Here is a 105,047-nt window from a genome sequence, read left to right on the forward strand (position 1 = left end):
TGACCCATCGGATAGTTTCTATGAGCGGAACTGATCTACCGCTTCGGTGTAGCGAATTGGTAAAACATACTCAAGGTTTTCGTGGGGACGCGCAATGATGTGTGTTGATAGCACTTCACCACCGTTGACTCGCTTGACGTTCTCAATGCCAGCAGCCACAGAAGCCTGAACTTCAGAAACATCACCCCGCACAATGACGGTAACGCGACCACTTCCAATTTTTTCGTAACCGACTAGGGTAACCCTAGCTGCCTTGACCATGGCATCCGCTGCTTCTACAACAGCAGGGAACCCTCTTGTTTCAATCATTCCAACCGCAATTGGCATCGCTTATTTCCTACGAGAGACGTATCATTGAACAGAAGTAAATAGTGACTGAAAATTTCAACGGAAGACCCGACTTTGGATTTTCAGAAAAGCATTTCAGAATTCCCAAATTAACCATACAAGGCTGCTTTGATCTTTGGCAATATAATTCAGAATGATTGTTTTTATAACATTGATAATTCTGAGTTATTGGAAAAGCTCACACATTCAACCCTGTTCTCCTTGCTTTCGTTCAGCCATTGAGGGCTAAAAACAACAATAGAAGCTGTTTTGGGTTGCCTGTGGACAGTGGAAACCTTGAGACATGACAAAAGGCAGTTGGCTTAAGAAGAACTGCGATCGCAGCATTTCTCAACTAACTACGTTGGAAAAATATTTTGAAAACCTATCAAAAACGGCTCATCTAAAAATGATGAAGCTTTTGATGAGATATCCTCGGTACTGCTTCCAAATTACGACTGTCAACGATTTTAATTTAGTCCGCCATGAGAACTAATCATATCATCGATAAGTCAATGATTATTTGTTTGATCTTGTCCAAAACATTCGGTAATTAAGCTCAACATTTTGTTAGACAAAATTAGAAAACGAGACAATATAAAGAGTTTATTAAAAACTGGTAACATATTATCTAGCAGAAATTTCAAAGTCTACACCTGTTTCCCTGAACGTCCTATGCGGGCACATCAGAGGGTGATCGTCCTACTCTCTCCTATTGGGGCGCTCTGTCAGGTGTAGGAATGACTTTCTCAGGCTATGGCTACATTTAACAACTATTTTTTGTTTAAGGAAAGCGCTTGATGAATCAGCTCCTCGCTCAGACTAGCTGGTGGGTTCCTCTCTACGGTCTTATTGGTGCAATTTTGACCCTACCCTGGTCAGTGGGGCTAGTTCGACGAACGGGGCCTCGACCTGCGGCTTATTTTAATGTACTAATGACCTTCCTGGCTTTGGTGCATAGCGCCCTTGTGCTTCAGGCAGTTTGGGATCAGCCGCCGCAGCGCCAGGTTATTCCTTGGCTCCATGTGGTTGATCTTGATCTATCTATTGCGCTAGAAATCTCGGCAGTAAGTATAGGAGCGGCGTTGCTGATCACGGCACTGAGCCTAGTCGCACAAGTTTTTGCGCTGGGCTATTTAGAAAAAGACTGGGGCATTGCTCGGTTCTATGCGCTCATGGGCTTTTTTGAGGCGGCAATGAGCGGTATTGCCCTTAGCGATTCGCTGTTTTTAAGCTATGCTCTGCTAGAAATGCTTACCTTATCAACTTATCTGTTGGTGGGATTTTGGTATGCTCAGCCTTTAGTGGTTACTGCGGCGCGAGATGCGTTTTTGACCAAACGGGTGGGCGATTTGCTGCTGCTGATGGGAGTCGTGGGGCTCTCGACCCAGGCAGGCAGTTTGAACTTTACTGATCTAGAAGCCTGGGCACAAACGGCTGAGTTGGCTCCGCTTACCACAACGCTTCTGGGACTAGCTCTAATTGCTGGGCCCACTGGGAAATGCGCTCAGTTTCCGCTAAACCTCTGGTTAGATGAAGCCATGGAGGGCCCTAACCCGGCTTCTATTTTACGGAACTCAGTAGTAGTCGCTTCTGGGGCATATGTATTGATTCAATTACAGCCAATCTTGGCATTATCGCCTGTAGCACTGAATGCACTGATTGTGCTGGGGACGCTAACTGCGATCGGGGCTTCTTTTGTGTCGATCGCCCAAGTCGATGTGAAGCGATCGCTCTCCCACTCCACGAGCGCTTACCTCGGTTTGGTCTTTGTCGCGGTGGGAATGCAGCAAAGTGATGTAGCGCTGCTATTTCTCTTTGCCCATGGCATTAGTAAAGCCTTAATGTTTATGAGCGTTGGCTCGGTGATTCTCACTACTAGCACTCAAGACTTACGCGAACTGGGCGGGTTAGCCTCACGAATGCCTGCGACGGCGGCAGCCTTTGTCGTTGGTGCGGCGGCATCCATTGCGCTTATTCCCCTGGGCAGCTTTTGGGCGATGCTGGAATGGGCAGATGATCTGGGGGCAACAAGTTTTTGGTCGGTGGGTGTGCTGCTGTTAGTCAATGGGATGACAGCATTTAACTTAGTGCGGGTGTACGGGCTAATGTTTGGGGGCAAGCCCCAACCTAAAACCCGCCGAGCTCCCGAGGTTCCTTGGTTAATGGCGGTGCCAATGGTGGCAATGACGGTGTTTACGCTGCTGGCTCCCCTAATGTTGCAACAGTGCCAGCTACTACCCACTTGGGAAACCCTAAACTGGACGGCGATGGGATTGTTGGTGCTGTCTAGTGCGATCGGCTGTGGCTTGGGCGGGTTGATTTATCTGAATCCGGGCTGGGAAAAACCAGTAGATCTAGTCAGCAAGCCAATTCGAGATATTTTGGCATATGACTTTCGGATGGAGCGGTTGTATCAGATCAGTGTCGTGTTGGGGGTCGTGCAGAGTTCGCGGCTAACGGCTTGGTTTGACCGATACATTGTTGATGGTCTGGTCAATTTCATGGGGGTTGCTTCAATTTTTAGCGGCGAGAGTTTGAAGTATACGATTTCAGGTCAGTCTCGTTATTATCTACTGACGTTGTTTACCGGTGTGCTAGTTGCATTGACAGCGTTAAGCTGGTCGTTTTTAGGGTCGCCCCTGACGGCGATCGCCCAGGCTTTTAGCTTTCGCGCTATTTAGCCTGTGATTTTAATGATTACGTTTGCCCCGTTCGCTTTTCTAAGCCACAGGATTTATCATGCTAAGCCCTTTGATTTGGGCACCTTTTTTAGGTGTTGTGTTGATTGGTCTGTATCCTCAGCCATTGCTGCCCAGCCGTGCCCGTCAGTTGGCACTGGCGATCGCCACACTGACTTTATTCTGGTCGATTTACGTTGCCACTCAGTTCAACATTGGGCAAGCTGGCTTCCAGATGCAAGAATCACTCCCCTGGATTGAACGTCTGGGTTTGACCTATCAGCTAGGGGTGGATGGACTGTCGATGCCGTTGATGCTGATGAATAGCCTGCTGACCTGGATTGCAATTTACAGCAGCGATGCTCAGATTAGTCGCCCTCGGCTTTATTACATTTTGGTGCTGGTTTTGGGTGGAGCGGTGGCAGGTGCTTTCTTAGCGCAAAACCTGCTGTTATTCTTCTTGTTCTATGAGGTGGAGTTAATTCCTCTCTATTTGATCATTGCGATTTGGGGTGGTGCGCGTCGGGGGTATGCCGCTACCAAGTTTTTAATTTATACCGCTTTTTCGGGTGTGGTTATTTTGGCAGCGTTCTTTGGGTTGTCGTTTCTCAGTGGCTCGTCGAGCTTTGACTATGAGGTGCTGCGATCGCAAGTTTTACCGCTCAGCAGTCAACTGATTCTGTTGATCACTCTATTTATTGGCTTCGGCATTAAAATTCCCATTGTTCCTCTCCACACTTGGCTCCCCGATGCTCACGTTGAAGCGCCAACGCCTGCATCAGTGCTACTCGCTGGCGTGCTGTTGAAGCTGGGAACCTACGGGTTACTGCGGTTTGGGTTAGGGTTGTTTCCTGATGCTTGGCAGGTTTTATCGCCGTGGCTGGCGTGGCTGGCTGTAGTCAGCGTGCTATACGGATCTTTGGCAGCGATCGCCCAAACTGACATGAAGAAAACTGTAGCGTATAGCTCGGTTGGGCACATGGGTTACATTCTTTTAGCAAGTGCAGCCGCAACTCCGCTTAGCTTATTGGGTGCAGTTGCCCAGATGATCAGCCACGGCTTAATTTCTGCCCTGCTATTTTTGTTGGTCGGCGTAGTCTACTCTAAAACCGGAACCCGTGATATTAATGCTTTGCAAGGCTTGCTGAATCCAGAGCGCGGGATGCCGTTGATTGGTAGTCTTATGGTCGCGGGTGCGATGGCAAGCGCTGGAATTCCAGGAATGGTAGGGTTCATTGCTGAGTTCATCGTTTACCGCAGTAGTTTTCCAGTGTTTCCAGTGCCGACTCTGCTGTGTATGGTGGGGACGGGTTTAACTGCTGTGTATTTCTTAATCTTGATTAACCGAACATTTTTTGGGCGGTTGCCAGAAACGCTGGCAAATTTGCCGCGTGTGCGGTGGCAAGATCGATTACCTTCAGCGATCGTGACGGTTTTAATTATTGCTTTAGGGCTACAACCCAACTGGATGTTGCGGTGGAGTGAGGCAACCACAACGGCGTTAGCTCCGATCGCTGGGCATGTGGCGTTAGAGGTTTCGGTAAAATGAAATTGGCTATCCTATCGTCTTGACTTTTTGAATTCAATTTTTAACCCTAAATTTTATCCCTCCGATGCTGCCAACTCTTAACCTACCTGCTTCAACCCATCCCCTCGCTCATATTATCGATCGCCTAGAAAACGGCGGGGCTTTGCTGCCAGAATCGCCAGAGAATTTAATGGAAGTGGTTGGCGTGCTCAAAAGCTACGGAGTAGTGATAGGAGCTTATCATCGCAATTTGACTTATATTGCCGACCACCAGTTTTTAGTGCTGTTTCCATTCTTCAAATATTTCAATGGAGAAGTCACGTTTAACAAGCTATTGAGGCATTGGTGGCACGATCGAATCAATTACGAGTTTGCTGAATACTGCATGAAGGCGATGTTTTGGCATGGCGGCACGACGTTAGATGCTTATTTAGATAGCCCTGAATTTGATGAAAAAGTGGGACGGGCGATCGCGGCTAAAGTAAGTAGTAGTCCGATGGGCGCTATCAATTCTCTGCTTCCTGATTTTTTGCCCGAACAAGTCCGTCTTTTGGCTTATTACAGCGCTTTAGGGCAGTTCTGGAACGTAATGAGTGAGATGTTCTTAAATCTTTCCGATCGCTATGACCAAGGTGAGATCAAAACCATTACCGATGTCGTGGATCACGTTTTGCAAGGTTTGGTTGCGGCAGCGAATCAGCCCATTACCTACGCCGTAGAAATTAAAGGCAAAACTTACGATATTATTCCCGAATCCGCAGGGCTAAAGTTTTTAATGGATACGGCTGTGCCCTACGTTGAGGCAGTCTTTTTCCGCTCATTTCCCTTCTTTGGTACAGTCTCTTACAATGCTCAAGCAGGACAAATTCCCGATGAGCAGGCAGGCTTTAATTACGGGGTACTGTACGCTGATCCGCTCCCTGTGGGTGGGGCAGGCATTCCGCCAACGCTGCTCATGCAAGATATGACGCACTATTTACCAGATTATCTACGTCAGTTTTATCGCAAGGGGCTACGGGGTGAAGATGATCTGCGAGTGAAAATTTGTATAAGTTTTCAAAAGTCAATGTTTTGTGTCACGACGGCTGTCATTTTGGGTTTGATGCCTCATCCGGATGCCACTGATTTGCAGCAACAACGGGTGAATCGGCAGTATTTAGAAGGATGGATGGATCGACTGGTAGATTCACGGTTATCTAGCATTCAGTAAAATTGCTGGATTCAGTTTGAATAAGAACTTCGATTCATATGGGTAAATACCTTGGCTTGGCAAATCAATTAGTGATGCTAGCCGCTTGTTCGATTGTGATTTTGCTGTGCGTTTGGGCTGGTGCTTTGGTGTCAGCGTCGTTCTGAAGGGTGGTTGGGTGCGCCTGCCATGCTGTTAATAAATGGGCAACCGTCAAAAATTCCGTTGGCGATCGTGGCGGTTTTAGGCGTTGCGTTTCCGCTAGTAAGATTGTCATTGTCTACAGATCTCTTCCTACGTAAGTCCTACAAAGTAAACATTCCAGTTTTGCGCAGTAAATCTAAAAATGTAAAGACTGCGGGTGGATGCAGAGTACTGGCTAAAACGGCCGCACCCACGACTCGCTCTAGGGGTTCTGGAAGCGATCGCACCACGATGCCATCGGGAATTGGCATGGCGGTTAGTTTGGGCAAAATCGCTGCCCCCAACCCTTGTGCCACCATGCTGACAATGGTGGAATCTTCTTTAATTTCATACGCTACTTTTAGCGATTGCCCCCACTTTGCCCAATGCTTACGCACTGCTGAGGTGCATTCAGCATAGTTATACAAAATGAAGGAATAGGTCGATAGTTCTTCCCAGGTCAGGGTTGGAGAAACTGTTTCTGCCGACTTTGGGAGTAGCACCACAAACTCATCTCTAGCAATTTCCCACGTATCAAATTCTTCCGAGCGAGGTAAGGGTACCAAGCCGATGTCAACCTGTCCTTCGCGCAGTGCCCGCTCTACCCCTAAAGGATCTGCCTCCGTTAGGGTCACTTCAATGCGGGGAAAACGCTGACGAAACTGCACCATGAGCGGTGGCAATAGATGAGTGGCGGCGCTGCGAAAAGATGCTACTCGGACGCTGCCGCCTTGTAGTCCTTTAGCCAGGTTGACCTCGTAGTCGATGCTTTCGCAGCATTGAAGAATTTGGCGGGCGTGGGCAATTACCCGATCGCCGACTGGGGTAGGACGGGCACCGAACCGTCCTCGCGTTAGGAGCGATACGCCGAGGTGGTCTTCGAGGGCGGCGATCGCCCGGCTTACAGCAGATTGTGAAATATCGCACTTTAAGGCTGCTGTCGAGAAACTGCTCTCCTCTACTACGGTCAATAAAATCTGTAGGTGGAAAATGTTTATAGAATGCATCTATCCAGTTTCTGCATAGATAGGAGTCGGGATCGGTTTTGTTTCTTAAAAGATGCCGAGGTTAACGTGATGTCATGACTGTTAACGTATCGTAATCTTTTATCCGGTGTCATGTTTACCCTCATCCCCTACCAAAAGTTTCGAGATACTCCTAGCGTCCGTTTTTTTGATATCACGATCGCCAATTCTAATGCGCGAGATCTAGTGTTTCATGAAGGCGCAGCAGTAAGTCCTAATAACTCCGCTGCGGGTCACTGGCAGTTTTATTTACACCCTAATCAGCAGGATAATCTGTTGGCGTTGACGGGTGGTCGAACTTTTTACCTGGTCAATTTTTCGTGGAAAATCCCGTTTCACATTGTGCGGCTGAAGGCAAATGGAGATATTCTCCAAATTCCTCCGGGCACCTTTCACCGATCTGTTTCTGATCAAGAAGGTTCTTTGGTATTAAATCAAGCGGTGCGGACTGCTCGGGCGACGGTGGCGAGTGAGTTTCGGGTTTATAATAGCGGCGAAATTCCTCGGCTTTGGCGAGTGACGGCTAGGGGTGCTCCGGCTCCAAAGACTCATGGATTTGAGGAGTTTGGGCGGTTGCGGGTTGCTTGAGGTTTTTGAGTGCTGCTTGAGTGGGATGCTTTGGATGGTGGGCGGCTGTGCCGCAATTCGGGGGACTTCCCCCCGTACCCCCGCGATGTGGGGTCCTAACTCCCCCACGCCCCCCGAAAGGGATGGCTGAGTTTGTACGTTCGTTATTTAGAGTTAATTCAGGTTCTTAAATTTGGGTTCTGGAGTGCTTTTTGCTGGGTGGTGGGGGAGACATAGCCGTCTGATGCGGGAAGTTGAAGGGGAATAATAAATCAAGACTGGGCTTCTCAAGGCTTAATGACGGGTTGAAATGAGAATGATCAGGTAATTGCGCCTCGTACTAAAATCACTGTGCAGTTAGTGTCACGGGCGATCGCTTCTGGCACATTTCCTCGCAAAACCTGCTGCAATAATCCTTCTCGGCTGGCTCCTAACATCATCACATCACAGTGCTCTTGTCGAGCTAGTTGCGTGATTGCGTCTGCTACCGAACTATTCCAGAGCGATCGCGCCATCACCACTGTTTCTAGGTCATTGGACAACTTCTTGACTGTTTGATGAAGTCCTACTGCGTCTTCTATAGAAGGTTGGGTTGGAAATACTTGACAAATGCGAACGCTGGTAAGGGTTCCTAAAGTCAAAAGGGCAGGCAGGTGTTTTAACGCTTGTTGTGCATTCGGACCGCCTGCCATAGGAACGAGCCAACGGTTAAAGGTTGGGGCTTCATTTAACCTCACTAAAACAACGGCACAAGCTGCCTGCCGAATGATGGTATCGACCACGTTTCCAAATACTCGACCTGGAGTGCTGGTATTGCCCTTCCAACCCATCAGCAGTAAATCAATATGTCGGTCTTTAATGGTCTCTAGCATCGCTCCTGCGGCATCGTGGGCAATGCGGAGTTGGGTGTGAACCTGAATTTGATGGTCGCGTCCCATCTGTTCGGCTTGGCGGAGTAGCCTGCGTCCACTGGTGGTGCGAACTATCGCTTCTGATGGGGAACTTCCTCTTGGAATGGTGATCACTTGCAGACATTCCACCTCGTAGTTCCGATCGCTGGCGATCGCCATTGCCATTTTCATGAGCATTGGCGCGGTTTGAGGGTTACTTAACGGCACCAGCATACGCCCAGAACCCGTAGCAGGCGATCGGGTTTGATAAACCACGTAAGAGGGCTCAGACGGAGAACCAAACTGGTTTTCGGCATTAAGCTGGTCTGCTTCAGCGCGAATAATGTCAGCCCGCGTGATAATTCCCACAAGCTTTTGTCCCTCTGTTACAGGTAAACGACTGAGTTTAAAACGGTTCAGCAAATATAAAACTTGCGTTAACTGGTCTTGAGAATTCACTGTTACAGGCTGAGGAGTCATAATGTCTGCCAGCGTGATTTCTCCATCCTTAATTGCGGGACGACGTGATAAATCTGACAAATCAGTCTGCGTAATAATGCCAATCAATTTACCGTCATCGACGATGGGAAAGCCGCGATGATGAGAACTCGAAAAAGCTTGCACTGCCTCGGTTAAGGTCATGTGGCTTGAGAGCGTTTCGACTCGACGCTGCATTAAATCTGCCGCCGTTAACTCTGCCCAAGAATCACTGATCGCTGAGTCTTGCGTAATATGAATGCCGTTCCATGCCAGCAGCCGACCGTAGATTGAGCCGGGGGCAATGCGATCGCTAATTAAGTAAGCAACCACTGAGCCAATCATCAGCGGTAACACTAAATTAAAGTCGGCAGTAATTTCAAAGACAATGACGATCGCGGTAATCGGACCGCGCGTCACGGCACTAAAAAATGCTCCCATTCCTGCCAATGCATAGGTCGTCGTTGGGCTAACTCCAGCCGGAAATCCTAACGGGATGCCAACCCACTGTTCTAACGCCAATGCCATAAATCCGACTGACTGTCCTAATGCTGCTCCCAAAATTAAGGAGGGAGCAAACAACCCGCCGGGCGCACCTGACCCAGCGGCAATCATCGTCAAAAAAAACTTAACCCCAAACGCCAGCAGTGTCACGTACCACAGCGTATTTCCCATGCTCAGCGACTCTTGCAACGCTGTGTTATCTCGAAACTCTGGAGGAAGCGCTGCCACCACCATGCCCGAAAGTAACCCCGCTAGACCAATCTTCCAGGGCAGGCTAACTTTTAGCACGTGGCGGTTAAATGTCATGCTGGCAAAAATTCCTTGACAGAACAGTGCCCCTAGCAATCCTGCCAATAGCCCCAGAATTAAGAAAAACGGCACGTCTTGCAGCGAAAAGCTGGTGAAGCGATCGCCTATGTCCTGACTGAGGCTCAACCCTTGTCCGCCTAATAGTCGAGATACCACTGCCCCAATAAATGAAGCTAAAATTGCTGTCCCTAAAGTCAAACCCGAAAAATCTTGCAGAAACTCTTCCACCACAAATAGCACTCCGGCAATCGGCGCATTAAACCCTGCCGCCAACCCTGCCGCCGCTCCTGCTGCAATCAACTGCCGCCGATATTCGGGTGAGGTGGGAATCCAACGGCTGAGTTGGGCTGCCAGCGCCGCGCCAATTTGTACCGTTGGACCTTGTCGTCCTAGATTTAATCCTGAACCGACTGCAAGAATGACGCTAACCATTTTGACGATCGCCACCCGCAGATTAAGGGCGATCGCCACATTTCCCAGCATTGCCTTGACCTGAGGAATGCCGCTTCCCGCTGCCTCTGGTGCAAACCGCGCAATGAGCCAGCCCGAGCATAATCCGCCCATCAGCCCTATTCCTGGCAGCACTAACCAGGCTGGAGCCAAGTACGATGTCTGCACTCGCCAAGCTCCGACCGCACCAATGCCATGCTTAAGCAACACTGCGGCAAGTCCAGAGACTAGCCCAATTACACAGGCTTCAAAGATGGCAAGCTTTTTTTGCCCAATCAACAAATAGCGGATTTGGTGAGGCAGGGAAATGATCCACATTAGAAAAAGATGGAAAGGACTTTTTACGTTTCATCTTGCACGATCGAGAGACAAATCTAAGGATTTCCCAGAATTCGATCGCATTAAAATAGCAAGGATTCGGGGTCGGCACGCAAGCGCTACGCCTAAAAGTTTTCGATGGAATGGTTTTCTATGATTTCTTTTTTACTGGCTGATGAGAGAGCTACTCGTAACTTAGGAATTGCTTTAGGGCGATCGCTCCTTCCTGGTTCCATCTTGTTACTAGAAGGCGATTTAGGCAGCGGTAAAACAACCTTGGTGCAGGGCATTGGCGCAGGGCTAGGAATTACCGAACCAATTAGTAGCCCCACCTTTATTTTGCTAAACGAGTATCCTGAAGGTCGCATTCCGCTCTATCACCTTGACTTGTACCGATTGCAGCCGTCAGAAGTAGAGGCATTGTATTTGGAAAGTTACTGGGATGGCACAGAGTTTCCCCTAGGAATTGTGGCGATCGAGTGGGCAGAACGGTTGAGACATTTGCCGTTAAATTACTGGAACATTCACTTGACCTGGGTTGAGGCTGGCGGCAGGCAGGTCATCATCAAGGCGATGGGAGACATTGCTCAAGCGCAGTTAATGCAGTTCAGGAGTTCGCTGAAGCTGGCTACAGAATTAGAAATAGACGCGCTAGATAGCTGATGAGCGATCGCCCCTGCGGCTGCTAACCCCGATTGTAAAGCGCTTTCTATCTGCTTGCCGCCACACCAATCACCCGTACACACCAAGGGCAATGGCGCTGCACTAAGGCAGGTTTCAGCCAAAGGATTCTGGGCAAACGCATAGCGCCAACGATGGACTTGCAGCAGGTTGGGAGTCGGCAGATCGGGGATGAGTTCCTTGATGCGACCCAGCAAATGATGCCCGATCGCCTGTAAGTCATCCGTTTCTAGATGCTGTTTGGCAAAGGCGGCGTTACTTTGCACCACCAAAACTGGATGGGTGGCATCAGGAAACTTACTATTGTCAAAGCTGACCCAAGCAATTTCGGCATCTTGCGAGGATGTCAGGGCTTTCCAGGTAGGCAAGTCAAGTGTCGGAGGATAGGTGGCGATCGCCGTTAAACAAGCGTCGAAGGTAGGCGATCGAAGCTTTGCCCAAAAGTCATCTCTCACCCATTTTTCTAAAGTCTCTGCCAAAGGCTCCAACAGCAGCAGCGCTTGCGGTGCCGGAATCGCCACAACTACCGCCTTCGCCCCCAAATTTGGCATCATCTCCACATTTGCAGGTTCCAGCGTTAGCTCCCAAGTTTGGTTAAACGTCACAGACTGTACCCGCTGTCCTCGATAAATCTCCAGCCCACTGGATAGAAATTTAGCCGCTGCTGTCATGCCGTTAGGAGATGCATAGTGCTGAATTTCTAAACCTGCTGATATTCCAGAGGGACTCCACTCACTAATTTCCATTGTCCAAGGCTCGATCACGGCTTGGGCACATAGCGTTTGAATCAACTGCTGCGACAGATTCCCCTGTACTTGCAAACACCGTACCCCGTGATCTGCAAACGCTTGGGGCAACCGACGCGTTGCCAACCGCCCGCCCAGCCCGCGTGATTTCTCAATCACAACGACGCGATATCCTTGCTGCTGAAGCGCTTGGGCACAGACTAAACCCGCTAAACCTGCTCCTATCACTGCTACGTCAAACTGGCTCTGCACTGCTCCTTCCATCTCTGCTGACATTTTGTAGAATATGGGACAATCGAAGCTGTAATAGTTTTGCTAATTTTCTTAAGACACATTGATTATCAAATTAGTTTATCGCAGGGGAGGAACGGACTTTGGACGAGATGCGAGCCGCGTTGGATTTGGCAACAGATGAGGAGCTAGAGTCACTGACCGAGATTTTATTTCGGCGTAAGTTTAATCCGCTGGACTATGTTTGTACGCCTGAACCCATTGAAGTTCTGTGCCAAGAGCGGCAAAGCTGGATTGATTCTATCGAAGCGCGGTTTCGGTTTGTTGCCGCCGATGGGATGACTGTGCTGAAAGGTCGAACTCGCCATATGACCTATCGGCAAATTCTGCTACAAGTTTGCCGTTACCTCAAAATTGATTGCTCCCTCAGCCTTTCTACCGAAGATCTCGAGTCAGAAGTTTTCCTTCATCTCTTAAGTCGCGCTTGGAAACAGCTTCCCTTCTCCGAAAAGTCTGCTTTAACAGGGAAATTGCAGCAAGCGGTTTCAGAATCTCATTTGGCAAAACAACTGCCGCTCTCATCTCAATCTGACCCGATGAAATTGATTTTGAAAGGTGGCAGCGCGATCGCTGTTAGTTCAGTCGTTCGTCCATTGCTGTTACAGGTTGTTGCCCGTCAGTTTGCTATTCACGCTGCTACTTATCAAATGGCTCAGCAAACTGTTTTGAGCGGTGCCGCGCAGCTGAGCAGCCGCGTATCGTTACAAACCGCGTCACGAGGAATGGCAGTTAGCGCAGCCCGGTATGGCGCAGTTCGGGGCGTGTTTGCTGTTTTGGGCCCAGCAATGTGGGCGTACTTCTTTGCAGATTTGGGCTGGCGAGCGATCGCCACTAACTATGGTCGCGTTATCCCTGTTGTATTCACATTGGCACAAATTCGCCTCACCCGCGCTGAGTGCTTCGAGCTAGCTTAAATCCCTCAAACTTGCCTCCTCTCTGTTCTCCTTCCATGTCACAGGCAAAGCAACCCCTCACCTATTACGACCTTTTGGGCTTACATCCCTCTGCATCAGTGCAGCAAATTCGTCGGGCATATCGAGAACGGAGCAAGCTTTATCATCCCGATACAACAGTGCTACAAGCCGCGATCGCGACTGCCAAGTTCCACGAACTGAACGAAGCCTACGGAACCCTCAGCAGCCCCGATCGCCGCAGTCAGTACGATCGCAAAATTGGCTATTCGCGCGTTCCCTTCGTTCAACCGTTGCCTAATCTTTACGACCCTCCCACTCCTCGGACTAGCAAGCCCTATCGCTCTTCGGCATATCTTGATCCAAGCGATCGCCCTCTCTCTCCTGGAGAAATATTTGCCCTATTTATCATGGGCGCAACGTTGATCGGATGCCTTCTCCTAGTGTTAATCGTGGGCGTGGCGCGTGGAGAAATAGCCTTGTGATACATTAATCCAAGTAATCATGATCTCTAATGACAACCCGCCCGATCGCATGAATCTTCCTTCTGCCAATACCCCCCTCTATAATCATCCTCTGCCCGATATTGAAGAGTGGCTGCGCTCTAAAGGCTGTCAGCAAGACTCTAATAACCTTCACTGCTGGACGCTACGAAATCCGGGTTGGGAAGCCGAACTTTGGCTGGAAGTTGATGCCCTCACCGTTCGCTATTTTGGCGCAGCAGAAGATGGGGGAGACATAATGCGCACCTTCAAATATTCCTTGAGTCGCCACGACTTGGAAGCCGCGATTTTCTCAGGCCCTTAACCCATGAATTCCTACGAATCCCAACCCAACCGCGAATGGTGGGCACAACGCTGGATTGATGTCTTAGAATCGTTCGGTTGGATTCGGCGGCTAGAACGCGCCCGCATTTATGCCCGCGAGGGGAACGTTCTCAACATTGACTTTCATGACAATGCTCAGGTTTCTGCGCTCGTTCAAGGCACTGCCCCAGAGCCTTACCAGGTCTCTCTATCCCTTGACTCGTTCGATGATGAGCAATGGCAGTACGTGATTGAGTCGATGGCAGAGCGGGCGATTTTTTCGGCAAAGCTGCTGGCTGGAGAAATGCCGCAAAATATCGAGGAAGTCTTCACGGCTAATGGCTTAAGCCTGTTCCCGTTGACCAAGTTTGATATTCATAGCCAATGTTCTTGCCCTGATCAGGCAAATCCTTGTAAGCACATTGGCGCAGTTTATTACCTCTTGGGCGATCGCTTCAGCGAAGATCCTTTCGTGTTATTTCAACTGCGAGGACGTGCCAAAGAACAAATTATTACTGCCTTGCGTCAGTTGCGTAGTACTCCGATCGAGGAAATTGCTGAAACGCCTCAGTCTGCGCCCCTCGATCTACAAAAATTTTGGCAATACAACCAGCCGCTAGACTCCTCTCTCGTCGTTATTACGCCTCCTCCTAGCAGTGAGACAGTTTTGGATTTATTAGGCGCTATTCCACTGAAATCAGAAGCGTCGGCGGTTTCGGCAAATCAGGCAGCCGTTGCAGCGCAGCTAGCATTGGACTATTTGCAGACTATTTATGCCCAAGTGAGTCAGCAAGCGGTTCTAGCCGCAATGACGACAGGCAGTCGGCAAGAATGAACGTTCCTGATGATTTGAACCATTGCATTATTTTGGGCATTGACCCAGCGATCGCCAGTATCGGTTTTGGGGCAATTCGAGGCAATCAAGCCTTGGAATATGGCGTGATTACCACCCCCTCGAAAGTGCCCACCTACGAACGTCTTAGTCAAATTCGCAGCGATATTGCCGAACTCTGCAACCTGGTTAAGCCCGAAATTGTTGCCCTAGAAATGCCATTTTTTGGACGCGAGAACACCAATGCCAGCAAGGTTTTACGAGCGCTCGGTGTAATTGAACTGGCATTGGGCGATTGGGGCATTACCGATTTGATCTTTCTCCATCAATCGCAAGTTAAATCGGCTGTGGCGCAGTATGGCTCTAGTAAAGGTGAAGTGAAATTGGCAGTCATGCATATCTTTGGGTTGGCGAAACCGCCTAGCCCCGATGATAGTGCCGATGGATTGGCGATCGCCTACGCTGCCCAATGTGGGGCAAGAGCAAACGTCACTTAATTGATCTGGTCATCCTCTTTATCCTGTCACAACCTGTTACGAGACACCCACAGGCACGCCCAAATCCTGCAAGATACCCCGAGCCGCTGTCTCTGCCGTTTCACAAGCGCCATTCATATATCCTTGAGAACCGGGCGAACAGTGTTCTCCAGCAAACCAAATATTGCCTACGCGCTCCCCTTCTGCCCCGCCGATCGTTGTCCATTGTCCGGGCAAATAACAGGCATAAGAACCTAGCGAATACGGCTCGGCTGCCCAGAACGATCGCACCACTTTTCCTTGCTGTGCCGCGCTAATTCCTGGAAAAATCCCTTCAAAATCACTTAATAATTTCTGTGCCTGCGCCTCAACATTGCCTTCTCCCAGCGTTATTCCATTCGTCCCTCCTCTCAAATTGGTCAGCCATCCTGACGAGCCGATCGCATAGCGGGCACTTTCCCAAGTATTTTGAAAATCTAAATCGCTGTAAACGCTAATAGTAGAGTGATAGCGCGATCGCCAAAGGCGCTCCTGAAAGGGCATAGACAGCTTTGTACTAGTGCCATAGCCTAACTCAGCGATCGCCCGCCGCTTTACGGGTGGCAAATCGATCGCCAATTCAATATGTCGCAGCACTCCAAACGGCACCGTTACCAAAATGTGTTCATAAGTGCGTTCCACACTCGTTGAGCCTTGCCGTAAACTAACCTGATAACCACCCGCTGATTTTGCTCGAATAGACTCCAGTACCGTCCCCGTCTCCACGGCTCTGTGTAGTCGCTCTGCCAGTCTCTGCGGAATCTGATCATTGCCGCCCACCACGTGATAGCGCTCATCGCTAACTCCGTAGGTACTCCACTGACCCACCTCCGCTCCAATCAAAAACAACATATTCAAGCAAGACTGTGACTCTGCATCTCGCCCAAACTCAGTAATGTAAGCCACTTTCAGCAGTTGATCCATCGCCCACGACATGGGTGTCGTTGCTAAATATTCTGCAATCGAAAGGCGATCGAGCCGCACTGCTGCCTGACTCGGATCGTGGTAGCTAATATTGCGATCGGCTCTGCCGTTACCGCAAGGGTCGCCCAACCTTTGCAAATCATTAGCAATTCGCTTTGCCAAGGGCGAAAACTCCTCAATCACCTGCTGCTGGCTGATCCTGTGTCCCTGAAAAAATAAAACCTCTGGCTCTAACCCCATATCTGCCAAGCGCAGATCAGCCAGTTCTAGCCCTAACTCTGTTGCCAGCGATTGCACCGCAGTATGACGAGTATCAATAAATTCTCCCCCCATTTCCACCACGCCCGGAGTGCCTGCCACATTCCGCAAACTCCGCAGTCGCCCTCCCACCCGCCGACTTGCCTCCACTACATCTGCCTGTACTCCCGCCTGCTGCAACCGATAAGCTGCCGTTAGCCCTGCTATCCCAGCCCCCACAATCAGCACGCTCGATCTATCCGAAAATGTGCGACTAGATGCCCTTTCATTCGTCATGGTTGGAAGCAGCCCTGCTCCCCTAACCCCGATCGCTGCCATTCCCCCTAATACTTGCCGCCGCGAGAGCCTCAGATCCCTGACTTCATCCTTCGGCATCCCCGTCTTTGCCGAAGTCACATAAATCTGATAAGCCTGTCGCAACAGATCAACCAACGCCGTTCTAGCCATAAAATCAAGATTTAGTTACTACAAAAATAATTTTCTTCGTCCCCTCCTGCCATTAGAAGGAACTCGTCTATGCCCTGGTTTGTCAAAATTGAAAAAGGCATTGTCAGCAAACCGACTTTTGACCAGTTTGTCCCTGCCCACAAAGACTATGTTAAAAACTTAATTGCGAACGGGCACCAAGCAAAAACCGGATACTGGAAAGAATTCGGCGGCGGAATGCTGTTGTTTCAAGCCACGGACTTAGCAGAAGCCAGGGCGATCGCTGCTCAAGATCCGCTCATTAAAAATGGCTGTGTTGAGTACGAACTACACGAATGGTGCATTGTCATCGAATGACCTCCCTAAAAGATGACTAACGACTGGTTAAGATTGAGAATGTGGAAAGGACTGGAGACAAACGTATGAGCGATGACGACGGATTCAAAATAGTGGCGGACAACCGTCAAGCCCGATTTCTTTACGAAATCCTCGAAACCTACGAAGCCGGAGTCGAACTCCGAGGCACTGAGGTCAAATCAATTCGTCATGGCAAAGCAAACCTGCGCGATGGCTACGCCCTCATTCGCAAGGGCGAGGCATGGCTTCATAATGTCCATATCTCTCCTCACCAAACTGCCAGCCAAGTTTTTAACCACGAGCCCCTCCGTACCCGCAAACTTCTCTTACATAGCAAAGAAATCAGCAAGCTAGTCAGCCAGGTAGATCAGCAAGGACTCACCGTCGTGCCGCTCAAAATGTACCTTAAACGCGGCTGGGTTAAACTCACGATCGCCCTAGTTCGAGGCAAAAAACTTCATGACAAACGAGAAGACCTGAAGCGCAAACAAGAAACCCGAGAAATTCAGCGTGTTATGAAAAATAACTAGTCACTTAACTAGTCAATGAGTGGGTGATGGGGGGGCGATCGACAAGGCTTAAATGGTTAACTGACGCTCAGAGAATGCAACAAAATATTGCGAATTCGATTGGCTAATGTTACATTTCTTTACAAGGTCTACAGTATGTCCCTATCCGGCTTGGCGTGATGCAAATTCATTAACACCGTCAGTTAGGGCATTCAATAGTCCTGATTATCTCCTTCCAACACAGCGAATCGAGCCAGCCTACGTGAAGGCTGGCTTTTCACTAAGTATCTTGTAACCCCAAGTTAAATTGCACTAACTGTCACCGTTTTTCTCTCAAACTCCTAAAGGTGTGTCATGGTTTGAAAAGAAGGTAAGAGTTTTAATTAAATCTTGGGTAAATCCGGTTTGAGATCACAATGCCGTGATAGCTTAATGAATGGCGAAGACACCTTAATGATGTTTACAATGTCGATCGCACTAAACCTACTTATTTAAGCGACATTGGGCAATCATCATTCCACAGTATTTATCTTGCAAGTTTGTAGGTAGGATTATCAAAGTTGGTTAAGCAGCGACACAGCCTACCGATAAAGAGGGTCAGATCCGGTTCCTCTACTGATGTAGGGAACATAATTTTCCAAATCGTTTATCTCTTTTAAGCCTCTGGAGGTTTTTTATAATGTCTATTCGCATATACGTGGGTAACTTGCCCAAAGAGTTTGAGCGTGAGGAATTAGAGGCTGTGTTCGCCGAATTTGACGAATCTGCATCTACTAAGGTGATTACCGATCGCAAAACTGGTAAATGCCGTGGTTTTGGTTTTGTCACCGTCAAAACTGACGAACAAGCTGATGTTCTCATCGAAAAGTTCAATGGCTTTATGTTCAAAGACACCGAACTAAAACTTGAGAAAGCACTCCCTCGAGCTAAAGGTAGCGAAGAAGGTGCCCCCGCAGCAGCTCCTGCGGGCGGCGGTTCAGCCAAGCGCAGCAAATCATCTAATAGCGGCAACAAATCCCGCCGCCCCGCGACTGCCGAGCCTACCGAGTCTGAATCTGTTCAGCCCGATCCTCGCTGGGCACAGGATCTAGAAAAGCTCAAGCAACTGCTAGCCGCTCAAACGACCAATTCTTGATCTATAAATCTAGAATTGCTTCTCATTAAAACTCAGTACATCCCATAAGATTTACTCTTTTAGAAACATTGATCTTCTAGACCAGAAACCCCTCATTCTGATTAGAGCTTCTTCAACAGCAGCCCTTCTTTAACAGCAGCCGATGACCTCAGAAAAAATTCTGGAGTCGGCTGCTGTTTATTGGGTTAGGGAGTTGCGTGAAAATAAAACCCCAATGGGATACATTGACTTATCAGCCCCCTAAATCCCCCATTCTGGAGGACTTTGACAGGTTCGGAAGTCCTGCCCCAGAATGGGGGATTTAGGGGACGGTTCGGGGCGTTATTTAATCGCAACTCCCTTAGGCGCTTTTACTTAAACAAGAAGAAGTATTTTTTGTAGCAGAATGTCGGGACGAACTGGTTGAAAGAGCCAATCATCTGCCCCGATCGCCAGCCAGTCTATTCTCGCTCCTATCTCAGCTTCATCAACCATAACCACCACTTTGACCCGGCTCATTGCTAGATTTTGGCGCAAGCCCTGAACTAGACTAGCGCCATCAATATCTGAAAGCCGAGCATTGGTAATAACCATAAAAGGACGAAGCGCTTCAATTGAGTCAATTGCCGTCAAGCCTTCTAGCAACCACACCACTTGATAGCCCGCCGCTGTTAAAACGTCACAAACCACGGTTGCATTGTCTTCATCATGCTCAATCAAAACGATGCGCCCTTGAGGCTGCTCCACCATTGGCGGAATCCGCACCTTAATTTTGCCTAGATGAGAAGTCGGCAGCCGTACTGTAAAAATAGAGCCGACCTCTGGTATGGACTCTACACCTACCCACCCGCCATGTAGTTCTACTAACTGCTTTACTAGCGCTAGTCCTAAGCCTGTACCTCTGTACTGGCGATGATAGCCTGCGTCAAGCTGCCGAAATTTTTGGAAAAGCAGCGGTATTTGGGCTGCAAAAATACCGATTCCTGTATCTTTAACTTGAAAGGTGACTTGATTTTCTTCTCGAGACACCCGTAAGGTAATTTTTCCGCCTTCAGAAGTAAATTTAACGGCATTGTCCATCAAGTTAAATAAAATTTGCTGCACCCGCCGAGGATCTGCCGTGAAAGGCTCAACTTTTTCTTTGGATGGCAAGTCTAACTTCAAGTCGATCGATCGCAGTGTTGCTTCTGCCTCAAATGCTTTAAGGGTCTGGCGTGCCAATAGGATCGGAGAAACCTTCCCTAACTCCAGCGTCATCTGGTGGGAGTCTGCTTGTGACACGTCGAGAATGTCATTAATTAAGCTTAAGAGTTGTTCGCCGCTGTCATGAATGATTTGCAAAAAACCTTGCTGCCGTTCATTGAGCGTATCTTTTGACCATCGTTGTAGCGTCGTAGACATACCAATGATGCAGGTCAAAGGCGTGCGGAGTTCGTGAGTAACGCTGGCAAGAAATTCGCTTTTAGCTCGGTTTGCAGATTGAGCAGTTTGCGTTACGGCTTGAAGTTCCTGAGTGCGTTCAATGACTCGCTGCTCTAAGGTTTGCTTTTGTTGCTGGACTTCAGCATAAAGCTGGGCTTGGCTAATGGCGATCGCCAAATGTTCAGCAATCTGCTGTAAAAATTGTCGTTCACTCTCTTGCCATTGGCGCGTGTGATGGCATTCATGAGCGACCAAAAAGCCCCAAAGCGCTTGATTCTGAAAAATAGGCGCAATTAGCTTCGATCGCACCTGCGCAGTTTGTAGAAAATGCAGTAAACAAGGGGTGGTTGCATAGGATATGTTGACATCTTCTACCGCCAAAGCTGAACCTTGACAATAAAGGACAGAATGTCGAGAGCTTTGTAGGACATCGCAGGCATCGATTAAATGCAAAACCGATGAGATTTCATCAGAAGCTTTAGCCTCGTATGCGACAAAGCCGCTTTCTGGGGAAGCGTCATTAGCATGTCCCAGTTGGTAAATGATCAGACGATCGGCATTTAAAAACTGTCGCCCTTGCTCCACAGCCGTTTGAAGAATCACAGGTAACTCTAAACTCTGGCGGATTTGGGTAGTGACTCGCTGAATTTGCTGCTGCATGGCGATCGTTCCAGCATGTTCAGAAGCTAAAGAATTTGTCGTAAGAAGATTAATGAGCTTGAGAGTAAATTCAGATTGGGCATGAGGATTATTAGGCTGCACTGCTATAGGAAACTGCTGAGATTGAGAGAGAAAAAGGGCGATCGCTTCCGGCTCAAACGTTAGACCAATGCGGTAACCCTGCACCACCTGTTCTCCTACCAAAAGCGCGCTGAAATCTGCCGACACGACTCCCATAAACTGGTCAACTCTCAGCCCCAACCACTCAAAGGTCGGCTCTTGATAGAGTAATCGTGCTACTTCTGGCGATCGCTGCGTCAGTACCTTTGCATCAGCACTCGCTGTTTCTGCCAAAAGCTCTTGTAATTGGATAAACTGTGAACTCGATAAAACCTGGCTTACCCCTAAGGGTTTAAAAGATTGCATAGCTTCGTCTGCACCAAATACTGCGGCTATCAGCCGAGTTGAGGAAAAGGACACAAAAATTTTAATTAAGACCTGGCTTCATCTTGCCTTCCCGGGTTGAGTCAATGCCCAGTTCACCATAAAATCTTTAGGGTTGACAGCCCTACCTGTTCAAAATCTCCTATACTTCCCCTCTATGACTGCCACCCTCAAAACTACGCCTCGTCTCGCCTCTCAATTGGTGAACGGCATCCTTGCCATCAAACCATTAGCTGCCCTCGCTAAACATCAAGCCCGCTCCATGATGATTAAACGTGCAGAATCGATTGGCGTTTACTGGCGGCAAGAAGTTCAAATCTTGCGATCGCGGGGCAGCCAAGCCGAATTTGCTCCTGAGTGGGAAACCGAACTCGCTCAAGTCAAAAACCCTAACCTCACCTATCCTGACTATTACCTTCGCCCTTTCCATGCCTACGAACAAGGCAACATGAGTTGGGAAGCTGCCATGGAAGTAGAAGTGGCAGCCCATGCTGTTCATGCCAAAATTTGGCAAGATGCGGGAGCCAAAGGAGACGGGATGCTGCGGCAAAGCTATCACGACGTTTTGCAGAAGCAGATTGCGATCGCTCCCCAAGCCATTCTAGACATAGGCTGTAGCGTTGGGATGAGCACCTTTGCGTTGCAGAACATTTATCCTCAAGCGCAAATTACTGGGCTAGATTTGTCGCCCTACTTTTTAGCGATCGCTCAATACCAGTCCTTTCAGCGCTCTACCCAGCCTGCTCCGACCTGGCTCCACGCTGCCGCCGAAGCCACTGGGCTGCCTGATGCTTCCTACGATCTCGTTTCGGCACACTTAGTTTTCCATGAGTTGCCCCAACCTGCGGCGATCGCCATTCTTCAAGAAGCTCGTCGCCTTCTTCGCCCCGGCGGGCACCTCGCCATCATGGACATGAATCCCCAATCCGAGGTCTATGCCCAGATGCCTCCCTACATCCTCACCCTGCTCAAAAGCACCGAACCCTACCTCGACCAATACTTCGCCCTTGATCTTGCTCAAGTCATTTATGACGCAGGCTTCGATCGCCCCACCATTACCTCCAATAGCTCCCGCCACCGAACCCTCGTTGCCCAGGTGCGTTAAAATACAGCCACAAAAATATTCCTAAGTTCACCCTTTAAGGGTCGTGGGGCACATTCATCAAGCAGAATTCGCATAAGCTGTCAGCAGTTCCTTTGCCAAGTAAAGGTCTGCGATCGCTTGCTCACGCCCAACACTGGGAAAATGATCTAGGAATTCATTGAGTGGATTGCCCGCTTCGAGATAATCGAGCAACGTTTTCATTGGCACACGAGTTCCAACAAAAATAGGAGTTCCTCCTAATATTTCAGGGTCGCTATGAATCACACGCGCTGCAATTGTCATATCAGTTATCCGATAGCAGGAATCTACTCGATCTTAGCCTACGACTAACTGCTCAGAACGCTTATTAAAAGCGATCGCCCCAACACTAAACTTAGAGTAGCTTTCAACCTTAGATGTGAACAGATGTGCCTCCGATACTGTCACCACCTAGACTAATTGGCATAATAGTTGCGCTCAGCGGCTGTAAATAACCTCAAACTTAGTACCAGCGAATTCCTTCAGTCTGCTGCAACATGATTGTTTGGGCTGATGGCTACACCTCGCTTTTTATTGGGTAGCTATGCAGAAACTTACTAACATCTTCGATTAGCTCCCAAACCTCTTCTTTTGAAGGAGGGTTAGATACTGCATGACTACAACGATTTCGAACATCACCCATGACTTGAATGCGTCGATGTTGTGTTTGATCATAAATCCTTGCAGATTTCAGTGTTTCACTTAGTGGGTCAATTGTATTACCACGTAGTACGAGAGGGGGGATTTGACTAACGCACAATGCTCTCAAATGCTCTTCAAGAACGACTCCAGCCATTGCTCCAGCCGCAGGAAAATAACCAGTCTTGAAAAGGACTTTTGCCTCAAACAAAGGGTCACTTGCCTCTTCCCTAGATGAAGGACTGCTTAGAATTTCTTGAACGACTGTTTTGAAACCAAACCATCTTGTCTTTGTAGCCTCAGTACCCGCTGGACGACGCGAAATCGCGGCACGAATTTGAGGGTTGGTCACAATGTAAAACTTATAAGCCTCGAAAATAGATTTTGCTACAGGTTAAACTTTTGAGGGTGGATGTCCTATAAGAGCAGATGCCTGAATATCAAGGGCAGAGATGGAGAATTTCTTTTCCCATCGCCCCTCATCTTGCGATGCTCCTTCATCCACAGAATAAAGTCGTCCTGAATGCTCACCAAACACTATGTAAACGTTCTGCATAGATTGCTGAAACATTGTTCTAAGCTCAGCAACCTGCACTTTCTCTTTAGGTGCGTATCTACCCATGTAGTCGTTAAGAAATCGCTTTAAATTACCTGCATAGTGGTCGATTCTATTCGTAAATGAGAAGAATCGAAGAATCATTTCACGTTCAATGAATCGTGATTCTGGAGAGTTATGACCTTTGATTTTCCGCCAATTACCATCCTGCTCCAGCTCTGTCAGCAAATCGCAGAACAAACCTCGATAAACACAATTTCTAATTTCCTGTTCATTTAGTGCCATCGCTCCACGATTTAATCTCTCAAAGATTTCATAACGCAAATCTTGATTTGTTCCCGCGTCAATGACAATGCTGCGGATAGGAGCATCCATAATCTTTTCTTGATCTTGCTCAGACAGTTCCTGAAAAAGCTTACCGTTTAGACTACTTAATTTTTGAAGCTTCTGTAATTTGAAGTTATTGGTAACAAATTTAATTAACGTTGTCAAACGTTGCTGTCCGTCAACAACTTCAAGCTTCCCTGTTTCAAGACGCACAAAGTAGAGGGGCGGAATCGGTATTTGCAATAACAATGACTCTATAAGGCGTGATGGCAACTCAGGTTTCAGTTCCCAGACATACTCACGCTGGTAATGGGGTTGTGGATTAATCTGTCCCCGCTCAAACTTGTCACGCAGTGTCGAAATAGTCCAGTCGTGAGGTTGGCTAGCAACAGGTCGAGCATCAGGTTTATCTGCCACCTCTTCTACTTCGGGTTCAAGCTCTGCGTAAACTTCATCCGTTTCATAAGTATCTATCATTTTGCTACAAGTTATTACGTGTACGCTTTGACCCGATGCATTCTAAGCCAAAATCTTCTATCCAAGCACTTTTAGAGGCACTACTTTACCCCGCATCTCATCCGCACAATACCTTAAGCAAGATGGCAGCAGAATTTTAAGACGCGATCGCCCCACTAACTCTACACAGTCGCAAATGCAGGCACTTGCCGCTGGGCGATCGCCGCCTCCTGCTTCAATCCATAGACCTCACAGGAATTATTCGGGCTTTCAATCAGCTTCACCTTGTGTAGCTTTGCCCCGATCGCTCGAATCGGTTGCTCCAGCAAATCCCGAATGTGAATTGCAATATTTTCAGCCGTAGGAACCACCTCAGCAAAGTAAGGAATATCCTTATTCAAAAACGTATGGTCAAACGGCTCCACCACAAACTCATCCACTGCTTTTTGAAACGCCACCAAATCCGCAATCATCCCTGTGCGGGGTTCAATTTCGCCCTGAATTGTCACTTCTAAGTGGTAGTTGTGCCCATGCCCATTTACCCTGGCGCACTTGCCATAAATTTCCGAATTTTGCTCTAGGGTTAGGGTCGGCAACGCCAGACGGTGAGCCGCGCTGAAGTGTGTACTAATGGTGAGATAAGCTTCCATATTGTGACCCTTGTATTCTGCCCAAAGTTCAGGATGTTCAAAAAGTTGAATGCGCACCAGCGGTAAATGTGCCGCCAGCCTTTGCCAAATCACTCGCGCTATGTTTTCTGTAGTGGGTAAGCCTTGCTGAAACTCCTCCCAAGCCTCATTGAGGTAAGAAAAATCAAGTTGGCTCGTTACTTCCCGCTTAATCACCTGCTTCACATCAGATAGGTTCAGCACCATGCCATACTCGTCCAAATCCCCTTCCATGGATACGTAAAGGACGTAGTTGTGCCCATGCCCAGGGAAACGGGTACAAAGCCCAAATTTTTCAATGTTCTCAGCCTCGCTTAGCTCTGGCAACCAGTAACGATGGCTCGCAGAGAACTGGGCTCGGCGATCGATGATGCATTTCATAGGCGTAAGGAGTGTTAAGTTCCGTAACTTACCTAGAATAACAAGGTTGAGTCAGAAATGACTTTGAAAAGCCGTTAGACTAATTAACAAAATCGCCTCCGTCCACTCCACCACAGCCCCATAAGTATCCCCCGTATGCCCCCCCAGCTTACGGTTGAACCAGGCAGGAACAAGCAAGGCGATCGCCACCCCACTCAGTAACCCCACCCCCAGCCATCGTGCATTCAAAAACACAAAAATGGGCAGCAAGTTCAGCAGTAGCAACATTAGCAGCGACGGCACCACATCTCGCCAAGACCGAAGGGCTGCCTTATGGAAGGCTCCTTTACCCGTTGGTTTTAAGTACGGATAACGCGCGATCGCCACCTGCTGCGCCCAGCGTCCCCAGCCTGCTACCAATGGCAATAAAAACCATCGCCAGTCTGGTAATTCTGCCAACGCCGCAGTCTTGAGTAAGAGGAGCGCGATCGCCGCGATCGCCCCAAAAGCGCCCGTATGGCTATCCACCATCACCTCCAGTCGCCGCTGCGGATCGGTCACTGCCAGCCCATCCGCAGTATCCATTGCCCCATCTAGGTGCAGTCCGCCTGTAATCGTAACCCAAGCCACCACCACTACCGTGCTCCGGGTCAAAATAGGCATCCCGACAAGTTGTAAGCTTTGATCAAGTAGCCCTAGCAAAGCTCCAATTCCTAGCCCAATGAGCGGCGCTAAACGCGCAACCTGTCGAAAGTCCAGCGTCCAGGCAGGAACCGGAATGCAGGTATAGAAGGCGATCGCCGCCATGACACTTGCCACCCCATCTGCCAAGAATTTCATAGTTTCTCCTGAACGTCGTAGGGTTTAATCGTATTAAAGAATTACGCTGACAAAAAGAGGTAAGGGAAAGTGCGAACACTCGCTTCCCCTTGCCTCTTCATCGTTCACTGTACTTAGGGAGTTGCGTGAAAATAAAACCCCAGTGAGATGCATTGACTTATCAGCCCCCTAAATCCCCCATTCTGGGGCAGGGCTGATCTATTGAAAGAAGGAAAATACCTCTGCTCCTTATCCTTCTGTTGAGTATCGGTAGACACCCATATAAGCTCAAACCCAAGAATGCCGGTCATGAGGTTTTCCTCTAATCAATAGATCAGCCCTGCCATTCTGGGGGACTTCGAAAGGTTCGGAAGTCCCCCAGAATGGGGGATTTAGGGGGCGATTCGGGACGTTATTTAATTGCAACTCCCTTAGCACGCAGCGAATGCAATAGGTTCAGCCCTATCGCTGAACTTCTCAACCCTACTTCTCATTCATAATGAAAACGTCAAATGGGCAAAAACTACAAACTTTAGAGGTTGCACAAAGCGGATTTTACGTAACTTCCGTAAATCCAGTTAAGAGATTGTTCAGAGACTTGAGATATTATTGGTTCAAGTACAATTTTTATAGCCGCTAGGGTTAAATCTTTAACCCGTTCTAGCCTCATTCCCCGGAGGTCAAAGCGATCGCCTTAAACTTGCACTTGTGAGTATTACGGTTACTCACTTTCTATTCTCGCGAGTTTTCAGCTTTTTAGAAGTGTACCCATTTCAAATTGACGAGTAGCAGTTTATCCAATCCCTTGTGTTAAGCAATCGTCCACAGATGCAGGCAAGGTTTTTTCCGCCCATTTACCAGTCGTTCAACCAAAGGTCATTCGCTCGACCTAAGGCTTCCTCACCTATGAGCTACGATAAACTCCCTGGAAATACTCATTTGCCTGCGCCTTGTATTGTTGACACAGGCATCGTGGTTAACAAACAAGACATGCGCCGTCTACTCTGCGATTTGAGCCGAGTTCGCTACTGTTACACCCAAGACAACGATGTTCTGACAGAAGATGAAGGTTACCTACTAGAGGTATTTTCCGACCCTCAGCGCTCGACCCTGGTAGCCAACCACACTCTTTATATCAACGTTCATAGCTTTGATTGTTTGAAGCTAGAGCGAGTGCCCAAAGGACAGTCTTCGGCACCTGAACAGCAGGCTTGTTTTGACTTGATTCAAGACAATCGTCAGCTTCGCCTCATTCCCCTTACCAATCCGCTTCAAGAGCAAACCAGTCGCCACCTTAACGCGGCAGCGCTAGAAGCAGTGGTTGCAGAAGTTTTATCTGCCAGCTGGGACGTCCGGATTGATGATGAAGAAAACTTTCCTTCCTAAAAGTCTCTTCCCTTAGAGAGATTCTCAGCAGCTAGATATCCGTTTTGGCTATCTAGCTGGTTTTAGGTTAATTCGTTTAACCTGATCTTGTGACCTAATCTTGAAAAAATGCGGTCAAGTTACGATCGCCTGTCAAATTCTTCGGTATGGTGGTGAACGGTTCATCACGCGATCGCCCCATGCATTCCGACTCTGTATTTTCCTTCCAGTGCCAAGCTCATTGTAGCCACACCCATGCTCGGGCAGGCGTTTTTCAGACTCCTCATGGCATTGTCGAAACGCCCCGCTTCATGCCTGTAGGCACATTAGCCAACGTCAAAACCGTTACCTCTGCCCAACTTAAGGAAACTGGGGCGCAAATGGTGTTGTCTAATACCTACCATCTCCATCTCCAACCCGGAGAAGACATTGTGAAGCGGGCGGGCGGCGTACATCAATTTATGGGCTGGGAAGGTCCTATGCTGACTGATTCGGGTGGGTTTCAAGTCTTTAGCCTCAGCAAAATGCGATCGATCTCTGAAGATGGAGTGACGTTTCGATCGCCCCGAGACGGTCAAATGATCCACCTTACCCCAGAGCGCTCAATCCAAATTCAGAATGCTTTAGGGGCAGATGTGATTATGGCATTCGATGAATGCCCGCCTTACCCTGCTACCCGTCAACAGGTTGAAGAGGCTACCGATCGCACCTATCGGTGGCTAAAGCGCTGCATTGCTGAGCACCAACGTCCTGACCAAGCGCTCTTCCCCATTGTTCAAGGTGGGGTTTACCTGGATCTGCGTCAAGAGGCAGCACGAAATTTGGCGGCGTTGGATATGCCCGGATATGCGATCGGTGGGGTAAGTGTGGGGGAACCCCCAGAACTAATCGAAGAAATTGTTAAAGCGACTACGCCACTGCTACCAGAGAACAAACCGCGTTATTTGATGGGAATTGGAACTTACCGGGAAATGGCACAGGCGATCGCCGCTGGCGTTGATCTATTCGACTGCGTGATTCCAACCCGCCTTGCCCGTCACGGCAGTGCCCTAGTGCAAGGCGATCGCTGGAACGTTAAAAACGCCCGCTTCCGAGAAGACTTTACGCCACTAGACGCGAGTTGCCCTTGCTATACCTGCCAAACTTTTACCCGTGCCTACCTCAGCCATTTGCTGCGATCGCAAGAGCTACTGGGCTACACGCTCCTCTCAATCCACAATATTACCGAGCTCATTCGGTTTACTCAGCAGATTCGGGAGGCAATTTTGGGCGATCGATTTACCACTGAGTTTTCCCACTGGCTCAAACCTGAAGCGGCTCAAGCTTGAAATAGAAAAGTGACCTTATCCCCCTTGCCTAGCGCAATGCGATCGCCAATGCGGAGACGATGACGGTTTCCGGGGGGAAGCGGCACATTGTTAATGTAAGTCCCGTTAGAACTCCCTAAATCCTCAATGTAATAAGCATCTGCTTCAACCCGAATATCAGCATGAATGCGGGACACAATCTCTGAATTGGGGAAGCCAGAAACATCAATATCGGGGGGAATGCGATCGTTGGGTTTGCCAATGTGAATGACAGAAAGGTTTGTAGGAAGTTCGATGGTGAGATTGGTTTGGACTTGCAGCAACCGAGCGGTTTGAGTCTGAAGCTGTGTAGATTGTGCCCCTGGTATTGGACTAAAAGACGCCTCAGGAGGAGGCGCAGGTTCCGAAGCTATAGGCTCAGAAACAGCCACAGGCTCAGAAACAGCCACAGGCTCAGAAACAGCTACAGGCTCAGAAACTACGGGCTCAATAATCTGTGCCATAGGTGATGCGGGTTGTTCTATGGATGCCGAGGGAAAGGGAAAGGATGGTGGAGGTGAAACTGCTTCAGGAACCTCAGCCCCAGAAGCCTCAGCCCCAGAAGCCTCAGCCTCTACTGGAAACGTCAGCGGGTCTGGCAAAACTAACGGTTCTGGTGGAGAGAGGTCGGGTACGCCTGAATCGGGAGATGCACTGGCAGTGGATGGAGCGGCACTTTGCAGATTAAAGCCACACTGACCACAAAAGCTAGCATCCGCTTGGACAGATGCTTTACAGTTAGGGCAGGTCGAGAGAACAGGTAAAGGCGTGTAACATGCCTCACACTGCACGGCTCCATCGGGGTTTGGGTGGTTGCAATTTGGACAGACGATCATGCCATTCTCCAATCAGGCTCCGAAATCAATATATTAGTGGGGCAATACGTTAGCGGGGCTAGTCGCTATTCTGTCATATTATTCTGTAAAAAAAGCTTCATATTTACCCTGCCAAAATTTCGCCCGCCGACTGATCGAGTAACCAATAGAGTTCGCCTGCAGGTTGAATCAACCGAGAAGGATAGGCTAGATCATCCCCTGTTTCAGCAAAGATTTGGGTCAGAGCGGGCTGTTTAGAGGCTCCTGCAACAACGAAAAAGACGCAGCGAGCATGGTTAATGAGGGGAACTGTGAAGGTGAGACGAGGCTGACCATCTTTGTTGCCCACGGCAATGAGGCGATCGCTTACTTTCAACGCTGGCGTGTGGGGAAACAGTGATGCGGTATGCCCATCATCCCCCATGCCCAGCAGCACAATATCGAAAACTGGGAAGATTTCTGAAGAGGTATTAAAGAATTCGTAAAGCTGGATTTCATGCTTCTGAGCCGCCATCGCGGGTTCTGGTTCATCGGTGGGCATCGGATGAATGTTGCCCTCTGGAATAGGGACTTTGCTAAGCCATGCCGATCGCGCCATGCCTTCATTACTATCAGGATGAGCCGGGGGCACATAGCGTTCGTCGCCCCAAAAAACATGGATTTTGTCCCAGGGTAAATCTTGAGTAGCGATCGCCTCGTACAAGGGCTTGGGCGTGCTGCCTCCCGATAAAGCAATAGTGCAGATACCTCGCTCTTTGACCGCTGCCATCATTTTCTTAAGGACAAGTTGCAGCGATCGCTCAATCAACGCATCGGTACTGGGCAAAATTTCCAGAGATTTGTTAGTCATTTTGAGTTAGGTATGAATCATTGGGCTAGGAATATTATGCTGCGATTTCAACATAGGCAGATGAAGGAGGGGGCTAGGGAACAGCTAATCCTTCTAGTTTTAAGCCCTCTAGATAGAAGACGATTGCTTCCCGCATGTTTCTGCTCAACGTCGGACTGCGTGACTCTAGTAGGGCAACCTGGTAAGTCTGGGGAGTCGGCAGAAAATATCCAGTTTCAGTAGGCTCGATCACTACAAGATATTTCATCACTTCAAACCCGTTTGTTTCAGAATACTGTTCAATGTTCCTGATGCTAGATCGTCTCCTAGTTTTCCAGGGATAGTTACTAACCTAGACTTGCTAGGATGGCTTCTACTAACGACAGCTACCTCTAGTGCGAGCCAAGTACCATCCGTCTTCTTCTGTTAGCTTAATAATTTCCCTAACTTTCATTAGTCTCAAGAGTAGAGAGAGGACAGAGATTTGTCAATTTGAGACTCACAAGATTGCTCTAGCCCGATCGATACAATTTGTTGCATTGTTAAAGTTCTGGGGCATTCTACGGTTGAGTTTTTTTGAGTTACTATCAAGAGTCTTTATTAATTAACAGCTAATTGAAGTCATCAACGGCTGATCAGCCTCCTGCATTCAACACCTTTTAGTAGAGCTTTAGACATTTGTCCCGCTCATTTAGCTTGTCCAAAATCCAATCTAGCAGTCACTAAACCTAACTTTTTGCCATGCGTTCAACAAAACCTAGCCTATCTTCCTCTACTCTGATCTCACGCACTCTTAAAACAGTGGGTGTCGTCATCATTTTGGCGATTCTGCTCGATATTGGCATTGCGGCTATTCCTTACAACTTTGCCGATCGCCTCTGGCAAATTGGGTTTACGACTTCACTGGTCGATCGCGGGATTGTGCCGATGGTTGGCATTGTGCTGTTTTTGACCGGGTTTTGGATTGATAGCAATTTAGAGAGTGAGCCAGGGCGCAAGAGTTGGTTTGCAGAACCCAGGTTTTGGGCACTCGCTTTGGCTAGCCTTTTGGGTGCCCTTTACTTGATTCTTTTTCCTCTGCACTTAAGCAATGTGGGCTGGAGCAACCAGCAAGCTTTAGAGCAAATTAGCCAAAAAGCAAAACAAGCCGAGACTGAGTTAGGCAATCAACTTACCACCGAAGTTAACTCCCAGCGATCGCAAATTAGCCAGCTTATTGCCACCAATGATGAGCAGTTAGGGCAACTAGTGACCAATAACCAACTCTCTAAGGAACAAGCCGACTTAATTCGCAGATTTAAGGCAGATCCCAAAGCCGTCGAGCCGTTTCTTAACCAACGCATTGAAGAAACCAAAACCCAGCTTCAAACCCGAGTTGGCACTGAAAAGCTAGAAGCTGAGAAAAAAGCAAAGACAGAATCTCTTAAATCTGGACTCAGAATCGGCATTAGCAGTCTGCTCTTGGCAGCGGGCTTTATTACGATTGGCTGGACAGGGCTTCGTAATATTCGGCAACTTTAGGGCAACTTAAGGCGGACAAAAGGCTATGTTTTCGGTCTACATTCTCACCCATAATGAAGAACTAGAGATCGCGGCTTGCATTGAGTCTGCTCTGCTTTCCGATGATGTGATCGTGGTGGATTCTTACAGTAGCGATCGCACTCTAGCGATCGCCAATCAATATCCGGTTCGGATTGAGCAACACGCCTTTGAGAGCCACGGTAAACAAAGGACTTGGATGCTAGAAGCTATCACCCCAAAGCACGAATGGGTCTACATTCTAGAAGCTGACGAACGCCTTACTCCAGCATTGTTTCAGGAATGCTTAGAAACCCTTCAAGATCCTCAGCATGTGGGCTACTACGTCGCAGAGCGGGTTATGTTTATGGGTCGTTGGATTAAGCGCAGCACCCAATATCCTCGCTATCAACTCCGGTTGCTCCAGCGCGGTAAGGTGTGGTTCGATGACTACGGACACACCGAACGAGAAGTGTATGAAGGGACAACCGGGTTCCTGAAGGAAACCTATCCTCATTTCACCTGTGGTAAAGGTCTGAGCCGTTGGATTGATAAACACAACCGCTACTCGTCTGATGAGGCGATCGAGACGCTACGTCAGTTGGAAAGCGGCACAATTGATTGGCGCAGTCTGTTCTGGGGAACAACAGAGGTAGAACGTCGCAGAGCCTTAAAGAACTTGTCTCTGAGAGTTCCAATGCGACCCATAGTACGATTCTTTTACATGTATCTGATTTTGGGAGGCTGCTGGGATGGTAAAGCTGGCTTTACCTGGTGTGCCCTCCAAGCCTTCTACGAGTATCTCATTCTTCTGAAGGCATGGGAACTGAAGTTGAACCCAGTGCCTTCAGCAATGTCACTCACCACCCATGACGTAAATACCATGAGTAGGAGCATTTTAGAACCTCAATCATCCAGTGCGTCTTCTAGCGCAATTCCAGAAAGGGGGCGGTAAGTGTAGCCCTGACGGGGTGTTTTCTGAATGTCTTCTTTAATGGAATCTAAGTCGATGTAGCGATCGGAGACATTGATCAAGCTGTCGCTGGTCATCGAGCGAAGGCTGACGACCTCGACCCGCACACCCCGGTAGCTAACTGCATCAACGGCATAAGCCAGGTCGCCATCGCCACTCACTAACACAGCCGTGTCGTAAGAACCAACTAGCGCCATCATGTCTACTGCAATTTCTACATCTAGGTTGGCTTTTTTAGAGCCATCAGGAAGTTGCACTAAATCTTTGGAAATGACTCGGTAGCCGTTGCGCCGCATCCATAGCAAGAAACCTTGCTGCTTTTCATTAGTGCGATCGACCCCTGTGTAGAAGAACGATCGCAGCAATCGCGAACCACCTGTTAATCGACAAAGAAGTTTGGTGTAGTCAATCTCAATGCCCAACTGCAAAGCTGCATAGAACAAATTAGAGCCGTCAATAAAAATTGCAACGCGCCCCCGGTTCTCAAGAACTTGCTCGGGAGTAAACATTGAATCGCCTTCGGGGTGGTGGTTGAACATGTTTTCTCATACCTCGGGTTTTTTAAAATTAAATAAACAAGTAACGACGATGATATTTGATGAAATTGTGTCTCTATAAGGTCATCTACTTTGTGGGCTTGCAAGCAACCCGTTATTTTGAGAAGGCTCAAAATACTCTCTCCTCATCTTACAGAGCCTCAGGGGGAAGGTCGAGACGAGGAAAAATTGACTGAGGCTCTCCTAAAGGCTGCCCTCCTGACAGAACACCCCATTCTGTATGCTCTGCAAAGGGCAGAACCTGGTTTACTTTTGGGTCATTAAAGTCAGCAGTATAGCCAAGCTGCCGATAAATAGCATTGCTCAGGTTGGGGATCACGGGAGAGAGTAGATAGGCTGCTAATCGGACGGTTTCCAAGACCGTATACAAAACTTGCTCTAGCTCGACCTGCTGACCTTGCTTGTAGAGTGTCCAGGGAGCTTGCTCATCGACAAACTTGTTGCTGGCACGGATCAACGCTAGAACAGACTCGCAGGCTTGACTAAACGCCAAGGCTTCGTAAGCTTGGGTGACTACACTGCTCAGCACTTCTCCTTTCGATCGCAGAATGCTGTCCTTAGGAACAACATCAGGAGAGATATTAGGAACTTGTGCCTTCCCATACTTCAACACCATCTTCAGCGTCCGATTCAGTAGATTGCCCAAATCATTCGCCAAGTCAGCATTGAGAATATTGACAAACCGAGTCTCGTTAAAGTCTCCATCGCGTCCAAACTCGATCTCTTTAAGAAAGTAGTAGCGAACCGCATCCGAGCCGTAGCGCTGCGTTAGGTCAAAGGGATCAACCACATTACCTAAGCTTTTACCCATCTTCTGTCCATCTTTAGTTAAGAAGCCATGACCAAAAATCTTGCCGGGTAAAGGTAGTTCCGCCGACATCAGCATGGCAGGCCAGTAGATGGCATGAAATCGCAAGATATCTTTCCCAACCATGTGTAGGTTGAAGGGAAACCATTGGTCTATGGCGTTTTCCAAGGAAGGCTCAACATTAGGGGGGAGTAGGGCTGTGACATAGCCGAGAAGCGCGTCAAACCAAACATAAATAGTGTGCTTGGGATCGGCGGGGATCGGAAAGCCCCAATCCATGTTGACCCGTGAAATTGAGAAGTCTTGTAGCCCTTGGCTGACAAAGCTTAAGACCTCATTGCGGCGACTTTCAGGTTGAATAAAGTCGGGCTGGGCTTGATAGAGATTTTCAAGGGGTTCTTGGTATTTGGAGAGACGGAAAAAATAGTTTTGCTCATCACGCCATTCTGCTTCTTTGTTGATGTGGATCGCGCACCGATGCCCATCTAAGAGGTCTCGTTCTTCCTTAAATTCTTCGCAGGAGACGCAGTACCAACCTTTCTGCTGCCCTAAATAAATATCTCCATTGTTCCAAACTCGTTGAAAGAATTCGCGCACAATCACTTCATGGCGGGGATCGGTAGTACGGATGAAGCGATCGCACTGAATGTTTAACAATTCCCAAAGTGCCTGAAAGCCTGCTGCTACTGTATCGCAGTGCTCTTGAGGCGATCGTCCGAGTGCCTCAGCAGTGCGTTGAATTTTTTGCCCATGCTCATCGGTTCCTGTCACCATGAGAACAGACTTGCCTCGTAACCTCTGAAATCGAGAAATGACATCTACTGCGATCGTGGTGTATGCGCTGCCAATGTGCGGCAAATCATTCACATAGTAGAGAGGAGTTGTGATGGCAAATGTGTTTTGTTTATCGTTAGAACTCATAGAATAATAAAAAACTTTTGGATTAATCGTTTTACTATACTTAAAGGGCTAAAGAGCTAACAGTAATGGCTTCAGCATAACTTGTTTGGCAGAGACAACTACCTCAAAGGTAGAATAGTACGTTGCCTAAGGATGCAGAAGAATCAGAACTTGTAGGAGTTAGCTTTTTTGAGTCAACTCTTTTTGAACGTTAGACATCTTTAAAATCTTGAGTGAGCTTACCTAAATTGAGTTGCGGTGACTACCTCAAACTATTAGCTGAGCCGCTATCAATACAGCAGGCTGGGGATGTTGAGTCATTTACCTCTCGAAAAACCAGTGCTGCTCCACAAAGACATGGGCTCTTTCACAGTTGGTGTTAGCTCTAATAATATCTCAATGACTTCAAACCCATCTCAATAGAACTGTCATCAATACCTATGCCTCTAATAGTTGGAGATTATGAATCAGCTTAGAGGTTGTCTGAGAAGTCTAGGTTGCTATCCAATCCGCCCCCTAAATCCCCCATTTTGGGGGACTTTGAAGAAGGAGTGGCTCGGAAGTCCCCCAAAATGGGGGGGTGGGGGGCGAGTGTAAGAATCTTTGATACCTCTTAGACATCCTCTTAAGGATTGCTGAGAACTTGCAGCTATTGAAAATATGAACTCAGTAAGTGACTGCAATATAAACCAAAGGTTGGTGGTTTTTTTGACCTAAATTTGACATAAAAGAGCATTTTGGTGTCATGAATAAACCTCTATTTCTAGGAGTTTTATTAACTTTTTCTTAACTAAAATGCAGTCGTTTGTGCCCGAAACGCTGATTCTGCTGTAGTACTAACTCTACGTATCTGTCTAAGGACAGTTAAAGACAGAGACGTTTAGATTAAGCCTGACATAGAAAATTCTTGTAGATTGGTATTAACGATACAGATGGTTCAGAAAGTCTCTAGGAGGCGCATTGCGTAATAGTCCGCTGCTGATTTCCCAACAACTGCTTGCTGCTTTGGGAACACAGACATTTTTTTATCATCAAGACCGAGTGCCGCAAGAGACGGCTGTTCTGGTGGTTAGTAACCATCGTAGCTTTATGGATGCGCCATTGTTAATGGCAGCGATCGATCGCCCCATCCGCTTTGCCTGCCATCATTACATGGGTCAGGTTCCGGTCATGCGCGAGTTTGTGACGCGGTTAGGGTGCTTCCCGCTGGATGTGCCTGAACAACGACAGCAGAGTTTCTTTCATCAAGCAGGGCGACTCCTCCAATCGGGGCAGTGTGTTGGCATTTTTCCAGAGGGCGCGCAGCCTATGGTGCAGTTGACTCAGCCTGGGAAAATAGGAATTTTTCATCGGGGTTTTGCGCACCTTGCATTGCGAGCTCCGGTAGAGGATTTGGCTGTTTTGCCAGTGGCGATCGTGCCTCAAACTGAAACGAGCCGTTCTGCTTTTCCGCTCAAGTTACTCAGTTGGTTTGATCCTTCAGAGCCTTTGTTTAACCAGTCGGGAGCACACCCAATGGTGATTTATCAGCGGGTTGATATCTTGGTGGGTCGCCCAATTTGGATCAGTGCGTCGCAGCGGCAGGCATTTCAAGGTAAACAGGCAAAATCAATGGTGACAGAGCTAACGAGTTATTGTCAGTTAGAAATTAAAGAGTTGATGCAACGGTAACGATCATTCGTCAGAACCTCTTGATGGGAATGGTAAGGTGAAAAATAGTAATCTAAAGACGCTTATGAAAGAAGTTGTTCATTCATTGCGGCTGATTGCACCGCAGCAGCGAAATCCAAAGGCTCCTTTGCTCGTCTATTTGCCAGGAATGGATGGGACGGGGGAGTTATTTGCCCATCAGCTTGGTAGTTTGGGCAAGGTGGTGAATGTCCACTGTCTTACAATTCCTGGAGATGACTTGAACGACTGGGAGGCTCTGACCGAGCAGGTTGTAGCATTGGTGGAAGCAGAGGTGCAGGCGGGTGACCAGCGACAGGTTTATTTGCTGGGAGAGTCTTTTGGGGGATGTTTAGCGATTAAGACTATTCTACGAGCGCCTCATTTGTTCGATCGCCTGATTCTTTCTAATCCAGCTTCTGCGTTTAAGCGTCAGCCTCTACTGTTTTGGGGATCATACTTAGTGCAACCCCAAATAGATCCTATTCATCAATGGTCTTGTGCTAACTTTGTGCCGTTTTTAGCAGCAGTGGAGTACATTGCGCCCCGCGATCGCCAGCTTTTATTGCAAGCGATGCAGTCAGTCACGCAAAAGTCTTCTATCTGGCGTTTGTCAATGCTACGGGGGTTCAATGTTACGGATGCTCAGTTCAGAAGCATTTTGCAACCCACTTTGTTAATTGCCAGCGGACGCGATCGCCTGCTGCCTTCATTTTCTGAAGCAGAGCGGCTGGCAAGGCTGCTGCCCAATGCTAGAGTTCAAGTCCTACCCCACAGTGGACATGCATGTTTGCTAGAAAACCAGGTTGATTTGCTTGAAATTATGAAAGCAAATGCATTCCTAGATTTTCCTGAAATTGCCTTGAGCGCTTAAGGTTGAGATGATCTGATGGATTAACCTTTACCCACGAACTGCTTAAGTTGCTGAGTCAAACTGTCAATTAAGCTTCCATCTGTTCTAGAAGTAACTTCACTTTCAATTTGCTTCATGGTTTCTGGGGGCAACCCTAGTAAGCTCACTAGCTTTTGGTAGGCAGCAGCCTCATGGTCATTAATGAGATCCTCTTGGTGGGTTCGAGCGCTAGCTCCAATCACTTCGTAGCCCAAACGTAGCACTAGTTCTTTTTCTTCAGTGCTTTGAAGTTGGGGTGTTAACTCCTCTAGCTGGATGTTCTGCATCATGTAGTCTTGCAATTCTTGCTGAAGGCTTTGCTGCTGGGCTGGGTCGGTGGCAAAAATACTGCTGAAGCGATCGAGCATAACATCGACCTCTTCTTCGGCTAAACCACCATCTGACCACGCCATAGCAGTAACAATCCGTAGCAAATTCATCTGACGAGGAGTAATGGAAGGAGGGGGAGGGATTTGAACCATCGTGCGATCTCCTCAATTAACTTTAAAAGGATAGATTTACCCTACCATTGACCCATTTGGGTTGAGTTAGGGCAGTTACAGATCGTTATGTCTATCCTTCTATGTTTGCTAAAAGCCAGGGCATTAGAGACGGAAGTTGGCGTTGCCAGGCCGTTTCGTGGTGAACTTCTCCTTCAGCCAAGCGAAATTGTAGCTCGTGATTTCCATAACCTAAGTCTTTAAGGTGATGATAGAAGTCACGGGTAATGGGTACATAGTCAAGCCAAACGCCAGAGAACGAGTATTGTTCGGCTCCGCCTACATAGAGCAAAATTTTTGACCAGTGGCGCGTGGGGCTGTCCCAAAGGCTAAACATGTACCGATCGCCCCACATCAACGCAGGCGATAAGCAGCCAATTCTTCCAAAGACTTGTGGATAGGTTTTACCCAAGTACAACGTCATTAATCCGCCCATGCTAGCTCCCATTACACCCGTCCATTGGGCTTCGGGGCGGGTTCGATAGGTGCGATCGATGTAGGGTTTGAGATGATTGACTAAAAAATCGGCGCAGAGGTTTGCCCGTCCACCAATCCATGAAGAATATTCGGAGAGGCGATCGCCTAAATGATCAATTCCTACAATAATCCAGGGCTGGATTGCTCCTTCTGTCACCAGTTTTTCTAGCGTCCAGTTAATGCACCAAGTGTCATACGTCGCAGACTCAGGATGGGCAAAAATGTTCTGCCCGTCGAAGACATAGAGAACAGGCAGGGGGCGATCGGCTTCGCCGTTACCGCCAGGGTCGCTCTGGTCATAGCCATCTGGCGTGTAGATGCGAACCGTGCGCTTAATTTGCTCGGGTGGAGAAAAGAAATCGTGAAGAATTTGGATATTACCCATAGAAACCCTTGAAGTCCGATGTTCTCTAATCCTGGTTTAGGGGGGCATGGTCTGACGATTACCCCTGAGAGTAATCTTATGAAACCAAAACCCGGTATTTTACAAAACCGGGTTCTTAGTTCAAGTTAGTATTCTGGCACCGATGGATCGATTTCGCGGCTCCAAGCCAGGATGCCGCCTTGAACATTGGTGCCTTCAATGCCTGCTTCTTTGAGGAGGGCGATCGCCTTAGCCGATCGCATCCCCGACTTGCAATGCACCACTAATCTATGCCCATTTAGGAGTTCCCTAACTTGGGCAACACCGCCGCCGCTTTCAATGTCGGGCAGGGGAACCAACACCGACCCAGGAATTTGGGCAATTTGGTATTCGTTAGGATTACGCACATCTAGCAGCACAAAGTCATCGGTGCCGCTGTCAAGTAGCTGTTTCAGATCTTGAACAGTGATTTCTTTCATATTTGCCTGCTGTTGCTCCTCTGCTGCTTTAGCTTGGGGAATGCCACAAAACACTTCATAATCAATCAGCTTTTCAATCACTGGACGAACAGGATTAGGCTGCAACTTGAGCTCGCGGAAGGTCATATCTAAGGCGTTGTAGACGACCAAACGACCGCTGAGCGTCCGCCCTTTTCCCAAAATAATCTTGACGGTTTCGGTTGCTTGAATCAAGCCGATGATGCCTGGAAGAATGCCCAGCACGCCTCCTTCAGCACAAGAAGGAACCTCTCCAGGCGGCGGTGGATCGGGGAATAAATCTCGATAGTTCGGACTTAGAGCCGTTTCATCGTAGAACCAATCTTTGCCCATTTGCCGAAGATCAGTTTTTTGGTTTGCCGAAAGTGCATCCCAGCCTTCAGGACGTTTCCAGCCGCCCTTATAGTTAAACACGGTTGCCTGTCCGTCAAACCGCAAGATGGAACCGTAAACATTAGGCTTGTCCAACAAGACGCAAGCATCGTTGACTAGGTAACGAGTTGGAAAGTTATCGGTGCCATCGACCACAATGTCATAGGGCGCAATGATGGCGATCGCGTTCTCAGAGCTAATTCGGGTTTCGTACAGATCAATCTGGCAATGGGGATTAATTTCGAGAATGCGGCTTTTTGCCGATTCAATCTTGGGCTTGCCGACCCAGGATGTGCCATGAATGACTTGGCGATGGAGATTGGATTGATCAACTACATCAAAGTCAACAATGCCAATACGACCGATACCAGCAGCAGCAAGGTAAAGCAACAGCGGTGAACCCAGCCCACCTGTGCCGATGCACAGAACACTGGCTGCTTTCAGGCGTTTCTGACCCTCTAAGCCCACTTCTGGCAAGATGATATGGCGAGAGTACCGTTCGTAGTCATCACGACTAAGCTGGACATCATCCAGATTGGGATTTAGCATAACAAACTCAACAAAACGCTAAAGGGTAAAGTTTGAGGAGGCAAAACTCATTGAGGGGATGAAATTCCGTCTGCTTCAGTTTCTACTCTATTAGAGCAGTTGCAGAGGAATATGGACGATTGAGTTTGATAAGTTGGGTTACTTTTAAGTAGACACATTAGGGCGATCGCGCCGCTCAGTCACCCTAGTTCAAAGAGATCGCAAGCGAAAAAATCATAAAAAAAGAGCGAGGTTCTACAGGGTAGCTTTCTCGCTCTTAAAGCCATCAAGGTAGAAAACTTTTTACTCTTCCAAATCCTCTACAGCTTCATCGTTGACTGCATCTGCCGCCTCATTACTGATAGCACTCGTGCTGATATTCTCTACAACTTCGTCTGTTGCTTCATTGCCATCCTGGCTAGAGTCCGCCATAGTCTCCTCTGCGGCTTCCGTAAGTTCGACTGTTTCCTCCTCTGCCCCTTCCCCCGAAGACGGCACCAGAGCCACAGCCACGATCGCATCATCCTCATCTAGGCGTTGCACCCGCACCCCAGTCGCCGCGCGAGACTGACGAGAAATCGCTTTGACAGCCTGACGAATAATAATCCCCCGGCTAGTCACCAGAATAATTTCATCCTCCTCACCAACCACCTGCATGGCTGCAAGCTGGTCACCTTTCTTACGGAACTTGATGGCTCGAAGCCCCAACCCTGCTCGGTTTTGCAGCCGGAACTGCGCAACTGGAACCCGCTTGCCCATGCCGCCCGTTGTAATGATCAATGCCCAAGGCCCTTGATCAGCATCGGTCACTTCCGCCGTCTCGGCTTCCCCTGCTTCAGCGATCTCGGATGTTTCTACCGTCTCTAGAGCTTCTACCGCCTCCCCTTCAACTTCCTCCACCTCAGCCTCGTCGCTCTCCAACATACTGGCAATGACTTGGCTCGGCAGTATATCCATACTAATGAGCTCGTCGCCCTTACGAAGCGACATTGAGCGAACGCCCCGCGTTGGTCTCCCCAAGGGACGGAGTTGCTCTTGACTGGCACGGAAGTGGATTGCCATGCCCTGGCGCGTGCTGATCATGATGCTATCTTCAACACGGGCTAGGCGTACCCAGCGAAGTTGGTCACTTTCTTCGAGAGAGATGGCAATTAAACCATTAGAACGAATATTGCTAAAGGCAGAAAGCCGGGTCTTCTTGATAAAGCCCTTCTGAGTCAGCATGACCAAGTACTCCTCGTCGGTGAAGGCACTGACTGGGACAATTGATGTGATTTTTTCCTCGCGGGAGATCGGCAAAAGTTGCACAACGGGCATTCCGCGCGAGGTGCGAGAGCCGATCGGAATTTGGTATGCCTTAACGCAGTAGGAAATGCCGCGATCGCTAAAGAACAAGACGCTGTCATGGTCGCAACAGGTGAGGAAGTGATCGACCCCATCGTCTTCCTTCATGCGCGTTCCGGCTTTGCCGCGCGTCGCCCGACTCTGTGCCTCAAACGTGCTGACGGGCATCCGCTTGATGTAACCCTGCTCAGTGATCATGATGATCGCCTGCTCATTGGCAATCAAATCGGTATCCGACAGTTCGCCGTCTGCCCGTTCAATGATGGTGCGTCGAGGGTTTGCATAGGCAGTTCGCAGTTCGGTTAGCTCAGTTTGAATAATTTCCAAAATCCGTTCCCGCCGTGCCAAAATGTCACGCAGGTCAATGATTTTGACCATCAAATCATTGTGCTCGTGGTCAATTTTCTCAGATTCTAGGGCAGTCAAGCGGCGAAGCTGCATTTGTAAAATTGCGTCGGCTTGAGCCTCGGAAAGGCTTTGAGAAGCGATCAGTTCTTGCTTGGCCGTAGCGGTGTCTGCCGCCCGACGAATCAAGGCAATGATGGCATCAAGATTTTGCAATGCTATTAGCAAGCCTTGGAGGATGTGATCGCGCTCTTCTGCCTTGCGTAACTCGTAGCGGGTGCGCCGGGTAATGGTTTCGATGCGGAAGTCGAGGAAGACTTCCAGGAAGCGCTTAATGCTCAAAAGCTGGGGTTCGCTGTTAACCAGCGCCAGCATATTGACCCCAAAGTTGGCTTGCAGCGGAGTTTGCTTGTACAGGTTATTGAGGACAACACGAGCATAGGCATCTCGGCGCAGTTCAATCACAACTCTCATGCCATCGCGATCGCTCTCGTCTCGAATATCAGAGATGCCTTCTAAGCGATGCTCGTTGACCATTTCCGCAATCCGCTCAATCATTGCCGCCTTGTTAGTTTGGTAAGGCAACTCAGTGATGATGATGGCTTCTCGGTCAGGACGACCCCGCTGTTCCAGGGTTTCAATACTGGCCACGCCGCGCATGGTCACAGAGCCGCGCCCCGTGGTGTAAGCCTCTTTAATACCGCTGGTTCCCAAGATCTGCCCACCTGTCGGAAAGTCTGGACCGGGGATGTACTGCATTAACTCCAAGTCAGTGATCTCGGGGTTGTTAATCAGTGCCACTACGCCATCTAGCAGTTCGCCCAAGTTGTGGGGCGGAATATTGGTTGCCATTCCGACCGCAATTCCTGAGGAGCCATTCAGCAGTAGCTGAGGGATACGGGAGGGCATCACTAACGGCTCTTGTTGAGAGCCATCAAAGTTATCAGTAAAGTCAACGGTTTCTGATTCAATGTCACGCAGTAGGGAGTTAACCGTCAGTCCCTGTAAACGACACTCGGTATATCGCATTGCTGCGGGTGGGTCGTTATCAATAGAGCCGAAGTTGCCGTGCCCGTTAATTAAGGGGTACCGCATGGAAAAATCTTGCGCCATCCGCACCAGGGCATCATAAACGGCAGTATCGCCGTGAGGATGGTACTTACCCAGCACTTCCCCGACCACACGGGCGCATTTTCTGAAGGGGCGATCGTGGGTTAAGCCTAGCTCGTGCATGGCATACAAAATGCGACGGTGAACTGGCTTAAGACCATCCCTCGCATCGGGCAATGCTCTGCCTACAATGACGCTCATGGCGTATTCTAGGTAAGACCGAGACATTTCGATGCGCAGATCTGTAGGGACAATCCGCTCTTGGGGAATGCTCATAAGTTAAAAACTCCAAAGACTTTCGCGTTTAGCAGCAATGTGAAAAGCAATAATTTAGCGGGTTTTTACCAGGACAATAGCAGGATATCTGCTGCTAATTTGCTTTGAAATAATAGCATATTTTTGGGGTTGCTGAGGTAAAGCGTGTAGCTTTAAGCACCTGGGTTAGACGAGTTTAATCAACGGTAAAATAGAGTCGCTCGATCGCTTTACTCGCCTATGATTTCCATCATTTACTCTGACCAGTTTCTAGCGCATCAAACAGGTGCTTACCACCCTGAAAGTCCGGGGCGATTGACGGCAATTACCCAAGCCCTTCGCGCTGCACCTTGGGCAGATCAACTGGACTGGCGATCGCCCGCGCCCATCGACCAACAGGGCGATCGTTTGATGGATGCAATTCATGCAGTTCATCCTAGTCGCTATGTCGAAGCCGTTCGGGAGGTTGCCAAGGCTGGTGGGGGGCATATCGATCCAGATACGCCTGTTTCTGCTGCTAGCTATGATGTGGCGTTGCTAGCAGTGAGCGCCTGGCTGGATGGAGTCGATCGCGTTTTAGAAACGGGTGAGCCTGCCTTTGCACTAACCCGACCGCCAGGGCATCATGCGTTACCCACAAAAGGCATGGGCTTCTGTATTTTTTCCAATGCAGCGATCGCGGCTTATTACGCCTTGAAGCAACCCGGAGTTACACGAGTCGCAATTTTAGATTGGGATGTACACCATGGGAATGGCACCCAGGCGATCGTGGAGAAAAATCCCCAGATTATTTTTTGCTCCTTACACGAGTTTCCCCAATATCCGGGCACAGGCACTACTGAAGAGCGCGGCAAATTTGATAACGTCTTAAATTTTCCCATGCAGGCAGGCAGCACGTTAGCGGACTATCAACCGCTGTTTGCAGAAAAAATCCTGCCGTTTCTCCAACAATTTCAGCCCGACCTGCTGATCGTAAGCGCTGGATACGATGCCAATCAGGCTGATCCCCTTGCCTCAATTTCATTACGCTCCGAGGATTATGGCGTGTTAACTCACGACTGCTTACAGGTCACTCAGCGAGTGCTTTTTGGGCTAGAAGGAGGCTACGATTTCACAGCTTTGGCTCAGTCGGTAGTGGCTACAGTCAAGGCAACCTTAAAGCAACACTAAAGCGTAACTGAGCCTGATTTAAAAAAATTCTCCTCAACGCCGTAAACTGATTAAAGTTCGTTTCGTAGCTCAGAGTCAGGTAATCCCGTGCGCAAGGTTATTATTGCTGGCAATTGGAAAATGTATAAAACTCAAGCAGAAGCACTAGAGTTTTTGCAAGGTTTTTTAGATCAAGTTTCAGAAACGCCCGAAGATCGGGAAGTGGTATTATGCGTGCCGTTTACAATTTTGAGCACGCTATCTCGAAATCTGCATGGCTCTCGCATTCAGGTGGGGGCACAGAATGTTCATTGGGAACCCGCAGGGGCATATACGGGCGAAATTTCTGCACCCATGCTGACTGAACTCAACGTGCGTTATGTCGTGGTTGGGCATAGTGAACGACGGCAATATTTTGGTGAAACCGATGCGACGGTAAATCTACGATTGAAGGCAGCCCAACAGTACGGTTTAACCCCCATTCTTTGCGTCGGCGAAACTAAGCAACAGAGGGATGCAGGGCAGGCAGAAGTAGTCATTGCGAATCAGTTAGAAAAAGATTTAGTAGAGGTGGATCAGCAGAAGTTAGTGATTGCCTATGAGCCGATCTGGGCGATCGGGACGGGTGACACTTGTGAAGCCGGTGAAGCAAATCGGATTATCAGCCTGATTCGCAGCAAGCTCAGCAATCCGCAGGTCACGATTCAGTATGGTGGGTCGGTGAAGCCAAACAATGTAGATGAGATTATGGCACAACCCGAAATTGATGGGGCGTTAGTCGGTGGAGCCAGTTTAGAGCCTCAAGATTTTTCTCGAATTGTGAACTATCAACAACGCTTCTAGAAAAATCAACAGGAAGGTTTCAAAAAAGATCAGGAATGTGTTTTCTCTTTTGTCATCGTGGGTATGATTGGAGCGATCATTCGATCGACTGCGCCGTTACCGCCAGAGTCGCAGCCTCAGCCTAAATCGGGTCTTTAAAGTCGTGCAAACCTCCTTTCTTTCCGAATCAAGTCACCCGCTCATTAGCGTCTTGAACCATTGTAGCGATCAAGATTTGCTGACTTTGTTTCAACGCCACCCCGATCAGGGTCAGTATTTTGTGATGATCTTCTGTCGTTATAGTCCGATCGTCCACACGTTGATTAGACACTCGGTGCGATCGCCCGTTCAAGCCGATTATTTGGTTGCCACAACCTGGCGGCATATTTTCAATGAACTGGGCGGTTTAGACCTACGCGATGGCTTGCCTGCTGGCGCTCCTCCGACAACGTTGCAAAATTGGCTCATCAATATGACGGCTGCTTGCATTAATCGGGTAGAATTGCCGCCCGTAGAGTCCATTCAGTATTCGCTTCAGGCTACCTCGCCGCCGCTATGGTGCTATGTGGAGCGATCGCTCGACCAGTTAGAGCCATTGCAACGCTTGATCATTCTGATGGCGCAAACCTTCCACTGGAGCGAAACCCGTATTTCTGCATACCTTCAGGCAGAGGGTGAGTTTTTATCTCCGGTTGAGGTAAAACAGGCATTAGCTGAGGCGTACTACCAGCTTGAAAGAGTTCTGCCGGAAGACATCAGCGAGATTTATCTGGATCAATTGCCTCGTCGCTCTGACTCTACTGAAGGAAGCGATCGAGATGAACACGACGAAGACTTGTTTGATCTAGCGGCATTGGGATTAGAGCAGCAATCGAGATAGGGGCGTAAAAGCTCTAGTGAATTTTTTGCTTACGAACCGGGCTTATCGCCTTGCTCTAAGCGAAGTTTGGTATCTTTTTCAAACCAATTAATGACTTGAGCCGTGGTGAGATTGGCGATCGCTCCACTTTCCTCGTCTGCTGCAATGCGCTGTAAGGGCTTCAGCGACGACATCACCAGTTGCGTAAAAAACATCTGAAATGATTCTTTATCTTCCACTTCTATGGAAATGCTTTCATCTTGCTCGACCCAGGCTAAAACCTGCTGGGGAGAAGTTTCCTCGATCGATTGATCGCTTTCTTGAGCAATTTTTTTAAGCGATCGGAGGGAATAGAGAGCAATACGTGTGAGGAAGCGATCGCGGGAAGTCATCAAGGCTTTATCAACCTCAGCCGCTTCATCCACGGTAAGAAACCCTGTCATAATCTCTTGAAAATCAGTCATCTTTTTATATAATTACTCAAGATATAAAATTCAAAATTTACTTCGGCTGCACCAAATATCCACACCGATGTTCGCCTCCCGCCAGCCAGTGAGTCCGCTCAACTTTACAGTCTTGGAGCGCCAACTCAAACATTTCTAGCTCGTTGCCACAAACACTAGGAAAAGATTCAACAATTTGGGAAATTGCACAGTTGTATTCCGTAATCACAAAGGAATCGATCGCATCGGCAGTAGAGTGCCATTCTGCCATATAGCCTTCGGTTTTGCGGATTTCGACCAAGTTTGCCACTCGTTCTTGCAAAGAGCCGCTGCCCAACCGCTGCCGATATTCTAGGGCTTTGCGCACCCACTGTTTACGCAGGAGATTGCTAACTTGATCCTTGCCAACGGTTTCTGCCAAGGTGTCGAGCAAATCGAGGGCGAAGTCGTCGTAGCGATCGGGCAGGCGATCGCGCCCTTCTCGGCTTAACTTGTAAGCATAGTTAGGACGACCCATGCCCACCGCCACCGATTGATGCTCAATCAGCCCTTCCTCTTCAAGATTCTTTAAGTGCCGACGAATTGCTTGCGGACTAATGCCCAAACTGTCCGATAGCGCCTGAGCCGTCGTCTCGCCCTGCCTTAATAGATGATTCAGAATATCTTGCTTAGTCGGCTGCTGTGTGGCTGTCATCTTTTCTCCCGAAACCCCTTAACCCAATCTGTGTCTGTCGATTTTCCCGAAAGTGTCAGAGATACTGCCAAAAAACTTTATGCTGAAAAGCTGGAAGTCAAAACTTGACTTTAACAACTCTTTTGTTGCTAAACTACATCTATGGGTTAAGCAACACTAAAGTTGTTTTAATTATAAAAGCTATTCTACTCCCCGACTCATCGCCATGAACCCAAACCCCAGTCAAGGTAGCGACAAAAGCCTGGAAGCCATGCGGCATTTTTCTGAAACCTATGCTCAGCGCACAGGCACCTACTTTTGTGTTGATCCTAGTGTGACGGCTGTCGTGATTGAAGGTCTTGCTAAACATAAAGATGACCTTGGCGCGCCTCTTTGTCCTTGTCGCCACTATGAAGATAAACAGGCGGAAGCCTCTGCTGCCTACTGGAACTGTCCCTGCGTCCCCATGCGTGAGCGCAAAGAGTGTCACTGTATGCTGTTCCTCACTCCTGACAACGATTTTGCAGGCGAACAACAGCACATTACCTTCGATGATATTCGCGCGGTCACCAATCAAACCTAGCCCTTTATTAGCCTAATCCTTCTTTGTCTTGAGAGAGCACCCATGACCACGACCACGGTTAAGTCCCTTGTCAATCAGCCTTATAAGTATGGTTTTGTCACCGATATTGAATCTGAATCGATTCCTGCTGGGTTAAGCGAGGATGTCGTTCGGCTGATTTCGGCTAAGAAAGAAGAGCCGGAATTCATGTTGGAGTTTCGCCTGAAGGCTTATCGGCAGTGGTTGAAGATGACTGAGCCGAATTGGGCTGAAGTAGGGTATCCGGCGATCGACTATCAAAAAATTGTTTATTACTCCGCTCCCAAAAAGAAAGAGAAGCTTGGCAGCCTGGATGAAGTTGACCCAACCTTGCTAGAAACGTTTGAGAAGTTAGGAATTTCTCTTTCTGAGCAGAAGCGTCTTTCTAACGTCGCAGTCGATGCCATCTTTGACAGCGTTTCTGTGGCAACTACGTTCAAAGACAAGTTAGCAGAACAGGGCGTGATTTTCTGCTCCATCTCCGAAGCGCTCCAAAAGCATCCTGACCTAGTGCAGAAGTATCTGGGTAGCGTTGTGCCAGCGGGTGACAACTTCTTTGCGGCGCTGAATGCGGCGGTGTTCAGCGATGGCTCTTTCGTTTACATTCCCAAGAACACGAAGTGTCCAATGGAGCTATCTACCTATTTCCGCATCAACAACGGCGATTCGGGGCAGTTCGAGCGGACATTGATTGTGGCTGAAGAAGGAAGTTCGGTCAGCTACCTCGAAGGTTGCACTGCGCCCATGTTTGACACCAATCAGCTTCATGCGGCGGTGGTTGAACTGGTGGCGTTGGACAATGCTGATATCAAATACTCCACAGTGCAAAACTGGTACGCGGGCGACGAAAACGGCAAAGGTGGTATTTATAACTTTGTGACCAAGCGGGGTTTGTGCCAAGGCGTAAATTCCAAGATTTCTTGGACGCAGGTGGAAACAGGTTCGGCGATTACCTGGAAGTATCCTAGCTGTGTGTTGGTGGGCGATCGCTCAGTCGGTGAATTTTATTCAGTAGCGCTGACCAATCACCGTCAGCAGGCAGACACCGGCACCAAAATGATTCACGTTGGCAAGAATACGCGCAGCACGATTATTTCTAAGGGAATTTCGGCGGGACGTTCTGAAAATAGCTATCGGGGTTTGGTGAAAATGGGCCCCAAAGCGGCAGGTGCCCGCAACTATTCTCAGTGTGACTCCATGCTGATTGGCGATAACGCTGGAGCCAATACCTTCCCATATATCCAGGTGCAGAATAATACTGCCAAGGTAGAACACGAAGCCTCGACCTCCAAAATTGGAGAAGACCAACTGTTTTACTTTAGCCAGCGGGGAATTTCTTCTGAAGACGCAATTTCGATGATGATTAGCGGCTTTTGTAAGGATGTGTTTAACCAGTTGCCAATGGAATTTGCAGTGGAAGCCGATCGCCTTTTAAGCCTGAAGCTAGAAGGTAGTGTGGGCTAAGTTAGACTGCCCCTCAATCTCAAAAAGCTTTTTATCGCCCAAATGTTGCTGAAGTAAGTGGTGTTTCCATGATTGTTGAGAACAGCGAAGTTATTTTATTGGTCAAAAATTTGACTGCGAGCGTTGATGGCACGCCCATTTTGAAAGGGTTAAACCTGGAGATTAAGGCGGGCGAAATTCATGCCATTATGGGCCCTAATGGTTCTGGGAAAAGCACTTTTTCTAAAGTATTGGCAGGACATCCGGCATACGAAGTGACGGGCGGTGAGGTGCTGTACCAAGGGCAAAACTTGTTTGATATGGAGCCGGAAGTGCGATCGCGCTCTGGTCTCTTTCTGGCGTTTCAGTACCCGCTAGAAATTCCAGGCGTGAGTAATGTAGATTTCTTGCGAGTCGCATACAACTCTAAGCGCAAGCATGATGGATTAGAAGAGCTAGATGCCTTCGACTTTGATGACTTGGTGCAGCAGAAGTTAGAAGTCGTGAAAATGAAGCCGGAATTCCTCAGCCGCAGCGTTAACGAGGGCTTTTCGGGCGGCGAAAAGAAGCGCAACGAAATCCTGCAAATGGCAATGCTGGAGCCAAAGCTTGCAATTTTAGATGAAACCGATTCAGGCTTAGATATCGATGCCCTCAGAATTGTAGCTGGCGGGGTCAATCAACTTTCTCAACCCGATAATGCAACGCTATTAATTACTCACTATCAACGCTTGCTAGATTATATCGTGCCAGATTTTGTGCATGTCATGGAAGGAGGGCGGATTCTAACTACGGGCGGCAAAGAGTTGGCGTTTGAGTTAGAAGAACGGGGCTATGAATGGGTGCGGGAAGACGAAGTCGCGGAGGTATCGGCGCGATGAGTATTCAAGCTTCGGTGATTCCTGATTTAGAAATAGCTAGCACGGCATCTGAAAAGCGATCGGCTTGCCTATCAAATTTGTTGAAGCTGCGATCGCCGTTCTTGACAGTCGCTTCACCCTGGCTACAATCCATTCGTGAGTCAGCAGCAACTCAAGTTCAAGCACTCGCTATTCCTTCTACTCGTGATGAAGAGTGGCGCTTTACTGATCTCTCTGCGCTAATGTCATCTCAATTTTTGAGCAGTACCTCTAATCCGCTTTCAGTGGATTTGAATGAAATTAAATCTCTCCTCATTCCAGAAGCAACGCATCGTTTAGTGTTCGTTAATGGTGTTTATAATTCTGGGCTTTCCCAGGTCAATGATTTACCTTCAGGATTGTTTGTTGGAAGTTTAAGCGAAGCTTTAAAGGTGGAAGCGGTCTACACTGCTCTTCAAGCTCATTTTGGGCAGCAGCCAGGAAGCGAGGATGTTTTTACCCTTCTCAATACCGCTAGTTTTAGCGATACTGCTGTGCTTTGGGTTGAGAAAAACCAAGAAATAGCGGCTCCTGTACAATTATTATTTCTCTCTTTAGATGGCGCTGAACTGACTATTTCTCATCCTCGTTGTTTGATTGTTGCAGAGAAAAGTAGTAGCCTGACTGTTGTTGAAGATTACGCTTCACTGGGTCTTAAAAGTAATTTGTGTAATGCGGTCACTGAGGTTTGGGTGGACGAAAATGCTCAAGTTGAGCATACTCGGATTCAGCGCGAATGTCATGCCGCATACCACATTGGTAAGACAGTAGTTTCCCAGGCAAGATCCTCTCGATACACTTGTAATGCGGTCAGCACTGGCGCAAAATTATCGCGGCATAACCTAGAGATTTACCAAACGGGTGAACAGACTGAGACAACGCTCAATGGATTAACAATGATTGCGGGCGAACAAGTGGGAGATATGCATAGCGCGATCGCCCTTACTGCTCCCCATGGTACTACTCATCAACTGCACAAATGCATTGTGAACGATCGGGCACACGCTATTTTTAACGGCAAAGTGTTCGTTCCTAAAGCTGCCCAAATGACCAATGCCGGACAGCTTAACCGTAACTTGCTGTTATCGCCCAAAGCCAGGGTTGATACCAAGCCCCAGCTTGAAATTGTCGCCGATAATGTGAAGTGTACGCACGGCGCAACGGTCAGTCAACTTGAAGATGACGAGGTGTTTTATCTGCAAAGTCGCGGGATTGATGCAGAAAGTGCGCAGAAGCTCTTGGTTTATGCGTTTGCGTTTGAAATTATTAGCAAGATTCCGATCGCCTCTCTCCAAGAAGACCTGGCGCAATGGGCAAGGCGACCCTTGCGGTATCTGCGAAGCAGCACGCCCCTCGAACAGACTTAGCTTTTGACTTCAGGCAATTGCTCATTTTTACCTTTATTCCTTACCCTTTTTTGCTATGACGCTTACCCAAGAGAAAACACTTGCAGCCTGCGTTCGTGCAGATTTTCCTATTTTGAACCAGGAAATTCACGGCAAGCCTTTAGTTTATTTAGATAATGCTGCTTCGTCTCAAAAGCCCTTAGCAGTATTGAATGCGTTGCAGCATTACTATCAAAACGACAACGCCAACGTGCATCGGGGCGTACATACCTTAAGCTCACGCGCAACAGATGGGTACGAAGGAGCGCGCGATAAGGTGGCAGCGTTTGTGAATGCGGCGCACCGTGAAGAAATTATTTACACGCGCAATGCCACGGAAGCAATTAACTTGGTGGCTTATGCCTGGGGAATAAGTACGTTGCAGCGGGGTGATGAAATCATTTTGTCGGTGATGGAACACCATGCTAATTTAATTCCTTGGCAGTTTGTGGCGCAGAAAACAGGAGCGGTGCTGCGGTTTGTAGAACTGACCAAGACACAGGATTTTGACCTGGATCACTATAAATCTTTGGTTTCAGATAAAACGAAGCTAGTGTCAGTGGTTCATGCTTCTAACACGCTAGGCTGCATTAACCCCGTCGCAGAGATCGTGGCGATCGCCCATCAATACGGCGCAAAGGTGTTGATCGATGCTTGCCAAAGTGTTCCTCATAGCGGGGTAGATGTTCAGGCGCTAGATTGCGATTGGCTCGTGGCATCGGGTCATAAAATGTGTGCCCCAACTGGAATTGGGTTTCTTTATGGAAAGAAAGAGCTACTGCGCTCTATGCCGCCTTTTATGGGGGGAGGTGAGATGATCGCCGACGTGTTTTTCGACCATGCAACCTATGCTGATATTCCCCACCGATTTGAGGCAGGCACTCCCGCCATTGGAGAAGCGATCGCTCTGGGTGCCGCCGTCGATTATTTGATGGCGATCGGCATGGACAAAATTCATGCCTACGAGCAAGAGCTAACCGCTTACCTATTCCAACAGCTAAATCCTATTTCTGAAGTTAAAATCTATGGTCCTCAGCCCGATGCTGGAGTTACTAACCGAGTCGGGCTTGCATCCTTTACAACGGGTGCGGTTCATCCCCACGATTTATCAACAATTCTTGATCAAGCTGGGATCGCTATTCGCGCTGGGCATCACTGCACCCAACCCTTACACCGTCATCTAGGGGCACAGTCTACTGCCAGAGCTAGCGTTTACTTCTACAACACCCGCGAGGAAATTGATACTTTTATTACGGCATTGAAAGAAGCGATCGAGTTTTTCGGCGGTATCTTTGGTTAATTCAATCCGATCGCGGGATCAATTGTTTCATTGAGTCTAAGAGGTTGTTTGAGAAGTCTAGATTGCTATCCGACCCGCCCCCTAAATCCCCCATTTTGAGGGACTTTGAAGGAAGACGGTGCGGAAGTCCCCCAGAATGGGGGGTTGGGGGGCGAGTGTAAGAATCTTTGATACTTCTCAGACATCCTCTGAGGGACAATTGCCAGACGAGTAGAACTAACTGCACGAGGACAACCTCTTCCGTTTGTATGAATCCAGACGAGAGCGTTGTCTGATATTGTGACAGCATCTTCCGCAGGTCAAAAAACATGATCAAATCTTGGATGGTCATTGGCGGCGTTACTTTGGTTGCCGGACTACTGGTTCAACTCTTCATGACTCCCCGTGGGATCAAGTGGTTCAAACGCCTTCGTCGTCCCAGTTGGCTAACGTTTGAAGCAGCAATCCCGATTATTTGGACAACCGTTTTTATTTGCGGAGCTTGGTCCGCCACCCTAGTTTGGGAAACTCTAGCGAAAACTCAAGCGGGGCGCTCGCAAGCCTGGCTATTCATGGGCGGCTACCTGCTGGTAGAACTCGTTACCCTTGCCTATAGCCCTGTGATGATGAACCTCCAAAGCCTCAAGGTTGGCACCCTCATCGGTGGAACTGGAGCCTTGTTGGCAGCATTATTGGCGATCGCAGTTTGGCAGGTTTCACAAACTGCGGCTTGGCTCTTGCTCCCCTATTTGCTCTGGAGTCCTATTGGCACCTACACGACCTGGGCAATGGCACAGCTTAATCCTCAAGATGCCTAAAATTATTGAATAGATTCGGAATTGCTGACGTGGAATCCCTCAATCTCCAGTAACCTTAGAACTGATCTCATCTCAGATCACCTTACTTTAGTTTGTCAGCGAGTTCAGGAGAATCGTGCATGTCTTTTTTAAGTCAATCTTCCTCCCCATTCCCTCATCAATTTATGGTTAAAGCCTCAATTGTGGCGGCGTTAAGCTTCTGGCTGGTCGGTTGCTCTGAGAATCGCTCCTCGCAATGTGTCAAGCTGATCGGTGTGGCAAATCAAGCCGTTAATTCGATCGAGGCGGTGACCGCCCCTAGCAGTGCCGATAGCATTGAGGCGCTGAGAAAGATTGCGGTTGTTGCTGAGGATACTAACAAGGCAATGAGAGATCTCAGTTTGACAGATGGAAAACTGATCGAGTTTCGCGATCGCTTCACCGCCATGTACGAAGCGACCAGTGCTGCCACACAATCGCTGATTCAATCCTCAAGCATCAAAGATACGGCGGCTTCCCAGAAGGCATATGAAGACCTGAAGGCTTCTACCAGTCAAGAGTCGCCTTTAGTGGATGAAGTGAATCAGTACTGCAATGCGGGTCAGTAAAGTCGGTCAGTCAAGATAATTCTTATAATTTTTAACGTCAATTCAAAAAAAATCTTCAGCCCTGCCATATTGAGCGATCAGTGGGGATTCTGATGCTTGATTGCCTAACCATGCCCAGAGTTGGTCGCCGTGGGAATAATGCCACCATTCTTTAGGATGCTGCCGAAACTCGGCCTTGATCATGGCTTGTTTGAGAATCTGGCGATTATGGTGAAAGGTGCGGTTTGATAAAGAGTCTCTAAAGTAATCGGGGTAAGACCGGGGTGACATTTCATCAATGGGTGAACCCATGGCGATCGCGCCCTCTCCATCAACCAAAGTGACATCGATTGCTGCGCCTGTGCTATGAGGCGGCGGCATTGCCGGATTTAGGTTTGGAACTGCCCAAAATTCGTAGACTTCTTCTAAAAACTCCTGGCGCTGTGTTTCAGTAAGATCCCACAGATGTAACCCTCTAGCCTGAACCGTTTGCGCTAGAGTGTAATCCACCATAAACTGCTGAACGGCGATCGGGCGGTAGGCATCGAAAATTTGGATGCGCCAGTTTGGGTACTCTATTTGCAGAAAATGTTGCGCTTGTAGCAGGCGTTCTAGGACACCTTGCCGAAGATAATAAGGAGAGCGCTCTCCATAGGGCGCACCTAACCTGACATAAGGATGCGGCTGCTCGGCTGCAAACTGATAAATAGGAATCGGCAGGAGTGATTCTCCGCATTCTTGAATTGGAACTTGCTGGTAGAGTTTCATCTAGGGCACATCAATGTCAGGATAGTTTCTCAGAATAGTTTGCGACTCAAACCATCGGTTTGTGTCGTTTCTCCCTCGTCACTCACATACCCTAATTGAACTATGAAGTCTTACGTTGTTGCTGCCGTGCAAATGAACAGTCTGCCAGATTTAGAAAAAAATCTGGCGCAGGCAGAAGATCTCATTGACCTTGCTGTCCGCCAAGGGGCTGAGTTGATTTGTCTGCCAGAGAACTTTTCGTTTTTAGGGGATGAAACTGCCAAATTTGCTCAAGCAGGGGCGATCGCCCAAGGCAGCGAAAAATTCCTCAAAACGATGGCACAACGCTATCAAATCACGCTATTGGGCGGCGGATTTCCGGTTCCTGCCCCCACAGGCAAAGTTTATAATACTGCCCTTTTGATTGGTCCTAGCGGCGAAGAGCTATCTCGCTACGAGAAAGTTCACCTATTCGATGTGAATTTACCGGATGGTAATACCTATCAGGAATCTGAGGCAGTGTCGCCAGGAGAACAAATGCCTTCAGTGTATCCCTCTAAAGAATTAGGACATTTGGGGCTTTCGGTTTGTTATGACGTGCGATTTCCTGAACTATATCGCCATTTGTCGCAGATGGGCGCAGAGGTGTTGTTTATTCCAGCAGCTTTTACGGCTTATACCGGTAAAGATCACTGGCAAGTTTTGTTACAGGCACGGGCGATCGAAAATACCTGCTATGTTGTTGCCCCTGCCCAGACGGGTAAGCATAATTCGCGCCGTCAGTCCCATGGTCATGCAGTGATTATTGACCCGTGGGGGATTATTTTGGCAGATGCAGGCGAGCAGCCTGGCGTGGCGATCGCCTCGATCGAACCTTCTCGCTTAGAGCAAGTCCGTCGTCAAATGCCATCTTTGCAACATCGCGTTTTTATTTAAATGTGTTTAATCTTTAAGGGCGATCGTCATGAGGGCGATCGCTCTTTAAAACGTGCCCACCCTCGACAAGTTTGCCTAACCCATGGTTGATCTCACTTTATGGACTTTTTTTTCTCCCCTACTGGCTACCGAAGCCCAAGCTGAAACAGGCTCCCTCGTTTTAGCAGGCGTTTTACTGAGCTTAGTCGTGATTTATCTCGCTGCCAAACTGGTTGGAGAACTTTGCGCCCGTATTAATCTTCCTTCTGTGTTAGGAGAACTCGTGGGCGGCGTTTTGGTGGGCGTATCTGCCTTCAATCTCCTGATTTTTCCTGATAGCAGCGGAGCCTTTCACTCGCTCATTCTCGACTTTCTGCAAGTTACCGCAGGGCTAACCCCCGAAGCCATTCCTGGCGTAGGCAGTTCTATCAGCGAAGTCATTTCCTTGCTGTCGGAACTAGGCGTGATTATCCTTCTGTTTGAAATCGGTCTAGAGTCTAACCTAAAGGAACTCATTCGCGTGGGACCGCAAGCTGCTGTAGTGGCGATCGTAGGGGTGGCAGTGCCGTTCGCAGCAGGCACGAGTGGATTGATTCTTTTGTTTGGAGTCCCTGCAATTCCAGCAATCTTTGCGGGGGCGGCATTGACGGCAACTAGCATCGGTATTACTGCCAAAGTGCTGGCAGAACTTCAGAAGCTAAGTTCTAGAGAAGGGCAAATTATTATTGGGGCAGCGGTGTTGGATGATGTACTCGGTATCATCGTTCTGGCAGTTGTGGCTAGCCTTGCTAAAACTGGAGAAATCCAGGTCAGTAATATTGTTTATCTAGTTGTTGGCGCAAGCGTTTTTCTGATTGGCTCCATTTTTCTGGGTCGTCTACTCAGCCCGTATTTTGTGGCATTGGTCGATCGCCTCCAAACCCGTGGCAATCTTTTGCTTTCCTCCCTAATCTTTGCTTTTGTGTTGTCTTACATTGGCGCAGTGATTCACCTTGAAGCAATTTTAGGCGCTTTTGCCGCCGGGTTAATTCTTGCCGAAACTGACAAACAAAGAGAGCTAGAAGAACAGATCTTGCCGATCGCCGATATGCTTGTTCCAATTTTCTTTGTGGTGGTAGGCGCGAGAACCGATGTCAGCGTCCTTAACCCATTTGTGCCCAGCAATCAAGAGGGCTTGATTATTGCTTCCTTTCTGGTAATCGTGGCAATTATTGGCAAGGTTGTAACGGGCTTAGGCGTGTTTGGACAACCGGGCATTAATCGGCTAGCGATCGGGGTGGGTATGATTCCTCGGGGTGAAGTAGGGCTAGTTTTCGCAGGTGTAGGCTCAACCACAGGCATTCTCGACAAGTCTCTCAACGCCGCCATCATTGTTATGGTAATTATCACTACCTTCATAGCTCCTCCGTTATTGCGCATCGTTTTCGACAAAGCAGATAAAGCGATCGAAGAAGCAAAGTCCGAAAGCTAATTGTATTAAGTTGAAAATGTAGACAGGGTTCAATGCAAATGCTCTGTCCTTGCCTAGTACGGAATTTCCTCTATTTGTACTGTAGTGTTCTGCAACTAAAATCCTGTGATAAACTCATCGCTCAATAAACCCATTTAAAAGATCTCCTGTGTCTCAATCTTCATTTTTTGACTCTTCATCCCCTAGCGCCCGATCGCTCTCTGCAATAAATCCCTCAGAATCCCAATTTTGTCCTAGTGCTTCCTCTTCTGAGACTCAGCGCGATCGAATTGGGGTTTTTGATAGCGGCGTGGGTGGGCTGACGGTTCTGAGGGAACTGTATCGTCAACTGCCGAACGAATCGATTCTTTACTTTGGCGATACTGCCCGTCTGCCCTATGGCACCCGCTCTCAAGCCGAAATTGTGCAGTTCTCCCGCGAAATCCTGATATGGATGCAGCAGCAGGGCGTAAAGATGGTGATGATGGCGTGCAATACTAGCTCGGCGCTGGCATTGGAAATAGTGCGATCGGAGTTTAATATTCCGATTTTGGGCATCATTTTACCCGGTGCCCGCGCAGCAGTCCAGGCAGGCAAACGCATCGGCGTTATTGCCACGCCCGCCACAGCAGCCAGCAATGCCTATCGTCAGGCTATTCAGGAGATCGACTCAAGTGTTCAGGTTTGGCAAATGGCTTGTCCCGAATTCGTGCCCTTAATTGAGCACGATCGCATTCGTGAGCCTTATGCCCAGGAAGTTGCCCAAGAGTACTTAGCGCCATTGTTAGATCAAGAGATCGACACACTGGTACATGGCTGCACTCACTATCCTCACCTCAACCCAGTTTTAAAGTCTATTCTGCCGCCGTCGGTCAAAATTGTTGACCCAGCGGTACATTTAGTCAAAGCTGCTTCCCAAGAATTAGATTTATTAGGCTTAAAAAATACGCGGGTGGCGTTGCCCACGCGGTTCTGTGTCAGCAGCGCTCCGGCTCGGTTTGCCCAACTATCAGTGCAGTGGCTAGGCTGTACGCCGTTGGTAGAACAGGTCGATATCCGAGAAATGACTCGTCAATCTATGCTCAAGGCAGTAGATTAATGCTGTTTCTTGTGTTGTTGCTGCTTTTGGCGTTGCTTGCGAGCGTCCTCTATGCTCTCAAACTCCGCGATGCTGCTCAAGAGGCTCCCAGGCTCCATCTCAAAGTTCAGAAGGGCGAACTGACTGCCGTCTCAGTCATTATTCCTGCCTACAACGAGGCTGAAAATATTGAGGACTGCGTTTGCTCGGTTCTGCTGAGTACCAACTTGCCGCCTGAAAAATTAGAAGTTTGGGTTGTGGACGATCAGTCTGTGGATGAGACGTGGGAAATTTTGCAGCGGTTGCAAACTCGTCTAAATGATCCTCGCCTGAAGCTAATGGCGGGTAAGCCTCGTCCCAGTGAGCAGGTTTGGCTAGGGAAAAACTGGGCTTGTGCACAGGCGGCGGCATCTGCACAGGGCGATTATTTATTATTTTTAGATGCAGATCTGAGGCTCAATGAAGGAGCGATCGCCACTGCTTTGCAGTTCGCTCAACAGCAGCAAACCGATCTTTTTACAATTTGTCCTACCGTTGTTTGTGACTGCCTGGCAGAATGGCTAGCCCAGCCGCTGATCATTCACACCATGCTGATTGGCTTCGACTTCAAAGCCGTCAACGATCCCTCTACCGACGCTGCCTTTGCCGCTGGGATGTTTATGCTGTTCCGCCGAGCCGCCTACGAGCAAATTGGGGGACATACAGCGGTGGCTGACCAGGTTGTAGAAGATGTGGAACTGGGGCGGCTGGTGAAATATAGCGGGCTGAAGTTGAATTGTTTCCTGGGCAACGAACTGGCATCGGTGCGAATGTATCGAACCTGGGCGGCTTTGTGGGAAGGGTGGACAAAGAACCTCTATGCGGGTGGGCAACGGAACCCCGTGAGCATGTCTAAGTTTGTCCTAGTGATTTTGTTGATGTGCGTTGTTCCTTGGATTGGGTTGTTCGTCTCGATCGCCCACCTCATTCCGGGCTGGAATCTTTGGAGCCTCCTTACTCTGATCCTTAGCCTATCTATCATTGCCATGCATTACGTGATCCGGCGCATCGGTTCATCGGCTTCTGGCATTTCCCCGCGCTACTGGTGGCTAACTGGGTTGGGTGGAATTTTTGTAGTGGCGATCGGTCTAACCTCTGTGCTGAAAACTGAGACAGGCTGGGGCTGGACTTGGCGGGGACGTTCGCTGAAACAGTCTGGTTAAGTGACTTATCCGGGAGGCTGATACTAAACGCCAAAAAGAGAGAAACAAACAGAAAATTGAGCCCCCTTCTGTCTGCCCTCTCTTTTGGTGGAAACTGTTGCCAGTCCCAGATAAAGCCTATTCTCTTACAGATTTAAGTAGGCAAAGTTGTGATAAAGACATGACAAGGAAATGGTGAAAATACTGAGAAACCGGTTGAAATGAATTGGGCGATCGCTTTTCTCTTGCTTCTCCCTCATTGATTCTTATCCAATTTTTCTCGAAGCTCTCCCTTAATTCGGCTTAAAATTGAAGCTTCGTCTAGGGTGGCAAGAATTTTGTCTACAACAGCTTTTGGACTGTCTTCGCCCCACGATGCGCCATTAGCGAGGTAACTTTTTACAACTTGTCCAATGGCGTAAGTCGAGACTCCAGCAACTCCTGCCTGAGTCAGAGCAACAGAAAAGTAGGGTGCCAGGGAAATACCTCCGGTCGCTGGAGCGGCTGCACCCAAGAAGCTTTTAAGAGAACCTAACCCTAAAGTCGCAATCAGTTCACTCGCGGTAATGCCGCCCATACTGAGGGCAATTTTTTGTAATAACCCGATCGCCCCTTCCTGGGTCATGGGAATGCCGTAGAGACGGGAAAGAGTCAGAATTAGGGCAATGTCAATGACAATGCCGCTGAGTAAATCGATCACCATGAGGGGATTCAAAGCGATCGCCACACCCTTTGTCATCACTCCTTGCCAAATGACATCATTGGCGCTGCGATCGCGGATCTCCATCTTGCGCTGTACCAACTGTTCGTTAACAACTCCCGTGTACAGCATCGTATTCAGCGCTACCAGAGATTTTCCTTCCCGGTGCAAAATTTCTAAAATCTTCAGCTTCAAGTCATCGACCTGCGGCATACTGCGGTTCAACCGAGCTACCACGGTGCCATCGGGTTGCCGCACTGCCTGCGCGACTAAAGGAGAAGCCGCTGCCATAACAATCTCTTCCGGCGACAGCAGTTCGCGCACTCGATCATCTCGGATTTTGGCGTAAATGGCTTGGCGATCGGCTTCAGGATATTGATCCACTTTATTCAGCACTAATAAAATGGGCTTACTCGCTTGCCTCAACTCCGAAAGCGCCTGGTATTCTACCTGAGTCATATCGCCCGCAATCACAAACAAAATCAAATCTGCCTGTTGCGCTAACTGCCGCGCCAAAGCCTCACGGGTTTCGCCATCAATTTCATCAATACCTGGCGTGTCAATGAGCTCAATCCGAGAAGTTCCCAGTCCTGGCACTGTGACCCGCCACAGATCAGAACTTCCCCCTGCGATCGGCTCGACGCTCCACTGAGCAGTTTGCACCGTTTGGGTAATCCCATGGATAGGGCCCGTCTCAAATATTTCTTGCCCTAGCAGCGCATTAAGGAGTGAAGATTTACCCCGCCCGACCATGCCAAAAACTGCAATATGCACAACTTGGCGATCGAGCTTATTTAACATTGACTCTAGTTCCAGAATCTCAGTCTCTAGCCCTGTCCGCTCCCTAGGTGTGAGGTCAATGCGGGTTACTAAATCGCGCAGCACATCTTGCGCCTGACGATAATTTAACTCTGCCTGGATATCATCAAAGCCGTGGATGGTTTCTTCTAACTCAGCATCGGGATTCAAGGCTATCTCCGAAAATGTCTACCCTACTGCTTTCGATTTTGCCTGAATTCTCAGTCAAAGGCGATCGGTTTTCCGCCTGAGGTGCAGAAGATGAGAATAAGGTTGCAAGTTTGTAACAATTCTGTTACATTGATTTACATAAGGAAACACATAAAAAATATCTGGAGAAATTTATGAGAAGCGGCAGCATCCTGGACGAACAAGGCAAAATGAACAACTTTGCGATCGAGCCTGAAATGTATGTTGATGCAGTTGCGCGGACTGGATTTACTGAATACGCTGAAAAATTAAATGGTCGTTTGGCAATGCTTGGCTTCGTGACCATGGTGGCTTTAGAAGCAGTATCGGGTCATGGATTGGTGACTCTACTACAAAGCCTGTAGCTGCCGTATCCGGCTCAGATTTACGACTCAGATTCTATATTTCAAACAGTTCAAACAGATCAAACGCCCAATTTTGATGACCTCCCGAATCCTTAGAAGATTTGGGAGGTATTGTTTTAAAGAGAACTTTAAGGACGCTGCGTCGCGATCGCCATCCGCACGCCCGCAATTTTCCGTAACCGATCCATGACCGCTACTACCCGTCCGTGGGCTACGCCTTGATCAGCATTAATCACGACAAAAGGCGGCTGCCCCTTCGCTGCCAATCCCCTTACCTGGGCTTCTAGTACTTCCAAGTCCATCGGCTGACGATTAAGCGCTAAATTGCCTGATCGATCGATCGTCACCACCGTTTGGCTTTGGGGCTGGCTTTGAGCAGTGGTTGCTCCTGGCAAATTAACAGGCAAGCCCTCAGAACGAGAAAGATAGAGCGTGGACATGATGAAAAACGTCAAGATGGCGAAGATCACATCGATCATCGGCACAATGTTGATCTGAGAGGGAGATTCAGGCTCTTGAGGGAGACGCATAATAAAATCAGGATTGAAACTAGGGCGATCGGGTCAATAAATTATTGGGCTGCGGGATAGGAGACGCTGCGTCCTTGGCGACGGCGATGGATCAGTTCTAGCTGTCCTCCATATTCCTGAATCAGCGCTGTTTGGCGGAGGTATAGCCCTCGAAACAAGTTAGCAAATAGCAGCGTGGAAATTGCCACGATCAGCCCCGATGCAGTCGAAACTAATGCCTCACTGATCCCCGCTGTAACGTTAGTGCTAGAAGTTCCGCCAATATTGCCAATTTGCAAAGACCCAAAGGAAGCCATGAGTCCTAAAATTGTTCCTAGCAACCCCAGCAGCGGTGAAACGCTAATCACAGTGTCAAATACTGTATTGAAACGCTTCAGTAAAGGTAATTCGGCTTGGGCAGCGCTTTCTAGTGCTAATCGAAATTCTTCTGGAGTGGCTTGCTCTAACTCTAGAGCCGCAAGAAAAATTCGGGCGATCGGTAAATTTAAATTCTGTTCCAGCTTTTGTAATGCTGCCTTGCTGCTACGACGATACAAGCTCAAAACATCCCTCACCACTTTGTCTTGGCGCTGAACAATCTGACTCCAAAATAAAACTCGTTCTAAAACTAGCGCCAGTGCCAAAATAGACAGCCCTAGCAAAGGGTACATGACTACCCCACCTTGCGCAAACAGGTTACCGATTGGCATAGGGTATCCTCACCTCGTTAGAACATTTTTAGGCTACGTGCGCTGCCTTCAGCAGTATGCTAACAGCAACCCGCTATTAGCATACTGCTGTTTTTTGTCCTTGATTTTTTTTGTCCTTAAGCAAACTCTTTTAATGCGGCTCAACCTGTACCCGGGAAGTGTTCAATCTGGGCGTATCCGCTAAAAACTAGCTGTTGACCTTGAGTTTCTAGCCGATTAATTCGCAGCATTACGCCATCTAAATCAAAACGATCTAGATCTACCATGTTGTCCAAAATTTCAGCAAATGCCTCGGTTAACACTTCCGACAAACCTCTGATATCTTCTGGAACAGCTTCAGGATTAAATTGGGGGTCTTTAAAGGCAACTCGGCGGCGCTTTTCAACAGCTAGAGTCGCCATCAGTTCAATCGGGACATCGCTACGGTTAGGTAAGTCGGTTTTGGCAGAAATACTGATTTGGTTTCCAGGAAGAAGCTTTAACTCAATATCACGAAAGGAAATAGGTTCACCCCCAGACAAATTAGTCAATGATTCCGTGTCTAGATTTTGAAGACGTTTTTGGACTAAATCTGCCTCAAAGGCTCGATTAATGGAATCTTCAGAAAGGATGATTTGCGCGATCGCCTGAGTTGGCTGCTTTAAGCGCAACTGCCCACCCAGTACGGAACCAAAGTCAATGGCGACCGCATCAGTTTCAAACGACATTTCCTCCACCTCAAACTGTCGCTTAATCACCAAGCCTCGTCCGCTCATCTTAAAGCTGTCAATGCTACCTTGCAAAATCTTGCTAGCAGGATTACACCGCACAGAAACCTCCACCGATTCGCACTGGCTAAACAAGTGTCGAATCGATTGAGTAGCAGCAGCATTGAGCATTCGCTCCCCAAAATCGGCATTAGGACTACTCTTTGAACCTGTAAAACCACCAAACATGCGGTTGCTCGTTTTTAAGGGCACTGTGTCTTGTTGTAACAGAATGTTAACATTTCGGCAAACGTTGCGTTGCTTACAAACCTTATAAATTGATAAAGGCACTGATTGGCAATGATTATTAATGACTCATTTAACCTCGACGCATAGCAAGGTTCCACCTCCACACAAATATCAATAACCTCAATAACTATCTCCATAGCATCAATAGTCAACTCTTTAGCCGCTATGGAAATCGGCACAAGGGTAAGTACAGTTTGAAATCGTCTCTCGCAAAATACTAATAGCGTTTAATTGTCCTTGCCCTACAGCCTTGTGGGGCAATTTTTATTTGTGAACTAAGCTTGCCGATCAACAGAATTTTTAGCAGAATGGAGATAGCGTTTAACTGTCCTTGCCCTACAGCCCTGTGGGGCAATTTTTTTAACATTTCTGAAAGAAATAGCTATGTTAAATGCCCATACTAAAACTAGATCAACAGATTGAATAATGGGGAAAGGCAAAATTTACCCTAGCCAGACTGCTTCACTCAAACTGAAAACTGTTGGCATAGAACCTAAAATTATGGAAAATTCAAGTATGTATCTTAGCAGAGGTTAAGAGGTAGCTCCTGTGAAGATCGTTTGGGAACAAAGCGTATACGTTGGTAATGCTCCTGTGTTCTGCGCTATTTGTGGACATAGAGCCTATCCAACCCGAGGCAGTAGGAATCAGCTATTGCTTGCCGTGATCTATGACTATCAGGGGGTTGCCTGTGGCGAAGCCTGCCGAGGTTGTGTAGCATCAGGCGCATCGGGCATTCGGCAAAAGCTGCAAGACCAGATTCAGTCTTTTCAAAAGAAGATTGCTGAGCTAGAACATTTAGGAGTAGGAGAGGTTCAGCCACCTTCTCTGGAAGAAGAGTTTCAATTGCATCGGCAAGATGTTTCATAGCTGAATGTGAGCTTATTGATGATTTTTGCGCTGGTTAAACCAAATGGTAAAGAACATCATGAGGAAACTACTGATTAAAAGCCCAAATGCTAGCATTCCTCCTATCCAATCGAGCCAATCGGTGTTTTCCATGGCGCTGTTCTCCATCGAATTCTGCCCAAAATCTACTCTTGAAGCTTAGAAGATTTGAATGTTTCTCTGCAAAAGTTCTTGTAGGACAAATTAATCCAATCGCTCTTTCGGTTCGTACTGATCCTGAACATGAAGAGCAATGAGGATTTCATCATGGCAAATAGCAATTTGGGGCGCTTGAATGATACGAAGGTGGTAACGGCTTCAGTACGTCGGGACGATCGCTTTGATACTTACCAATTTCGGCTGAAGGATCGCAGCAGCTTAACAGGAAAGTTAGGGAACCTGAGGGGCGGAAACGCTGATTTGGAGCTTTTTAGTCGCGATCGCCAGCGCATTGCCAAATCCACCACATCTGGCGCTGACTCCATTACTCAAACCCTCGATGCCGGAGTTTATTTCTTTCGAGTTAAACAACGCAGTGGTAATGATGTCAGTTATCGCCTTCGCTTGTCCAATGCTCCCTTTGTTCTACCTGACACCGTAGGGAATAGCCAGAGTGAAGCTAAGCAAATTTCCTTGGGAGCAACCTCCAGCAGCTTTGTCGATTCGGTTAGTCGGTCAGACAACAACGACTACTATCGGTTTGATGTCACGACCCCTGGTAATCTTAGCTTGAACCTGAACGGGCTAAGTGGCAACGCCGATGTGCAGGTGCTTAATGGTAATGGCAATGTAATTGGTTCTTCTACCAACGCTGGGAATGCAGATGAGTCATTAAATCTCAACCTTGCTGCAGGCACCTTTTTTGTACGAGTGTTTCCCAATGCGCCCAACCAGAGTACTCCCTATAGTCTGAATGCAACACTCACACCGCTAAAGCTTTTTGGCTTAACAGAGCAAAATAACCTAATTGCCTTCAATGCCGACAACCTTAACGCCGTCACTGTAGGGGCTGTCACGGGGCTTGCTACCGGAGAAACGTTGGTGGGTATCGATTTTCGGGCTACGACTGCCACTGCTGCCAATGGACAAAGCCTCAATGGTGGCTTATATGGCTTAGGTAGCACCAATCGGCTTTACAGCATCAACATTGCCACTGGTCAAGCAACTTCAATCGGTACTGCGCCTTTTAGTCCAGGAATAGACGGAGCATCTTTTGGTTTTGACTTTAACCCTGCGCCCGATCGCATCCGGTTGGTGAGCAACACCGACCAAAACCTACGCTTAGTCCCCGATGGCACTATGGCTCCAGCCGGAACTGTGGCGGATGGTAACGCTGGTGTTGCTGGCATCCAATCCGATACCTCGTTAAGCTACATCACAGGCGACGTTAATGCTGGGGTTAACCCTAATATTGTGGCAGCTGCCTATGCCAATAACCGGGTGGGGGGTAGAACAACGCAGTTTGTCATTGATGCTGACTTAGATGTTTTGGTCAGGCAGGGTAGCCCAGGGGGCAACGCGTCCTCTCCTTTTGGTGCATCGCCGAATGGAGGATTGCTAACTACTATTGGGGCGCTAGGATTCGATTTTGGCAACAACACCGCCTTCGATATTTCGACGGATAGCAATCTGACCGATACAGCGATCGCCACTTCAGGTTCAACCTTGTACGGCATCAATCTTGCTACAGGTGCTGCTAGAAACTTGGGCACAGTGACTGCGAATGGCGCAGCCGTCAATGTTGTCGGGCTCTCGACACGAGTAGTCTAAGTCAAAAAACTGCATCGAAAATCTGTAGGCACACGAAATAAGGGGACACAGTTCAACTGTGCCCCCTCGCTCTTATATATCATTGGAACTACATTTTTAGAGACCACCTTCTTACTACAAAACCTGCCCACTGAAAGGTAGAGCAGAGGTTGGTAGCTGGAGGGTATCACTTACGTTTTAACGGAACCGACGCTTACGTCTTGCCATAATTGCTTTGCGCTTGCGCTTTTCTAGCGGGGTTTCAAAATGACGATGACTTTTCACGTCGGCTAAGATACCTGCTTTTGAAACTTGGCGCTTGAATCGACGTAATGCAGATTCAATCCCTTCATTTTCACCTAAGACCACCTGGGTCATGCGTACCACTCCTTCGTTTTATTTCCAAAAAACTAACAATTACCAAGCATATCTTAACCCGTTTAGTACGAATCGGGTTTTACCAGGGAGTATGATTACATCTGTTCCTTTTCTTCACTTAAAATTTGCATGTCTTTTCAGGTTTCTCTAGGTCAGTTGGTCGAGCTTTTGGCAGCTACTCCTCTTCATCTCTCTGAGAATGATCTACGATCGCCCATCACAAGAATCACCACTGACAGCCGCAGTTTGCAAGCAGGCGACTTGTTTATTGCCTTACGGGGAGAAAAATTTGATGGGCATGGGTTTACAGAGCAGGCCATACAGCAAGGGGCGATCGCAGCAATTACTGATTACCCTGTGGCAGGAGTTCTTGCTCTGCCGCTGCTAATCGTGAAAGACACGTTAGAGGCATATCAAGCGATCGCCCATTGGTGGCGGAATCAGTTTAAGCATCCGGTAATTGCGGTGACTGGCTCGGTGGGCAAGACCACGACTAAGGAGCTTATTGCCTCGGTTTTAGCGACTCAGGGCAAAGTGCTGAAGACGCAGGCGAACTACAACAATGAAATAGGAGTGCCTAAAACGCTGCTAGACCTTGACGATCAGGACTATGCAGTAGTGGAAATGGGAATGCGAGCAGCAGGTGAAATCGCTTTACTAACCCGCATCGCGCGCCCAGACATCGCTGTCATTACCAACGTGGGAACCGCTCACATTGGACGACTAGGCTCTGAACAGGCGATCGCCAATGCCAAGTGCGAGTTGCTCGAAAAACTCCCAGAGACAGGCATTGCTATCCTTAACCATGACAACTTGCGCTTAATTGCAACCGCAGCGAAGGTTTGGCAGGGCAAGGTGTTGACCTATGGGTTGGAAGGTGGCGATTTACAAGGCGAGCTTTTAAGTGCCACAACGCTAAAGGTTGAGGGTAACGTTTTACCCCTGCCTTTGCCAGGTCGGCACAATGCTTTGAACTACTTGGCAGCGATCGCTGTTGCCAAAGTTTTAGACATCGACTGGACTATCCTGACGGCTGGCATAGAGGTGACCTTACCCCAAGGGCGATCGCGTCGGTATGAACTGCCTAATGATGTGCTGCTGTTAGATGAAACGTATAATGCGGGCTTAGAGTCTATGATTGCGGCTTTACACTTGTTGGCAGAAACGCCCGGAACTCGGCATATTGCAGTGCTCGGCACGATGAAGGAGCTAGGAGAGCGATCGCCAGAATTTCATGAACAAGTGGGTACGGTTGCTCGTCAGCTAAATCTAGATCGTCTGTTGATTTTGGCAGATGAAGCTGAGAGTGAGGCTTTAGCGTCGGGTGCTGCGCCGTCAGTGGTGTCTGAGCGGTTTACGAGCCATGCTGCTGTGGTGGAAAGATTAGTACAGTTAGTGCAACCAGGCGATCGCCTGTTGTTCAAAGCATCCCGCGCTGTAGGGTTAGATCAAGTCGTGGAGCAGTTTCGGACTACAGTACAGTTGTAAAAAGCTCCGGGTGAAACAAAAAATCCCTGACAGAAAGTCAGGGATAAAATAGGGTGCATCTACCTCTTCGTTATCCATACCGACTCCTACCTCATCAGGAAGAATTTGCTGAGAGTTTTTTCTGACTATGGTTTTAGGTCACGCGCTTTTCAGTCACTAGCGTTAAACTACTCCAACCGCCTTGAGCGTCGTAGCTCCGAATCATGCGCTGGCGTAGGTTGGGGTTGATTAACCAGCCTGCCTCTAAAAAGAAAGGTTGACCTTTAGGAAGAGTAAGCGGTGTGTTGCAAGAGGCACCATCAGGAAGCAGCAAGACTTGAATGGGAAATTTGCCTTGGTCAAATAACAGCGTTGAGCCATTAATTTCGGCACTGGAGGAGAAGTCTAACTGGGGCAAGATGAGATGCTGCTGAAGACGATCGCCCTCTTGTTTGACTGAAAGCGTCGTCGCAAATTGGGTCGATCGCCAGTTAAGGTCAAGGGTCACAGATTCTCCTTGCCACTCACCGATTAATTGCTCGACTGTCAGAGGCGGGCGATCGCTAGATTGTTTCCCTTGAAGATGCTCTCGAATCAGCGTGAGTTCTGAAAACTGATGGTTTTCATTAAACAGTTGCACTAAACGAAGCCGATGATCGTTCCAAATAAACCCCAGTTCGGCTCCAAACTCCGTTGTAGGCGCAAGCTGAATCGATCCTTGAGAAAATGCGCCTCCCTCAAATAGCAAAATGCCGCGACCCAGCGATCGATACTCTAAAACTCGATGCTGCGTCACTTCGGCTCTATCCGCTGAAAACTGGTCGATCGTTTGGCGCACTATTTTATTGTCATCAAGTCCTTCTAAGGTCACTAAAGTTGAAATGTCTGCCTGAAGGTTGCCATGGGTAGAAAGGCTTGTAAAAGATCCTTCCCAAGCCCCTAAGTTGCAGAGCAGGTTATCCCATTGTGAGGTTGAGCCAAATTGTGTCATCTGCAAAACTAGACTTCTATTGCAATCTTTTTAGTATCAGGCAAATCTATGAGTGTGAAAGCTCTCTCATAATTCTTTTATAATAAATCGCTTTTATACCGTAATATTACTGGTTCTAGAGCAAAACTTATGTAATTTTTAATACTTCGTTTGCACAGGCATGGGCGATCGCCAAAAACTAGGTTGTCGAATGGCTGGCTAACAGTGGCTCTTAAACCATTTATTTTAGGTGCGGCTGATCAAACTCTCTACTGAAATAGCCTGTACAAATTTACACTCTTTCATTAATATTATTTTTTGGGTTCAATATTAACTAGATATTAAGAATTATTAAAAACATGACATTTCTTCAGTCAAACCTTAACCCATGAATTTTTCAGGCTTTTTAGGGGTGCTTGCATCCGTCAGTCATGTTCTTTCTTTGGCAGGTTCTTCTATCATCGAAGCCTTGCCTCAGTCGTCTCTTAGAAAAGAACCTATTCTTCAAAATTCTCCAGCAATCACTTCCCCGTCTCTCCATTCAGCAAGGTTTGCCACTCTCACAAAGCTTCCAGGTTTTGCAGACAAACGATACGCTCTGGCGAACGGTTCCCAATTAGGATTTACCCCGCGAGACGGTTGGCAAACTCTTCTAGAAGAGTTCACGCGCCCCCAACTGGCGGTTCAAGTCGTGGGTCAAAAGTTTCAGGTAAAGATTAAGGGGCATGTTGTGGCTGAGGTCACGTCTCAAGACCAAGCTGCTCTTATGGTTTGGCAATTACAACGGATGGCTTTGAACCCAGACTTTGATGCCCAAAATCTACATCTAGGGCTAAGTCTACGTCCTGGAATGCCTGAGGCAACCCCTGTAGGGAAAATCGAGAATGAAGTTTTGTTCTGGAGCGATCGCCGCCTCACCCCTCAAGTGCAAGAAAACGCTGAGTTAACAGCGATCGCTTGGGTCAATAATCTTCGTGCTGCCCTAGATGTCCCTAGGTTATCGTTGGCAGAAGCTCAAAGCCAGATGCACAATTTAGTCCCGACTGATCAGCGCTTAAGGGGGACAGCTTCTTGGTATGGGTCTTACTTCCACGGTCGTCAAACTGCTACAGGCGAAATCTTTGACCAAAATGATCTGACGGCTGCTCATCCCTCATTGCCCTTTGGCACTTTTTTAAAGGTGACAAACTTGCTATCAGGTGAGCAGGTCATTGTGCGGATTAATGACCGGGGCCCCTACTGGGACGATCGCTCTCTCGATCTTTCCAGACAGGCGGCGCTTTGTCTAAACAGCGAATCGAAAGGTGTTGTGCCCTACGAAGCGATCGTTATGCAACCGGTGCAACCCATGCAGACTTTGAAAAACACTGCTTCTATTTCTCAAGAGCAGCATCCAGATCAGATAAGAAGTCACAGGATAGGTCAAAAAGTAGCAAGGCTGATCCGATCGCCCTTTACACAGTCTGGGCAACCTAAACAGTCTGGGCAATATACGCAGTCTGAATCTATACAGTCTGGGCAATAAGGATGATATGACGATTGCTGTCCATTTTCATCCAGCCTGCTTCCTGAAGTTGACTGAGGAGCCGAGTCACCGTCACACGAGTCGTACCGATGGTGCTGGCAATTTGCTGATGGGTGAGGCGGACGTTCAGCCGAGTACCGTCAGCAACAGGCTGTCCCAACTCTTGGCCCAACAACAGCAACAGATGGCGCAATCGATCTTCCACCCGGCGGTAGCCCGTCACAGTCAAAATTGCCTCCGCTTGCTGCAATCGACGCACCAAGTGCCGGAAAATTCCCTGCGCCAACATGGGAGACTGGACAACTTCTGATAGGCGTAGCCGCATCAAATCGACATCAGTCAATGCACTAGCCTGGTAAGGATATACGAGCGTTAAGGGTAACCCAAACGGCATTGAGGGACACATTAACCCCAGTAGCGCTTCATCACCATTGTCGTAGAGCGTACCTAGCTGCACAACACCTCGACAAACAACCCAAATTTCATCGGGTAAGAGGCGAATAGTTTGACCGCTGCGAAAATGTTGTAATGTCCGACCTTGATAAAGTCTTTCTAAAAGCTGACGCAGATCAGGGGTAGGGGCAGATTCGAGGGCGTAAGCGTAGGTCATGGTGTTTTCGGATGCTCTGGGCTGTTGTCGAACAGCTTAAACGCCTGACCTCAAGAGAAGGTAATTAAACGGTTACGGAAGAGTAATGAATCGATTTAGAAGAGATTAAGGTATGAGCGCATTCCTTGTTATGGCGCTAGGGCTTGATTTATTCTGGAGAACAGTCAAGACAATGTATAGCTTCTAGCATTCCTCTTGCTTTACTCAGGGTTTCTTCGTACTCACGCTCTGGTTCAGAATCGGCAACGAGTCCGGCTCCAGCCTGGACGATGACGGTATGTTTGCCGTTAGACTGGCTGCGAACGACCATAGTACGGATGGCGATCGCTGTGTTCAACTGTCCTTCAAAATCATAATAGCCGTAGGCTCCGGAATAGACCCCTCGCCGACAGGGTTCTAAATCATGAATAATCTCCATTGCCCGAATTTTGGGTGCCCCACTCACGGTTCCAGCCGGAAAGCAGGCTTTCAAAAGTTCCCAAGCCGTCTTGTCAGGATCGAGTTGACCCACTACATTGCTGACAATGTGCATAACGTGAGAATAACGCTCAATCGACATTAGTTCATCTACTATGACGCTGCCGTTGATACAGACTCGCCCTAGATCATTGCGCCCCAAATCAACCAGCATGACATGCTCGGCAATTTCCTTAGGATCTTGCAGTAGTTCTTCGGCATAGGCAGCATCTTCGCTGGGGGTTTTGCCGCGAGGACGCGTTCCGGCGATCGGTCGGACAGTCGCAACGGTTGGCAGCTTTGGTTCTAGAGGGCGATCGGCTTTAACCATCACCTCCGGGCTAGAGCCAATGATCTGCCAATCTTGAAAGTTGAAATATGCCATGTAGGGTGAAGGATTGATCAATCGCAAGGATCGATACAATGCAAACGGATCACCGCTATAGTCTGCTGATAGCCGTTGAGAAGCAACCACCTGAAAAATATCTCCTGCCCGAATATGATCCTTTGCCCGCTCTACATTGGCGCAGAATTCTTCTTTCGTAAAGTTGCTGGTATACAAAGTTCTGTTTCGAGAGGGTTTTCCTCCCGGCGGTGTCCACTCCAGCACCGTATCCTGCCCTGAAAGAGGCAATTGCAACTTATCTAGCATTTGAGTGACTTGTTGACACGCTTGCTGATAAGCCTGCTCTAAATTAGTTTGGGGATCACGGAGATCAGCATAGGCGATCGCCCAGATCTTGCGCTGCACTTGGTCAAAAATTAGCAAATGGTCAATCTGCATCCACACACCATCAGGCAAATCTTGCTCATCTGTTGAATACACAGGCACCCGAGGTTCGATCCACTGAATGAGCTCATAGCCCCAGAAGCCAAACAGTCCGCCAATTCCAGGCGGCAACTGGGGCAACGTCACGGGGTGGTAAGACTGGAGGCAGGTTGTTAATGCCACAAACGGATCGCCTTCAAAAACTTGCGCTGAGCCATCTCGATGAGTTTGCGTGGTTTTACTGCCCCGTGCCTCTAACACCCAGACCGGGTCGCAACCCAGAAAGCTATAGCGTCCTAGCTTTTCGCCCCCTTCAATGGACTCTAGCAAAAAACTATAGGGCTGCCCCGCACAAACCTTGTACCAAGCAGAAACAGGGGTATCCAAATCAGCAACCCACTCTTGGTAAACCGGAACAAAGTTTCCTTGCTGCCCCAACGCTGAAAATTGTGCAAAATCTGGAGAAGCCATGCCATGCCCCTATCTGGAATGCACCATAGTCTACCATTCACTGCCCAAATCCTCACCTTTTTAAGTCACCCGATGGCAGGATGATTCGCCTCTGTCAAATCAGCGATTATTTATGAGTTATAAAGTGTTGTATTTCACTTAAACTGACTTGAGGACAACAAACCGTCAGCGCACTGATTGCCCACATTGGGTGAAAACACAGTGGAGTGATGGAGTCAATCAATTTAGGCTTTATTTAGCCTCGTGTTATTTAGCCTCATGATTGAAGAGAGTTGAAAACTACCCGGAATCCTAGGACGGGTCTTTGTATCAACAGTTGGAACCTGGTTCGCCCCGATCGCCTCAGAACACCCCCAAAACAATTGCGTTCATCCCTCTATGCGGGATAAGGAAATTAGAGGAACTCAAATGAGAGACTTCGTTCTAGATGCCCCTGGCTCTAATCGTTATACCTACTTTGTGGCTTATTACGGCAAAGAGTTTCATCAACAGACTGCTGTTTTGCATGTCATGCATCACTTCGATGTTTCGGTTCAAGATCTGCATGTTCAGATTCGATCGAGAATCAACGAAGTGTTAGGAGAAGAAACTCCCTCTTGCTATCACATCTTAGCTTTAGCAACTCCAGAAGCCATTCCAGCTTAGTTAGCGATCGCTGACTGATGATCAACGCCTGTTCACACCAACAAGCTCATGAAGAGGGAGGGGCGATCGCCTCTCCCCTGGATTTGTGCAGAGTTGCAGCGACCACCGTATACTGTCTGAATAGGTGGTCATAGAATTTTATGAAAAACTTGAGCCTTTTAGGGCTGGCTGGAGTTGTGGCTGGCACAGTCAGCATTACTTCGATCGCATTGGCAGAACAACCATTATTCGTTGCATATCCGGCAGATGGGTATGAAACAAATGCCACCCAGATTTTCCTGATTGGTACAGCGCCAGCAGCAGGTGAAGTCACGATTAATGGGCAGAGAGTTGAGCGCAGCGATGCAGGACATTTTGCCCCTACTCTGCCGTTACAATTGGGCGAGAATGTTTTTGACTTGCGCTATGGTAGTCAGCGGTTGAAACTGCGGGTGATACGTGCCTCCTCTGCTCCCCCCACTCCAACGGGTGCAACCTTTGCTGCGGGCTCACTCATTCCAGCAGTGGATGTTGCTCGTCTACCAGGAGAGCCTATATGTTTTGGGGCGATCGCTCCTCCCAATGCCAAAGTAACAGTGACTTTAGGCAGCCAAACGATTCCTCTGCTGCCTCAAATAAACTCCGTCGAACTGCCTCCTAATTCGGCAGTGTTAACCCAGCAAGAGCAGCCAATGCCTTCTGCCGAAAGCTATCAAGGCTGCACTAGTAATGGGCTAAGTGCAGACAGGCTCAGCAGCAATACCAACCCCACGGGCACGATGCCCATAACCTCGCTAACCCACGATCTAGGCTATCCTCAGTTTCAACTAATACTCAATGGACAAACCCAAACTCAGACGGGAACAGGTAAAGTTAAAATTCTTTCTCCTGTGAATGCTCAGGTCATTGAAGTAACCGCTGATCCGGGAACGGCACGAACTGGGGCAAGTACTGATTACTCTCGCCTAACGCCGCTGCCAAAGGGCACAACTGCGGCGGTAACAGGTCGAGAGGGTGAGTGGCTGCGGTTAGACTATGGGGGGTGGATTAAGGCATCTGAGACTAGAGTTTTGCCAAGTGCAGTGCCGCCGCGATCGCTCATTCGCAGTATTCGGGCGCGTCAGGTAGAAGATTGGACAGAGGTCTTGTTTCCTTTGCAGGTAGCGGTACCCGTGACCGTACAGCAAGGCGATCGCTCCTTTGCATTAACATTGCATAACACGACTGCCCAAACTGACACCATTCGCCTAGATGACGATCCTTTAATTGAACGGTTGGATTGGCAGCAGACAGCGCCTCAACAAATTCAGTACACTTTTAGTCTCAAGTCTTCTCAACAGTGGGGCTACAAGTTGCGGTATGAGGGAACCACTTTAGTACTGTCGCTTAAACATCCTCCGCAAGTAGAGCAGTCATTGAAGGGGATTAGTATCTTGCTTGACCCAGGGCATGGGGGAGCAGAAGATTTAGGTGCGCGGGGGCCCACAGGTTATCCGGAAAAGGATGTGGTGTTAATTGTGTCCAAGCTACTGCGCGATCGCCTCCTTGCTAAAGGTGCCACTGTCTATATGACGCGTGAAGCAGATATTGATCTAGGTCCTAATGAGCGGGCAGCGATGATCAATCAGATGCAGCCAGACTTAGCCGTGAGCTTGCACTACAATGCTCTCCCCGATGAGGGAGACGCAGCCCATACATCTGGCATAGGGGCATTTTGGTATAACGCTCAGTCTCATGGGTTAGCGGTATTTTTACACAATTACTTAGTTGAAAAGCTCGATCGCCCTTCCTATGGGGTGTTTTGGAATAACTTAGCGTTGACGCGTCCAACTGTCGCTCCAGCAATATTACTAGAGCTAGGATTTATGATTAATCCTCAAGAGTTTGAATGGATTACAGACGAAGAAGCACAAGAAGAGCTAGCAGATTCATTAAGCAATGGCATTGAGCAATGGATTCGAGAGCAATAGGAATATTTGGGCTGAAAGAAACGCAAAAGCACTCTTAGTTTCCAAAAAGTTCAAGTTAGGTTAAACCGCTGAAGTTGCCCTTCTAAAGATTGGGGTAGAGATTTATGGAGTTCAGCTTTGTTGCGGAAGAGAAGGCGATCGTGGCTTTGCACGTCAAACGGAAATTGTCCCACAATATCAGAGCGATCCATCTGCGCTAGTAGGATCTGCTCTGAACGCTTACATTGCAGGGCATAGCCAATTTCAACACATACTTGTGGGCTAGGAATCGGTTGGGGTGGTGAACTATCCATCTGCAAGACGGGCGTACCGTCAGCAATGAAAACTAAGCTTTTGCGGATCTTGCGCATCAAGGTGCTCTTAAGGCGAATTGGAGCATCGTTTAGACGGTGGGATTCTTCTAGAGTAAGAGGAAGACGCGATCGCTTATTAAACTTCTCTAAAAAGGCTTGAATTTCGTCTCGTAGAATGTCGCTAGACTCAGGATATTCAGTCTGGTAACAAAGAAATACAGTCGGCTCTAAATGAGCCATGACATCTTGCTTAGTGAAATAAATTTCATGACTAATCAAGTCAATGTTTGAAATAGCATATCCCCCACTACCCTCAATATAAAACTCAACTGTTTCCCCTTCCATATATCGCTGAAACCAGGCTGCTGTTTTTACCTCAGCACTATCTTCTAAAAAATCAGCCCTTAGAGCTGATTTCAAGAGACTATTCTTGCTGAGGCGTAAGTCATAGGGGCGTTTTTCCAAATCTCGGAAGGGTTCGTACTCCGCAAGATACCAAGCTTTCAGCGCAATGATTGCCATACTTTCACTGTTTCTTTGCTTTAAAATTAACAGTAGCACCCAAGATTTGAAATATATTGAGTGATTTGAGTGATTTTCTCCGCTTCAAACATCTTATCCACAGCCGCAAGATTCAACAATAATTAAATTTTTCATTGCTGAATAATCAAAATGCTGCCCTATCAGTCCAATTAAGGCACCTTGAATTATCGCCTTCTAAGCTTCTGTCGCTTTAATTAGCCCAAATCAGTTGCAGTTAACTAGCAACTGAATCGGCAAAATTCTTAATTTCTTGAAGAAGCTGGAACTCTGTGTTCAAAGATGAATTTGGCTCAGGATGATGCGAAGGCGATCGTAATCATCTTTAAGTAAAATGCTAAGCGATCGCCCGGCCTCAACCAGCCAAGCTCGATCTGCCTTGCGAAGCTGATAAATCTCTCGAATGGCAGCAGCGACTAACCCATCCACCGGAGCCCCCGCAACCTGAAGCAAGGTTCGTAGAAAATCAAGCTGATCGCTGAACCGAATGATTTCTTCTGACTCACAATAGTAGACTGCCTGATGGATCTGGGGAGGGCGCGGCGGCAAGTGTTGGTAAATAGTAGCGTTTTCCACCGTTCGACCAGCACCATTCTTACCATTGCAACCGGGCGGCAAGAAGCCCACGATCGCGGCTCGAAACTCGGTTTTCAACATTGCAAAAATTTGGGGCTGCTGCTCCCGCAAGTCTTGCAGCGACAGCCCTAAGGCTCGGGCTCGATGCACCGAGTCGATCGGGCTTGTCGTAACGTGATACACCACTGCATAGATCTGGTTGCCTGACTCCTCATCACTAGCCTTAACCCAGCTTCCAAAAGGCGGCATTACCGCAAAGCTCAAGTCTTCAGGTTCCAAACATTGCGCCAAAAATTCTGTTGTGGCAGTTTCAATCACCTCAGCAATGTAGCTAGGCGATCGATTTTGAGTACTGAACTGAGGCAGGGGTAACCGCATTACACTCTACTTTTTACCCCGTCCGGCAGTCGCATCTACTAATTCAAGCTCAGACGGACGAAAGGTAATTAGTTTATCCCAGTTGCCGCCTTCAAATAAAACTGCAACTAGCCCACTACTTACCCGCTGTACCAACCCTTGATATCCGTAGTAAATATCGTTAACGTTTTTTACCCGAACGGCTGAACCCGGAAGAATCATAATGTCTTTGGAGGATTGAGAAGTTACTTGTATTTAGGTTAAAACATTTCTGTCAAATGTTGTAGATTCTATGTCTCAACCACTTTTGTGGAAAGGCTGACCCAGGCTCCTGAGGCTATTTGCCCAATGATATATACGTCAATTGTGATGGTGCCAACTCGATACACCTCGACAGAACTTAAGTGCTGCTCCAGCCATTGAAGCAAGGTCTGGAACCGCTGTATCCTCTGCTTATCTGCGTCTTCATGCCAATCTTGGGGTTGAATCGCTGAAGCGAAAAAGTTTTCCATGCTGATTGTTTCTACAAAGGCATTTTTATCATGCTCTGTAAGTTGCAGAAGCTCGCTTGTAGATGGAGAATTAGCGCGATCGGGCAACTGTAAAACCTTAAAGGGGTAATCAGACTCGCTCATCCAAGTCAACCCTTCAACAATCGCCTTTAAAGACGCTACGGCAGACTCTTCATCAGGATTAGAAGTAGAGAATTTAAGATCGGGGACAACTTCAGCTTGAGACATATCTAGTAGAGGGAAGATAAGGCTAGTCGTTTTCTAAAGTGGAACGTAGATTGATTAATACGATCTCTCGGTGGCGTACTGTACTAATTGCCACCTCCCAAGGAAAAGTAAAAGACTGAAATGATTCAGGTGAAATTCGATCCTGGTCTAAATCCACCACGACCTTACGCAGAATTTCAAACAGTTTATGTCTGACTGACTGCAACTGCTCTAGATCATTAACAGAATGCACCTGTTCAACCAGTTCTAAAATCTCCAAGTTGTACATATCTGCGCGATCCTTTTGGTTATTGAGCAACCACGATCGCAATTGCCACAAAGCCGAGACGCAAATTGCACTCACAGAGGTCACCAGTCCTAAGAACTCTGAGTTCGCCATCAAAAAGTTGGGGCGCTCCTGTTCATAGTAAGCCTTTGCTCCAGAGTGTAGAGGAATCCCTAAGTTCTGCCCTGCCTCAGGCAAACGCATTAAGGCAGAGCGAGGGTAAATCGTTACCATTTCATTACGAAACTCAAATAAGGTTTGAGTGATTGCTTGTACCACACTGCTATCAACCTGTTTATGGGTCACTAAGACGGCTCGAACTGCGGCGGCTGTCAAATCTTGAGAAGGGATTGGGGTGGCTCCGTCGTAGGTACCTATGGGAATCTGGGTTGCTTCTAGAATGGGTAAAGAAAGCCGCAGAGAATCAACCTGATCAATTGGCAGTAACTTAGTCTGGCTATTGGCCAACAGACGGCTTATAGAAGGGTTGCCGATCGCAATCACCCGAAAAACGGCATCTACCTTTCCTTGAAGCAGAGCCTCATAAGCGCGATCGGGCGGCAGCAAGATGGCAGTCAGATTGCGTTCGGACAAGCCAAAATGAGGACTAATCGACCAAAAAAGATTGTAAGAGCCGCTGCCTTTGGGCATGAGTGCTACTCGCCGACCTTTTAAGTCACTGATTTTTTCAATGCCAGACTTTTTGCTCACAATCAGGTGAAATACCTCTGGGAAGAGATATGCCACTGCTCGAACTGAAGGCTGAGGAGGCGTATCACTTTGAACGATCGCCAATTCCACCCGCTTCTGTTCTAATAAATCTTGGTTTTGCTGAGCTCCCTTTGTCGCAACCACAGTAATCCGAATTTTTGGCTGATGTCGAGCCACCACAGTTGCCAATGCCTGAGCAAAAGCATAGTACTCGCCATCTGAGCTACCTGTGGCAATGGTGACATGCTGAACTTGCCGCTGTTGTAGCCACTGAACAGAGAAGGCGATCGTTGCCACAATGCTAATGACCAAAACAGGGAGGGCAAACTTAACTTTCATAGGAACGAGTCAATGGAAAACGATAGGCAGCCATGCCAACCCTCGAATAAGCCCACTTGAAACTTATGTCACCTTGGCTGAACCGCATAGCGTTGTGAAGGAATTAATCGCTCTACACCTGCCTTTCCTTGAGCAGTCTTATTAATTCGTTCACGTTTAAGCACCAATCCAGCAATGCCACCCGCAGCTAAGATGTAAATTGGGTTAACCATGGCATTAATGAGACAATCTACCATGTACAAAGCGGTCATCAGAGCAACCACTGTGGCTGAAGCAACTTTTTTGTTTGCCCACAATCTTGCAGGATACCGCATCCAAAATAAGCTCAATGTCGGTAGCAGCATCGTTACAAAAAGGCTGACTAAACCCACAGTTCCATTTTGTCCAAAGATATTAATCCAAAGGCTATCAGGAATAGTTAGCTGACTACCATCGGGTCCAAAAATTAGGGCACGTCCGTATCCGCCCCACCCGAAGATTATTCTCTCTCTGGCTTTAGCTGAAAGAAGTTCCTCATTGTTAAACCGGAACTCCAAAGATCCTACGCGATCTTCTGGCAAGACCCTAGAGAGTGACTCAACAATTTGATCAGCAACGTAGGTTCCCGATACGGCATTGATGTAAAGATAAACGACTATTCCAGCAATCAAGAGGAAAGCTGGAGCCGCAGTCCGCAGGTTTTTGCCAACAAATAGAATTGCAATACCGCCTGCCAAAAGAGCATAAGCGCCGGTAGAGCGAGTCAGAATAAACGTGACAAACAATGCGCCTACCAGCCACTTAATAGGAATATTCCATAAGTGTTTGACTGTTCCAGTCTGCCAAAGCCAAATTCCAACCAACGTCGCCGCCATCATGAAGGCTCCGACTGCCAGACCGTGGCTTAGAAAAACGGTTGGTCGGTAGCCACCTAGCCGAATCGTTTGGCTAAAGTCAGAGCCTGGAGTTCCTCCATAGATAATTCGATGAAGTTGAGGACTCAGCCGCATTTCAAATAGACAAAGGGGAATGTAGGAAAGACCTCCCACAAAAATTCCGATCGCCAATTCGCGCATTCCATTCAAACTATTAAGGTAAATACGCCCTAAAAAATAGGGAATGCCCCAAGTTACAGTTTGACCCAAAACTGCAGCCATGCCATCGTAAGGCCCCAAATCATTCGCTAGAGAAGAGGCGAAAGGAGAGACACACCAAATTACAATAGGAACGTCTATCCAACTGAATCGGAAGCTATTGAAGCGCCCCACGTCAAAGATAAAAGTTGCAAGCAAAATACCATAGCAAGTTGCTGCTATTTTGTCATAGTCAGGTATCCCAGGAATCGGCAATACGGCTTGGGGCAAATATAACCAAGCCACAATGAAGCTGATGACGATCGCTCGACGCGCAGGGTACCGGGAAAATAAGTAAATAACGACAGGAATCCAGCCAAACATTACTAGCGGAACTAGGAGGTTTGGACTAGCAAATGGATTACCACCAAAAATAAATCCCATAGGTTATTTAAGTCTTCGACTTTTTGAAACTAAGCTTCTTTCTCAAACGATTTTCCCTAGCTCAAACGATTTGCCCTAACTGCCCGGCAAGACCCTTCCAGCTTGTGCTTCATCGTAATCCTAAAGCACAGATATCGGCAAGCCTAAGGTCGGCTTAGGGTCTTGACGATCTGAGTCTTCTTTATGACTGTGTTCAATCGCCTTGCATAAGGCAGCTTCAAACAAATCAGTCGCATCATCCCAAGAATACTGAACGACAGTTTGGTAAGCGGCATCAGACATCTCCCGCCACTGCAAATCTGAGAGAGCCAACACCTTCTCAAGTCCTTCAGCCAGCTTTTGAGCATCGCCAATCGGCGCAAGATATCCATTCACGCCAGATTTAATTAAATCAATCGATCCGCCAACCTCACTGGATACAACTGGACAGCGACAAGCCATGGCTTCAACAACAGTCAACCCAAACCCTTCACTTAAGCTGCCACAGAGCCACACATCACAACTAGCATAAATATCTTTGATGTCATGCTGGTCGGGGAGCTGGGTAAAGGTTGTGTTAGCAGGTAAAGGCAGTTCTGAGACTGGCTCGTTGGAGCCAAAGGCAATAATTCGCAAATTTGGAATTTTTTGAGCTACTTGGGCGATCGCCTCAAAGCTAACTTTACAGCCTTTCCAAGCAGCCTGAGCGTACATAATACCCACAGTTGGCACAGATTGTTTGCCTCGTAGAGGTGCGTAAAACTGCTGGGTATCTACACTGTTAAAAACCAAAGACGTGTCGGCATCCCCATACTCAGTCCGCATCAAATCAACTAACCACTTAGAAATGACAATTTTATGAAAAGGCAATAAGTAAGTTGCTTTGACCCGTTCAACAGGCAAATAGTCAAAAACTTCATGGTGTTGAACAAAATAAGCTTTTGCTCCTTTTGCCGGAGACCAATGAGCCATCCATTCAGCAGTTTCCCACCAGGTTGCAATAACCACGTCAGCATCAGGGACATCAGCTTCAGTGACCTTGCAACCTTCTTTAACAACTTTGTAGGGCACGTCGATCGTATCAAAATAAGAAAGTCCCCGTTTGACGGGCTTGAGCCAGCCTTCCCCTTGAAGAATTCGAGCAAGTCGCCTGCGGCGAGAGGGTTTATTAATAGTAGACACAACAGAGATCTGATGACCTCGTTGTTTGAGGCGCTCTGCATAGATTGCAGCAACTCGCATACCGCCACTTAATCCACCGTCGGGCAGAACAAAAGTAATTCTCATACAGCAATTCTCATACAGAAAGACTCGAAGTGAAGGAAGGATGCAGCAGTGAACCTCACATCTAAATTGGGACTAAGCTGCCGGAGGCGTTTAGATAGACCCATTCAGAGCAAACCCAGTATAAGAGGAGAGTTTGTCCCTCTCTCGTATTTTTCATTACTCATACAGTGACCTTATACGCTGATCTTGCTCCATCGTCCGGTCATAAACCATGAGTTTAAGGTAAATTTTTGACTTTTCTACGTAAAAACTCCAAGTAGAAATTCTAAGTAATCAAAAATCAAGACTTTTTTCACTCCGGCTCTCAGCTTCATTGATAGCTTTGGTTTTAAAAAAAATCTACTCTTCCGCGAAACAATGAAAGCTGCACCATTGATGCGACCTTCTGTAATAGACACATACATAGGTTCAAACATAGGTTCAAAAGGAGGCGCTTCAACTTGAGAATCTGCATCTAAAAGAATTCATCAAAAGCTTTTTTCGCGCCCAAGTTCTTATCTGCCAAATCGCTAGAATGCTAATTATCAAAGTACATGACGACTTTATCCTGTATGAAAGGGCACAGAACCGCAAAACTATCGACTGTCGAAGAGTACAAATCACAATCCACCATAATGACGCTGGCTTTCTTGATTTGTTACTGTTGTACTAACTCAGGGATTAGGGTGTTACAAAACCAACTCTTGGTCAGAAAAGTCCGTAATCGACTTCTTTTAGGGTCAAGATGCCCTTTGTAAACTCAACCCCAGCTTGAGTTCTCCAGGTTTCCACACTCTTCCATCTTTAGTAGCTGCGATCGCAGGCATTCCTTCAAAAGAATCAAACCCACATCACCGGACATGATCAAGTCTTATGTTCATTGCTAGAAGTCCTAGGATTTCTTGAAAAAACAGTGCTATGGATAGCACTGTATACTCCTCACAACCTATTCATTGCCCCAGAAGAAACCACCAAAAAAGATTAAAGAAATGGTGAATTTATCGATTTAGTGTGACAAGCTTTAGCATCGAAAACCTCAACTTGTTTTTCTTATCTTAACGTTGTGCTATTCAATAGATTGAGTGGATGTGAAAATGCGCGTTTGTTCGTGCCAGAAACGCTAAGCTGAAACTAGAAAAAACTAGGATACATTCACAAGAATAAATGTAACCAGATAGAGTTCTTTTCTGTAGGAAAATCCTACCCTGCTGCCATTAACCTGGACTTTTCTAAGCCAGGCTGCCTCTAGATCTCTATTGCTCATTCAGTGTTGCAAAACCATGCCATCTATTAAACAACTTGCGCTGCGGGGCACATTTTGGACGGTCGCCAGCTATGGCATCTCTCAGATTCTTCGGTTTGGCTCCAACTTAATTTTGACCCGTCTTTTGTTCCCTGAGATCTTCGGTCTGATGTCTTTGGCTTATGTATTTATTACAGGGTTGCAGCTTTTTTCGGACTTGGGGATTCACACAAGCTTAATTCAGAATAAGCGGGGAGATGAGCCAGATTTTTTGGATACCGCGTGGACACTGCAAATTATCCGCAGTGTTGGGCTTTGGCTGTGTTGTGTAATTATTGCCATTCCTGCTGCCAATTTTTATAAGGAGCCTGAATTAGCCTGGGTTCTGCCGATTGTAGGATTAGGGACATTAATTGGGGGCTTCCATTCTACTGGACTCGCCTCCTTAACTCGCAGGTTAGCAGTTAAGCAAGTCTTAATATTTGAGCTAGGCGGGCAGATTATTGGACTTAGCGTAATGGTAATCTGGGCTTGGTTTGACAGAAGCATTCGGGCTTTGCTAGTAGGAACAGTGGTCGCAGCGTTGGTTCAATTAGTGTGGAGCCATATTCTTAGTCCGAATCCACCTAATCGCCTTGTTTTAGAAAAAAAAGCTGTCGGCGAAATATTTTCTTTTGGGAAATGGATCTTTCTATCGACAGTGCTAACGTTTTTTGCCATGCAGTCCGATCGCTTAATCCTGGGCAAGTTGTTAGGGGTACAACTGCTGGGTGTTTACGGAATCGCCTTGACTTTAGCGGAGATTCCTAAACAAGTTACGTTGGCAGTGGGCGGAAAAATAGTTTTTCCGATGTTTTCAAAGTTTGTTAGTTTGCCGCGTTCCGAGTTCCGTGACAAGATTCGGCGAGGGAGACTACCTATTTTGCTAGTTACAGCACCCGTATTAGCAATGCTGTTCAGCTTTGGGGACATTCTAATCACGACTTTGTACGACAACCGCTATGCTGACGCTGCCTGGATGATTTCGCTGTTGGCACTCGGTATTTGGCCTCTCATCTTAACTACGACGCTTGAAGGAGCGCTGTTTGCAATGGGTAACCCAACGCCATCTACTTGGGGTAATTTCTGTAGCTTTTTAGCTCTGGCAAGTGGTATGTGGGTTGGCTTTCAACTATTTGGCGTTGTTGGAGCAGTTGCTGCGGTGCCGCTCAGCAATGTCCCTTTTTATGCAGCAGTTTCGTATGGTCTGTATCGGGAAAAACTTGATTGTTTTGACCAGGATGCCTACGCGACTGCATTACTACTGATTCTTTGTTTCATCTTTGTTGCAGCTCGACATGTTTACGGTTTACCAATGCCGTTGTGGTCGGTCTAAATCGATCTCTAAAGTCAATAGCTCTTAAAGCTTCACTGAAGGTAATAGGGAGGCGGTACAGGCAGACTCTGATTGAAGGTGCTCAATGCTCATTCTAAAAATGATGGCAAGTTTACTTGCTTCTAGCTCAATATTATGATTTAGGGCAACTCGGTCTAATCCGGCTTGTCCCATAGCTTTTAGCTGGTCTTGAGAGGTTAATAATGCCGATCGCATCGCGCTAACTAATGCTTCGATAGAACCTGGAGTAATGAGCCAGCCGCAGGTATTATTCTCAACAAGTTCAGGAATGCCAGCGATATAGGTGCTAATGACGGGACGACAGAGGGCGAGTGCTTCCATCAACACTACGGGCAACCCTTCGGCAAAGCTGGGCAGCACCATTACCTTGGCGTTGAGAAGATGCTCACGCACTTCACTCGTGGTTGCCCAACCCGTGATTTTAATGTGGTCTTGAAGCTGGTAACCGGTGATTAAGGTTTCTATGGACGATCGCAGTTCACCATCTCCAACCAATACCAATTCAAAGGACAGTCCTTCTTCAGCAAGACGTTTCGCTGCCTCAATTAATAAAAGCTGACCTTTTTGCTCTGATAATCGCCCCACGCAGACGAAGCGAGGCTGGTTGGGAATGGGAGTAGGAGCGATCGCCAAAAAGTTTGCGTCTACTCCACAGTGAACCACTCGAATTTTTGACCATTGCTCTGGGCGAGTCCACCGATAAAGCTGGCTTCTACCAAAGGAGCTAATGGCGACTACAAATGCCGCGTGCTCAATTTTTTGGGGAAGGGCGATCGCTTCAACTTTGTCAAATTCTTCAGGTCCATGAACCGTAAAGCTAAAGGGCGGGCCTCCTAGCAGCCGGCACAGCATCGCTACAGTTGCCGGATTAGTACCAAAGTGAGCGTGAACGTGGGTTACTTCGGCTTCGGCTACCCAGTTCAACAATACACAAGCTTCTGCCAAGTATGCCAAGTGTTTGAGCACTCCTTGCTCCGATCGCCACCCTAACTTGAGCGTTAGCCTAATAGCTTGTAAAAACCGAGAAGGACGACGAAGCATCACGGCTAGCAAACCTTGAAGTAAGGCGATCGCGCCCCCTTCTAGCAGAAACCGAGTTTTTTTAAGTTCTTGCTGATCCGCCTCATCTACCAATTCATCGGCACAAGAGCGAACTGCAAAACGTAGAATCGTCAAACCACAGGCTTCGAGAGCAAGAATTTCACGCCGAATAAAACTATGGCTAACTTTGGGATATTGGTTGATGAGGTAAGCAATCTTTAGAGCCATTCAGCCTGCTTTAAATGTCAACACCCATCATATTAGGGCTTATTATATGAGGCTGACCAAATCGTTAAGGTTGCTAGAGCGATACTCATCCAGATGAGAAAACTCATGCGTGTCATGTTCATCGCTTGGTCAATAGTCTGAGCAGTAATGGGTTGGGTGGCATCGCCCAGTAACGGCTTAAGCTTAGTAACACCTTTATATTGATTAGCTCCACCCACCTGAACTCCCAGAATGGCGGCATAGGCACATTCGCTCCAGCCTGCGTTGGGGCTTGGGTCGTGGGGGGCATCTCGGCGGCAGATTTGCCAAACTTGGTGCGGCTGACCTGAAAGCAACGATAGGAGCAGAACATTTAAGCGGCAAGGAATCCAGGTCAGGGCATCTTCTAGCCGAGCGCTGCCCCAGCCAAGATAGGTGTAAGGCGCTTCCCGGTAGCCAACCATTGAGTCGAGGGTACTAGAAGCTTTGTATGCCATGGCGAGGGGAGCGCTGCCTAGAGGTAGAAATGCACCCAAGATGGCATAAAGCAAGGGTGCAACAACGCCGTCTGTGGCGTTTTCAGTCACGGTTTCTAAAACAGCGCGAAGGATTTCGGGTTTTGAGAGATTAGCGGTGTCTCGCCCAACGTAAAGGCTCAGTTGAGTCCGAGCGATCGCCAAATCACCTGCCATCAAGGGCTTCAAAACATCTTGAGCCGATCGCCTTAAACTTCTTCCAGCAAAGCAACTGGCTAGTAGGATTGCTTCAGTCACCATGCCTAGAAACGGGTGGAGGCGTTGGGCAGTTAGAACAACGACCCAGACCACCAGACCACTCAAACTAGGGAGGGCGATCGCCAGCACCACGCCCAAGCCCTTTAGCGCCAAGGGGTGATGCCAACGCTTTAGAACAATGTGACAATAACGTTGAATTCCCCAACCCATAATCTGCACCGGATGCAGCCAATTCCATGGATCGCCGATTAAGTAGTCTAAAAGGGCGGCGATCGCCAGGACTATAGCCGCATCCGAGATACCCGCAAGGGGTCGCCATTGCCATAGAGTGGGCAAACCCGTATGGAATTCACTGGGGTTTAGCATTCTATAATGTCTGTCACCTTAATACATTCGGCAGATCAAATTCTGCCTTACTTTTACAAACCACTATGTCTAATCTTTCCCCATCAGCCTCAGCCGAAAATCGACTTGTCCGCCTAGAGCGCCTGCGAAATTTCAGCCGCTTATTAGACAATGCGATCGCTATTCCTGGCACTAGCTATCGGGTTGGGTTAGACCCACTTTTAGGACTCATCCCCGGCGGTGGAGACGCGATTGGGATGGTTCTCTCTTGCCTCATTGTGTATGAAGCCTCTCGCTTAGGAGCCAACCAGAAAACATTAGGACAGATGACATTTAATGTTCTTTTAGAAACTCTACTCGGAACTGTGCCGGGAATTGGAGATCTATTCGACGTAGTATGGAAGTCCAACACCAAAAATATTCAGCTACTAGATGAGCATCTAGGGGTTCAGCAAACAATTCCTATAACAGGTCATCGAAATCGCGGCTTTACGATTTTTCTGATTGTGGGACTGGTGTTGGCGATCGCGGGTTGTATTGCCTTATCAATCTTCGTACTACATTGGCTCTACCAGCTTCTCTCAGCACGTTAAGGCTTCTCTTCGGTGTCTACTTTGGGGATGATGTCGGGGCGATCGTTGTCTTCCCAACCAGGCGGGCGCTTGGAATTGTACCAGGCGATCGAACCAATGCCCACTGCGGCAACGAACCCAACGGCATAGACCAGCGTAAACGCCAGCGGAAAAGTAGAAGCAACTCCTAGCAATAAACTCATTCTTATCTTGCTCCTGAGATTTCACACAATTTTTCAAATACTGGTTATCTAGTATGTCAGGTTATGGGAATGGTGAGAGGTGTTTGGTTGTAGAAGGGGGGCGATCGTATCCAAAACTATGTGGGAGGTTATTCGTAAACTTCAGCGCTACCTTGTTTCTGTTCATGGGAAAACTGAATAGGCACAATGAAGCAATGTTTAACCCTGTAAATATCATGGTTTTAGCTACCTCAGATAATGACAATGGCAATCTAATCCAGACTACTCTTGAATGGATTGCCGACGCTGGGATTAATGGGTTAGGAATTTTGCCTTCTGCGGAACAGGTCGCAGCAGACCATTTGAGTAAGACAGCTTGCGTTGAGGATGCTATTAATTCAGTTATTGCTTGGAGAACCACCTATGCTGCTGGCACAGGTTTTATCACTGGAGTAGGTGGTATTGCAGCAATGCCCCTTACCATTCCAGCAGGATTGGCTGCATCCTATGCACTTGGAGCAAATACATCTGCCGCAATTGCTTATCTTCGAGGCTATGACATTCACTCTGAACAAGTAAGAACAATGGTTCTGTTATGTCTGATTGGTGAAGCGGGGCAGGAGATTCTTAAGACCGCAGGCATTACTATTGGCACTAAAGTATTTCAGAATATCATCAAGCAAATACCTGGTAAGGTTCTGATTGAAATTAATAAGAAGATTGGCTTCCGATTGATAACTAAGGCTGACGAAAAAGGTGTAGTCAATCTTATGAAATTAGTGCCATTGATTGGAGGGGTTGTAGGAGGAACATTTGACGGCATATTTGTGCATAGCTGCGGACAAACTGCTAAAGGAGTATTCTCTCAAGCGTCAGACACATAAGGAAGAATTTTGTTGCTTCGGACAGTTGCAAGAGCCGTCTGTTCAGTTCAAAGATCCTTACAATCACTGATTTGAGTCATTATTCATACCTTGTAAGAACTCTAATCCTGTCAATTGATTATTGGGAGACGATCTATATGATGACGGAGAATGGATATGTGGAGCCTGTATTCCAGGCATGGCTTATCCTTACTAAAGGGTAAGATAATAATGAAACGTTGAAATTACTCCAATGAGACTCAATCATATTACGAGCAATCCGAAGCGCATGAATGGGCAACCCTGTATTCGGAATCTGCGCCTTACGGTTCGTCGGGTGATTGAGATACTGGCAACTTATCCTGATCGGGAAGAATTACACCAAGAGTTTCCAGAACTAGAGGATGAAGATATCCGACAAGCCCTAATTTTTGCCTCTTCCTACTTGGACGATCGCATTATTGAACTCTCTAACCCTTATGAAACTGTTGCTTGACCAGGGGCTACCCCTCTCGGCGGCAGCGTTATTACGGGATACAGGTATCGATGCTATCCATGTTGGTGAAATCGGGATGTCTGAAGCAGAAGACTCAGACATCATCCAGAGAGGTAGAGACGAGAGACGTGTCGTTGCTACTCTTGATGCGGATTTTCATACACTGCTAGCACCCAGCATAGCGATTACTCCTTCGGTCATTCGCATCCGAATTGAAAGGTTACGCGCCCAAGCACTCACAGATCTGCTGTTGACGGTGATTGCTCAATGCGAGGAAGATTTACAACAAGGATCAGCCATTACAGTTGAGCCAAGCCGTATTCGTATTCGTCGGTTACCGTTAGTTCCTGATGCCTAAACAACACTATTACACAGCGATCGGATCAAGTGAGTTGGTGAGTCCGAAAAGTTACTCGCGGCGAGTGAACAGGGGCTTTAGTCCTCAACAATTAACCCCGTTCTCATTAAGCAATTTTGAGGCACCTGTGGAAGGATAATTGTACGTGAGGGGCGATCGCTCTTAACTTTAGAAATTTGGAGATAGACAATTCATGCACCAAGTTAGTCTTCAAGAAGCAGGAAATCAACTCGCAAAATTGATCGAGGGAGCCGCAAGCGGTGAAGAAGTTGTAATTACGCGCAGTGATGGTGCAGCCTTTAGAATCGTGCCAATAAGCTCAACGAAGCCACGTCCCACATTTGGTAGTGCCAAAGGTTTAGTCAGAATGTCTGACGACTTTGATGCTCCTTTAGTTTGATGCTCCTTTAGAAGATTGTTAGTTCGGCAAACTCGAAATCTAAAATTAAGTTTCAGATGGGTCTACCCTGGTTTCAAAAAGTATTTTGTTGACACGATCGACCTCAGTTGTTGATAATTGAGAACTGTGTGAACTTTAGCACCCTGAAAAGCCTTGGCTAACGTTGTTGTAATTGGTGCCCAGTGGGGCGATGAAGGGAAAGGAAAAATTACTGATCTGTTGAGCAAGTCAGCAGACATGGTTGTCCGCTATCAAGGCGGTGTCAATGCGGGTCATACTGTTGTAGTAGACGATCAGACCTTTAAGCTACACCTGATTCCCTCTGGCATTCTTTATCCCAGCACCGAGTGCATTATTGGGGCAGGTACGGTCATCGACCCAAAAGTCTTGATTCAAGAGCTAGACCAGCTTGAGACGCTCAAGATTTCGACTTCAAATTTGCTAATCTCCGAAACAGCCCATGTCACCATGCCCTATCATCGGCTGATTGATCAGGCATCGGAGGAGCGGCGGGGAATTCATAAAATTGGTACGACCAAGCGGGGCATTGGGCCCACCTACGCCGACAAGTCGGAACGAACCGGAATTCGCATTGTTGATTTGATGGATGCCGAAAGCTTGGAGAAAAAGCTGCGGTGGACAGTTAACTACAAAAATGCAATTTTAGAGAAACTTTATGATCTTCCTCCGCTTGATCCGCAAGAGGTAATTGAAGAATATCGGGGCTATGCCGAACGGCTACGCCCCCACGTAGTTGATAGTTCGCTCCGGATTTATGAAGCGTACCGACAACGCCGCAACATTTTGTTTGAAGGTGCGCAGGGCACACTGCTAGATCTTGACCACGGCACCTATCCCTATGTCACCTCGTCTAACCCCGTGGCAGGTGGCGCGTGCGTAGGTGCGGGTGTGGGGCCCACCATGATCGATCGGGTGATTGGCGTTGCCAAGGCTTATACGACTCGCGTTGGCGAAGGGCCTTTTCCAACCGAGTTGCATGGCGAGATTGGCGAATTACTGTGCGATCGCGGTGCCGAATTTGGTACCACTACTGGACGCAGAAGACGCTGTGGCTGGTTTGATGCCGTCATTGGTCGCTATGCTGTGCGAATCAATGGTCTAGATTGCCTGGCAATTACTAAGCTAGATGTATTGGACGAACTTGACGAGATTAAAGTCTGCGTCGCTTACGAAATTGAGGGGCAGCGCTGTGTGGATTTGCCTAGTAACACCCGCCATTTCGCTCGTTGTCAACCTATCTATGAAACGGTACCCGGCTGGCAAAAATCTACTGCTGAATGCCGTACTCTAGAAGACTTGCCGCCGCAAGCGTTAGCCTACCTGGAGTTCTTAGCTGAACTCATGGAGGTGCCGATCGCCATTGTCTCTCTCGGTGCCAGCCGCAACCAAACGATCATTGTGGAAGATCCAATCCATGGCCCTAAAAGAGCTTTGCTCCATAAAATAGATCAAGGGCTGGCAATCAGTGGACAGGGGGCAGGTGGGTAGGCGAAGGGGCGACCCCTTGTGGGTATCTTGAAAAGATTGTGCCCTCTCAAATGTGCCCTGGCTCTGGTCAAGTTGACGTAGTTTTGTTCAGTTTATTCTCAGTACACAAGGTTTAGGACGCTATGGAACTCACGGTTGAATGTAAAAAACGTATCGAAAACAGCAAACCCAACGCCCTGCGCCGCGAAGGTTTGCTCCCCGCTGTGCTGTACGGTCACAATGTTCCTGAATCGTTGTCTTTAACGGTTAGTGCTAAAGACATTGAGACTCTGCTCAGAAAAGCAAAAAAAACAGCGCCCATTGAGGTTAATGTGCCTGAGCTTTCTTGGACAGGCAAAGCCATGATTCAAGAAGTTCAAAAGCATCCGTGGAAAGAAAGTATCTATCACGTCAGTTTCTTCTCTGTTGAGTAAGAAGTTGAAGATTTCTTGGAAGACTGGAACCTGGAGGCTTTCATCTTCTCTTAGGGGTTCATCAAAAAGACATTAAATCATGGGGGTGCAGCTAGGCTGCACCCCTATTGCATGTTAATCTCCCACTATTGCCCATTTTTTAAAGCACCTCATGACCGAGAGTACCCTGCCTCCCTTAGTTCAAAAAATGCTGCGTCCAGAGTTCTATCCCCATCCGGTGACTGAACCCATTGGCTTTGTTCAAACCCATATTTCCTACGTCTTTTTAACCGGGGACTATGCCTACAAAGCCAAGAAGCCGATGAACTTCGGTTTTTTAGACTATTCCACCTTAGAAAAAAGGCAGCATTTTTGCTCTGAAGAACTTCGGATGAATCAGCGAGGTGCGCCAGGGATATATCTGGAGGTTTTGCCAATTACGCAAACTGGGGAAGAGTTTGAGCTAGGCGGCTCTGGAGAAGTTGTGGAATATGCAGTGAAAATGCGTCAGTTTCCAGAAACCTCTCTTCTATCCAGCTTGTTTGAACGGGGTCAGTTAACGGAAGATCTCCTAGTCGAACTGGCAAAAGCGATCGCCACCTTTCACAAAACTTGTCCATCTAACGATTACATCCGCAGTTTTGGAGAAGTGACACAGGTTCGCCAAGCCTTTGACGAAAACTATCAGCAAACGGAAGGTTATATCGGTGGTCCTCAAACCCAACAGCAGTTTGACGAAACTAAAGCTTACACCGATCAATTTTTTAGCGATCGCGCCGATCTCTTCACTAACCGCATTCAAAACAGCTGGATTAGAGAATGCCACGGCGACCTGCATTTGGGCAATATTTGCCAATGGCAAAATCAACTGATGCTGTTTGACTGTATTGAGTTTAACGAGCCGTTTCGCTTTGTCGATGTGATGTATGACATTGCTTACATTGTGATGGATTTGGAAGTGCGCAATCGTCCTGATCTGAGTGCCATTTTCGTGAGCACCTATATTGAGCAAACAGGCGACTGGGAAGGGCTGCAAGTTCTACCCATCTATGTCGATCGCCAAACCTATGTTCGGGCTAAAGTGACTTCCTTCATGCTAAATGATCCGGGTGTGCCGGATTCCGAGAAGCAAAAGGGCAGCGAGAAAGCAGCCCTCTACTATCGTTTGGCGTGGGAATATGCGAAGCCCAAAATCGGGAAAATTTTCTTGACCTGTGGTTTATCAGGTTCTGGGAAAAGTACCACTGCTCGCCAACTTGCCCGCCAGACAGGTGGCATTTACATTCGTTCTGACGCAGTTCGTAAGCATCTGGGCGGCGTGCCGCTAGACCAACGAGGTGAGGATGATTTGTACAGCCCAGAAATGACTCAGAAGACCTACGATCGCCTCCTGTCCCTAGGACTGTTGCTATCAAATCAGGGCTACACGGTGATTTTGGATGCCAAGTACGATCGCCAAATACTGCGGGAAGCCGTGATTGATCGAGCCGCAGCGGCTGAAATTCCCCTTCAAATTGTGCATTGCGAGGCTCCGTTAGAGGTGTTACGCGATCGCCTTCATAATCGTACTGGAGATATTGCCGACGCTACGGCAGATGTACTGTCACAGCAATCTTTAGAGCCATTTTCTGAAGTGGAAAAGCCCTATGTCAAAGCGATCGATACGACGCAGGATATTGGAACGCAGCTTCTATATTCTTGTTTCCCTGTCTCTAGTTAGAGAACCAATAGAACGAAGTATCAGTTAACTCATCTAATTGTCCTAGCCTTAAAATAAGGTGAGCCGCATTTGCGATCGCCATCATGTATCAACAAGACCCCCTTCATTCTCTCTATAATTCTCTCCCCACCATGTACGATCTTCCCAGCGAAGATCCAGAGGAGCCTGGTTTGCCCGACGAATTTCATGAGTTTCAGCCCCAGCTTTTACGCGAAACTTGCCATCCGCCTGATTACTCAACCCAAGAGTTTTTTGTTGCCACAGATTTAAATCTTTACTACGATGTCAAACATCCTTTGTGGCACAAGCGCCCCGATTGGTTTTTAGTTTTAGGTAAAGCCCCTGCCCAAAAGCAGGAAGACTTGCGCTGGAGCTATGTGATTTGGCAAGAAGGCACCGCTCCTTTTCTAGTTATAGAATTGCTCTCACCCGCCACTGAAGCGGAGGATCTAGGGCAAACGTTACGAGAGGTTAATACTCCACCGACCAAATGGCAAGTCTATGAGCAGATTTTGCGAATTCCTTACTACGCAATATTCGATCGCTATCAAAACCAGTTCCGGTTGTTTCGGCTTGTTGCTACCCGCTATGAAGAATTGACTCTTGCGAATAAGCGCCATTGGTTTGAAGAAATGAATCTGGGGTTAGGAGTCTGGCAAGGAGTCTACGCAGAAACTGAAGGACTTTGGCTCCGTTGGTATGATGCAGAAGATAACTGGCTACCCTTGCCTGCTGAACAAGTGCAACAGGAGCGCCAGCGGGCTGAACGACTTGCTACCCGCCTCCGAGAACTTGGGGTTGATCCCGATCAAGTGTGAAATTTCTAACTTCTAACTATTTACTCTGGCATGAAACTACTGCTCAGGCTGCCGATCGATAGTCGCTTCTATTGTGCTAGTTAGATAATGCCCAGACATAACGCTGCTGGAAAGACAGTATTGGTCGGCAGTCAGTTGATGGAGGGTTTCAAAGCCAGTACGGCGCTGACGATCGCCCAACACCCAATAGCGCTGAACAATAGATTCGGGGGCAATCCAGCCTTCGCCTTCGACTCGACCCAGCAAACTATGCTGGAGCACAAAGGTGTATTGGCGATCTCCCAGACCAAAGCGTCCGCGATACTGAAGACAAATTTCACTGCGATCGCTTCCAGGAAATGTCAGCTTAGTTACCATTGTGTACCAGTCGTCACGGCTCCAAGCAATCAAAATCTTGCCCTTAACGGTGATAGGCATCCCATCTCGATCAAGCCAATTGCCTTGTAACAACCAGCGTCCCGACTCTAAAAGAAACGTGTGAGGCACAACACCAGTTTTTGTCATCATATTTTGTGTGGGGCAACTGGCAAAGAGACAGGAATAGCTTAATTGGAATACATCGTATCTACTTTGCCTGAGCATCTACCATGTGAATTTCCCCTAGAACAACCTTTCGGCTAGCGCCAGTAACATCAGGGAGATTACTGGGTATATTTTGATGCCGCCAGTAACCAAGAATTGCAAAGGCGATCGCTTCCTTAAAGTCAGCATTTAAGCCCATTTCATTAGTAGTACGAACTTCAGTTGTATTTAGATTTGCTTGAAGCCGCTGCCTAAGATAAAGGTTGTGGTTACCCCCCCCACAAAGCAAAACTTGGTCAGGTAGATGAGGTAGAAAATCGCGATAGCTCTGGGCAATGGAAGCAGCGGTTAGCTCGGTTAACGTTGCCAAAAAGTCCGCAGGCTCCAGGTGATAGGGTTCAGCCTCGACGAAGCACTGCTGCAAATATTCCACGCCAAAAAGTTCGCGTCCCGTTGATTTAGGCGGCGGCTGGTGAAAGAAGTCTTGTTGCAGCCATTGTTGAACCAGCGGTAAGCATGGATTTCCTTGGGCTGCCCAGGCACCCTCTGGATCAAAGGTCTTTTCGCCCTGGGTAAGTTGGTGTATTGCTAAATCTAGAAGGGCATTGCCCGGACCAGTATCCCAGCCCATCGTGCGAGCAGAAGATCGGCTGCGGGCAGGCAAATAGGTAACGTTGCCAATCCCTCCAATATTTTGGACGCAGCGATCGTGGGTATTATGACTCAGTAAGCAAACATCTACGGGTGAAACTAAGGGTGCGCCCTGTCCCCAAGCGGCAATGTCACCAGCCCGAAAGTTGCTAATGGTGGTGATTTGGGTTAGGTCGGCAATTAAGACTCCTCGTCCAAGCTGGAGACTGTAGCCAAGGTGCGTCGCCGGAGGGCGATGGTAGACGGTTTGTCCGTGGGAGCCAATTAGGTCGGCGGTGGGATGACCCACTTGAATCGATAGGGCAGCGTGGGCAAAGGATTGGGCGATCGCATCATCTAACGCCGCAAACTCAGGCATTGATAAAGCTGCACCACCGCAGACTGCTAGAATTTGCGATCGCAACTCGGCGGAGTAAGGATAGGTTTTACTAGCAATGAGATCAACCTTCAGATCATCGGTAGCTCCTGAAATTTCGACAAAGGCGGCATCAATGCCATCAACCGATGTACCGCTGATTAGACCGATGACTTTCATACGGGTAACTGCTCAATGCCTTTGTTGGTGCCAATCACAACCATTAACCAGCCTTTGTGAAGCCGCAGAACAGGGCTAGGGTTAATTTCAAAATTACCTTCTTTACAAACTGCCAGGAGGGTTAACCCATAGCGTTTCCGCAGGTCTAATTCCATGATCGTTTTGCCATCAAACTCGGCGGGAATAACAACTTCGACAATGCTGCTGTTAGGGTCAAGCTCAAAACGTTCGAGAATGCCGGGACGAGTGAGCGATCGCGCCAGCTCGCAGCCCATTTCATGCTCTGGATAAACCACATGGTCGGCTCCGACCCGCTTGAGCAACTTACCATGAACTTCGGAAGAGGCTTTGGCAACAACGTGAGCTACGCCGCCTTCTTTAAGATTGAGGGTTGTAATGATACTTTCTTGCACATAATTCCCGATCGCCACAATCACAGTATCAAACTCAAAAACTCCGGCTTGCTTGAGGGCAGATATCTCAGTGGAATCTAACTGAACAGCATGAGCCGCAAGTTGCTCAGTCAAAATATTAGCCACTCGACGTTCGTCTGAGTCAATGCCCAAAACTTCGTAACCCAGTTGATGAAGAGTCATACAAACAGCCCGACCAAAGCGACCTAAACCAATCACGGCAAACTGACGGTTATTGGCACGAAGACTTCTGAAAAAGCTTAACGAGGATAGGCTCACAGCTAAATACCTAAAAACTAATTTTTCTGGTTACCAGCAATTAACTCAACTAACTCAACAAATAGTGGCTGGACTATCCTACCAAAAGGTTTTCTTCAGGGTAATGAATAGAGTTTGGGGTAGGGTCACCTAAAACGGCAGCCATGATCAGTAAAATGCCAACTCTGCCGATATACATTGTGGCAACTAAAATAAGTTTTGCCATTGTCGAAACGCTAGCAGTAATACCCGTAGAAAGTCCTACTGTTGCAAAGGCTGAAACGGCTTCAAAAAAGATGCGAATGAAGTCAATGCTAGGATCTGTTAAGGAAATTAAGATTGTAGAAAGTATGACAGTGCTTAGGGAACCAAATACCACTCCTACTGCCTTTAAAAGTAAGGTTGTTGGGATTCTCCGCTGATAGCAAATGACTTCTTCTTTTCCCTGTAAAACCGATCGCGTGGTGCTGAAGAGAATTCTGAAGGTCGTAGTTTTAATTCCGCCCCCCGTCCCGCCAGGGTTGGTTCCAATGAACATTAGAAGAGTAGTTAGAAATAATCCGGCTGTAGTCATTTGACTATAATCAATTGAATTAAATCCAGCCGTTCGGGGAACCACGCCTTGGAACCAGGCAATCATGAGTTTATGACCAAAATTAAAATTACCTAGGGTGTTTGGATTTCTAAATTCGATTAATAGAATAGCCAGGGTTCCACCTATTAGTAAAAATAGCGTTGTACTGACTGCAATCTTAAAGTTTAGAGGAAAAGCTAAGCGCTCTTTTCTACCTGTGAGGCGATCGCGCGTCCACAAATACATTTCCATAATCACCTGGTAACCAAGACCCCCGAAGATGACGAGAAGGGGAATAACAATGTTGATTGGTATCGAAGTCGCATACCCAATAAAGTTATCGCGGAGCAGACCAAAACCAGCATTATTAAAAGCACTAACGCTGTGAAAAACTGAGAGCCAAAGCCCCTGCTGAAGCCCAAACCGGGGCGCAAAAACTGGAAGCAGAGCAAACGCACCAGTTAGCTCAAGGATGAGCGTTACGGCAATAATTGATTTAACCAACTGCACGACCCCAGACATCCCTTGGCGATCGAGAGATTGCTGAATTGCAATTTTCTCCCTTAAGCCGAACTTACGTCCTATAAGTAATAGCAAAAAAGTGGTTGCAGTCATATAGCCTAAGCCGCCCACCTGTACCAAAACTAGAAGAAAAAACTGACCTGGAAATGTATAGTAAGTACCCGGATCAACAACCGCCAAGCCCGTTACACAAACCGCAGAGGTAGACATGAAAAGAGCAGTCACGAAATCTCCCCAACCGCTAGCAGTACTAGAAAACGGCAGCATGAGGAGAAATGCCCCGGTGAAAATCACTGCAATAAATCCTAGGCAAATCGTGCGAGAAACTGTCATGAGGGGACGAGAGTGAGGGAGAATTTGATACAAAGTAGAGAACACTTCAAGATTTCCATCTTAGAGATTACCCCAAGCGATGCCCATAACTTTGCAGCAACAAATTCAACAGTTCTACGATGCCTCTTCTGGGCTATGGGAGGAGGTGTGGGGAGAGCATATGCACCACGGTTATTATGGTGCCGATGGTACAGAGAAAAAAGAGCGGCGACAGGCGCAGATTGATTTAATTGAAGAGCTTTTAGCCTGGGCAGGCGTGCAGCAAGCAACACGAATTCTAGATGTAGGCTGTGGTATTGGTGGCAGTTCGCTTTACCTGGCGGAAAAGTTTAATGCTCAGGCAACGGGTATTACGTTGAGTCCTGTTCAGGCAAACCGGGCGATCGCCCGATCGCAAGTTGCAGGATTAGGCGATCGTACCTCTTTTCAAGTTGCCGATGCTCTTGCCATGCCGTTTGCCGATGATTCTTTTGATTTAGTTTGGACGCTTGAGAGCGGCGAACACATGCCCGATAAGCAACAGTTTCTGCGAGAGTGCTATCGCGTTTTGAAGCCTGGTGGCACGCTGCTGATGGCAACCTGGTGTAATCGTCCCACTGCTCCTCCCGATGCGCCGCTGACTGCCGATGAGCAGAAGCATCTGGAAGATATTTATCGGGTTTACTGTTTACCTTACGTAGTGTCGTTGCCGGAGTATGAGGCGATCGCCCAATCCTTATCTTTCCAATCTATCCGCACTGCCGACTGGTCTACTGCCGTGGCTCCCTTCTGGAACGTGGTAATCGACTCTGCAATCACGCCCAGCGCTATTTTTGGACTACTGCGATCGGGCTGGACAACCATTCAGGCAGCGCTCTCGTTAGGGCTAATGCAGCGAGGATATGAGCGAGGCTTGATTCGCTTTGGGTTACTGAGCGCTACTAAGCTTTGACGCTTGAAATTTGTCTTAGATAAATATAAAAGTTAGCAGAGAAGCATAGCGGCATGGTCAATGTCTCTGATATGAAGCTCCATAATACTTATCCCTGGCTTCCCGTTGGGGATTTTTTGTGAGAAATTAGGTGAGATTGAACGTGATATGGGCACTGATGGAAGCACAGAAGGATTCCCGAGGTATTAAATATTGCTTACTATAATTCGGTAGCCCTCAAGCGATTGTATTTATGAGTCGGAATTTATGAGTCGGATTTCACCGTCTAAGCCTTTATCAGCAGGCGTTTACAAAACAAATATCGTTCAGCGTCAGTTTCCTTGGCTGTATGCCTTCTGGAAGTTTTCTCGCCCACACACAGTCATTGGCACAACTTTAAGTGTATTGGGGTTGGCTCTAATGGCTTGGGCGCTAAATGGTGGGCAGCAATCCTATCCTCCTTTCCTTATTGTTTTGACATTGGTTGCTTGTCTTTGCGGCAACGTTTATATTGTTGGGCTGAATCAGTTAGAAGATGTAGATATCGATCGCATTAACAAGCCACATTTGCCCTTAGCTTCCGGAGAATTCACTCGCTCTATGGGTCAAGGAATTGTGGTGTTTACGGGCTTTCTTGCCCTCACTTTATCTAGTTTTCTAGGCACCTTCTTAACCTTTACCATTTGGGCAAGCTTGCTGATTGGAACGGCTTACTCACTACCGCCAATCCGGTTAAAGCGGTTTCCAGTTTGGGCATCTTTGTGCATTTTTACCGTGCGAGGGGCGATCGTTAATTTGGGGCTATTTCTTAGTTACACCATGCACTTGGGAGCATCTACTAAACAGCAGTTTTTGGGAGTGAATGTACCAGAAATTCCGCCGATTGTGTGGGTGCTAACGGCGTTTATTGTCGTGTTTACATTTGCGATCGCCATCTTTAAGGATATTCCTGATTTAGAGGGCGATCGCCTCTATCACATCTCTACTTTTACCGTCCGCTTAGGCGCTCCTGCTGTTTTTAACTTATCCCGCTGGGTCATTACAGCTTGCTACTTAGGCGCGATCGGGGCAGGTTTGCTCCTTCCAAATGTTAATCCAGTATTTTTAGTAGGAACTCATGGGCTAGCATTGATGGCGCTATGGGTTAAGAGTTTTCGAGTCAACTTGCAAAATAAAGAGGCGATCGCTCAGTTTTATCAGTTTATTTGGAAGCTCTTCTTTTTAGAATATTTGCTCTTTCCACTTTCGTGCGTGTTGTGGTGATCAAGACGCACGAAAGCGAAAGACTTGAAAGTTGTATTTAGCACAATAACAGCTATGGCAAACCCAGCGGGCAGAGTCTTCTTAGTCGGTTCAGGAGTGGGCAGCTTAGCCTATCTCACGGTACGTGGACAGCAATTGCTTTCTGGGGCAGAGGTGCTGGTACACGATGCTTTAGTCGATGAAGAGTTGCTTCAGCTTGTGCCAAAAAGCTGTCTTAAATTGAATGTGGGTAAGCGGGGCGGTTTACCCAGCGCGACCCAAGAAACTATTAATCACCTGTTGGTTAAACACTGCCAACAAGGAAAGCAGGTTGTCCGGCTGAAAAGCGGCGACCCGTTTATTTTTGGGCGATCGACTTCCGAGATTCAGGCACTGAATGAAGCAGAGTGCCCTTTTGAAGTGGTTCCTGGCATCTCTTCGGCATTAGCGGCACCTTTGCTGGCGGGTATTCCGCTGACCGATCCAGTGTTGAGCCGTTGCTTTGCAGTCTTGAGTGCCCACGAGCCAGAAGCGTTAGATTGGGAGGCATTGGCTCGGCTTGAGACACTGGTAATTTTAATGGGAGCCAGGCACTTGCCTATCATCGTCGAGCAGTTGCTCAGGCATGGGCGATCGCCTCAAACGCCGATCGCTATTATTCGTTGGGCAGGGCATCCAGCGCAACAAATTTGGATAGGCACTCTCGAAGACATTGTTCAAAAAACTAGTCGTCAATCCCTCTCGCCTGCCGTTATTACCATTGGTGAGGTCGTTCGCCTTCGTTCTTATCTCCAGTCTTGTCCTAACGATCTGTCTTTGTCTTTCCCTGCGGTTGATGCTATGGCTGTTGATTTCATAAACTCACACCCATTACCGTTAACGGGTAAAACTATCATCGTGACCCGGGCGGCAGGGCAGTCAAGCCAGTTTACCCATTTATTAGAGGAGCAAGGCGCGACGGTCGTAGAGATGCCTGCACTGGAAATTGGTCAGCCTTCGAGTTGGGAAGCGCTAGACACGGCGATCGCCCAAATTTCTCAGTTTGACTGGCTCATTCTGACCTCTACTAATGGTGTTAATTATTTCTTTGAGCGGCTGTTAGCTCAAGGGAAAGATGCTCGGGCATTAGCTGGGATAAAAGTCGCTGTGGTAGGTCAAAAAACTGCCGATAGTCTTAAGCAATACGGCATTCAGCCTGACTATGTGCCGCCAGACTTTGTAGCAGATTCATTAATTGAGCATTTTCCAGAGAATGATTTAGCAGGACTAAAAATTTTATTTCCAAGGGTTGAAACGGGTGGACGAGAAGTTTTGGTGAAGGAGTTTGTGGCAAAAAAGGCGATCGTGACTGAAGTCGCGGCATATCAATCGATTTGTGTTCAGGAAATCTCGCCAGAGGTTTTGAACAAACTATCAGATGTTGATGTCATCACCTTTGCCAGTTCTAAAACGGTAAACTGTGTCTGCCAGCTTTTAGAGACCAGAAGTAGGCTAGAGAGATGGGATGATAGCCTTTGTATCGCTTCAATTGGGCCTCAGACCTCGGCGGCTTGTAAACAATGGTTAGGGCGTGTGGATATAGAAGCTGAAGACTACACCTTAGAGGGGTTAACCCAAGCAATTGTTACTTGGGCTAGAAAAAAGTAAAACGCTTCTGTGGAGTCTTGTCAGAAGCAAGTCCACACAAAGTAACTGGAAGAAGGCGCTCGATTATGTCTGTAGTGATAAGGGGTGAAGGATGCAGGCGGGCAATGCTGTTGATACTAATCAGCAAAGGCGAATTGGATTAACGGGCGGAATTGGTATGGGTAAAACCACCATTTCTAACTATTTGGCAGCAAAGCAGATTCCCGTTCTAGATGCAGATGTTTACGCGCGCGAGGCAGTGGAGCCAGGTTTAGTAGTATTACCTAAAATTGCGGCACGCTATGGTGCAAATATTTTGCTGCCAGATGGAACCCTCGATCGCCATCAGCTAGCAGGAATTATTTTTGACAGTCTTTCTGAAAAGACCTGGCTAGAGCAACAAATTCATCCGTTTGTACGCGATCGCCTAAAGACTGAGTTACGCCATCTAACCAATGCTCCAATTTTACTCCTCGTCATTCCTCTACTATTTGAAGCTCAAATGACCGATTTAATCACCGAGATTTGGGTCGTCCGCAGCTATCAAGAGCAGCAAGAGCAGCGGTTAAAAGAACGCGATCGCCTTAGTCCTCAGCAAATCCGTGCAAGGATTGATGGACAAATGGCGATCGCGCAAAAAGTTCAGCAAGCCCACGTTGTGCTTGACAACTCCTCAACCCTCGAAGCTTTATATCAGCAAGTCGATAAGGCTTTAGGAATATAAGAAATCGCCGACCAAATGCCCCTAACCTTACTCTGCCATTTCTCCACCCACAACTACATTGCGAATTCTCAAACTAGGACCGCCGCAACCCACAGCTAGTCCACTCTGACCACCCTTACCACACCCGCCCGACTCATCCCAATAAAAATCATCGCCGATCGCTTCAATATCTGCCAGCGTCGTAAAAACATTACCCGATAAGTTAACATCTCGCACAGGCTCCGCGATTTTGCCATCTCGAATCATCCAGGCTTCTCCAGCTCCAAAGGTAAACATTTCACCATTAGTCATGCCGCCAATCCAGTTGCGGGCATAAACTCCCTCCTGAATACCATTGAATAACTCGTCTACTGGAGTTTTACCCGACTCAATCCAAGTATTTGTCATCCGCACGATAGGCGGATAGTGATAGTTGAGGCAACGAGCATTACCTGTGGGAAGTTCTCCTAATTTCCCAGCTGTCTCACGGGAATGTAAGCGTCCTACTAAGACCCCGTCCTGAATTAACTGGGTAGTGGTAGCAGGAACCCCCTCATCATCGTAAAAATAACTGCCACGGTGCCCTTCAGAAGCCGCCCCATCAAAAATTTGCAGATCCGGCGACCCAAACCGTCGCCCCAATGTCATCACCTCTAAAATATCGGGGTTCTCATAAACCATATCGGCTTCCGAAAGGTGTCCAAAGGCTTCATGGACAAACAAACCCGAGAGAATAGGATCAATCACGACGGTATAAACATTGCCCTTGACAGCAGGCATGCTCAAAGCACTAACAGCGCGTTGACCTGTGTGGCGAACTTGATTGTCTAGATTTTCTAAGTCGTTGTAGGCTTTACGGGAGCCTATAGTTTCTCGTCCAGTCTGCACAGTTTCGCCATTGCGAGCAGTAGCAGCGAAACGCATTTCCAGATCAATCCAGGATTGCTGAATCAAAGTGCCGTCGGATGTGGCAAGAATGATGCGCTGAGCGCTATCGCTATAGCGAACTGAGGTAGTGGCAATACGATCATCAACACTCCGCAAAATTTCGGAATAGTGACTACAAAGGGCTTTTTTTTGAGCAAGGAGAATATGACGCGGATCGGTGCCATGAAGGGGCAAATGACAAATATCTTGGATAGTAGGAACTGGGGCAAGGCAGGTTTCTTCATCCCCGACCAAACGAGCAGCAGCGATCGCCTCTTCAATTCTTTCTCTAAGATTGGTCAACCGATTAAAGCTAGCAAACCCCCAACCTCCTTTATGGCAAGCCCTAACCTGTCCTCCAATAGAAATGCCTTCACTCAAAGTTTCTACTTTATTGCTGCGCAACAAGATATCCGTACCCTCTGCTTCTTCCAACCGAATTGCCAGGTAATCGACTTGCGATCGGTATTGGGCAATCAAATCAGCCAATAGGTTGGTGGAATCTGTGAACAAAGTAGACATCAGGGGACGCTCCACAAGAACTGTTTCTATTGTGCAGTAGCAGTGTATCTTCGGGCGATCGCACTTCCATAGATTCTCCAAAACCCAATAAAAAAGCGCTCCCTTGCGGAAGCGCTCATCATCAATTCTAAGCCATGGTCTAGCCCTGGATAGCAGGAGCAGTCAGTGCCACAGGAGCCGCCTCACCCGCTGCCAGGTCGAGCGGGAAGTTGTGCGCATTCCGCTCGTGCATCACTTCCATCCCTAAGTTCGCACGGTTCAACAC

General features: G+C 47.9%; 102 protein-coding genes and 2 pseudogenes. 56 read left to right on the forward strand and 48 right to left on the reverse strand.

Translation table 11 applies throughout. The annotated features are described in order from the left end of the window. Positions 1 to 18: 18 nt before the first annotated feature. Complete coding sequence (locus KME11_16860; protein ID MBW4516883.1) at positions 19 to 327, reverse strand: carbon dioxide-concentrating mechanism protein CcmK; 309 nt, start codon at positions 325 to 327, stop codon at positions 19 to 21. 304 nt (positions 328 to 631) lie between these two features. Here KME11_16860 and KME11_16865 point away from each other — a divergent pair, with 304 nt between their 5' ends. From KME11_16865 to KME11_16880, 4 genes are all read left to right on the forward strand, one after another. After that, positions 632 to 823 carry a hypothetical protein gene (locus tag KME11_16865; GenBank protein MBW4516884.1) on the forward strand — a complete coding sequence of 64 codons (192 nt, stop codon included), beginning with the start codon at positions 632 to 634 and terminating at the stop codon, positions 821 to 823. Between the two features lie 304 nt (positions 824 to 1,127). Next, positions 1,128 to 3,011 carry an NAD(P)H-quinone oxidoreductase subunit F gene (locus KME11_16870; protein ID MBW4516885.1) on the forward strand — a complete coding sequence of 628 codons (1,884 nt, stop codon included), beginning with the start codon at positions 1,128 to 1,130 and terminating at the stop codon, positions 3,009 to 3,011. A gap of 58 nt (positions 3,012 to 3,069) precedes the next feature. Further along, positions 3,070 to 4,557 (forward strand): NADH-quinone oxidoreductase subunit M, encoded by a 1,488-nt coding sequence (locus KME11_16875; protein MBW4516886.1) that lies wholly within the window; start codon positions 3,070 to 3,072, stop codon positions 4,555 to 4,557. 64 nt (positions 4,558 to 4,621) lie between these two features. Continuing rightward, positions 4,622 to 5,746: a CO2 hydration protein gene (locus KME11_16880; protein ID MBW4516887.1), complete on the forward strand. Its 1,125-nt coding sequence runs from the start codon at positions 4,622 to 4,624 to the stop codon at positions 5,744 to 5,746. A gap of 64 nt (positions 5,747 to 5,810) precedes the next feature. On the opposite strand, the gene KME11_16885 is transcribed toward KME11_16880, so the two are convergent. Continuing rightward, positions 5,811 to 6,002, reverse strand: coding sequence for a hypothetical protein (locus KME11_16885; GenBank protein MBW4516888.1), 192 nt, complete (start codon positions 6,000 to 6,002; stop codon positions 5,811 to 5,813). A 28-nt stretch (positions 6,003 to 6,030) separates the two neighbouring features. Beyond that, entirely contained in the window at positions 6,031 to 6,906 is an 876-nt protein-coding gene (locus KME11_16890; protein MBW4516889.1) for a LysR family transcriptional regulator, read from the reverse strand. A 120-nt stretch (positions 6,907 to 7,026) separates the two neighbouring features. Between KME11_16890 and KME11_16895 the strand changes: the two genes are divergently transcribed. Next, the gene (locus KME11_16895) at positions 7,027 to 7,521 is read left to right on the forward strand and encodes a redox protein (protein ID MBW4516890.1); all 495 of its coding nucleotides are present in this window, start codon (positions 7,027 to 7,029) and stop codon (positions 7,519 to 7,521) included. 299 nt (positions 7,522 to 7,820) lie between these two features. On the opposite strand, the gene KME11_16900 is transcribed toward KME11_16895, so the two are convergent. Further along, positions 7,821 to 10,448 (reverse strand): chloride channel protein, encoded by a 2,628-nt coding sequence (locus KME11_16900; GenBank protein ID MBW4516891.1) that lies wholly within the window; start codon positions 10,446 to 10,448, stop codon positions 7,821 to 7,823. Positions 10,449 to 10,601: 153 nt separating this feature from the next. Between KME11_16900 and tsaE the strand changes: the two genes are divergently transcribed. Next, positions 10,602 to 11,111, forward strand: coding sequence for a tRNA (adenosine(37)-N6)-threonylcarbamoyltransferase complex ATPase subunit type 1 TsaE (gene tsaE / locus KME11_16905; GenBank protein ID MBW4516892.1), 510 nt, complete (start codon positions 10,602 to 10,604; stop codon positions 11,109 to 11,111). On the opposite strand, the gene KME11_16910 is transcribed toward tsaE, so the two are convergent. Further along, positions 11,036 to 12,151 carry an FAD-dependent oxidoreductase gene (locus tag KME11_16910; GenBank protein ID MBW4516893.1) on the reverse strand — a complete coding sequence of 372 codons (1,116 nt, stop codon included), beginning with the start codon at positions 12,149 to 12,151 and terminating at the stop codon, positions 11,036 to 11,038. The two genes, tsaE and KME11_16910, sit on opposite strands and share 76 nt — an antisense overlap. Before the next feature lie 107 nt (positions 12,152 to 12,258). Here KME11_16910 and KME11_16915 point away from each other — a divergent pair, with 107 nt between their 5' ends. The 5 genes from KME11_16915 to KME11_16935 are packed head-to-tail and all read left to right on the forward strand — an operon-like array spanning position 12,259 to position 15,212. Next, entirely contained in the window at positions 12,259 to 13,080 is an 822-nt protein-coding gene (locus KME11_16915; protein MBW4516894.1) for a hypothetical protein, read from the forward strand. A gap of 35 nt (positions 13,081 to 13,115) precedes the next feature. Next, complete coding sequence (locus KME11_16920) at positions 13,116 to 13,562, forward strand: J domain-containing protein (GenBank protein MBW4516895.1); 447 nt, start codon at positions 13,116 to 13,118, stop codon at positions 13,560 to 13,562. A 49-nt stretch (positions 13,563 to 13,611) separates the two neighbouring features. Next, complete coding sequence (locus KME11_16925; protein ID MBW4516896.1) at positions 13,612 to 13,884, forward strand: DUF3143 domain-containing protein; 273 nt, start codon at positions 13,612 to 13,614, stop codon at positions 13,882 to 13,884. A gap of 3 nt (positions 13,885 to 13,887) precedes the next feature. After that, on the forward strand, positions 13,888 to 14,718 hold the full coding sequence (locus tag KME11_16930) for an SWIM zinc finger family protein (protein MBW4516897.1): 831 nt from the start codon (positions 13,888 to 13,890) through the stop codon (positions 14,716 to 14,718). After that, positions 14,715 to 15,212: a crossover junction endodeoxyribonuclease RuvC gene (locus KME11_16935; protein ID MBW4516898.1), complete on the forward strand. Its 498-nt coding sequence runs from the start codon at positions 14,715 to 14,717 to the stop codon at positions 15,210 to 15,212. The genes KME11_16930 and KME11_16935 overlap by 4 nt, the downstream gene beginning before the upstream one ends. A gap of 36 nt (positions 15,213 to 15,248) precedes the next feature. On the opposite strand, the gene KME11_16940 is transcribed toward KME11_16935, so the two are convergent. After that, the gene (locus tag KME11_16940; protein ID MBW4516899.1) at positions 15,249 to 16,859 is read right to left on the reverse strand and encodes an FAD-dependent oxidoreductase; all 1,611 of its coding nucleotides are present in this window, start codon (positions 16,857 to 16,859) and stop codon (positions 15,249 to 15,251) included. 69 nt (positions 16,860 to 16,928) lie between these two features. On the opposite strand from KME11_16940, the gene KME11_16945 reads away from it, so the two are divergent. The 3 genes from KME11_16945 (at position 16,929) to KME11_16955 (ending at position 18,839) form a co-directional block, all read left to right on the forward strand. Continuing rightward, the gene (locus tag KME11_16945) at positions 16,929 to 17,195 is read left to right on the forward strand and encodes a YciI family protein (GenBank protein ID MBW4516900.1); all 267 of its coding nucleotides are present in this window, start codon (positions 16,929 to 16,931) and stop codon (positions 17,193 to 17,195) included. A gap of 65 nt (positions 17,196 to 17,260) precedes the next feature. Beyond that, positions 17,261 to 17,725, forward strand: a complete 465-nt coding sequence (gene smpB / locus KME11_16950) for an SsrA-binding protein SmpB (protein MBW4516901.1) — start codon at positions 17,261 to 17,263, stop codon at positions 17,723 to 17,725. A gap of 658 nt (positions 17,726 to 18,383) precedes the next feature. Then, complete coding sequence (locus tag KME11_16955; GenBank protein ID MBW4516902.1) at positions 18,384 to 18,839, forward strand: RNA-binding protein; 456 nt, start codon at positions 18,384 to 18,386, stop codon at positions 18,837 to 18,839. Positions 18,840 to 19,193: 354 nt separating this feature from the next. On the opposite strand, the gene KME11_16960 is transcribed toward KME11_16955, so the two are convergent. After that, positions 19,194 to 21,326: a GAF domain-containing protein gene (locus KME11_16960; GenBank protein MBW4516903.1), complete on the reverse strand. Its 2,133-nt coding sequence runs from the start codon at positions 21,324 to 21,326 to the stop codon at positions 19,194 to 19,196. Between the two features lie 175 nt (positions 21,327 to 21,501). Between KME11_16960 and KME11_16965 the strand changes: the two genes are divergently transcribed. After that, positions 21,502 to 22,449, forward strand: a complete 948-nt coding sequence (locus KME11_16965; GenBank protein ID MBW4516904.1) for a class I SAM-dependent methyltransferase — start codon at positions 21,502 to 21,504, stop codon at positions 22,447 to 22,449. 57 nt (positions 22,450 to 22,506) lie between these two features. On the opposite strand, the gene KME11_16970 is transcribed toward KME11_16965, so the two are convergent. From KME11_16970 to cobS, 5 genes are all read right to left on the reverse strand, one after another. Then, positions 22,507 to 22,731 (reverse strand): DUF433 domain-containing protein, encoded by a 225-nt coding sequence (locus tag KME11_16970; GenBank protein ID MBW4516905.1) that lies wholly within the window; start codon positions 22,729 to 22,731, stop codon positions 22,507 to 22,509. 253 nt (positions 22,732 to 22,984) lie between these two features. Beyond that, positions 22,985 to 23,458, reverse strand: a complete 474-nt coding sequence (locus tag KME11_16975) for a hypothetical protein (GenBank protein MBW4516906.1) — start codon at positions 23,456 to 23,458, stop codon at positions 22,985 to 22,987. 42 nt (positions 23,459 to 23,500) lie between these two features. Continuing rightward, entirely contained in the window at positions 23,501 to 24,466 is a 966-nt protein-coding gene (locus KME11_16980; protein MBW4516907.1) for a DUF262 domain-containing protein, read from the reverse strand. A 161-nt stretch (positions 24,467 to 24,627) separates the two neighbouring features. After that, on the reverse strand, positions 24,628 to 25,494 hold the full coding sequence (locus KME11_16985; protein ID MBW4516908.1) for a 6-carboxytetrahydropterin synthase: 867 nt from the start codon (positions 25,492 to 25,494) through the stop codon (positions 24,628 to 24,630). A 51-nt stretch (positions 25,495 to 25,545) separates the two neighbouring features. Next, positions 25,546 to 26,313, reverse strand: coding sequence for an adenosylcobinamide-GDP ribazoletransferase (gene cobS, locus KME11_16990; protein ID MBW4516909.1), 768 nt, complete (start codon positions 26,311 to 26,313; stop codon positions 25,546 to 25,548). A gap of 885 nt (positions 26,314 to 27,198) precedes the next feature. On the opposite strand from cobS, the gene KME11_16995 reads away from it, so the two are divergent. Both KME11_16995 and tgt read left to right on the forward strand, forming a co-directional pair. Next, the gene (locus KME11_16995) at positions 27,199 to 27,678 is read left to right on the forward strand and encodes a hypothetical protein (protein ID MBW4516910.1); all 480 of its coding nucleotides are present in this window, start codon (positions 27,199 to 27,201) and stop codon (positions 27,676 to 27,678) included. Positions 27,679 to 27,857: 179 nt separating this feature from the next. After that, positions 27,858 to 28,985 carry a tRNA guanosine(34) transglycosylase Tgt gene (gene tgt, locus KME11_17000; protein MBW4516911.1) on the forward strand — a complete coding sequence of 376 codons (1,128 nt, stop codon included), beginning with the start codon at positions 27,858 to 27,860 and terminating at the stop codon, positions 28,983 to 28,985. Here the strand turns inward: tgt and KME11_17005 are convergent. From KME11_17005 to KME11_17015, 3 genes and pseudogenes are all read right to left on the reverse strand, one after another. After that, positions 28,976 to 29,839, reverse strand: a complete 864-nt coding sequence (locus tag KME11_17005; protein MBW4516912.1) for an FHA domain-containing protein — start codon at positions 29,837 to 29,839, stop codon at positions 28,976 to 28,978. The two genes, tgt and KME11_17005, sit on opposite strands and share 10 nt — an antisense overlap. 103 nt (positions 29,840 to 29,942) lie before the next feature. Then, on the reverse strand, positions 29,943 to 30,668 hold the full coding sequence (pgl, locus tag KME11_17010) for a 6-phosphogluconolactonase (GenBank protein MBW4516913.1): 726 nt from the start codon (positions 30,666 to 30,668) through the stop codon (positions 29,943 to 29,945). A gap of 73 nt (positions 30,669 to 30,741) precedes the next feature. Further along, positions 30,742 to 31,101, reverse strand: a pseudogene (locus tag KME11_17015) (type II toxin-antitoxin system HicA family toxin). A gap of 287 nt (positions 31,102 to 31,388) precedes the next feature. On the opposite strand from KME11_17015, the gene KME11_17020 reads away from it, so the two are divergent. Further along, complete coding sequence (locus KME11_17020) at positions 31,389 to 32,168, forward strand: HpsJ family protein (protein ID MBW4516914.1); 780 nt, start codon at positions 31,389 to 31,391, stop codon at positions 32,166 to 32,168. 25 nt (positions 32,169 to 32,193) lie between these two features. Further along, complete coding sequence (locus KME11_17025; GenBank protein ID MBW4516915.1) at positions 32,194 to 33,120, forward strand: glycosyltransferase family 2 protein; 927 nt, start codon at positions 32,194 to 32,196, stop codon at positions 33,118 to 33,120. Here KME11_17025 and KME11_17030 read toward each other — a convergent pair. Next, positions 33,072 to 33,677, reverse strand: coding sequence for an NYN domain-containing protein (locus KME11_17030; GenBank protein ID MBW4516916.1), 606 nt, complete (start codon positions 33,675 to 33,677; stop codon positions 33,072 to 33,074). The genes KME11_17025 and KME11_17030 overlap by 49 nt on opposite strands. Positions 33,678 to 33,825: 148 nt before the next feature. Then, positions 33,826 to 35,424 (reverse strand): methionine--tRNA ligase, encoded by a 1,599-nt coding sequence (gene metG, locus KME11_17035; protein MBW4516917.1) that lies wholly within the window; start codon positions 35,422 to 35,424, stop codon positions 33,826 to 33,828. Between the two features lie 984 nt (positions 35,425 to 36,408). Here metG and KME11_17040 point away from each other — a divergent pair. Both KME11_17040 and KME11_17045 read left to right on the forward strand, forming a co-directional pair. After that, positions 36,409 to 37,074 (forward strand): 1-acyl-sn-glycerol-3-phosphate acyltransferase, encoded by a 666-nt coding sequence (locus tag KME11_17040; GenBank protein MBW4516918.1) that lies wholly within the window; start codon positions 36,409 to 36,411, stop codon positions 37,072 to 37,074. 64 nt (positions 37,075 to 37,138) lie between these two features. Beyond that, the gene (locus tag KME11_17045; GenBank protein MBW4516919.1) at positions 37,139 to 37,945 is read left to right on the forward strand and encodes an alpha/beta hydrolase; all 807 of its coding nucleotides are present in this window, start codon (positions 37,139 to 37,141) and stop codon (positions 37,943 to 37,945) included. A 20-nt stretch (positions 37,946 to 37,965) separates the two neighbouring features. Here the strand turns inward: KME11_17045 and KME11_17050 are convergent, their stop codons facing one another. The 4 genes from KME11_17050 to gyrA form a co-directional block, all read right to left on the reverse strand. Next, a complete protein-coding gene (locus KME11_17050) occupies positions 37,966 to 38,403 on the reverse strand; it encodes a TerB family tellurite resistance protein (protein MBW4516920.1) in 438 nt (145 codons plus the stop codon). Positions 38,404 to 38,536: 133 nt separating this feature from the next. After that, entirely contained in the window at positions 38,537 to 39,325 is a 789-nt protein-coding gene (locus KME11_17055; protein MBW4516921.1) for an alpha/beta hydrolase, read from the reverse strand. Between the two features lie 125 nt (positions 39,326 to 39,450). Further along, positions 39,451 to 40,722: a molybdopterin-synthase adenylyltransferase MoeB gene (gene moeB / locus KME11_17060; protein MBW4516922.1), complete on the reverse strand. Its 1,272-nt coding sequence runs from the start codon at positions 40,720 to 40,722 to the stop codon at positions 39,451 to 39,453. A gap of 282 nt (positions 40,723 to 41,004) precedes the next feature. After that, on the reverse strand, positions 41,005 to 43,776 hold the full coding sequence (gene gyrA / locus KME11_17065) for a DNA gyrase subunit A (GenBank protein MBW4516923.1): 2,772 nt from the start codon (positions 43,774 to 43,776) through the stop codon (positions 41,005 to 41,007). Positions 43,777 to 43,995: 219 nt separating this feature from the next. On the opposite strand from gyrA, the gene KME11_17070 reads away from it, so the two are divergent. The 3 genes and pseudogenes from KME11_17070 (at position 43,996) to KME11_17080 (ending at position 46,498) form a co-directional block, all read left to right on the forward strand. Further along, entirely contained in the window at positions 43,996 to 44,925 is a 930-nt protein-coding gene (locus tag KME11_17070) for a histone deacetylase (GenBank protein ID MBW4516924.1), read from the forward strand. Between the two features lie 87 nt (positions 44,926 to 45,012). Continuing rightward, positions 45,013 to 45,747 carry a triose-phosphate isomerase gene (gene tpiA, locus KME11_17075; protein MBW4516925.1) on the forward strand — a complete coding sequence of 245 codons (735 nt, stop codon included), beginning with the start codon at positions 45,013 to 45,015 and terminating at the stop codon, positions 45,745 to 45,747. Between the two features lie 142 nt (positions 45,748 to 45,889). Further along, positions 45,890 to 46,498: pseudogene (locus KME11_17080) on the forward strand (sigma-70 family RNA polymerase sigma factor). Between the two features lie 137 nt (positions 46,499 to 46,635). On the opposite strand, the gene KME11_17085 reads toward KME11_17080, so the two are convergent. Both KME11_17085 and sufR read right to left on the reverse strand, forming a co-directional pair. Next, positions 46,636 to 47,049 carry a hypothetical protein gene (locus KME11_17085; GenBank protein MBW4516926.1) on the reverse strand — a complete coding sequence of 138 codons (414 nt, stop codon included), beginning with the start codon at positions 47,047 to 47,049 and terminating at the stop codon, positions 46,636 to 46,638. Positions 47,050 to 47,086: 37 nt separating this feature from the next. Further along, entirely contained in the window at positions 47,087 to 47,722 is a 636-nt protein-coding gene (gene sufR / locus KME11_17090; protein MBW4516927.1) for an iron-sulfur cluster biosynthesis transcriptional regulator SufR, read from the reverse strand. A 205-nt stretch (positions 47,723 to 47,927) separates the two neighbouring features. Here sufR and KME11_17095 point away from each other — a divergent pair, with 205 nt between their 5' ends. From KME11_17095 to KME11_17125, 7 genes are all read left to right on the forward strand, one after another. Beyond that, positions 47,928 to 48,284, forward strand: coding sequence for a ferredoxin--nitrite reductase (locus tag KME11_17095; protein ID MBW4516928.1), 357 nt, complete (start codon positions 47,928 to 47,930; stop codon positions 48,282 to 48,284). Between the two features lie 42 nt (positions 48,285 to 48,326). Then, positions 48,327 to 49,766, forward strand: a complete 1,440-nt coding sequence (sufB, locus tag KME11_17100; protein ID MBW4516929.1) for a Fe-S cluster assembly protein SufB — start codon at positions 48,327 to 48,329, stop codon at positions 49,764 to 49,766. A gap of 68 nt (positions 49,767 to 49,834) precedes the next feature. Next, on the forward strand, positions 49,835 to 50,626 hold the full coding sequence (gene sufC, locus KME11_17105; protein ID MBW4516930.1) for a Fe-S cluster assembly ATPase SufC: 792 nt from the start codon (positions 49,835 to 49,837) through the stop codon (positions 50,624 to 50,626). After that, positions 50,623 to 52,011, forward strand: a complete 1,389-nt coding sequence (gene sufD, locus KME11_17110) for a Fe-S cluster assembly protein SufD (protein MBW4516931.1) — start codon at positions 50,623 to 50,625, stop codon at positions 52,009 to 52,011. Before sufC ends, sufD begins: the two co-directional genes overlap by 4 nt. A gap of 55 nt (positions 52,012 to 52,066) precedes the next feature. Next, complete coding sequence (locus KME11_17115; protein ID MBW4516932.1) at positions 52,067 to 53,329, forward strand: SufS family cysteine desulfurase; 1,263 nt, start codon at positions 52,067 to 52,069, stop codon at positions 53,327 to 53,329. Between the two features lie 308 nt (positions 53,330 to 53,637). Continuing rightward, positions 53,638 to 54,126: a TspO/MBR family protein gene (locus tag KME11_17120; GenBank protein MBW4516933.1), complete on the forward strand. Its 489-nt coding sequence runs from the start codon at positions 53,638 to 53,640 to the stop codon at positions 54,124 to 54,126. Positions 54,127 to 54,290: 164 nt separating this feature from the next. Then, positions 54,291 to 54,713: a hypothetical protein gene (locus KME11_17125; GenBank protein MBW4516934.1), complete on the forward strand. Its 423-nt coding sequence runs from the start codon at positions 54,291 to 54,293 to the stop codon at positions 54,711 to 54,713. Positions 54,714 to 54,755: 42 nt separating this feature from the next. Here KME11_17125 and KME11_17130 read toward each other — a convergent pair whose 3' ends face one another. Further along, positions 54,756 to 55,460 (reverse strand): D-alanyl-D-alanine dipeptidase, encoded by a 705-nt coding sequence (locus KME11_17130; GenBank protein MBW4516935.1) that lies wholly within the window; start codon positions 55,458 to 55,460, stop codon positions 54,756 to 54,758. 102 nt (positions 55,461 to 55,562) lie between these two features. Here KME11_17130 and KME11_17135 point away from each other — a divergent pair, with 102 nt between their 5' ends. From KME11_17135 to KME11_17150, 4 genes are all read left to right on the forward strand, one after another. Next, positions 55,563 to 56,375, forward strand: a complete 813-nt coding sequence (locus KME11_17135) for a carbon-nitrogen hydrolase family protein (protein MBW4516936.1) — start codon at positions 55,563 to 55,565, stop codon at positions 56,373 to 56,375. Between the two features lie 82 nt (positions 56,376 to 56,457). Beyond that, positions 56,458 to 57,825, forward strand: coding sequence for a cation:proton antiporter (locus KME11_17140; GenBank protein ID MBW4516937.1), 1,368 nt, complete (start codon positions 56,458 to 56,460; stop codon positions 57,823 to 57,825). Positions 57,826 to 58,030: 205 nt separating this feature from the next. Next, a complete protein-coding gene (gene murI / locus KME11_17145) occupies positions 58,031 to 58,903 on the forward strand; it encodes a glutamate racemase (GenBank protein ID MBW4516938.1) in 873 nt (290 codons plus the stop codon). Further along, positions 58,903 to 60,084, forward strand: coding sequence for a glycosyltransferase family 2 protein (locus tag KME11_17150; GenBank protein ID MBW4516939.1), 1,182 nt, complete (start codon positions 58,903 to 58,905; stop codon positions 60,082 to 60,084). The genes murI and KME11_17150 overlap by 1 nt, the downstream gene beginning before the upstream one ends. A gap of 235 nt (positions 60,085 to 60,319) precedes the next feature. Here the strand turns inward: KME11_17150 and KME11_17155 are convergent, their stop codons facing one another. Continuing rightward, positions 60,320 to 61,732 carry a GTP-binding protein gene (locus KME11_17155; protein MBW4516940.1) on the reverse strand — a complete coding sequence of 471 codons (1,413 nt, stop codon included), beginning with the start codon at positions 61,730 to 61,732 and terminating at the stop codon, positions 60,320 to 60,322. A gap of 173 nt (positions 61,733 to 61,905) precedes the next feature. Here KME11_17155 and KME11_17160 point away from each other — a divergent pair, with 173 nt between their 5' ends. Continuing rightward, on the forward strand, positions 61,906 to 62,115 hold the full coding sequence (locus tag KME11_17160) for a high light inducible protein (GenBank protein ID MBW4516941.1): 210 nt from the start codon (positions 61,906 to 61,908) through the stop codon (positions 62,113 to 62,115). 128 nt (positions 62,116 to 62,243) lie between these two features. On the opposite strand, the gene KME11_17165 is transcribed toward KME11_17160, so the two are convergent. The 3 genes from KME11_17165 to KME11_17175 all read right to left on the reverse strand — a co-directional run bounded on the left by KME11_17165 (position 62,244) and on the right by KME11_17175 (position 64,269). Beyond that, positions 62,244 to 62,645 carry a biopolymer transporter ExbD gene (locus KME11_17165; GenBank protein MBW4516942.1) on the reverse strand — a complete coding sequence of 134 codons (402 nt, stop codon included), beginning with the start codon at positions 62,643 to 62,645 and terminating at the stop codon, positions 62,244 to 62,246. A 41-nt stretch (positions 62,646 to 62,686) separates the two neighbouring features. Further along, positions 62,687 to 63,334 carry a MotA/TolQ/ExbB proton channel family protein gene (locus KME11_17170; protein MBW4516943.1) on the reverse strand — a complete coding sequence of 216 codons (648 nt, stop codon included), beginning with the start codon at positions 63,332 to 63,334 and terminating at the stop codon, positions 62,687 to 62,689. 140 nt (positions 63,335 to 63,474) lie between these two features. Continuing rightward, the gene (locus tag KME11_17175) at positions 63,475 to 64,269 is read right to left on the reverse strand and encodes a DUF2993 domain-containing protein (GenBank protein MBW4516944.1); all 795 of its coding nucleotides are present in this window, start codon (positions 64,267 to 64,269) and stop codon (positions 63,475 to 63,477) included. Positions 64,270 to 64,878: 609 nt separating this feature from the next. Between KME11_17175 and KME11_17180 the strand changes: the two genes are divergently transcribed. Both KME11_17180 and KME11_17185 read left to right on the forward strand, forming a co-directional pair. Then, positions 64,879 to 65,199 (forward strand): hypothetical protein, encoded by a 321-nt coding sequence (locus KME11_17180; GenBank protein MBW4516945.1) that lies wholly within the window; start codon positions 64,879 to 64,881, stop codon positions 65,197 to 65,199. A gap of 285 nt (positions 65,200 to 65,484) precedes the next feature. After that, positions 65,485 to 66,987 carry a DUF4394 domain-containing protein gene (locus tag KME11_17185; protein MBW4516946.1) on the forward strand — a complete coding sequence of 501 codons (1,503 nt, stop codon included), beginning with the start codon at positions 65,485 to 65,487 and terminating at the stop codon, positions 66,985 to 66,987. Positions 66,988 to 67,164: 177 nt separating this feature from the next. Here the strand turns inward: KME11_17185 and rpsU are convergent, their stop codons facing one another. Continuing rightward, entirely contained in the window at positions 67,165 to 67,344 is a 180-nt protein-coding gene (gene rpsU / locus KME11_17190) for a 30S ribosomal protein S21 (GenBank protein ID MBW4516947.1), read from the reverse strand. A 129-nt stretch (positions 67,345 to 67,473) separates the two neighbouring features. On the opposite strand from rpsU, the gene KME11_17195 reads away from it, so the two are divergent. After that, positions 67,474 to 68,832 (forward strand): UDP-N-acetylmuramoyl-tripeptide--D-alanyl-D-alanine ligase, encoded by a 1,359-nt coding sequence (locus tag KME11_17195; GenBank protein MBW4516948.1) that lies wholly within the window; start codon positions 67,474 to 67,476, stop codon positions 68,830 to 68,832. A 133-nt stretch (positions 68,833 to 68,965) separates the two neighbouring features. Here KME11_17195 and KME11_17200 read toward each other — a convergent pair whose 3' ends face one another. Further along, positions 68,966 to 69,802: a DUF3598 family protein gene (locus tag KME11_17200; protein ID MBW4516949.1), complete on the reverse strand. Its 837-nt coding sequence runs from the start codon at positions 69,800 to 69,802 to the stop codon at positions 68,966 to 68,968. Between the two features lie 367 nt (positions 69,803 to 70,169). On the opposite strand from KME11_17200, the gene KME11_17205 reads away from it, so the two are divergent. Beyond that, positions 70,170 to 71,306, forward strand: coding sequence for a septal ring lytic transglycosylase RlpA family protein (locus KME11_17205; GenBank protein MBW4516950.1), 1,137 nt, complete (start codon positions 70,170 to 70,172; stop codon positions 71,304 to 71,306). Here the strand turns inward: KME11_17205 and KME11_17210 are convergent. Then, positions 71,287 to 71,916 carry a Crp/Fnr family transcriptional regulator gene (locus KME11_17210; protein ID MBW4516951.1) on the reverse strand — a complete coding sequence of 210 codons (630 nt, stop codon included), beginning with the start codon at positions 71,914 to 71,916 and terminating at the stop codon, positions 71,287 to 71,289. The genes KME11_17205 and KME11_17210 overlap by 20 nt on opposite strands. 148 nt (positions 71,917 to 72,064) lie before the next feature. Continuing rightward, positions 72,065 to 73,612 (reverse strand): anthranilate synthase component I, encoded by a 1,548-nt coding sequence (gene trpE / locus KME11_17215; GenBank protein ID MBW4516952.1) that lies wholly within the window; start codon positions 73,610 to 73,612, stop codon positions 72,065 to 72,067. Positions 73,613 to 74,020: 408 nt separating this feature from the next. Between trpE and KME11_17220 the strand changes: the two genes are divergently transcribed. Both KME11_17220 and KME11_17225 read left to right on the forward strand, forming a co-directional pair. After that, entirely contained in the window at positions 74,021 to 74,257 is a 237-nt protein-coding gene (locus KME11_17220) for a hypothetical protein (protein ID MBW4516953.1), read from the forward strand. Positions 74,258 to 74,397: 140 nt separating this feature from the next. Next, on the forward strand, positions 74,398 to 76,206 hold the full coding sequence (locus tag KME11_17225) for an N-acetylmuramoyl-L-alanine amidase (GenBank protein MBW4516954.1): 1,809 nt from the start codon (positions 74,398 to 74,400) through the stop codon (positions 76,204 to 76,206). A gap of 50 nt (positions 76,207 to 76,256) precedes the next feature. On the opposite strand, the gene KME11_17230 is transcribed toward KME11_17225, so the two are convergent. The 7 genes from KME11_17230 to KME11_17260 all read right to left on the reverse strand — a co-directional run bounded on the left by KME11_17230 (position 76,257) and on the right by KME11_17260 (position 82,789). After that, positions 76,257 to 77,021, reverse strand: coding sequence for a hypothetical protein (locus tag KME11_17230; protein ID MBW4516955.1), 765 nt, complete (start codon positions 77,019 to 77,021; stop codon positions 76,257 to 76,259). Positions 77,022 to 77,315: 294 nt separating this feature from the next. After that, positions 77,316 to 77,993 carry a hypothetical protein gene (locus KME11_17235; protein ID MBW4516956.1) on the reverse strand — a complete coding sequence of 226 codons (678 nt, stop codon included), beginning with the start codon at positions 77,991 to 77,993 and terminating at the stop codon, positions 77,316 to 77,318. A 6-nt stretch (positions 77,994 to 77,999) separates the two neighbouring features. Beyond that, positions 78,000 to 78,194, reverse strand: a complete 195-nt coding sequence (locus KME11_17240) for a DUF3252 domain-containing protein (GenBank protein MBW4516957.1) — start codon at positions 78,192 to 78,194, stop codon at positions 78,000 to 78,002. 68 nt (positions 78,195 to 78,262) lie between these two features. Beyond that, positions 78,263 to 78,712, reverse strand: coding sequence for a nuclease A inhibitor family protein (locus tag KME11_17245; protein ID MBW4516958.1), 450 nt, complete (start codon positions 78,710 to 78,712; stop codon positions 78,263 to 78,265). 22 nt (positions 78,713 to 78,734) lie between these two features. Then, positions 78,735 to 80,027 (reverse strand): TAXI family TRAP transporter solute-binding subunit, encoded by a 1,293-nt coding sequence (locus KME11_17250; protein ID MBW4516959.1) that lies wholly within the window; start codon positions 80,025 to 80,027, stop codon positions 78,735 to 78,737. A gap of 68 nt (positions 80,028 to 80,095) precedes the next feature. After that, complete coding sequence (locus tag KME11_17255; protein MBW4516960.1) at positions 80,096 to 81,523, reverse strand: O-antigen ligase domain-containing protein; 1,428 nt, start codon at positions 81,521 to 81,523, stop codon at positions 80,096 to 80,098. Positions 81,524 to 81,643: 120 nt separating this feature from the next. Beyond that, a complete protein-coding gene (locus tag KME11_17260; GenBank protein ID MBW4516961.1) occupies positions 81,644 to 82,789 on the reverse strand; it encodes a glycosyltransferase family 4 protein in 1,146 nt (381 codons plus the stop codon). A 1,259-nt stretch (positions 82,790 to 84,048) separates the two neighbouring features. Here KME11_17260 and KME11_17265 point away from each other — a divergent pair. After that, entirely contained in the window at positions 84,049 to 85,386 is a 1,338-nt protein-coding gene (locus KME11_17265) for an oligosaccharide flippase family protein (protein ID MBW4516962.1), read from the forward strand. 24 nt (positions 85,387 to 85,410) lie between these two features. Here KME11_17265 and KME11_17270 read toward each other — a convergent pair whose 3' ends face one another. Both KME11_17270 and cbiB read right to left on the reverse strand, forming a co-directional pair. Beyond that, a complete protein-coding gene (locus tag KME11_17270; protein MBW4516963.1) occupies positions 85,411 to 86,676 on the reverse strand; it encodes a glycosyltransferase in 1,266 nt (421 codons plus the stop codon). Between the two features lie 32 nt (positions 86,677 to 86,708). Further along, on the reverse strand, positions 86,709 to 87,755 hold the full coding sequence (gene cbiB / locus KME11_17275; protein MBW4516964.1) for an adenosylcobinamide-phosphate synthase CbiB: 1,047 nt from the start codon (positions 87,753 to 87,755) through the stop codon (positions 86,709 to 86,711). Positions 87,756 to 87,820: 65 nt separating this feature from the next. On the opposite strand from cbiB, the gene KME11_17280 reads away from it, so the two are divergent. Next, positions 87,821 to 88,327: a DUF4112 domain-containing protein gene (locus KME11_17280; protein ID MBW4516965.1), complete on the forward strand. Its 507-nt coding sequence runs from the start codon at positions 87,821 to 87,823 to the stop codon at positions 88,325 to 88,327. On the opposite strand, the gene KME11_17285 is transcribed toward KME11_17280, so the two are convergent. After that, positions 88,324 to 88,509: a hypothetical protein gene (locus KME11_17285; protein MBW4516966.1), complete on the reverse strand. Its 186-nt coding sequence runs from the start codon at positions 88,507 to 88,509 to the stop codon at positions 88,324 to 88,326. The genes KME11_17280 and KME11_17285 overlap by 4 nt on opposite strands. A 164-nt stretch (positions 88,510 to 88,673) precedes the next feature. Between KME11_17285 and KME11_17290 the strand changes: the two genes are divergently transcribed. The 8 genes from KME11_17290 (at position 88,674) to KME11_17325 (ending at position 95,044) form a co-directional block, all read left to right on the forward strand. Continuing rightward, complete coding sequence (locus KME11_17290) at positions 88,674 to 89,372, forward strand: EcsC family protein (protein ID MBW4516967.1); 699 nt, start codon at positions 88,674 to 88,676, stop codon at positions 89,370 to 89,372. A gap of 232 nt (positions 89,373 to 89,604) precedes the next feature. Continuing rightward, a complete protein-coding gene (locus tag KME11_17295) occupies positions 89,605 to 89,847 on the forward strand; it encodes a DUF433 domain-containing protein (protein MBW4516968.1) in 243 nt (80 codons plus the stop codon). Further along, complete coding sequence (locus KME11_17300; GenBank protein MBW4516969.1) at positions 89,831 to 90,205, forward strand: DUF5615 family PIN-like protein; 375 nt, start codon at positions 89,831 to 89,833, stop codon at positions 90,203 to 90,205. The genes KME11_17295 and KME11_17300 overlap by 17 nt, the downstream gene beginning before the upstream one ends. A 193-nt stretch (positions 90,206 to 90,398) precedes the next feature. Continuing rightward, the gene (locus KME11_17305; GenBank protein ID MBW4516970.1) at positions 90,399 to 90,605 is read left to right on the forward strand and encodes a type II toxin-antitoxin system prevent-host-death family antitoxin; all 207 of its coding nucleotides are present in this window, start codon (positions 90,399 to 90,401) and stop codon (positions 90,603 to 90,605) included. Positions 90,606 to 90,758: 153 nt separating this feature from the next. After that, positions 90,759 to 92,114, forward strand: coding sequence for an adenylosuccinate synthase (locus KME11_17310; GenBank protein ID MBW4516971.1), 1,356 nt, complete (start codon positions 90,759 to 90,761; stop codon positions 92,112 to 92,114). 122 nt (positions 92,115 to 92,236) lie between these two features. Then, complete coding sequence (gene rplY, locus KME11_17315; GenBank protein MBW4516972.1) at positions 92,237 to 92,527, forward strand: 50S ribosomal protein L25; 291 nt, start codon at positions 92,237 to 92,239, stop codon at positions 92,525 to 92,527. Between the two features lie 151 nt (positions 92,528 to 92,678). After that, entirely contained in the window at positions 92,679 to 94,226 is a 1,548-nt protein-coding gene (locus KME11_17320) for an AAA family ATPase (GenBank protein MBW4516973.1), read from the forward strand. Positions 94,227 to 94,309: 83 nt separating this feature from the next. Beyond that, on the forward strand, positions 94,310 to 95,044 hold the full coding sequence (locus KME11_17325) for a Uma2 family endonuclease (protein ID MBW4516974.1): 735 nt from the start codon (positions 94,310 to 94,312) through the stop codon (positions 95,042 to 95,044). A gap of 36 nt (positions 95,045 to 95,080) precedes the next feature. Here KME11_17325 and KME11_17330 read toward each other — a convergent pair whose 3' ends face one another. From KME11_17330 to KME11_17345, 4 genes are all read right to left on the reverse strand, one after another. Then, entirely contained in the window at positions 95,081 to 95,530 is a 450-nt protein-coding gene (locus tag KME11_17330) for a hypothetical protein (protein MBW4516975.1), read from the reverse strand. Positions 95,531 to 95,609: 79 nt separating this feature from the next. Beyond that, positions 95,610 to 96,752 (reverse strand): anhydro-N-acetylmuramic acid kinase, encoded by a 1,143-nt coding sequence (locus KME11_17335; protein MBW4516976.1) that lies wholly within the window; start codon positions 96,750 to 96,752, stop codon positions 95,610 to 95,612. After that, positions 96,749 to 97,444 (reverse strand): TrkA family potassium uptake protein, encoded by a 696-nt coding sequence (locus KME11_17340; protein ID MBW4516977.1) that lies wholly within the window; start codon positions 97,442 to 97,444, stop codon positions 96,749 to 96,751. Before KME11_17340 ends, KME11_17335 begins: the two co-directional genes overlap by 4 nt. Positions 97,445 to 97,517: 73 nt before the next feature. Then, a complete protein-coding gene (locus KME11_17345) occupies positions 97,518 to 98,852 on the reverse strand; it encodes a TrkH family potassium uptake protein (protein MBW4516978.1) in 1,335 nt (444 codons plus the stop codon). A 79-nt stretch (positions 98,853 to 98,931) separates the two neighbouring features. Between KME11_17345 and KME11_17350 the strand changes: the two genes are divergently transcribed. The 4 genes from KME11_17350 to coaE all read left to right on the forward strand — a co-directional run bounded on the left by KME11_17350 (position 98,932) and on the right by coaE (position 103,354). Further along, on the forward strand, positions 98,932 to 99,783 hold the full coding sequence (locus KME11_17350; GenBank protein MBW4516979.1) for a methyltransferase domain-containing protein: 852 nt from the start codon (positions 98,932 to 98,934) through the stop codon (positions 99,781 to 99,783). A 246-nt stretch (positions 99,784 to 100,029) separates the two neighbouring features. Further along, entirely contained in the window at positions 100,030 to 101,025 is a 996-nt protein-coding gene (locus tag KME11_17355) for a homogentisate phytyltransferase (protein ID MBW4516980.1), read from the forward strand. A gap of 54 nt (positions 101,026 to 101,079) precedes the next feature. Continuing rightward, the gene (cobA, locus tag KME11_17360; GenBank protein ID MBW4516981.1) at positions 101,080 to 102,651 is read left to right on the forward strand and encodes a uroporphyrinogen-III C-methyltransferase; all 1,572 of its coding nucleotides are present in this window, start codon (positions 101,080 to 101,082) and stop codon (positions 102,649 to 102,651) included. Positions 102,652 to 102,742: 91 nt separating this feature from the next. Beyond that, on the forward strand, positions 102,743 to 103,354 hold the full coding sequence (gene coaE / locus KME11_17365) for a dephospho-CoA kinase (protein ID MBW4516982.1): 612 nt from the start codon (positions 102,743 to 102,745) through the stop codon (positions 103,352 to 103,354). A gap of 27 nt (positions 103,355 to 103,381) precedes the next feature. Here coaE and KME11_17370 read toward each other — a convergent pair whose 3' ends face one another. Both KME11_17370 and KME11_17375 read right to left on the reverse strand, forming a co-directional pair. Next, on the reverse strand, positions 103,382 to 104,782 hold the full coding sequence (locus KME11_17370) for a TldD/PmbA family protein (GenBank protein ID MBW4516983.1): 1,401 nt from the start codon (positions 104,780 to 104,782) through the stop codon (positions 103,382 to 103,384). Between the two features lie 139 nt (positions 104,783 to 104,921). After that, a partial coding sequence (locus KME11_17375) for a photosystem II q(b) protein (GenBank protein MBW4516984.1) occupies positions 104,922 to 105,047 on the reverse strand: 126 nt, incomplete at its 5' end.

The sequence above is a fragment of the Timaviella obliquedivisa GSE-PSE-MK23-08B genome, from assembly GCA_019358855.1.
Taxonomy (GTDB): Bacteria; Cyanobacteriota; Cyanobacteriia; order Elainellales; family Elainellaceae; genus Timaviella; species Timaviella obliquedivisa.

What these genes read in the sequence shown, in the direction of transcription:
- KME11_16860 (MBW4516883.1), bottom strand. Translation starts at nt 327, where the DNA reads ATGCCAATTGCGGTTGGAATGATTGAAACAAGAGGGTTCCCTGCTGTT.
- KME11_16865 (MBW4516884.1), top strand. Translation starts at nt 632, where the DNA reads ATGACAAAAGGCAGTTGGCTTAAGAAGAACTGCGATCGCAGCATTTCT.
- KME11_16870 (MBW4516885.1), top strand. Translation starts at nt 1,128, where the DNA reads ATGAATCAGCTCCTCGCTCAGACTAGCTGGTGGGTTCCTCTCTACGGT.
- KME11_16875 (MBW4516886.1), top strand. Translation starts at nt 3,070, where the DNA reads ATGCTAAGCCCTTTGATTTGGGCACCTTTTTTAGGTGTTGTGTTGATT.
- KME11_16880 (MBW4516887.1), top strand. Translation starts at nt 4,622, where the DNA reads ATGCTGCCAACTCTTAACCTACCTGCTTCAACCCATCCCCTCGCTCAT.
- KME11_16885 (MBW4516888.1), bottom strand. Translation starts at nt 6,002, where the DNA reads ATGACAATCTTACTAGCGGAAACGCAACGCCTAAAACCGCCACGATCG.
- KME11_16895 (MBW4516890.1), top strand. Translation starts at nt 7,027, where the DNA reads ATGTTTACCCTCATCCCCTACCAAAAGTTTCGAGATACTCCTAGCGTC.
- KME11_16900 (MBW4516891.1), bottom strand. Translation starts at nt 10,448, where the DNA reads ATGTGGATCATTTCCCTGCCTCACCAAATCCGCTATTTGTTGATTGGG.
- tsaE (MBW4516892.1), top strand. Translation starts at nt 10,602, where the DNA reads ATGATTTCTTTTTTACTGGCTGATGAGAGAGCTACTCGTAACTTAGGA.
- KME11_16910 (MBW4516893.1), bottom strand. Translation starts at nt 12,151, where the DNA reads ATGTCAGCAGAGATGGAAGGAGCAGTGCAGAGCCAGTTTGACGTAGCA.
- KME11_16915 (MBW4516894.1), top strand. Translation starts at nt 12,259, where the DNA reads ATGCGAGCCGCGTTGGATTTGGCAACAGATGAGGAGCTAGAGTCACTG.
- KME11_16920 (MBW4516895.1), top strand. Translation starts at nt 13,116, where the DNA reads ATGTCACAGGCAAAGCAACCCCTCACCTATTACGACCTTTTGGGCTTA.
- KME11_16925 (MBW4516896.1), top strand. Translation starts at nt 13,612, where the DNA reads ATGAATCTTCCTTCTGCCAATACCCCCCTCTATAATCATCCTCTGCCC.
- KME11_16930 (MBW4516897.1), top strand. Translation starts at nt 13,888, where the DNA reads ATGAATTCCTACGAATCCCAACCCAACCGCGAATGGTGGGCACAACGC.
- KME11_16935 (MBW4516898.1), top strand. Translation starts at nt 14,715, where the DNA reads ATGAACGTTCCTGATGATTTGAACCATTGCATTATTTTGGGCATTGAC.
- KME11_16940 (MBW4516899.1), bottom strand. Translation starts at nt 16,859, where the DNA reads ATGGCTAGAACGGCGTTGGTTGATCTGTTGCGACAGGCTTATCAGATT.
- KME11_16945 (MBW4516900.1), top strand. Translation starts at nt 16,929, where the DNA reads ATGCCCTGGTTTGTCAAAATTGAAAAAGGCATTGTCAGCAAACCGACT.
- smpB (MBW4516901.1), top strand. Translation starts at nt 17,261, where the DNA reads ATGAGCGATGACGACGGATTCAAAATAGTGGCGGACAACCGTCAAGCC.
- KME11_16955 (MBW4516902.1), top strand. Translation starts at nt 18,384, where the DNA reads ATGTCTATTCGCATATACGTGGGTAACTTGCCCAAAGAGTTTGAGCGT.
- KME11_16960 (MBW4516903.1), bottom strand. Translation starts at nt 21,326, where the DNA reads ATGCAATCTTTTAAACCCTTAGGGGTAAGCCAGGTTTTATCGAGTTCA.
- KME11_16965 (MBW4516904.1), top strand. Translation starts at nt 21,502, where the DNA reads ATGACTGCCACCCTCAAAACTACGCCTCGTCTCGCCTCTCAATTGGTG.
- KME11_16970 (MBW4516905.1), bottom strand. Translation starts at nt 22,731, where the DNA reads ATGACAATTGCAGCGCGTGTGATTCATAGCGACCCTGAAATATTAGGA.
- KME11_16980 (MBW4516907.1), bottom strand. Translation starts at nt 24,466, where the DNA reads ATGATAGATACTTATGAAACGGATGAAGTTTACGCAGAGCTTGAACCC.
- KME11_16985 (MBW4516908.1), bottom strand. Translation starts at nt 25,494, where the DNA reads ATGAAATGCATCATCGATCGCCGAGCCCAGTTCTCTGCGAGCCATCGT.
- cobS (MBW4516909.1), bottom strand. Translation starts at nt 26,313, where the DNA reads ATGAAATTCTTGGCAGATGGGGTGGCAAGTGTCATGGCGGCGATCGCC.
- KME11_16995 (MBW4516910.1), top strand. Translation starts at nt 27,199, where the DNA reads ATGAGCTACGATAAACTCCCTGGAAATACTCATTTGCCTGCGCCTTGT.
- tgt (MBW4516911.1), top strand. Translation starts at nt 27,858, where the DNA reads ATGCATTCCGACTCTGTATTTTCCTTCCAGTGCCAAGCTCATTGTAGC.
- KME11_17005 (MBW4516912.1), bottom strand. Translation starts at nt 29,839, where the DNA reads ATGATCGTCTGTCCAAATTGCAACCACCCAAACCCCGATGGAGCCGTG.
- pgl (MBW4516913.1), bottom strand. Translation starts at nt 30,668, where the DNA reads ATGACTAACAAATCTCTGGAAATTTTGCCCAGTACCGATGCGTTGATT.
- KME11_17020 (MBW4516914.1), top strand. Translation starts at nt 31,389, where the DNA reads ATGCGTTCAACAAAACCTAGCCTATCTTCCTCTACTCTGATCTCACGC.
- KME11_17025 (MBW4516915.1), top strand. Translation starts at nt 32,194, where the DNA reads ATGTTTTCGGTCTACATTCTCACCCATAATGAAGAACTAGAGATCGCG.
- KME11_17030 (MBW4516916.1), bottom strand. Translation starts at nt 33,677, where the DNA reads ATGTTCAACCACCACCCCGAAGGCGATTCAATGTTTACTCCCGAGCAA.
- metG (MBW4516917.1), bottom strand. Translation starts at nt 35,424, where the DNA reads ATGAGTTCTAACGATAAACAAAACACATTTGCCATCACAACTCCTCTC.
- KME11_17045 (MBW4516919.1), top strand. Translation starts at nt 37,139, where the DNA reads ATGAAAGAAGTTGTTCATTCATTGCGGCTGATTGCACCGCAGCAGCGA.
- KME11_17050 (MBW4516920.1), bottom strand. Translation starts at nt 38,403, where the DNA reads ATGAATTTGCTACGGATTGTTACTGCTATGGCGTGGTCAGATGGTGGT.
- KME11_17055 (MBW4516921.1), bottom strand. Translation starts at nt 39,325, where the DNA reads ATGGGTAATATCCAAATTCTTCACGATTTCTTTTCTCCACCCGAGCAA.
- moeB (MBW4516922.1), bottom strand. Translation starts at nt 40,722, where the DNA reads ATGCTAAATCCCAATCTGGATGATGTCCAGCTTAGTCGTGATGACTAC.
- gyrA (MBW4516923.1), bottom strand. Translation starts at nt 43,776, where the DNA reads ATGAGCATTCCCCAAGAGCGGATTGTCCCTACAGATCTGCGCATCGAA.
- KME11_17070 (MBW4516924.1), top strand. Translation starts at nt 43,996, where the DNA reads ATGATTTCCATCATTTACTCTGACCAGTTTCTAGCGCATCAAACAGGT.
- KME11_17085 (MBW4516926.1), bottom strand. Translation starts at nt 47,049, where the DNA reads ATGACTGATTTTCAAGAGATTATGACAGGGTTTCTTACCGTGGATGAA.
- sufR (MBW4516927.1), bottom strand. Translation starts at nt 47,722, where the DNA reads ATGACAGCCACACAGCAGCCGACTAAGCAAGATATTCTGAATCATCTA.
- KME11_17095 (MBW4516928.1), top strand. Translation starts at nt 47,928, where the DNA reads ATGAACCCAAACCCCAGTCAAGGTAGCGACAAAAGCCTGGAAGCCATG.
- sufB (MBW4516929.1), top strand. Translation starts at nt 48,327, where the DNA reads ATGACCACGACCACGGTTAAGTCCCTTGTCAATCAGCCTTATAAGTAT.
- sufC (MBW4516930.1), top strand. Translation starts at nt 49,835, where the DNA reads ATGATTGTTGAGAACAGCGAAGTTATTTTATTGGTCAAAAATTTGACT.
- sufD (MBW4516931.1), top strand. Translation starts at nt 50,623, where the DNA reads ATGAGTATTCAAGCTTCGGTGATTCCTGATTTAGAAATAGCTAGCACG.
- KME11_17115 (MBW4516932.1), top strand. Translation starts at nt 52,067, where the DNA reads ATGACGCTTACCCAAGAGAAAACACTTGCAGCCTGCGTTCGTGCAGAT.
- KME11_17120 (MBW4516933.1), top strand. Translation starts at nt 53,638, where the DNA reads ATGATCAAATCTTGGATGGTCATTGGCGGCGTTACTTTGGTTGCCGGA.
- KME11_17125 (MBW4516934.1), top strand. Translation starts at nt 54,291, where the DNA reads ATGGTTAAAGCCTCAATTGTGGCGGCGTTAAGCTTCTGGCTGGTCGGT.
- KME11_17130 (MBW4516935.1), bottom strand. Translation starts at nt 55,460, where the DNA reads ATGAAACTCTACCAGCAAGTTCCAATTCAAGAATGCGGAGAATCACTC.
- KME11_17135 (MBW4516936.1), top strand. Translation starts at nt 55,563, where the DNA reads ATGAAGTCTTACGTTGTTGCTGCCGTGCAAATGAACAGTCTGCCAGAT.
- KME11_17140 (MBW4516937.1), top strand. Translation starts at nt 56,458, where the DNA reads ATGGTTGATCTCACTTTATGGACTTTTTTTTCTCCCCTACTGGCTACC.
- KME11_17150 (MBW4516939.1), top strand. Translation starts at nt 58,903, where the DNA reads ATGCTGTTTCTTGTGTTGTTGCTGCTTTTGGCGTTGCTTGCGAGCGTC.
- KME11_17160 (MBW4516941.1), top strand. Translation starts at nt 61,906, where the DNA reads ATGAGAAGCGGCAGCATCCTGGACGAACAAGGCAAAATGAACAACTTT.
- KME11_17165 (MBW4516942.1), bottom strand. Translation starts at nt 62,645, where the DNA reads ATGCGTCTCCCTCAAGAGCCTGAATCTCCCTCTCAGATCAACATTGTG.
- KME11_17170 (MBW4516943.1), bottom strand. Translation starts at nt 63,334, where the DNA reads ATGCCAATCGGTAACCTGTTTGCGCAAGGTGGGGTAGTCATGTACCCT.
- KME11_17175 (MBW4516944.1), bottom strand. Translation starts at nt 64,269, where the DNA reads ATGTTTGGTGGTTTTACAGGTTCAAAGAGTAGTCCTAATGCCGATTTT.
- KME11_17185 (MBW4516946.1), top strand. Translation starts at nt 65,485, where the DNA reads ATGGCAAATAGCAATTTGGGGCGCTTGAATGATACGAAGGTGGTAACG.
- rpsU (MBW4516947.1), bottom strand. Translation starts at nt 67,344, where the DNA reads ATGACCCAGGTGGTCTTAGGTGAAAATGAAGGGATTGAATCTGCATTA.
- KME11_17195 (MBW4516948.1), top strand. Translation starts at nt 67,474, where the DNA reads ATGTCTTTTCAGGTTTCTCTAGGTCAGTTGGTCGAGCTTTTGGCAGCT.
- KME11_17200 (MBW4516949.1), bottom strand. Translation starts at nt 69,802, where the DNA reads ATGACACAATTTGGCTCAACCTCACAATGGGATAACCTGCTCTGCAAC.
- KME11_17205 (MBW4516950.1), top strand. Translation starts at nt 70,170, where the DNA reads ATGAATTTTTCAGGCTTTTTAGGGGTGCTTGCATCCGTCAGTCATGTT.
- KME11_17210 (MBW4516951.1), bottom strand. Translation starts at nt 71,916, where the DNA reads ATGACCTACGCTTACGCCCTCGAATCTGCCCCTACCCCTGATCTGCGT.
- trpE (MBW4516952.1), bottom strand. Translation starts at nt 73,612, where the DNA reads ATGGCTTCTCCAGATTTTGCACAATTTTCAGCGTTGGGGCAGCAAGGA.
- KME11_17220 (MBW4516953.1), top strand. Translation starts at nt 74,021, where the DNA reads ATGAGAGACTTCGTTCTAGATGCCCCTGGCTCTAATCGTTATACCTAC.
- KME11_17225 (MBW4516954.1), top strand. Translation starts at nt 74,398, where the DNA reads ATGAAAAACTTGAGCCTTTTAGGGCTGGCTGGAGTTGTGGCTGGCACA.
- KME11_17230 (MBW4516955.1), bottom strand. Translation starts at nt 77,021, where the DNA reads ATGGCAATCATTGCGCTGAAAGCTTGGTATCTTGCGGAGTACGAACCC.
- KME11_17235 (MBW4516956.1), bottom strand. Translation starts at nt 77,993, where the DNA reads ATGCGGTTACCCCTGCCTCAGTTCAGTACTCAAAATCGATCGCCTAGC.
- KME11_17240 (MBW4516957.1), bottom strand. Translation starts at nt 78,194, where the DNA reads ATGATTCTTCCGGGTTCAGCCGTTCGGGTAAAAAACGTTAACGATATT.
- KME11_17245 (MBW4516958.1), bottom strand. Translation starts at nt 78,712, where the DNA reads ATGTCTCAAGCTGAAGTTGTCCCCGATCTTAAATTCTCTACTTCTAAT.
- KME11_17250 (MBW4516959.1), bottom strand. Translation starts at nt 80,027, where the DNA reads ATGAAAGTTAAGTTTGCCCTCCCTGTTTTGGTCATTAGCATTGTGGCA.
- KME11_17255 (MBW4516960.1), bottom strand. Translation starts at nt 81,523, where the DNA reads ATGGGATTTATTTTTGGTGGTAATCCATTTGCTAGTCCAAACCTCCTA.
- KME11_17260 (MBW4516961.1), bottom strand. Translation starts at nt 82,789, where the DNA reads ATGAGAATTACTTTTGTTCTGCCCGACGGTGGATTAAGTGGCGGTATG.
- KME11_17265 (MBW4516962.1), top strand. Translation starts at nt 84,049, where the DNA reads ATGCCATCTATTAAACAACTTGCGCTGCGGGGCACATTTTGGACGGTC.
- KME11_17270 (MBW4516963.1), bottom strand. Translation starts at nt 86,676, where the DNA reads ATGGCTCTAAAGATTGCTTACCTCATCAACCAATATCCCAAAGTTAGC.
- cbiB (MBW4516964.1), bottom strand. Translation starts at nt 87,755, where the DNA reads ATGCTAAACCCCAGTGAATTCCATACGGGTTTGCCCACTCTATGGCAA.
- KME11_17280 (MBW4516965.1), top strand. Translation starts at nt 87,821, where the DNA reads ATGTCTAATCTTTCCCCATCAGCCTCAGCCGAAAATCGACTTGTCCGC.
- KME11_17285 (MBW4516966.1), bottom strand. Translation starts at nt 88,509, where the DNA reads ATGAGTTTATTGCTAGGAGTTGCTTCTACTTTTCCGCTGGCGTTTACG.
- KME11_17290 (MBW4516967.1), top strand. Translation starts at nt 88,674, where the DNA reads ATGGGAAAACTGAATAGGCACAATGAAGCAATGTTTAACCCTGTAAAT.
- KME11_17295 (MBW4516968.1), top strand. Translation starts at nt 89,605, where the DNA reads ATGAGACTCAATCATATTACGAGCAATCCGAAGCGCATGAATGGGCAA.
- KME11_17300 (MBW4516969.1), top strand. Translation starts at nt 89,831, where the DNA reads ATGAAACTGTTGCTTGACCAGGGGCTACCCCTCTCGGCGGCAGCGTTA.
- KME11_17305 (MBW4516970.1), top strand. Translation starts at nt 90,399, where the DNA reads ATGCACCAAGTTAGTCTTCAAGAAGCAGGAAATCAACTCGCAAAATTG.
- rplY (MBW4516972.1), top strand. Translation starts at nt 92,237, where the DNA reads ATGGAACTCACGGTTGAATGTAAAAAACGTATCGAAAACAGCAAACCC.
- KME11_17320 (MBW4516973.1), top strand. Translation starts at nt 92,679, where the DNA reads ATGACCGAGAGTACCCTGCCTCCCTTAGTTCAAAAAATGCTGCGTCCA.
- KME11_17325 (MBW4516974.1), top strand. Translation starts at nt 94,310, where the DNA reads ATGTATCAACAAGACCCCCTTCATTCTCTCTATAATTCTCTCCCCACC.
- KME11_17335 (MBW4516976.1), bottom strand. Translation starts at nt 96,752, where the DNA reads ATGAAAGTCATCGGTCTAATCAGCGGTACATCGGTTGATGGCATTGAT.
- KME11_17345 (MBW4516978.1), bottom strand. Translation starts at nt 98,852, where the DNA reads ATGACAGTTTCTCGCACGATTTGCCTAGGATTTATTGCAGTGATTTTC.
- KME11_17350 (MBW4516979.1), top strand. Translation starts at nt 98,932, where the DNA reads ATGCCCATAACTTTGCAGCAACAAATTCAACAGTTCTACGATGCCTCT.
- KME11_17355 (MBW4516980.1), top strand. Translation starts at nt 100,030, where the DNA reads ATGAGTCGGATTTCACCGTCTAAGCCTTTATCAGCAGGCGTTTACAAA.
- cobA (MBW4516981.1), top strand. Translation starts at nt 101,080, where the DNA reads ATGGCAAACCCAGCGGGCAGAGTCTTCTTAGTCGGTTCAGGAGTGGGC.
- coaE (MBW4516982.1), top strand. Translation starts at nt 102,743, where the DNA reads ATGCAGGCGGGCAATGCTGTTGATACTAATCAGCAAAGGCGAATTGGA.
- KME11_17370 (MBW4516983.1), bottom strand. Translation starts at nt 104,782, where the DNA reads ATGTCTACTTTGTTCACAGATTCCACCAACCTATTGGCTGATTTGATT.